Genomic DNA, 115343 nt, shown 5'->3' with positions numbered 1-115343 from the left:
GCGCAGGCGGTTCTTGCCGTAGGGGTCGCCGATCGCGTCTTCGAGCACGTCGGCGCGGTCTTCGGCGCCTTCGAGCTCGGCGACGATGTCCTTCAGCTTGCGGTTCAGCTCGCTGAGCTCGGTGTACTTGATGAGGACGCCGTCCGGTCCGCTCATGCCCGTTCCTTCCGCGATCGCATCGTCGGTCGGATTCACCATAGGGCCGGCCGGCGCCGGATGACGATGGGGATGTCTCCCCATCGTCGATGGGGCGGCCGACTCGGAAATTACTCTTCACATGCGGCGCAGATCGTGGAAATATTTTCCACGACGCTCGGAGATACGCCCGGACCTGGAGGATCGATGACGACCACCCCGCACGACCCGACGCCCCGCCTCGACCGCCGCGGATTCCTGACGCTCGCCGCCGCTGGCGTCGCCGCGTCCGCATTCACGGTCACCGTCGGCACCCTGCACGCCGCACCGGCCCGGGCCGGCGAAGCCGGCGCATCCACCGCCGCCCTCGCCCCGCGGAAGCGGGAGCTGCGCGCCATGTGGATCTCCTCGGTCGTGAATATCGACTGGCCGAGCCGCACCGGCCTCGGCGCCGACGAGCAGCGCGACGAGTTCCTGCACTGGCTCGACGTCGCCGAACGGTTCCGCCTGAACGCCGTGTTCGTGCAGGTGCGCCCGACGGCCGACGCCTTCTGGCCGAGCCCGTTCGAGCCGTGGTCGCAGTACCTCACCGGGGTGCAGGGGCAGGACCCGGGCTACGATCCGCTCGCGTTCATTGTCGAAGAAGCGCACCGGCGGAACCTCGAACTGCACGCCTGGTTCAACCCGTACCGCGTCTCCATGCAGACCGACCCCGCACAGCTCGTGCCCGAGCATCCGGCACGGGTGCACCCCGAGTGGGTCTGGGCCTACGGCGGCAAGCTCTACTTCGACCCCGGCCTGCCCGAGGTGCAGGAGCACATCCAGCAGGCGATCCTGCACTCGGTCGAGCACTACGACCTCGACGGCGTGCACTTCGACGACTACTTCTACCCGTACCCCGTCTCAGGGCAGACGATCCCGGACGAGGCGACGTACGCCGCGCACGGCGCCGGCTTCGACGACATCGCCGACTGGCGGCGCCACAACGTCGACACCTTCGTGCACTCGATCTCGGAACGCATCAAAACGCTGAAGCCGTGGGTGAAGTTCGGCATCAGCCCCTTCGGGATCTGGCGCAATCGCTCGAGCGACCCCGCCGGCTCGGAGACCGGCGGCTCGCAGTCGTACGACCTCCAGTTCGCCGACACCCGCAGATGGGTGCTCGAAGGCTGGCTCGACTACATCAACCCGCAGATCTACTGGCAGTTCGGCCTCGCCGTCGCCGACTACGCCGCGCTCGTGCCGTGGTGGGCCGACGTCGCCGCGGCCTCCGGAACGCACCTCTACATCGGCGAGGCGCTCTACAAGGTCACCTCGGGCGTCTTCACCGACCCGGCCGAACTCTCGAACCATCTCGCCTTCGACCGCGAGCTCGACGCGGCCGGCCGACCCGTGCACGGCAACGTGTACTTCTCGGCCGTGCACGTGCCGGCCGATCCGCAGGGCTCGATGTCGCGCGTGCTCGCCGAGCACTACTCGCGGCCGGCGATCGTGCCCGCGATGGAGTGGCTGCCGGCGACCGCCGTCCGCCCGCCGGTGCTCGCGCGCGCCACGCGCCGGGGCGCCGGCGTCGAACTGCAGTGGTCGGATGCCGTGCCGCCCTCGCGGCGCGCGACGTCGTTCGCCGTCTACCGCGCCGACGGGGCGGGGATCGCCGTCGACGTCGAGGACGCCGCGAACCTCCTCGGCACCGTCCGCGCCGCCTCGGGCGTGGTGCAGCGCTTCGTCGACGAGACCGCCGCGCCCGGCCGGGCCTACCGGTACGCGGTCACCGCGCTCGACCGGGTGTGGAACGAGTCCGCCCCGAGCGCGGTGAAGCGCGTCGCCCGCTAGAACGGCGCGGCCGGGACGGCGCCGCTCACCCCTCGGCGAGCGGCGCGAGGCGCACGCGCAGCAGCCGGTCGTCATCGCCGCCGGGCGTGCCGCGGCCGTCCGTGTTGTTCGTGAGCATCCACAGGGAGCCGTCGGGCGCGAGGTGCGCCTCGCGCAACCGGCCGAACTCCCCGGCGAACCAGTCGACGGACTCGGCGGCGTCGCGCACCCCCTCCCGCGGCGGGTACACGGCGATCAGGCGCTCGCCGCGGAGGGCGGCGAGGAAGAGGGTGTCGCCGGCGGCGGCGAGCCCGCTCGGCGAGGCCTCGGACGTCGGCCACTGCGCCACGGGGTCGATCGTGCCGGCGAGCCCGGCCGCGCCCTCGGCATCCGGCCAGCCGTAGTCGCCGCCGCCCTCGATGAGGTTCAGCTCGTCCCAGGTGTTCTGCCCGAACTCGGCGGCCCAGAGCCGGCCGGCCGTGTCCCACGCGAGGCCCTGGGGATTGCGGTGGCCCATGCTGTGCACGATCGTGCCCGTCGCCGAATCGTCCGGCACGCCGCCGTCCGGCATCATCCTGAGGATCTTGCCGGCGAGGGATGCGGGGTCGCGGGCGGGTCCGCGCAGCGTCGCGTCGCCGGTGGTCGCGTAGAGCATGCCGTCGGGGCCGAAGGCGAGCCGGCCGCCGTTGTGCGTGGCGGCGGCCGGGATGCCGTCGAGGATCGTCTCGGGTTCGCCGAGCGTGTAGCCGCCGGGCCCGCCGGCGAGGTCCATGCGCTGGATGCGGTTGCCGCCCTCCCCGGTGGAGTACGCGTACAGCATCCGCCCCCGCCCGTCGCCGGCCTCGCGGACGGCCAGGCCGAGCAACCCGCCCTCGCCGCCGTGCACGACGCCCGGCACGACGGCGACCTCGCGCACGGCGCCGCCCTCGCCGATCTCGACGATGCGTGCGGTGTCGCGTTCGCTGACGAGCACGCCGCCGTCCTGCGTCGTCGCGATCGACCAGGGCGCCTGCAGCCCGCTCGCGAGGGCCTCGACGTCGCCGGCGGGCTGCACCTCGGGCGGCGTCGTCGGGGGTGCGGATGCCGCGGGCGGCGATGTTCGGGCGGTGCTCGGACCGGTGCTCGGCGGCGGCGCGGTGCACGCGGCGAGCAGCACGGCGGCCAGGCCGATCGCGATCCCGCCCGCCCGCCGGTTCATGAGGTGCCGGGCTTGGCGAGGAAGATCTGCCGCGACGGCGGCGGGGACGGCACGGCGCGGTCGTCGGTGACGACGGGGGCGCCGGCGATGAAGCGCGTGAGCTCCTCGCCGGCGACGAGTTTCGCGGGTGCCGGGTCGCTCGCCAGCAGTCGCGGCATCGTGTCGAAGGGCAGCGGCGCGTTCGAGGCGAACATGACGAGGTTGCCGAAGCGGCGCCCCTTCAGCATGCCGGGGTCGGCGGCGATCGCGAGCTCGTCGAAGACGTGCGCGAGGGTCGCAGCCTGCGAGCGGGCGAAGGCGAGCCCGGCGCCGTCGGCGACGTTCACGGCGACGACGCCGCCGGGGGCCAGGCGCGGCGCGAGCAGCCCGTAGAACTCGGCGCTCGTGACGTGCGCGGGCGTGCGCGAGCCCGAGAAGATGTCGACGACGGCCAGGTCGACGGCGCCGTCGAGGCCGTGCGGGAGTTTCGCGAGGACCTCCCGGGCGTCGCCGTGCCGCACGCGGATGCTCGCCCCGCGCGGCAACGGGAGGTGCTCGCGCACCAGTTCGACGAGCTCGCTCTCGATCTCGACGACCTGCTGTCGGGATCCGGGACGGGTCGCCTCGACGTAGCGGGGCAGGGTGAACGCACCGCCGCCGAGGTGCAGGGCCGTGATCGGCGCGCCCTCGGCCCGCACGAGGTCGGCGGCGTGGCCGATGCGGCGCACGTACTCGAAGCCGAGCCAGTCGGGCCGCTCCAGCTCGACGTGCGACTGCGGCGTGCCGTCGACGTAGAGCGTCCACGATCCCGGCACCTGCCGCGACTCCTCGAGCCGGGCGAGGTGCCCGCTGACGGCGAGGCGGCGTTCTGCGCGGTCCATATTCATACGCTATCGGGCGCCGGCTCAGGCGTCCCGGCCGAGTTCGGCGCCCTCGCGCACCTCGACGGGGTGCGGCCCGCGCCGGGCGAACTCGGTGGCCCAGCCGGCGAGCCTCGCGCTGCCGCCGGCGACGAGCACGGCGTTGCCCTCGACGCGTCCGTCGAGGAAGCCGGGGGCGGCGGCGGCGAGGACGGCGGGGAAGAGGCGGCGCAGTGCGGCGGCTTCGGCCTGCAGCGCGTGGCCGCCGGGTTCGTCGGCGACGTTGACGGCGACGACGCCGTCGCCGGCGAGCAGGGGCACGAGCCGGGCGAAGAGCGTGCCGTCGAGGACGGATGCCGCCGGCTCCAGACCCCGGTAGGCGTCGACGATCACGAGGTCGACGGATCCGGCCAGCTCGCCTCCGAGGCCGTCGAGCGAGCCGAGGGCATCGTCGACGACGATGCGGATCGCGGCCGCCTCCGCGGGCGAGAGGGGCATCCGCTCCGCGACGGCGTCCACGACCCTTCGCTCGGCTTCGACGACGGTCTGCGTCGAGCCCGGGCGCGCCCATGCGGTGTACCGGGGCAGGCTCATCCCGCCGCCGCCGAGGTGCAGGACGTTCAGCGGTGCGCCGGGCGGCCCCATGAGGTCGACGACGTGCCCGAGCCGACGGGTGTACTCGAAGAAGAGGCGCTCGGGGCGGCCCGGCACGACATGCGATTGCACGGCGCCGTCGATCACGAGCTCGAGCGCCCCCTCGTCGATCGGGTCGGCGGTCACCGTGACGTCGCCGGGGCCGCCCGGTCGCGTGTGTCGCCCGGCCATCCGCACAGCATAAGGGAGGCTCGCGGCTCGCAGTCGGCCCCCGTTCGGGCAGCCAAGCCGTCTTATACCTGAGAATCCCGACGAGGTCAAGAATTCGACTGGACAAGCCGCAAGACTGCGCTTATGCTTGTTCTTTGCGCTCCCAGACTCTCTTCGCCTTCATATTGCGGTCGGCTTATTGCGTGTCGGAACTCAACGACACCACGCATCCTCACATGTGTCTGAGGGGTACTCCATCCGAAAAGTGAACCGGCCCGACGGGGCCTCACGGAGGTAATTTCCTTGGCTGCTGCGCGCAACGCAACCACGCCCACCCCCAAGAACGGACGCAACGCCAAGCGTCTGTCATTCGCCAAAGTCACCGACACGCTGACGGTCCCGGATCTGCTCGCACTGCAGACCGAGAGCTTCGACTGGCTCGTCGGCAACGGCGCCTGGAAGGCGCGTGTCGCCGAGGCCGAGAAGGCTGGCCGCGATGACCTCGCCCAGTCCACCGGACTCGAGGAGATCTTCGAAGAGATCTCCCCGATCGAAGACCTCGGCGAGACCATGCAGCTCTCGTTCACGAACCCCGAGCTCGAGCCGCCGAAGTACACGATCGACGAGTGCAAGGAGAAGGGCAAGACCTACTCCGCTCCGCTGTACGTCAACGCGGAGTTCATGAACCACCTCACCGGTGAGATCAAGACCCAGACGGTCTTCATGGGCGACTTCCCGCTCATGACCTCGCGGGGCACCTTCGTCATCAACGGCACCGAGCGCGTCGTCGTCTCCCAGCTCGTCCGTTCCCCGGGCGTCTACTTCGAGCGCACGCCCGACAAGACGAGCGACAAGGACATCTACTCGGCCCGCGTCATCCCGAGCCGCGGCGCGTGGCTCGAATTCGAGATCGACAAGCGCGACCAGGTGGGCGTGCGCATCGACCGCAAGCGCAAGCAGTCCGTCACCGTCTTCCTGAAGGCCCTCGGCCTCACCTCCGAGGAGATCCTCGAGGAGTTCGCCGGCTACGAGTCGATCGCCCTCACCCTGGAGAAGGACAACATCCTCACCAAGGAAGAGGCGCTGAAGGACATCTACCGCAAGCTCCGCCCGGGCGAGCAGGTCGCCGCCGAGGCCGCGCGTGCGCTCCTCGACAACTTCTACTTCAACCCGAAGCGCTACGACCTCGCCAAGGTCGGCCGCTACAAGATCAACAACAAGCTCGGCCTCGAGGCCCCGCTCAGCGACTCCGTCCTCACCGTGCAGGACATCGTCGCCACGATCAAGTACCTCGTCGCCCTGCACGAGGGCAAGGCGACCCTGCCGGGCCGCCGCGGCGGCAAGGACGTCGAGATCCGCCTCGACGTCGACGACATCGACAACTTCGGCAACCGTCGCATCCGCGCCGTCGGCGAGCTCATCCAGAACCAGGTCCGCACCGGCCTGTCGCGCATGGAGCGCGTCGTCCGCGAGCGGATGACCACGCAGGACATCGAGGCGATCACCCCGCAGACCCTGATCAACGTGCGACCCGTCGTCGCCGCGATCAAGGAGTTCTTCGGCACCTCGCAGCTGTCGCAGTTCATGGACCAGAACAACCCGCTTGCCGGCCTCACGCACAAGCGCCGCCTCTCGGCGCTCGGCCCCGGCGGCCTCTCGCGCGACCGCGCGGGCGTCGAGGTCCGCGACGTGCACCCCTCGCACTACGGCCGCATGTGCCCCATCGAGACGCCGGAAGGCCCGAACATCGGCCTCATCGGCTCGCTCGCGTCGTTCGCGCGCATCAACGCGTTCGGCTTCATCGAGACGCCGTACCGCAAGGTCGACAACGGCAAGGTCACCGACGAGATCCACTACCTCACCGCCATGGAGGAGGAGGGCTACATCGTCGCCCAGGCCAACGCGCCGCTGAACAAGGACGGCTCCTTCCAGGAGGCCCGCGTCCTCGCCCGTCAGCGCGGCGGCGAGGTCGACCTCGTTCCCGCCGAGGAGATCGGCTACATGGACGTGTCGCCGCGCCAGATGGTCTCGGTCGGCACCTCGCTCATCCCGTTCCTCGAGCACGACGACGCCAACCGCGCCCTCATGGGCGCGAACATGCAGCGCCAGGCCGTGCCGCTGCTGCGCAGCGACTCGCCGCTCGTGGGCACCGGTATGGAGGGCTACGCCGCGATCGACGCCGGCGACGTCGTCACCGCCGACAAGGCGGGCGTCGTCACCGAGGTCTCGGCCGACGTCGTCACCGTCCAGCTCGACGAGGGCGGCACGCAGAACTACTACCTGCGCAAGTTCGACCGCTCCAACCAGGGCACCTCGTACAACAACCGCGTCATCGTCTCCGCCGGCGAGCGCGTCGAGGTCGGCGAGGTCATCGCCGACGGCCCCGCGACCGACAACGGCGAGCTCGCGCTCGGCAAGAACCTCCTCGTGGCGTTCATGCCGTGGGAGGGCTACAACTACGAGGACGCGATCATCCTCAGCCAGAACCTGGTGAAGGACGACGTGCTCTCCTCGATCCACATCGAGGAGTACGAGGTCGACGCCCGCGACACGAAGCTCGGCAAGGAGGAGATCACCCGCGATCTCCCCAACGTCAGCCCCGACCTGCTGGCCGACCTCGACGAGCGCGGCATCATCCGCATCGGCGCCGAGGTCAGCCCCGGCGACATCCTCGTCGGCAAGGTCACGCCGAAGGGCGAGACCGAGCTGAGCGCCGAGGAGCGCCTGCTCCGCGCGATCTTCAACGAGAAGAGCCGCGAGGTCCGCGACACCTCCCTCAAGGTGCCCCACGGCGAGCAGGGCACGATCATCGGCGTCAAGGTCTTCGACGCGCAGGACGGCGACGACGAGCTCGGCTCGGGCGTCAACCAGCGCGTGGTCGTCTACATCGCCCAGAAGCGCAAGATCACCGAGGGCGACAAGCTCGCCGGCCGTCACGGCAACAAGGGCGTCATCTCGCGCATCCTCCCGATCGAGGACATGCCGTTCCTGGCCGACGGAACCCCCGTCGACATCATCCTGAACCCGCTCGGCGTGCCCGGCCGCATGAACTTCGGCCAGGTACTGGAGATCCACCTCGGCTGGGCGGCGAAGCAGGGCTGGAACGTCGAAGGCGCAGCCGAGTGGGCCAAGGGCCTGCCCGAGGTCGCCCGCACGGCCGAGCCCGGCACGAAGGTCGCCACCCCCGTCTTCGACGGCGCGAGCGAGGAGGAGATCGCGGGCCTGCTCGACTCGACCCTCCCCAACCGCGACGGCGAGCGCCTCATCGGCAGCTCGGGCAAGACGCAGCTCTTCGACGGCCGCTCCGGCGAGCCGTTCCCGTACCCGGTCTCGGTCGGCTACATGTACATCCTGAAGCTGCACCACCTGGTCGACGACAAGATCCACGCCCGCTCGACCGGCCCGTACTCGATGATCACCCAGCAGCCGCTCGGTGGAAAGGCGCAGTTCGGCGGTCAGCGCTTCGGCGAGATGGAGGTGTGGGCGCTCGAGGCGTACGGCGCCGCATACGCCCTCCAGGAGCTCCTCACGATCAAGTCCGACGACATCCTCGGCCGCGTCAAGGTCTACGAGGCGATCGTCAAGGGCGAGAACATCCAGGAGCCCGGCATCCCCGAGTCCTTCAAGGTGCTCATGAAGGAGATGCAGTCGCTCTGCCTGAACGTCGAGGTGCTCTCGGCCGACGGTACCGCCGTCAGCCTCCGCGACACCGACGACGAGGCCTTCCGCGCCGCAGAGGAGCTCGGCATCAACATCTCCGCCCGCTTCGAGTCGTCGAACATCGACGAGATCTGATCCGGCCGACAAGACGACGAAGAACTTTTTCAGGGAGAAGAAATTGCTCGACGCAACCACGTTTGACGAGCTTCGTATCGGCCTGGCGACCGCGGACGACATCCGCAAGTGGTCGTACGGCGAGGTCAAGAAGCCCGAAACCATCAACTACCGCACGCTGAAGCCCGAGAAGGACGGCCTCTTCGGCGAGCAGATCTTCGGACCCAGCCGTGACTGGGAGTGCGCCTGCGGCAAGTACAAGCGCGTCCGCTTCAAGGGCATCGTCTGCGAGCGATGCGGGGTCGAGGTCACCAAGTCCTCGGTCCGCCGCGAGCGGATGGGCCACATCGAGCTGGCCGCCCCCGTCACGCACATCTGGTACTTCAAGGGCGTGCCCTCGCGCCTGGGCTACCTGCTCGACATGGCGCCGAAGGACCTCGAGAAGGTCATCTACTTCGCCGCGTACATGGTCATCGACGTCGACGAGGAGGGCCGTCACGAAGACATGCCCGGCCTCGAGAACGACATCCGCCTCGAGATCAAGACGATCTCGGACCAGCGCGACGCCCGCATCGCGGACCTCATGAAGCGCAAGGAGGACGACCTCGCCCAGCTCGAGGCCGACGGTGCGAAGGCCGACCAGAAGAAGAAGGCCGAAACCGCCGCCGACAAGGAGATGACGCAGGTCCGCAAGTCCGCGGACGAGCAGATCACCCACCTCGAGCGCGTGTGGGAGGACTTCCGCACGCTGAAGGTCGGCGACCTGAAGCCCGAGGACTCGGTCTTCCAGGAGCTGCAGGACCGCTTCGGCATGTACTTCGAGGCCTACATGGGCGCCGAGGCCATCCAGAAGCGCCTGCTCGCCTTCGACCTCGCGGCCGAGGCGGACGACCTCCGCAACCAGATCGCCGAGGGCAAGGGTCAGAAGAAGATCCGCGCCATCAAGCGTCTGCGCGTGGTCAACTCCTTCCTATCGACCGGCAACTCGCCGGCCGCGATGGTCCTCGACGTCGTTCCGGTCATCCCGCCGGAGCTTCGCCCGATGGTCCAGCTCGACGGCGGCCGCTTCGCGACCAGCGACCTGAACGACCTCTACCGTCGCGTCATCAACCGCAACAACCGTCTGCGCCGTCTGCTCGACCTCGGGGCCCCCGAGATCATCGTGAACAACGAGAAGCGGATGCTGCAGGAGGCGGTCGACGCCCTCTTCGACAACGGCCGTCGCGGCCGCCCCGTCACGGGCACCGGCAACCGCGCCCTGAAGTCCCTGAGCGACATGCTCAAGGGCAAGCAGGGCCGCTTCCGCCAGAACCTGCTCGGCAAGCGCGTCGACTACTCGGGCCGTTCGGTCATCGTCGTCGGCCCGCAGCTGAAGCTGCACCAGTGCGGTCTGCCGAAGCAGATGGCGCTCGAGCTCTTCAAGCCGTTCGTCATCAAGCGCCTCATCGACCTGAGCCACGCGCAGAACATCAAGGCCGCCAAGCGCATGGTCGAGCGTTCGCGCCCGCAGGTGTGGGACGTGCTCGAGGAGATCATCCGCGAGCGCCCCGTGCTGCTGAACCGTGCGCCCACCCTGCACCGTCTCGGCATCCAGGCGTTCGAGCCGCAGCTCGTCGAGGGCAAGGCCATCCAGCTGCACCCGCTCGTCTGCGCCGCGTTCAACGCGGACTTCGACGGCGACCAGATGGCCGTGCACCTGCCCCTGTCGGTCGAGGCCCAGGCCGAGGCGCGCATCCTGATGCTCGCCTCGAACAACATCCTGAAGCCCTCCGACGGCCGCCCCGTGACCGTGCCCGCGCAGGACATGATCATCGGTCTGCACCACCTCACCACCGAGGTTCCGGACGGTGCCGGCGCCGGCCGCGCGTTCTCCTCGATCGCCGAGGCCATCCTCGCGTTCGACCAGAACCGCCCCGGCGACTTCGAGCTCGATCTCGGCGCGCGCGTCAAGATCCGCCTCGAGGGCCTGCACTTCGCCGAGGGCGAGGAGCCCGAGGGCTTCGAGCCCGGCAAGCCGTTCCTGCTGGAGACGACCCTGGGTCGCGCCCTCTTCAACGAGGCGCTCCCGGTCGACTACGCGTACGTGAACGAGCAGGCCGGTAAGGGCAAGATCTCGGAGATCGTCAACGACCTCGCCGAGCGCTACCCGCGCACCGAGGTCGCCGCGACCCTCGACCGCATCAAGGACGCCGGCTTCCGCTGGGCGAGCCGCTCGGGCGTGACCGTCGCGCTCTCCGACATCGTGACGCCGCCGAACAAGCGCGAGATCGTCGCGAAGTACGAGAAGCAGGCCGCCAAGGTGCAGTCGGAGTTCGAGAAGGGTCTCACGACCGACCTCGAGCGTCGTCAGGAGCTCATCCAGATCTGGACCGTCGCCACCGAAGAGGTCGCGAAGGACATGCGCGATGCGTTCCCGGCAGACAACACCATCAACCGCATGGTCACCTCCGGTGCCCGCGGTAACTGGCTGCAGGTGCGCAACATCGCCGGTATGCGCGGTCTCGTGAACAACCCGAAGGGCGAGATCATCCCGCGCCCGATCATCTCCTCGTACCGCGAGGGGCTGTCGGTGGCGGAGTACTTCATCGCCACGCACGGTGCCCGCAAGGGTCTGGCCGACACGGCCCTCCGTACGGCCGACTCGGGCTACCTCACGCGTCGACTCGTCGACGTCTCGCAGGATGTCATCATCCGCGAGGAGGACTGCGGCACGGGCAAGGGCCTCGAGCTGCCGATCGCCGCGACCGGTGCCGACGGCGCCGCACAGCGCGACGCGGACGGCGGCCTGGTCCGTCACCCGAACGTCGAGAACGCGATCTACGCCCGCAGCCTCGCCGCCGACGCGGTCGACGCCAAGGGCACGGTCGTGGCCGAGGCGGGTGCGGATGTCGGCGACGTGCTCATCAACGAGCTGCTCGAGGCCGGCATCGAGTCGATCCGGGTCCGCTCGGTGCTGACCTGCGAGTCCGCGGTCGGCGTGTGCGCGAAGTGCTACGGCCGTTCGCTGGCGACGGGCAAGCTCGTCGACATCGGCGAGGCGGTCGGCATCATCGCCGCCCAGTCCATCGGCGAGCCCGGCACGCAGCTGACGATGCGTACCTTCCACACGGGCGGTTCGGCCTCCGCGGCCGACATCACCCAGGGTCTGCCGCGTGTGCAGGAGCTCTTCGAGGCCCGCACCCCGAAGGGCGCCTCGCCCATCGCCGAGGCCGCCGGACGGATCGTCATCGACGAGACGGAGCGCCAGCGCAAGGTCATCCTCACCCCCGACGACGGCAGCGAACCGATCACGTACAACGTGCTCAAGCGTTCGACGCTCCTCGTCGAGGACGGCCAGCACGTCGACGTCGGTCAGCAGATCATCGTCGGCACGGTCGACCCCAAGGAGGTCCTCCGCGTCAAGGGCGTGCGCGAGGTGCAGAAGCACCTCGTCGACGGTGTGCAGGACGTGTACCGTTCGCAGGGCGTGCCGATCCACGACAAGCACATCGAGGTCATCGTCCGCCAGATGCTCCGCAAGGTCACCGTGGTCGACCACGGCCAGACCGAGCTGCTCCCGGGCGAGCTCGTCGACCGTTCGCGCTACCAGGAGCTGAACCGTCTGGCGCTCTCCGAGGGCAAGAAGACGGCGACGGCGCGGCCCGAGGTCATGGGTATCACCAAGGCCTCGCTCGCGACCGAGTCGTGGCTGTCGGCCGCGTCCTTCCAGGAGACGACCCGCGTGCTCACGCAGGCCGCCATGGAGGGCAAGTCCGACCCGCTCGTCGGCCTCAAGGAGAACGTCATCATCGGCAAGCTCATCCCCGCCGGCACGGGCCTTGCCAAGTACCGCAACGTGTCGGTCGAGGCGACCGAGGAGGCCAAGGCGGAGCGGTACCCCAACCGCATCTTCGCCGACGACTCCTCGTTCACCGAGGGCGACCTGAGCTTCGTCGACTTCGACTCGTTCTCGAGCGACGACTTCACGCCCGGCAACTACAGCTGATCTCGTGTCACGCGCGGCCCCGCACCTCTCGCAGGTGCGGGGCCGTTCGCGTTCCCGGGTGGATGCCCGGCGCTATGCGGCCGGGGCGTTCTTCCGTCTCGGGGGAGGGAGCAGCCCCGCAAGCATGGCGGAGAGCGCTGCGGCGAAGCCGAGGAGCTGCACCGCGGTGAGGTCTTCGCCGGCGTGATCCCCGCCGACGACGCGAGGTTCCGATCGATCCGGGTCACCGCGGGCCCCACCCGCATCGAGTACCTCGCGTGGAGCGCCTTCAACCCGTCGCCGGCGGCCGAAGCCTTCCTGGGCGGCCTGAACCCGCGCGAATGACCGAATCGCGCCCGCCTGAGCGGCGCGCCCGGTCGGAGCGGGTAGGATCGCCGGACCATCCCGTACCACGAGGGGGTCGTGAATGTCCGCGCAGATTCCGCTCGCCAGGCGACCGGTGTTCTGGCTGGGTGCGCTGCTCGGCGTCGTACTGCTCATCGGCGCCTTCGCCATGGGCATCACCTTCGGCAGCCCGAGCGGCGAGGCGGCCGCGCCCCCGGCGAGCGAGACGGAGCGTCCCTCGCCGAGCGAGGAGGCGGATGCGAAGCCGACGCCGACCGCGGATCCGGCCGTCGACTTCGGGCCGCTGCCGAAGGAGTGCACGGGTCTGTACACGCACGACTTCACCCCCGAGGTCGTCCCGCTCGTGCTGAACCCGGCGTGGACGACCGACCCGGCCGGCGGCTTCGACGGGCTCGGCACGAACGACCCGGGGGTCGCCGCGCTGCTCGAGCCGGCGGCACGCCTGCAGTGCGCGTGGGCCGACCCCGAGGCGGTCGAACCGGCATTCGTCGTGACGACGGGCGCGGTCGTGACGGCCGAGCAGCGCGATGCGGCCTTCGAGGCGCTCGGCGCGGCCGGGTTCTCGTGCTACGAGGAGGCGGGCGGCACGCGCTGCATCATCGAGGGCGAGGGCGGCGACGGGCCGTGGGGGGAGTCGCACTTCTTCCGCGACGACGCGTGGCTCGCGACGAAGTGGAATGTGATCGCGCCCGACGGCTATACGCCGGACATGGTCGCCGCCGTCTGGGGCTGACGCCGGTCGAGGAGCGCGAAGCGCGTATCGAGACCTCGCACCGGGTCTCGATACGCTTCGCTCCTCGACCGACGACTCGATCCGCACTGCCGGTCGAGGACCGCGAAGCGCGTATCGAGACCTTGCGATGGGTCTCGATACGCTTCGCTCCTCGACCGACGACTCGATCCGCACTGCCGGTCGAGTAGCGCGAAGCGCGTATCGAGACCCCGCAACGGGCCTCGATACGCTTCGCTCCTCGACCGACGACTCGATCCGCACTGCCGGTCGAGTAGCGCGAAGCGCGTATCGAGACCCCGCACCGGGCCTCGATACGCTTCGCTACTCGACCGGCGTCTGGGGTCGCTGCGTCCGCCGGTCGAGGAGCGCGAAGCGCGTATCGAGACCTTGCGATGGGTCTCGATACGCTTCGCTACTCGACCGACGACTCGATCCGCACTGCCGGTCGAGTAGCGCGAAGCGCGTATCGAGACCTTGCGATGGGCCTCGATACGCTTCGCTCCTCGACCGGCGTCTGGGGTCGCTGCGTCCGCCGGTCGAGGAGCGCGAAGCGCGTATCGAGACCTTGCGATGGGTCTCGATACGCTTCGCTCCTCGACCGACGACTGAATATGTCCGTGTGCGGATGCTCGGGCGCGACCGGTTCCCGGTTGCTAGAGTGTCGGGCGATGCAAGGGCCTGGCTGTGGCCCGGAAGGGGAGCGCCCAGATGAGCGACACCACCCGCGGGACCGGGCCGGAGGGGCCGGAGGAGTCCGGCCGGGAGCCGGAGCCGGAGACCGAATCGTCGCCGTTCGCGATGCCTGCCGCCCCGGCCGCGCAGACGCCCGCGCCCGATGCCGCTGAGGACGACGCCGATGAGGATGACGCCGCCGCCGGCGGCGCCGCAGCCGAAGACGAGGTCGCCGCTGCAGAGGAGCGGCCCGCATCGGAGTCGATGATCCAGTCGCCGCCGCCGGCCGGGGGAATCGCAGCCGGGACCCTCGCCGCCGAGCCCGCCGAGCCCGCCGAGCCGTCGGAGCCGCCGGTCCGCGACGTATCGGCCGAACGCGCCGAGCTCGACGCCGCGGTCGCGAGGGTCGCCGCGGGGCCGGAGGCGAGCCTCGATGCCGAGGCCGACGAGACCGCCGATGCGGGTGTCGATGCCGCCGCTTCGGAGCCGGCCGCTTCGGAGCCGGCCGGGGAGGCCGATCCCTCCGCGACCGCATCGCCGTCCGACGAGCCGGCCGCCGCAGCGGCCGCCACCACCACCACCGCTGCCGCCCCCGCGCCCGTCGAAGACGCGCCGGCTCCCGCAGACGCCGACCTCGACGATCCGGAACCGACGCAGGCCGAGGGACTGCCCGGTCCGGTGGCCGCCGGCGCCGTCCGTCGCGCGACCTACATCCCGGCCGCCTCGAGCGACGAGCAGGGCGTTCCCGCCGAGGGCCGCACCGCGCTCTACGTGCAGGCGCCCGACGCCCCTCGCCCGAAGGGCAATCGCGTCTTCGGCATCCTCGTCGCCGTGATCGCGACGGTCGCGTTCGCGCTGCTGTACGCCCTGGCCGGCTTCCTGCTCTTCCTCGGCACGAACGCGGACGGTGCGAGCGAGCTCACGCTGCAGTTCCTGAGCCGACCCGTGTACTGGATCCCGATCGTCGCATTCCTGCTGTTCTTCGTGCTGCTCATCGCGATCGTGAATCGCGGGCCGTGGTGGGTGTACGCCGTGTTCGGGCTCGTCGTCGGCGTCCTCGTCTACGTCTCGTACGTGGGTGCGGCGCTGCTGACGGTCGAAGCATGGACCCTGACCTTCGAAGAGGCCGCGTCGTTCATCGCGAGCCGCTGGCTCGATCCCTTCGCGATCCTGGCGGGTCTGCTCGCGCGCGAGCTGCCGCTCTGGTTCGGGGGGTGGATCGCTGCGCACGGCCGCACGGTCGAGGTCCGCAATCGCGAGGCCTTCGAGCGGTACGAACGCGAACTCGCGGCGGGGCCCCAGCCGCGCGGGTGATCCGGTGAACGCGTATTCCCGCTACGCCGTGATCGTCGCGGTCTTCGCGACGGGCCTGTACCTCGCGCTCGTGATCGCCGTGTTCGGGATCGTGACGCTCCTGACCGATCTGGAGCCGGTCGGGGATCCGGATGCGGGGGTGCTGGCCGGCCCGGTGATGATCGGGGCGGCGACGGTCGCCGTCGCGGCGGTGCTGCTGTCGGTCGGCCTCGGCCGACCGCCGGAGCGGCAGCGGGTCTCGCTGCTCTGGTCGTTCGTCGCGGCCGTGGCCGCATACCTGGCGTACGTCGTCGCCGGGTTCATCGTGCTGGGTTCGGGGCCGGCGGCCGAGGACGGGGTGCTGCCCGTGCTCGTCGGCGTCGCGGCCGGCCCGCATGTGTTCGCGGCCGCGGTCGCGGCGTTCGCCGTGGGTCTCGCGTATACGGCCGTGCTAGGTGCGCGCACGGGCGGGGCGGAGCGGCCGCGGTGGCCGTGGGAGGATCGCGACGAGCCCTGAGGCGCCGGAGGCCGGCGGTCTGCGCGCGTCCCCCGCTCGCGGGTACTCTGCCTTGTGGAGATGGTGAGTCCTCCCCATCGACAATGCGAACCCGATCGGTTTGGCTCGAGGAGTCGGACCGAGCCCTGAAGGAGCCGATGTGAGCGTCACCCTCGAGGTCGACGACGAGGCCGTGCCCGGTCTCGGCGCCGACGGTCGGCCCGACCCCGATTATGCTGCGCGCCTCGGCCTCGTCGCCGCGGCGACGGGGCGGCGTGCGGGGGCGTTCGCGATCGATGCCGCGATCTGGGCGGTGCTGTCGATCCCGTCGATCATCGGGTACGCGAATCTGCTGCCGCCGGTGTTCGCCCTGGTGCTCGCCGGCGACCCGCTGCCGATCGGCGGCCTCTTCGTGCCGCTCGTGCTGGTGATCGTCGGGCAGTCGCTGACCACGGTCTTCGGCGTCGTACAGCTCATCCTGCACGGCCGCAAGGGCGTGACGGTCGGCAAGGCGTCCCTCGGCATCCGTTCGGTGAACGTCGCAGGATTCGGCCCGGCCGGGTTCTGGCGGATCGTGCTGCGCGCGCTCGTGCTGTGGGGCGGGCAGACGGTGCTTCCGATCGCCGGGCCCGCGGTGCTCTTCGCGTCCGGCTTGTGGGACCCGGAGCAGCGCGGCCGCAGCTGGCTCGACCGGATCGCGAAATGCTGGGCGGTGGATGCCCGGGGCGGTCTCGACCCGTTCGACACGAAGGCCATGCGGCACGCCCGGCGCGGAGCGGATGCGGTGCCGGCGGCGGTCGTGCAGACCCTTCCCTCCCTCGCGACGGGTGCCGGCCGCGCCCCCTTCATCCCGGGCGCGCGTTCGGCTTCGGGGGTGATCGCGCCGTTCGGCGGCGGGCAGGAGTGGACGCCGCCGCCGTTGCCGGGCTTCCCCGCCGCGGCGCAGGCGTTCCCGGGCGAAACGGCGATCCCGGTGAACACCTCTTCGTTCCCGGGCGGCACCCTGCCCTTCCCTGCCGAGACGGGGTACGCCCCGGCCCCGGTCACCGCGGCCGTCCCGGTGCAGCCGCCGGCGCCCGCCTGGCCGGCGGCACCCCCGGCGCCCGTTCCGGCTCCGGCATCCGCCCCGGTCGTGCCCGCCGTTCCCGCGCAGCCGGCATCCGCCCGCAGCTTCGTCCTCGCGTTCGACGACGGTTCGCGCATCGACGCCGACCCCGGCGGGCTCCTCGGGCGTTCGCCGTCCCCGCGGGGCGGCTCGGCCGCCGCGCAGCTCATCCCGCTCCGCGACGAAACCATGCAGATCTCGAAGACGCACCTCGAATTCGGGGTCGACGAGGAAGGATTCTGGGTGCTCGACCACGCCTCGACGAACGGCTCGACCGTCACGATCCCCGGCGGCCGCCCCGTGACCCTCGTCGCCGGCGAACGCCGCGGCGTCGAACCCGGGTCGACCGTCGAACTCGGCGGACGCAGCTTCACCCTGCAGGAGGTCGCCCGATGAGGGTCAAGCTCACGCTCCGCCGCCAGTCCGGCGTGCCCGTCGATGTCGTCATCACCGCCGACGCCACGGCCACCGTCGCCGACGTCGCGCACGCGATCGCCGCGAACGACCCGACCGTGGCGGCGATGCCGCCGGCCGGCACGCGTCTCACGCTCGCCGTCGGCGCCCCCACCGTCGATCGCCTCGAGCGGCTGGAGCCCGAGGAGCTCTTCGGCGAGTCCGCGATCGGCTCCGGTTTCAACGCCGCCGTCGTCGCCTACACGGGCCGCACGGGCCGCGGCCCCGAGCATGCCGACGCGGCCGCCGTCCTCCGCATCCACAACGGCCCGGAGGGCGGCCGGCAGATCGAACTGCGCCGCGGCAACTCCGTCATCGGCCGCGGCGCCGGCGCCGACGTGCTGCTGGCCGATCCGCTCGTGTCCAAGCGGCACGCCCGCGTCGAGGTCGGCGCCTCGATCGAGCTCGTCGACCTGAACTCCGCGAACGGCGTCATCGTCGACGGCGGGCTCGTGCAGCGCGTCCGCGTCATCCCCGGCCAGGTCTACACCCTCGGCGACACCGAGATCTCGATCGTGCCCGTGCAGACCCACGAGGCCGAGGACGACCCGGTGCTGGAGCGCGGCGGGGCGCTCATGTTCAACCGCTCGCCGCGCGTCGAGGTGCGCTACCCGGGCACGAAGCATCCGCACCCGGCCGTGCCGAAGGAGACCACGCCGCGGATGTTCCCGTGGCCGATGGTCGTCGCGCCGGTGCTGCTCGGCGTCACGATGTTCATCGTCACCGAGCGGCCGATGTCGCTCATGATCGCCTTCATGTCGCCGCTCATGATGCTCGGCAACTACTACAGCAGCCACACGCAGCAGGGCAAGAAGCTGAAGCAGGAGGTCGAGACCTTCGAGGAGCAGGTCGAGGAGCTCGAGATCGCCCTCGAACAGCAGAAGGGCGTCGAACGCGAACGCCGGCACGCCGAGGCGCCCGCCGTCGCCCACGTCTACGAGCAGGCCATGCGCCTCGGGCCGCTGCTGTGGACCAGGCGCCCCGAGCACTGGAACTTCCTCGCCCTCCGACTCGGCGTCGGCCGGGCCAAGAGCCGCAACACCATCGAGGAGCTGAGCGCGAAGGACGGCATCGTCAGATACCAGCGCCAGGTGCAGCGCCTCCGCGACCGCTACGAGTACGCGGAGGACGTGCCGATCGTCGAACTGCTGCCGAGCTCGGGCGCCCTCGGCATCGCCGGGCCGATGCCGGTGGCCGCCGACGTCATGCGCGGCATCGGCGTCCAGCTGTTCGGGCTGCACGCGCCGAACGAGATCATCACCGCGGCGATCGTGGATCCCGCATGGTCGCGCGAGCTGGAATGGCTGAAGTGGCTGCCGCACACCTCCAGCTCCCGCAACCCGTTCGCGGACTTCGCGCTCGCCGACAGCCAGTCCGCCGGCACCGCCCTCCTGAACGCCCTCGAAGAGGCCATCCTCGAACGCCTCTCGGGCTCGCCGTCGCGTCGCGGGCCGCTGAAGGACGCCGACACCTCGATGGCGCTCGGCGCGCAGGTGGGCGATGCGACCGACCGGGTCGGCGTGTCCGCCGAGGGCGACTCGGCGCTCGTGCTCATCGTCTCCGCCGACGCCCCCGTCGACCGGCCGCGGCTCATCCAGCTCATCGAGCGCGGTGCCGACGTCGGCATCTACACGATCTTCCTCGGCCCCTCCGTCGAGTCGCTGCCGGCGGCCTGCCGCACCTTCGTCGACGCGAGCGCCGGCCTCGAGCAGGCCAGGGTCGGATACGTGCGGGCCGGCGAGACCTTCGAGCAGGTGCGCGTCGAGGGCGTCTCGCAGCAGTACGCGGAGGTGTTCGCCAAGCGCCTTGCGCCGGTGGTGGATGCGAGCACCGTCGACGAGGACTCCAGCGACCTGCCCCGCACCGTCTCCATGCTCGGCCTCATCGGGCACGAGCTCGCCGAGCAGCCCGGCAGCGTCGTCGAGCGCTGGCGGCAGAACAACTCCGTCATCGACCGCTCGGGGCATCCGCTGCCGCGCATGAAACGCGCCGGCACCCTGAAGGCCTACATCGGGCAGGCGAGCCCCGACGCGATGACCCTCGATCTCCGCACGCAGGGCCCGCACGCCCTCGTCGGCGGCACGACGGGCGCCGGCAAGTCGGAGTTCCTGCAGGCGTGGGTGCTCGGCATGGCCGCCGAGTACAGCCCCGACCGGGTGACGTTCCTCTTCGTCGACTACAAGGGCGGATCGGCGTTCGCCGACTGCGTCGAGCTGCCGCACTGCGTCGGCCTCGTCACCGACCTGAGCCCGCACCTCGTCCGCCGCGCCCTGACGAGCCTCCGCGCCGAGCTGCACTACCGCGAGCACCTCTTCAACCGGAAGAAGGCCAAGGACCTCCTCGAGCTCGAGAAGCGTCGCGACCCCGAGACGCCGCCGGCGCTCGTCCTCGTCATCGACGAGTTCGCCGCGCTCGCCGGCGAGGTGCCCGAGTTCGTCGACGGCGTCGTCGACATCGCCCAGCGCGGGCGCTCCCTCGGCATCCACCTGATCATGGCGACGCAGCGGCCCGCAGGCGTCATCAAAGACAATCTGCGCGCGAACACGAACCTGCGCGTCGCCCTCCGCATGGCCGACGAGTCCGACTCGAAGGACGTCGTCGGAGACCCGGTCGCCGGCACCTTCGACCCGTCGATCCCGGGCCGCGGCATCGCCAAGACCGGCCCGGGCCGCCTCGTGCCCTTCCAGTCCGCGTATGCGGGCGGGTGGTCGACGAACGAGGCCGCGAAGGCGGAGGTGCGCGTCGCCGAACTGCGCTTCGGCTCCCTCGTGCTGTGGGAGCGCGACGCCGAACCCGAGTCCGACTCCCATGACGGCGACCCGGGCCCGAACGACCAGAAGCGCATGGTGCGCTCCTTCATCCGCGCCGCCGTCGACGCCCGCATCCCGGCGCCCCGCCGGCCGTGGCTCGACGACCTCGCGGCGACCGTCGCGCTCGAAGCGCTGCCGTCGGAGGGCGACTCGCGCATCCTGCTCGGCCTCGCCGACATCCCGGAGCGGCAGCTGCAGGAGGCGATGACCTTCGAGCCCGACCGTGACGGGGCGATGCTCGTCTACGGCACGAGCGGCTCGGGCAAGTCGACGGTGCTGCGCACGATCGCCGCCTCGGTGGGCATGCGCCCGGATCTCGGCACGGCCGAGGTGTACGGCCTCGACTTCGGTTCGGGGGCGCTGCGCTCGCTCGAAGCGCTGCCGCATGTCGGTTCGATCATCCCGGGCGACGACGCCGAGCGCATCCAGCGGCTGCTGCGCACCCTGGGGGAGGTGCTCGACCGCCGCGGCCGCAGCTTCAGCGAGGTGAACGCGTCGAGCCTGACCGAGTACCGCCGCATCACGGGCGTCGCCGAGCCGCGCATCGTGCTGCTGCTCGACGGCTTCGGCCAGTTCAAGTCGGACTGGGATTCGACGACGGTGCGGATGCCGTTCTACCAGCTGTTCATGCGCCTCCTCGGCGAGGGCCGCCCGCTCGGCGTGCACGTCGTGGCGACGGCGGATCGCGCCGGCGCCGTGCCGACGGCGGTCAGCGCGAACATCACCAAGCGCGTCGTGCTGCGGATGAGCGAGGAGTCGGCGTACCAGGTGCTCGGCGTCGCCAAGGACGTGCTGGGCGACGATTCGGCGCCGGGGCGTGCGATCGTCGAGGGCTTCGAGACGCAGATCGCGGTCATGGGCGGCACGACGAACGTCGCCGAGCAGACGAAGGAGCTGGAGCGCCTGGCCGAACGCCTGCGTGCGGCCGGTGCGCATGCGGCGCCCGAGATCGGCGCGCTTCCGGTGAGCTTCCCGGAGGCGCTGCTTCCGGCATCCATCGGCGGCGAAGCGGTGCTCGGCCTCAGCGACACGACGCTCGCGCCGTTCGCGATCGAGACCGTCGGCACCTTCGTCGTCACCGGCCCGCCGCAGAGCGGCAAGACGAACGCCCTGCGCTCGATCGTGAACTCGATGCTGCGCCTGGACCCGGAGGTGAAGCTCTTCCACTTCGGCGGGCGTCGTTCGCAGCTGACGGGGTTCGCCCCGTGGGTGCGTTCGGCCACGACGGTGGATGCCGCCAAGGCGCTCGCCAAGGAGCTCGTCGAGATCATCCCCGACGAGTCCATCCAGGGTCGCCTCATGATCGTCGTCGAGGGGGTGACGCAGTTCGCCGACTCCGAGGCCGAGCGGGCGATGAAGGAGATGTTCCAGGCGATCAACCGCTCGGATCACTTCCTGATCGGCGATGCGGACGTCTCGGCGCTGTCGAGCGGCTTCGGCTTCATCGGCGATTTCAAGTCGGCCAGGCAGGGCGTCGCGCTGAAGCCGGACGCCTACGACGGCGATTCGGTCTTCAAGACCGCCTTCCCGAAGGTCAAGCGGGCCGAGTTCCCCGAGGGGCGCGGCATCTTCGTGCAGAACGGCCGCATCACGACGGTGCAGCTGCCGCTCGTCGAGGGCGAGACGGCCGTCGTGCCGGGCGGGGAGAACTCCCCATTCCCCGGCGGCGGGGCCCTCGCTACCGTCGGAGGGTTGTCCGCATCGACTGAAGGAGGGGCGCGATGAGCGACGGGGTGGAGATCCCGCTGGCATCCATGGAGGAGCTGAACACGGCGATCAAGCAGATCGTCGTCGAGTTCGAGGATGCGGGCAAGCGCACGGATGCGCTGGTGGATGCGATCGGGCGGCCGTTCGGGCGGGGCGAGCTGCGGGATGCCGCCGACGAGTTCGAGGGTGCGTGGGACGACAAGCGCGACACCCTGAAGGGCCACCTCGTGGAGCTGCAGGAGCAGGTCGAGGGCGTCAAGGACGCGTGGAAGGACTTCGACGTCCAGCTCGCTGCCGAGATCGAGCAGAAGGAGGGCTGATGAGCACCTCCTACTATTACCGCTTCATGCCCGACTCGCCGAAGGGCCGCGAGGTCCAGAAGGTCACGGGGTCGCCGTCGGCGATCATCTCGCGCGGCACGGCGATCGAGAGCCTCGGCGAGCAGATGCAGAGGGCGGCGGTGACGCTGCAGCTCATCGCCGACGGCCAGGTCGGCAAGGGCAAGTCGCTCGACGAGATCAAGGATCAGGCCGACGAGGTCTACGCGGATCTGAAGAAGGCGGGGGAGCGCTACGCGCCGAGCGGTACGGCGATCCTCGCGTACGGCACGGCCCTGGACGGGGTCAAGGAGCTGCTGAACGCCGCGGTGGACGACTGCGAGTCGCTGTGGGAGACGGTGCAGACGCGTGCGGGTGCGGTCGACGACGCCGACGACACCCCGGCGGGCGAGGACGGGTCGACGAGCGCCCGCGAGGATGCGGTGTCGGGCGCCGAGGGCCGGCTGGAGACGGCCAAAGGGGAGTGGGACGAGGCCGCCGGCCGGTTCGACGGCCACTACGACACGTGGGAGGCCGCATACGAGTCGGCGGTCACGAGCCTGCAGGATGCCAATGAGGACGGGGTGAGCGACGGGTTCTGGGACGACGCCCTGCCGTTCTTCGAGGCGCTCGCGAAGTTCGCCGACTGGGCGGGGCTCGTGCTGCTCGTCGCGGCCCTCGTCATCGGCGGCCCGCTGGTGGCGGTGCTCGGCACGATCGTCGCCGTGATCGGCCTGATCGCCACGGTCGTGCTCTTCGCGAAGGGCCGGAAGGAGGGCAAGGACCTCGCCTGGGCGATCGTCGGGGTCATCCCGTTCAGCAAGTTCGGCAAGTTCGCCGAGCTCGGCCAGGGGGCCCGATTCCCGAAGCTCGCGGGCTTCTTCAAGGCCGCCGCCGGCGCGGAGGACTTCAGTGCGCTGCGCACGCATATGGGCGAGATCGACGGGCTGGCGCGGACGGCGTGGAACGCGGCGACGGATCTCAGGCTCTACGACCAGGCGACGTCCGGTTCGCGGCTGTTCCAGCGGATCGCCTCCGGCACCCCGTACGTGGCCGAGAACCTGCGCGCCGGCTTCACCTCGGACGCGTTCCTCGGCCGCCTCTTCGACGGGGATTCGTGGTCGGCGCTCTCGCGCACCGAGATCGCCTCGGGGGCCGTGCAGCGAATCCAGGACTTCTATTCGACGGGCGACATGCTCATCGGCGAGCTCACCGATGACGTCGACGAGAAGATCGATTCGTGGCGATGAGCCTGCGCGACGAGCTCATGGGCATCGCCCCGGCCCTGCCGGCGGCGGCGCCGCCGTTCGTGCTGCTCCTGCCGAGCGGCTGGGTGTCGGTGCCGGCGACGAAGGAGGCCTTCGCCGAGCTCATGGCCCGGGCCGGCCGCGTCTTCCGGGCGCAGCACCGGCCCGACCTCGACGCGCAGCTGCGCGGGCTGGTCGAACGGAGCGCCGAGGAGCTGCTGCGGCGGGATGCCGTGCGCCTCATCTACCAGCAGGATGTGCCGGCGGATCTCATGATCCCGATGTCGATCACGGTCTTCCGCGTCACCGAGCCGAGCGGGGCGCCCCTCGACGGGCGGGTCCGCGCGCTCGTCCAGGGCCGGGGCGCGAAGCCGCTCGACGGCGCCGGCGTGATCATGCGCTGGACCTCGGAGCACACGCACGAGGCCGAGGGCGGGCGGGTGTCGACCCGCTCCTTCGACTACCTCGTGCCGATCCCCGAGACGGGTCGCCGGCAGGCGCTCATGTTCAACGCGGTCGTGCCGATCGAGGCGGGCGAGGATCCGGCATCCACCGCGACGCTCGAGCTCTTCGCGGATGCCCTGATGACGACCTTCAGATGGAGCGGTGCATGAGATTCGCCGTCGATTACCCGCCGGAGCTGTGGGCCGCCATGCCCGACCCGGCGGCCGGCTCCGACGAGCTGTGGATCGCCGAGCAGCGCGCCGCCTTCGCGGGCGGGCCGTTCGCGGACCGCGGGGAGCTCTTCGAACGCGCCGCGCGCGAGGCGCTGGCTCGGCGTCGCGCCGGCGTCGACACCTCGCTGCTGTTCCGGCCGACGGAGCTGCCGATGACGGGCGTCGTGCACGCCGTCCTCCTCAGCGACCCCGAGGCATCCGCCCGCACCGTCGACGACTGGCTGCCGGACCCGGCGACCCTGCTCGTCGACCCGGCCGTCTCCGAGTTCGAGACGGATGCGTTCGAGCACGGCTTCCGCATCGCGTACGTGCTGAAGGAGCGTTTCGCCGACGGATCCCCGAAGACGGGCTTCGTGTACGGCCTCATCGGCGCCGGCATCGTCGGCACCGTGTTCTCGGAGCCCGCGATCCAGGAGGTGACGGGCACCATGCAGCTGTACACGGACCCGGTGGTCGGGTCGCTGCGGACGGCGGCGTGAGCGGCGCCGCGGCCGAGTGGGCCGAGCGGGCCGGCCCGCTGGATGTGCGCGACCGGCCGCAGCTGCTGGATCGCCGCGTGGTGCAGGCGGTGCCGGCGTACGAGGCGGCGGTGGATCGCATCCTCGCCGGCCTCGGGGTCCGGGTGCGTGCCGCGCGGGCCGAGCGACTCGCCGCCCTCGCGGCGGAGGATCCGGCGGCGGCCCTCGTCGTGGACCGCCCGCTGTGGAGGATGGTCGCGGCGATCGTCGGCACGCTCGCGGCGGCGGGGGCCTTCGCCCTCTACTTCAGTCGCGCGGATTTCACGGCCGGGGCGATCCTGCCGCTCGCGGTCGGCTTCCTCGCCGTGGCGCTCCTGGCGACCGGCGGCGGTGTGCTGCCGTTGCGGCGGTCGAACCCGCCGGCCTCCGGGTCGCTGTTCCTGGCCTGGGCGGCGGCGCTGCTCGGCGGGGCGACGGCGGCCGGGGCGACCGCGAGCGGCGGCGGGGCGGCCGGCGCCGGGCTCGTCGCGCTCTGGGCGCTCGCGGGTGCGCTGTGCCTGCTCGCGCTCGGCGCCCAGCTCGCGCATTCGACCGAACCGTCGGCGGCCCGGCGCGCCCGCGCCGATCGCGTCGCCGCCTATCGCGCGGATCTGCGGGCGGAGGCCGACGCCGCGATCGCCGACGCCGCCGCCGCGGTCGCATCCGCCCACGACGCCCTCGGCGAGCAGGAGCGGCAGTGGCTCGCCGGCGAGCAGGCCGAGGCGCACGCGGTGCTCGAGCGGCGCGGACTGCTGCCGGCAGGAGCCGCCGTGCCGACGCCGGGCCTCGTGCTCGCCGACCGCACGGCCGCGGCGCTCGCCGCGTCGATCGGCGTGCGCGACGCCGCCCGCCTCCTCGCCGACCCGACCGCGTGAGCGGCATGGGTACCGCTGCCCATTTGATGGGGCCCCCGCACGTGGGTAACGTGTCGGAAGGTCGGCCCCCAGCGGGCCGGTGATCCGGTTCAAGAAAGGGTGAGACGATGGCAGATTTCGGTGCATCGTATGGCGAAATGGAAGCCATGGCGGGCAAGCTGAGCGATGCTCGTGACGACATTCAGGGTCAGCTCGAGCAGCTGAAGAGCGCGGTCGACACGCTCCTCGGCAACGACTTCAAGACGCAGCACGCTTCGGGCAAGTTCGGTCAGGGCTACGAAGAGCTCACGAACGGCCTGAAGGGCGCGGTCGACGGCATCGGCGACATGGGCGAGTCCCTGCGCGGCATGATGCGCGCGATCCAGGACCTCGACCAGCAGCTCGCGGGCGGCTGATCGCGTTCGAAGTCGAACGCAGCGGGGGCGGACCGAGGGTCCGTCCCCGCTTTCGCGTTCCCGGCCGCCCCTTTCGGAACGGCCCGTCCTACGGCAGCATGGAGAGGGTGGATGGGGGGATCCATGGCGGAGGGGATCGCTGACGCGCGCGGGCGCCCGCGCGGCCGGGACCGGGCTCGCGGCAGGCGCCCGATACGGCGGGCGGGCCGGCCGGCGGAACGCCGGGCGCGGCTCGAGCGCGATCTCGCGACCGCGGAACGCGAGGCCTTTCTCGCCGACCCGGAGCTGGCTGCGGCCTTCGAACGCGAGACCGCTGCGTTCACCGCGGCGGCCGAGCGGATCGCCGACGCCCACGACGGCGCCCGCATCGTCGCGCAGATCACCGAGCAGGAGGAGGCCCACGGCCCGCGCCTCGGCCGCATGGGGGCGGGCCTCGTCTCCCTCGCGCTCCTCGTGCCTTCGGCCGTCGCGCTCGGGGTCGTCGTGGTCGTCGCGATCGAGCGGACGGCCTCGGAGTGGCCGCTCTGGGCGGCCGCGGCGCTCACGGGCATCGCAGGCGGCACCGCGCTCGTCGCCGCCGTCGCGGTGGGCCGTGGGCGGCGGGCCCTCGGCGCGCCGCGCTGGGCGGCCTGGGCCGCCGCGGTGCTGCTGGCCGCGGTCGCGGCGGCGTCCGTGCAGATCGCGATCGAGGGCGGATGGCTCCGCGCGGCCCCGTGCCTGGCGGCGGCCGCACTGGCGTGCCTCGCGGTCGTCGTCTTCGCGGTGATGGATCGGGTGACGGCGAGCCGCTGCCGACGTCTGCTCGAGGAGGAGACCGCCGAGCTGCGGCAGGCGAGGGATGCGCTCGATCGGGCGCTGGCCGAGGCGCGCCATGCGGCGACGCAGGGGCTCGCGGTCGACGGGGACGGCACCGCGCTCCGCGCCGTCGTCGAAGAGCGGCGTCGTCGCCTCGACGCGCTTCTGGCCGCCGGCCGGCTGACGTCCGCCGAGCGGGCGAAGCTCGAATCGGTCGCGCCGGGCGCCATCTGCCTCGGAGAACTGCTCGGCGAGGTGCTGGGCGACGGGCGGGCCGGCGGGTCCGGTCGATAGGCTGGCCGTGATGGAAGGGTCGGTCGAAGCCCGCGTCAGCCACGAGGTCGACAGCTGGATGTCGTGGCTGCCCCGATGGCGCCCGGGTACCCATCGCGGGCGGGTGCGCCTGTGCCGGCGCTGCTTCGGCTCGCCCGTGCTCGCCGCCGCCGGTCTGGACGAGGACGTGCCGCATCCGGTGCAGCATGCGTTCTCGATGCGCATGAAGGCCATCGTCGACCACGCCGTCGATGAATACACGGAGCGGAACCTCCCGATGCTCGCCCGTGAGATCCGCCTCTCCGAGGAGCGCAAGTCGCGCCGCCCGTACCGTGCGGGGGAGGGGCTGGACCCCGAGTACCGCGGTCTCGAGCTCGACCCGGAGGAGACGCCGGGCCAGCCGTTCCTCTTCACCCTCGGCGGGCTCGAGGCCGAGACGGCCGCCGAGGCGGCCGAGCCCGCGCCGCGCCCGTTCAGCGCCGACGAGAAGGCGGCGCTGCGCGACGAGGTGCGCCTCGCCGACGAGTTCGCCAAGCAGGTGGGGCGGCGCATCTGCGCCGAGCTCGTCCGGCACCGCGAGCGCATCGACCGGGCCGTCGACGAGCTCGTCGAGCCGCAGATCGCGGAGCTCCTGGCCGACCTGGATCGCGAACTGGATGCCCCGGGCGGCCCGAACTGGTGAGCCGGGCATCCACTCGCGCAGTCATTTGACCGGGGCGAGCCGCCCGATTATCATAGATCGGGTGTGCGCTTCGTGGCGCGCTCGAACCGTGCCCGCACGGGAGAGCCAACCTCGGACCGCATCAGGGAACCGCGATCGGTGTCCCCCACGGCATACCCACCATGACACGGCCCCGCAGCTCTGCGCGGCCGGTGGGTCATGATGTGACATTCATCACCGCTGTCACCGTGCAGCACGAACAAGGAGAAGCAGTGCCAACTATTCAGCAGTTGGTCCGCAAGGGTCGCACGCCCAAGGTCACCAAGACCAAGGCGCCCGCCCTGAAGGCCAACCCCCAGCAGCGCGGCGTGTGCACGCGTGTGTACACCACCACCCCGAAGAAGCCGAACTCGGCGCTTCGCAAGGTCGCCCGCGTGAAGCTGTCCAACGGCACCGAGGTCACCGCCTACATCCCCGGCGAGGGCCACAACCTGCAGGAGCACTCGATGGTGCTCGTCCGCGGCGGTCGTGTGAAGGACCTCCCCGGCGTGCGCTACAAGATCATCCGCGGCGCGCTCGACACGCAGGCCGTCAAGAACCGCAAGCAGGCCCGCAGCCGCTACGGCGCGAAGATGGAGAAGAAGTAATGCCTCGCAAGGGACCCGCTCCGAAGCGCCCCGTCGTCGCCGACCCGGTCTACAGCTCGCCGGTCGTGAGCCAGCTCGTCAACAAGATCCTCATCGACGGCAAGAAGGACCTCGCCCAGCGCATCGTCTACGACGCGCTGGAGAACGTCGCCTCCAAGTCCGGCCAGGATGCGGTCGTCGTGCTGAAGAAGGCCCTCGACAACGTGCGCCCCACCCTCGAGGTGCGTTCGCGCCGCGTCGGCGGCTCGACCTACCAGGTCCCCGTCGAGGTCAAGCCCCACCGTGCGAACACGCTCGCCCTCCGCTGGCTCACGAGCTACGCGAAGGCCCGTCGCGAGAAGACGATGACCGAGCGTCTCACCAACGAGATCCTCGACGCCTCGAACAGCCTCGGCGCCGCCGTGAAGCGTCGCGAGGACACCCACAAGATGGCCGAGTCCAACCGCGCCTTCGCGCACTACCGCTGGTAGTCGCCCGGCGGCCGGGCGCTCTACGCCCGGCCGCCGCACCAGATTCGCTTCCTGAACCTTCCGGAGGAACCCCGTGGCACAAGACGTGCTCACAGACCTGAGCAAGGTCCGCAACATCGGCATCATGGCCCACATCGATGCCGGCAAGACCACCACCACCGAGCGCATCCTGTTCTACACGGGCGTGAACCACAAGATCGGCGAGACCCACGACGGCGCCTCGACGACCGACTGGATGGAGCAGGAGAAGGAGCGCGGCATCACGATCACGTCGGCCGCGGTCACCTGTTTCTGGGCTCCGACCTACGGCGCGAACAACGCCGCCAACCGGAACCAGATCAACATCATCGACACCCCCGGCCACGTCGACTTCACCGTCGAGGTGGAGCGGTCGCTGCGCGTCCTCGACGGCGCCGTCGCCGTCTTCGACGGCAAGGAGGGCGTCGAGCCCCAGTCCGAGACCGTGTGGCGTCAGGCCGACAAGTACGACGTGCCGCGCATCTGCTTCGTCAACAAGATGGACAAGCTCGGTGCCGACTTCTACTTCACGGTCGACACGATCATCTCGCGCCTCGGCGCGAAGCCGCTCGTGCTGCAGCTGCCGATCGGCTCCGAGTCCGACTTCGTCGGCGTCGTGGATCTCATCGAGATGCGGGCCCTGGTGTGGCCCGGCGACGCCAAGGGCGACGTGACGATGGGCGCCAAGTACGAGGTGCAGGAGATCCCGGCCGACCTCAAGGAGAAGGCGGAGCAGTACCGCCAGCAGCTCCTGGAGACCGTCGCCGAGACGAGCGACGAGCTGCTCGAGAAGTTCTTCGGCGGCGAGGAGCTCACGGTCGCCGAGATCAAGGGCGCGATCCGCAAGCTCACCGTCAACAACGAGATCTACCCGGTGCTCTGCGGCTCCGCGTTCAAGAACCGCGGCGTGCAGCCGATGCTCGACGCGGTCGTGGACTACCTGCCGTCGCCGCTGGACGTGCCGGCCATCGAGGGTCGCAACCCCCGCAACGAGGACGAGGTCCTCATCCGCCACGCCGACGCGAACGACCCGTTCTCGGCGCTCGCCTTCAAGGTCGCGGTGCACCCGTTCTTCGGTCGCCTCACCTACGTGCGCGTCTACTCGGGCCACCTCGACTCCGGCGCCCAGGTCATCAACTCGACCAAGGGCAAGAAGGAGCGCATCGGCAAGATCTTCCAGATGCACGCCAACAAGGAGATCCCGATCGACTCGGTCACGGCGGGCAACATCTACGCCGTCATCGGTCTGAAGGACACCACGACCGGCGACACCCTGTGCGACCCGGACAACCAGATCGTCCTCGAGTCGATGACCTTCCCGGAGCCCGTCATCGAGGTCGCGATCGAGCCGAAGACCAAGGCCGACCAGGAGAAGCTCGGCACGGCGATCCAGAAGCTCGCCGAAGAGGACCCGACGTTCCGCACGGAGCTGAATCCCGAGACCGGCCAGACGGTCATCAAGGGCATGGGCGAGCTGCACCTCGACATCCTCGTCGACCGCATGAAGCGCGAGTTCAAGGTCGAGGCGAACGTGGGCAAGCCCCAGGTCGCCTACCGCGAGACGATCAAGCGCGCGGTCGAGAAGCACGACTACACGCACAAGAAGCAGACGGGCGGTTCCGGTCAGTTCGCGAAGATCCAGTTCGCGATCGAGCCGCTCGAGGTCACGGCCGAGACGACGTACGAGTTCGAGAACAAGGTCACCGGTGGCCGCGTTCCGCGCGAGTACATCCCCTCGGTCGACGCCGGGTTCCAGGATGCGATGCAGTACGGCATCCTGGCCGGCTATCCGATGGTCGGCGTCAAGGCAATCCTGCTCGACGGCGCCGCCCACGACGTCGACTCCTCGGAGATGGCGTTCAAGATCGCCGGATCGATGGGCTTCAAGGAAGCCGCTCGCAAGGCGAACCCGGTTCTGCTCGAGCCGCTCATGGCCGTCGAGGTGCGCACCCCTGAGGAATACATGGGTGACGTCATCGGCGACCTGAACTCGCGTCGCGGACAGATCCAGTCGATGGAGGACGCGGCCGGCGTCAAGGTGATCCGTGCCAACGTCCCCCTCTCGGAGATGTTCGGATACATCGGCGACCTGCGGTCGAAGACCTCGGGCCGTGCCGTGTACTCGATGGAGTTCGAGAGCTACGCGGAGGTCCCGAAGGCGGTTGCCGACGAGATCGTCCAGAAGAACAAGGGCGAATAGCCCGCACAGCACGATCCAGCCGGGTCGCGTAACATATCAACACAACCCCGCATGTCCACGAGCGCAATCCAGCGCTCGACGGGCCTGCATGAGAGTCCTGAGGAGGACCCACAGTGGCTAAGGCCAAGTTCGAGCGGACCAAGCCGCACGTCAACATCGGTACGATCGGTCACGTCGACCACGGCAAGACCACGCTCACCGCTGCGATCTCGAAGGTGCTCGCCGACAAGTTCCCGTCGGACGTCAACGTCTCGCGCGACTTCGCGTCGATCGACTCGGCACCCGAAGAGCGCCAGCGCGGCATCACGATCAACATCTCGCACGTCGAGTACGAGACGCCGAAGCGCCACTACGCGCACGTCGACGCCCCGGGTCACGCCGACTACATCAAGAACATGATCACCGGCGCTGCTCAGATGGACGGTGCGATCCTCGTGGTCGCCGCCACCGACGGCCCGATGGCCCAGACGCGTGAGCACGTCCTGCTCGCCAAGCAGGTCGGCGTGCCGTACCTGCTGGTCGCGCTGAACAAGTCCGACATGGTCGACGACGAGGAGATCCTGGAGCTCGTCGAGCTCGAGGTCCGCGAGCTCCTCTCCTCGCAGGGCTTCCCCGGCGACGACGCTCCCGTCATCCGCGTCTCGGGCCTGAAGGCCCTCGAGGGCGACGAGAAGTGGGTCCAGTCGGTCCTCGACCTCATGGACGCCGTCGACGAGTCGATCCCCGACCCGGTGCGCGACAAGGACAAGCCGTTCCTCATGCCCATCGAGGACGTCTTCACCATCACCGGTCGTGGCACGGTCGTCACGGGTCGCGCCGAGCGCGGCACGCTGAAGATCAACTCCGAGGTCGAGATCGTCGGCATCCGCCCGACGCAGAAGACCACGGTCACGGGCATCGAGATGTTCCACAAGCAGCTCGACGAGGCCTGGGCCGGCGAGAACTGCGGTCTCCTGCTCCGCGGCACCAAGCGCGAGGACGTCGAGCGCGGCCAGGTCGTCGTGCAGCCGGGTTCGGTCACCCCCCACACCAACTTCGAGGGCACTGCCTACATCCTCTCGAAGGACGAGGGCGGCCGTCACAACCCGTTCTACGCGAACTACCGTCCGCAGTTCTACTTCCGCACCACGGACGTCACCGGCGTCATCACGCTGCCCGAGGGCACCGAGATGGTCATGCCCGGCGACACCACCGACATGACGGTCGAGCTCATCCAGCCGATCGCCATGGAGGAGGGCCTCGGCTTCGCCATCCGCGAGGGTGGCCGCACGGTCGGTGCCGGTACGGTCACCAAGATCATCAAGTAAGTTCCGCTTACCGATCTCGAGCGGGGTCGCAGCTTCGGCTGCGGCCCCGCTCGTTCCGTTTCCGGGGGGCGGTCTCGGTCTCGGCGAGGTCGGCGCGCAGTGTCGACCGGTGTATGAGGACTCTGCTATGTTGGCGGGGTCGATCGGATCGGAGGTTCGATCGAGCCGTCGATGCCAGGGGGGTGGCTCAGGTGGGGGCTCGTACTGCGAGCAGGCATGCGCTGGCGGTGCTTGCGGTCGCGCTGTCCACGGTGCTGGTTGGCGGAGTGCTCACGGTCACGGCCTCGGACGGCTCGGCGGCGATCGCGGATGCCCCGGAGCCGCCGAGCGATCCGCCGGTCATCGATCCTCCGCAGTTGCCGAACGCGGGAATCGCCCTGGTGCAGGTCTCGACCGGCTCCGATCGTGCAGCCACCGGCAATGGCGTCTCCGGACTCGAAGGCGTCGTGCTCGGCCTCGCCGACTCCGAAACGGGCGCACTCCGGACGGACCCGTGGGCGTCCTGCACCTCTGATTCCTCGGGCGTGTGCACCTTCTCCATCCCCATCGGCACGGACTCCGGCGAAGTCGCCGAGTATTCCAGTCTCTGGGTTCGGCAGACGGCCGCCCCCGATGGATACCTGATGAACCAGCAACTGGCGACCGGGGCGGGCGCGACCATCGTGGACTATCAGTTCCCGACTCCGCGACTGGTCGGGGGGCAGACGTATACGAGCGGTACGGCCTATACGGGCACGACCGCCGGGGGCGCCCAGCCTACGGCTGCCTTCATGACGCAGACGAGCAATACGAACACCCTCGCGCGATCGTCTTCGGGCATCTGGCAGTCCAGCCGCGCGAATCCGCCGCGGCAGGAGTCGTGCGGCATCGACGTCGCGATCGTCCTCGACCTGTCCAGCTCGGTCAACAGCGCGATCACGGACCTCCGCAACGCCGCACGCAGTGCCGTGCAGGCACTGGTCGGTACGCCGTCCCGGGTCGCGCTCTACACCTTCGGCACGAACGCCCCGCGCGTCGCCGGCGAGAACCTGGCTCTGACCTCGGTGTCGACGCAGGCGAGCGCCGATACCGTCCTCAACCGGATCGCCAGCTACGACGCGCGGACGAGCGAAGCCACCAACTGGGATCGGGGGCTCGCACAGGTCGGCAGCGGGTTCGACCGGGTGATCGTCGTGACCGATGGCAACCCGACGCGCTCCGAGACCGGGGCGGTCGGCCCCGGGTCTACGGCGCGGTTCAAGGAGATCGAGAACGGCATCTTCTCGGCGAACAAGGTCAAGGCTGCGCTGAACGCCGACGGGACCTCGGGCCAGCGAATCGTCGGGATCGGCGTCGGGGCGGCGCTCGTCAACAATCCGGTCAACCTCGCCGCGATCTCCGGGCCGATCGCATATGACCCCAGCCAGCCGGCGGTCGAGTTCGATTACGTCGCGACCCGTAATTATGCCGAGGCCGCCGAGGTCATGGCGGCCCTGGCGCGGGCCGAGTGCCCCGGCACGGTGAGCATCATCAAACGGGTGATTCCCGCGGACGGCGACTTCGAAGATGCGGTGCCGAGCGCCGGGTGGACGTTCGACGCATCAGTCGCTTCGGGCAGCCTCGACAAGCCGAGCGGCACGACCGAAGAGGGCACCGGTGCGGTGAACTTCGCCATCGACTACCCGCTCGGCGAGGTCGATCCCATCGACTTCACCGCGACGGAACGCGTGCAGTCCGGGTTCGAGCACGTGCCGTACCTGGGTCAGAACGCGGTCTGCACCGACCTGGACGGCAACCCGGTCGCCGTTCAGAACACCGGCGACACCGGATTCACCGTGAGCGTCGACCAGCTCGACGAGATCACCTGCACCGTCTTCAATCGCGCGCCCTCGGATGAAGCGATCCTCATCGTGGACAAGTCCTGGTCGATCAACGGCGGAGATCTCGTCGCCGACCCGAACCAGCCGAGCGGGATCTCGGCGGATCTGTCCGTCGCCGGTACGCGGACGCCGTGGGGCGGACGCACCGAGAACCTCGCGGCGGGGCAGAGTGTCACGGTCGCGGAGGACATCGTCAACGAACTGCCGGGCTGCGAACTCACCCGGTCGACCATCGCCCCGTCGGGCGGTGAGCCGGTCGAATTCGACGGCAGCACCGTCCTCGAGATGGAGGCCGGTGCTAATCAGTACCAGGTCGTGAACTTCGTGGACTGCGCCGGCACCATGACGCTGCGCAAAACGGTCGCCAACGGCCCGGGCGAAGCGGAAGATTTCGTTCTGACTGCGACGATCGGCGCATCCAGCCCCTCGAACCCGCATCCGCCGGGGGCCATCACCGGCTTCAGCGGGGCGGAAGAGGTCACCGGCGAGGTCACGCCCACGGTCAACTACCTGCTCTCCGAAACCGGAGGGGATCCGATCTACGTCCCGAACGGGCACGCGAGCACGGATCTCGCCCCGGGCGCCGTCGGAGCCTGGGACTGTGCGTTCCTCGATGCGGCCGGCACCCGTATCGCACCCACGACGGACGGCGCCGACGGCGAGGTGTCGGTCGGCATCGGCGAGCATCTCGACTGCGAGCTCGTGAACGCCACCGCGACCATCACCATGCGGAAGCATGTGGAGAACACGAGCGGCGGGAGCGCGGTCCCGGCAGACTTCACCCTCCGTGCCGTCCCGATCGGGCCTCTCCCGCTTCCCGAGGGCCTCGGACCCGTCGAAGTCATCGGCAGCGAGTCCGGCGAGTCCGGATACCTCCGGCCGGGTGTCACCTATGAATTGCAGGAGGACGGGCCGCCCGGGTACTCCGTGGAGTCGATCCGATGCTTCACCGGCGGCGATGAACCGGTCGAACTCAGCCGGTTCATCCCCAACCAGTTCGCGGTGCTCGATTGCGATTTCGTGAATGTGGATGCGGCGGCGACGATCGTGATCACGAAGGAGTCGGTCGGATTCAACACCTCGGATACCCGCCCGTACGGCTTCACCGGGAGCTGGCTGCCGCCGGATGCCGACGAGTTCACGATCGAAGCCCCCGGTGACGGAACGCTGACGCACGAGACGTTCGAGAACGTCGCTCCGGGCGAATACACGGTGACCGAGCTGGCGGATTCGGGTTCCGTCCTCACCGCGCTCTCCTGCAATGTGCAGGGCGACGACGTGATCTACTCCACAGAGGACCGTTCGGCGACATTCGATCTCGTCTCCGGCGACGTCGTCCAGTGCTTCTTCACGAACGCGGCACCGGGCACCATCCACGTCGTGAAATTCTCCGACCCGTTCAACTACCTTCCGCCGAGCGGCCAACCGCTCGAGTTCCCGTTCGAGATCACCGGTCCGCAGGAGGTCGAGCCTTTCGTCCTCAGCCCCGCCCCGTCGGAGCTCACGGGAGCCTCCCGAAGCCCGCTCGTCGGCGGATCGTACGAGATCACCGAGGGGGCGGTCGCCGGCTGGTATGTCGATGACATCACCTGCGGCGACAATGTGGTGTGGTCGGCCGACGAGGCGACTGGAACGGCGAACGTCGAGCTGCCGGAGGGGGGCGCGGCGACGTGTTTCTATACGAACGCCGCCGTTTCTCCGGTCGCGACCCTCACGAAGACGACGAGCGGTGCGGTCGGCGCCGCAGCCGACCGCACCTTCACCTTCGAGCTCACCCCGCTCGAGGGAGCGGGGACTCCGGTCAGCGTCTTGGTTTCGACGGTCGGAGGGACCGGAACGGTCGACCTCCCCATCGAGCTCGAGCGACGCTACCGATTGAGCGAGACGGACCTCCCGGGATGGACCGAGGAGGGAATCTCCTGCGAGATCACGGCCGTCACGGGCGGGGACCCGAGCGATGTGTCCGCCGAGGACTTCTCGGTCGGGCCGGGGGAGACGCTCGCCTGCACGGCGCTCGACACGGCCGATCCGGGAACGGGGACGATCGAGAAGCAAGCTCTCGGCGCCGATGACGAATTCTTCTTCATCGTCGATACGGTCCCGCCCAGTGAGGAGCGCATCGTCCGGGTGGCGACGGACGACGGAGTCGGACAGGGCGAGCTTCCCACGCTCGTGCCCGGGCAGACGTACTCGATCGTGGAGGATCCGAATTCCGCTTGGGTCCCGCAGAGGTTCACCTGTCAACGGCTTCCGGTCATCGGTGCACCGGTCACCGTCTCTCCGACGGCGATCACGATCGAGCCCGGCGACCGTGTCGAATGCGTGATGACGAACCGGACCCGCCCGTTCGTCGAGAAGCGCGCCGTCTCGGTCACCCCCGTGGACGCCGGGCGATGGAACGTCGAGTACGAGCTCACGGTGAGCAACCCGAGCACCCTCCACCAGATCTACAGCCTCGACGACGCCCTCGACCTGCCCGACGGGTCGACGGTCGTGGCCACGGCATCGAACGACGCCGGGTTCGACACATCCGCCTGGAACGGGACGAGCGAGACGACGCTCGTCACCGATGTGACGATTCCTCCCGCCACAGGCGAGGGGCCGACGATCCACACCTATACGATCTCCGCCGACGTCGTACTCGGGGACGGCTTCGACCCGGCCGACGCGGCATGCGAGCCGGACGCCCGGGGCGGGCTGCTCAATACCGCTGTCATGACCCACGCGGATCTGCCGTTCGAGGCCGACGCTTGCGAGGATCTCCCCGTGGCGCGACTCAGCCTCGCCAAGACGGTGGAGAACGGCGACACCGGGCGTACGGGAGAACCCGAGGACTGGACCCTCACCGCCGACCCGGGCCAGGGCATCCCGGGCCAGGACGCGGTTTCGGGCAACGGCCTGGACGGGGTGCAGGACGTCCTCGTGATCGCCGGCGACTACGAGCTGAGCGAGGAGAGCGATCTCCAGGGGTACACGGCAGGCACGTGGGGCTGCGGCGATGCGACGGTGACCGAGGCGACCGTGACGATCGAGCCCGGCACGAACGTGGCCTGCGGCATCACGAACACGGCCGAACCGTTCCCGACGGCGATGAAGTCGGTGGTGAAGGATGCCGTGCCGGACGATGCCGCCCATTGGACGGTGACGTACGAGATCGAGGTGACGAACGGCAGCGGCATCGAGCAGACGTACGACCTGTCGGACGTCCCCGAGCTTCCCGACGGAGTCGAGCTCGTGAGCGGGACCGCGACGAGCGACCCCGCATATGAACTCGACTGGAACGGCGATGACCGGACGACGCTCGTCACCGATCGGCCGATCGGTGCCGAAGAGACGCACACGTACACGATCGTCCTCGAGGTCGAGATCGACGACGGGTCCGCCGGCTTCGACCCCGCCGACGGGATCTGCGAAGAGGGCGAGGCCGGCGGCTTCCTGAACACGGCGAGCCTCGGCCAGGACGGCGTAGGGGTCATCGAGGACGAAGCCTGCACCGACATCGAGGTCGCCCGCCTGAGCCTCGACAAGACCGTCGACGACGGCGGCACGGATCGCGACGCGATGCCCGCGGACTGGACCCTGACCGCCGATCCGGGCAGCGGCATCCCGGGCCAGGGGCCCGTCTCGGGCAACGGTGAGGACGGCGTGCAGGGCGTCCTCGTGATCGCCGGCGCCTACGCCCTCTCCGAGGACGGTCCGGGCGGATACACGGCGGGCGACTGGGAGTGCGAGCCCGCCGGCGGATACGCCGACGGCACCGTCACCCTCGATGCCGGCGAACGCGTCGGCTGCGGAATCCTCAACACGGCATACGCGCTGACCGTCTCGAAGACGCACGACGACGTCGAAGGCGGATCGGTCGAACCGGGCGATGTGGTCACCTACCGGGTCGCCATCCGGAACCCCGGCACGATCGCCGTTCCGTCCGGATCCTTCACGGACGAGCTGCCCGCCGGCGCGACCCTGGTGCCCGGCTCCATCAGCGCCCCTGCCGGCTGGGACACGAGCGGCTCGACGTCGACGCGGATCGTCGGCGTCCACGCCGGCGAACTGCCGCCCGGGTACGACGAGGAGATCAGCTACGAGGTGCTCGTCGGCGACATCGCCCAGCCCGATCCCGGCGAGCCGATCCCTCCGCTGACCAACTCGGTCTGCGTGACGAGCGGGGAGCAGGAGACGCCCGACGACTGCGAGGGCGATCCGATCCCGGTCCGCTCGGTCACCCTGTCGGCGCAGCCGCGGTGCACGGACGATGCCGCATGGCTCGACTACACGACCGCCCTGCACGGCGTGCCGAGCTCCCCGACGCCCGTGGTCGCGCTGATCTGGTGGTCCGAGCAGGCGTACGAGGGGCGGGACCCGGGCATCGACCCGGCCGACCGCGACGCGATCCTCGCCGACGGGGCGTCGTTCGTCCAGTACGTCGCGCTCCCGGACGGATACGTCGACGGCGAACCGATCGACGGGCAGACCCTCTGGCCGGGCATGGAGCTCGACGCCGACGGGCGCCCGACGGCCTGGCCCGGGTGGCGCCTCCTCCCCGACGGGAGCTGGGTGAAGGACGCATCGGCACCCTTCGCGGAGATCGCGGATTCAGCGGTGCTCGAGGTGCGGGTGAACCCGTCGGTCGCGGCCGAAACCGTCTACCCGCCCGACAACCCCGTCTGCCAGGCACGCCCGCCGCAGCCCACGCCGACGCCCACTCCCGGTCCGACGCCCGGCCCCACGCCGGGGCCCACGCCCGGGCCGATCCCGCCGACCGGGTTCCCGGCCGACATCCTTCTCGGGATCGTCGCGCTGACCCTCCTGGCCGGCGCCGCCATGGCCTCTCGCGCCCGGCGCCGCCGCGCCTGACGGGGCCCGGAGACCGGGCGCGAGAGGCGGGTGCGGATGCCGGACGGGCGCCCCGCGGCATCCACTGCGGGCCAGTCTGCGAAGGCCCTGTGATCGCGACACGCCCGGCTTGCAAGCACCCCCGGAATGTGGCAAACTCGATGAGTTCAACATTTCGAACGCGTGCCTTCGTGCGCGCTCGTTCGAATCACTTCCAGGCAGTGCATAGCCACTCGGATCCGAGCGTGAAACGCTCCGGGGATGCGGGGTCAGGCTAGGCCGCGGGAAGCAGAACGACAACCGACACCGAAACGGATATGGGTGATCCATGTCCGCCGCGAGGGCGACACGCCCGAGCGCGGGGGTCGGGGAGCTCGGGGTCGAGCGTGTCGACACCATGGGCGGATGCCCGCGGTGGTGCGGACAGGTTCGATCGACGAGCTTTGACAGAAGAACAGTGGTGCATCAAGTACTACGCGGCGTCCAATGCCCTCGGAAGGGGTAAGACGCCTTGACCGAAAGAGAGAGTCCGAGATGGCGGGACAGAAGATCCGCATTCGACTGAAGTCGTACGACCATGAGGTCATCGACAGCTCGGCCCGGAAGATCGTCGACACGGTGACCCGCGCGGGCGCCCAGGTCGTCGGCCCGGTGCCGCTTCCGACCGAGAAGAACGTGGTGTGCGTCATCCGCTCGCCCCACAAGTACAAGGACAGCCGCGAGCACTTCGAGAAGCGCACCCACAAGCGCCTCATCGACATCGTCGACCCGACGCCGAAGGCCGTCGACTCGCTCATGCGCCTCGACCTCCCCGCCGACGTCAACATCGAGATCAAGCTCTGAGGTATCTGATGTCCACCGCTACCAAGAACGTGAAGGGTCTGCTCGGCACCAAGCTCGGCATGACCCAGGTGTGGGACGAGAACAACAAGCTCATCCCGGTCACCGTCATCGAGATCGCCCCCAACGTGGTCACCCAGGTCCGCACCCCCGAGGCCGACGGCTACTCCGCCGTGCAGATCGCCGCCGGTGCCATCGACCCGCGCAAGGTCACCAAGCCGCTCACCGGCCACTTCGAGAAGGCCGGCGTCACGCCGCGCCGCCACCTCGCCGAGGTCCGCACCGCCGACGCCGGCGAGTACGCGGCCGGCCAGGAGCTCACAGTCGAAGGCGCCTTCGAGGCCGGCCAGCTCGTCGACGTCGTCGGCACGAGCAAGGGCAAGGGCTTCGCCGGTGTCATGAAGCGCCACAACTTCAAGGGCGTCTCCGCCTCGCACGGTTCGCACCGCAACCACCGCAAGCCCGGCTCGATCGGCGCCTCGTCGACCCCGAGCCGCGTGTTCAAGGGCATGCGCATGGCCGGCCGTATGGGCGGCGAGCGCGTGACCGTGCTGAACCTCCGCGTGCACGCCGTCGACGCCGAGAAGGGTCTGCTGCTCGTCAAGGGCGCCGTCCCCGGTGCGCGCGGCCGTCTCGTTTTCGTCCGCAACGCTGTGAAGGGGGCGTAGTCCATGGCTACCGCGACCAACACCATCGACGTCCTCGACGCCGCCGGCAAGAAGACCGGTTCCGTCGAGCTGCCCGCCGAGCTCTTCGACGTGCAGACCAACGTCCCGCTCATCCACCAGGTCGTCGTCGCCCAGCTCGCCGCAGCGCGCCAGGGCACGCACAAGACCAAGAACCGCGGCGAGGTCTCCGGCGCCGGCCGCAAGCCCTTCAAGCAGAAGGGCACGGGCCGTGCCCGTCAGGGCTCGATCCGCGCGCCGCAGATGACCGGCGGCGGCATCGTCCACGGACCGACGCCGCGCGACTACTCGCAGCGCACCCCCAAGAAGATGATCGCCCAGGCCCTCCTCGGCTCGCTCTCCGACCGCGCACGCGGCGGCCGCATCCACGCGGTCAGCGCGTTCTTCGCCGGCGAGGCTCCGAAGACGAAGGACGCCGTCGCGCTGCTCGAGGGCATCGCCCCGGCCAAGCACTTCCTCGTGGTCCTCGGCCGCGACGAGGAGCTCGCCGAGCGCGCGGTCCGCAACATCCCGACCGTGCACGTGCTGTCGGTCGACCAGCTGAACGCCTACGACGTGCTCGTCGCCGACGACATCGTCTTCAGCCAGGCGGCCCTCGAAGGCTTCATCGCCGCGAAGACCGCCAAGAAGGAAGAGGTCTCCGCATGAGCGCCGCGCACAACAAGGACCCCCGCGACATCATCATCGCGCCGGTGGTCTCGGAGAAGAGCTACAACCTGATCGACGAGGGCAAGTACACCTTCCTGGTCGACCCGCGTGCGAACAAGACCGAGATCAAGCTCGCCATCGAGAAGATCTTCAAGGTCCAGGTCGCTTCGATCAACACGCTGAACCGTCAGGGCAAGACGCGCCGCACCCGCTTCGGCATCGGCAAGCGCAAGGACACCAAGCGCGCCATCGTCACCCTCAAGTCCGGCTCGATCGACATCTTCACGGCTGTCGGCTGAGAGCAAGAGGAATAAGAAATGGCTATTCGCAAGTACAAGCCCACGACCCCCGGTCGTCGCGGTTCCTCGGTCGCCGACTTCGCCGAGATCACGCGGTCGACCCCCGAGAAGTCCCTGCTGCGCCCCCTCTCCAAGAGCGGCGGCCGCAACAACCAGGGCCGCATCACCACCCGCCACGTCGGCGGCGGCCACAAGCGCCAGTACCGCGTCATCGACTTCCGTCGCAATGACAAGGACGGCGTGCCCGCCAAGGTCGCGCACATCGAGTACGACCCGAACCGCACGGCGCGCATCGCGCTCCTGCACTTCGCGGACGGCACGAAGCGCTACATCATCGCCCCCGAGAAGCTCAAGCAGGGCGACCGCATCGAGTCCGGCGCCGGCGCCGACATCAAGCCCGGCAACAACCTGCCGCTGCGCAACATCCCGACCGGTACGGTCATCCACGCCATCGAGCTCCGCCCCGGCGGCGGCGCGAAGATGGCCCGCTCGGCCGGCGCCTCGGTGCGCCTCGTGGCGAAGGACGGCCCCTACGCCCAGCTGCGCCTGCCCTCCGGCGAGATCCGCAACGTCGACGCGCGCTGCCGCGCGACGATCGGCGAGGTCGGCAACGCCGAGCAGTCGAACATCAACTGGGGCAAGGCGGGCCGCAAGCGCTGGAAGGGCGTGCGCCCGACCGTCCGCGGTGTCGCGATGAACCCGATCGACCACCCGCACGGTGGTGGTGAGGGCAAGACCTCCGGTGGCCGTCACCCGGTGAGCCCCTGGGGCCAGCCCGAGGGCCGCACCCGTCGCCCCAACAAGGAAAGCGACAAGCTCATCGTCCGTCGTCGCACCGCCGGCAAGAAGCGCAAGTAGGAGTAAGAGAAGATGCCTCGCAGTCTCAAGAAGGGCCCCTTCGTCGACGAGCACCTGCTTCGCAAGGTCTCCGGCCAGAACGAAGCGGGCACGAAGAACGTCATCAAGACGTGGTCGCGCCGCTCGATGATCGTCCCGGCCATGCTCGGCCACACGATCGCCGTGCACGACGGCCGCAAGCACATCCCGGTGTTCGTCACCGAATCCATGGTGGGCCACAAGCTCGGAGAGTTCGCGCCCACCCGCACCTTCCGTGGACACGTGAAGGACGACAAGAAGGGCCGCCGCCGCTGACCGCGGTGGTGTGAAGGAGGAGAGAAATGGTGGAGTCGATCGCCCGCGTGCGACACATCCGCGTCACCCCCATGAAGGCTCGCCGCGTCGTCGACCTGATCCGCGGCAAGCAGGCACAGGAGGCCCTGGCCATCCTGAAGTTCGCGCCGCAGGGTGCGAGCGAGCCGGTCTACAAGCTCGTCGCCTCGGCCATCGCGAACGCTCGCGTCAAGGCCGATGCCTCGAACACCTACCTGGACGAGCAGGACCTGTACATCACGCGCGCATTCGTCGATGAGGGCACCACCCTCAAGCGTTTCCGTCCGCGTGCGCAGGGCCGTGCCTTCCGCATCAACAAGCGAACGAGCCACATCACCGTTGTGCTCGCGACGCCCGAGGAGGGTACGAAGTAATGGGTCAGAAGGTCAACCCGTACGGCTTCCGTCTCGGCATCACCACCGACCACGTGTCGCGGTGGTTCTCAGACTCGACGAAGCCCGGACAGCGCTACGCCGACTACCTCGCCGAGGATGTCAAGATCCGTCGTCTGCTGCAGACGTCGCTCGACCGCGCCGGCGTCAGCCGCATCGAGATCGAGCGCACCCGCGACCGCGTCCGCGTGGACATCCACACGGCCCGCCCGGGCATCGTGATCGGCCGCCGCGGCGCCGAGGCCGAGCGCATCCGCGCCGACCTCGAGAAGCTCACCGGCAAGCAGATCCAGCTGAACATCCTCGAGGTCAAGAACCCCGAGGCCGACGCCCAGCTCGTCGCGCAGGGCATCGCCGAGCAGCTCTCCGCCCGCGTGGCCTTCCGCCGCGCGATGCGCAAGGGCCTGCAGGGCGCGCAGCGCGCCGGCGCCAAGGGCGTCCGCATCCAGGTCTCCGGCCGCCTCGGCGGCGCCGAGATGAGCCGCTCCGAGTTCTACCGCGAAGGCCGCGTGCCCCTGCACACCCTCCGCGCGAACATCGACTACGGCTTCTACGAGGCCAAGACCACCTTCGGCCGCATCGGCGTGAAGGTCTGGATCTACAAGGGCGACATCACCAACAAGGAGCTCGCGCGCGAGCAGGCGGCCCAGAAGCCGTCCCGCGGCGACCGCGACCGTCCCCGCCGCGACCGCGCCCCCAAGGCGAGCGAGCCGGCGGCAGCAGGAGTTGAGGCATAACCATGTTGATTCCCCGTCGAGTCAAGTACCGCAAGCAGCACCACCCCGGCCGTTCCGGCCAGGCCACGGGCGGCACGAAGGTCACCTTCGGTGAGTACGGCATCCAGGCCCTGACCCCCGCCTATGTGACGAACCGTCAGATCGAGTCCGCTCGTATCGCGATGACCCGTCACATCAAGCGCGGCGGCAAGGTGTGGATCAACATCTACCCCGACCGCCCGCTGACCAAGAAGCCCGCCGAAACCCGCATGGGTTCCGGTAAGGGTTCGCCCGAGTGGTGGGTCGCCAACGTCAAGCCGGGTCGCGTCCTCTTCGAGGTCTCGGGTGTTTCCGAGGAACTCGCTCGTGAGGCGATGACCCGAGCCATCCACAAGCTGCCCCTCAAGGCACGCATCATCAAGCGCGAGGAGGGCGACGCATAATGGCCGTCGGATCCAAGGAGCTCGGTTCCGCAGAGCTCGACACTTTCGAGGACGAGCGACTCGTCGACGAGCTGAAGAAGGCCAAGGAAGAGCTGTTCAACCTGCGCTTCCAGGCCGCCACCGGTCAGCTCGAGAGCCACGGGCGCCTCCGCGCCGTCAAGAAGGACATCGCTCGTATCTACACGGTGATCCGTGAGCGCGAGCTCGGCATCCGTGCCACGCCCGCTCCGGTCGAGGTGCCCGTCAAGGCGGAGAAGAAGACCAAGAAGAAGGCCAAGGACGAGGCGGAAGCCCCGGCCGAGGCCGATGAGACGAAGGAGGCCTGATCATGGCTGAGACCAAGAAGGCTCCGGCCGAGGTCGCCGACGAGACGGCCTCGCCCCGCCCCTACCGCAAGACGCGCCGCGGCTACGTCACGAGCGACAAGATGGACAAGACCATCGTCGTCGAGGTCGAAGACCGCGTGAAGCACCCGCTGTACGGCAAGGTCATGCGCCGCTCCTCCAAGGTGAAGGCGCACGACGAGCAGAACACCGCTGGCATCGGCGACCTGGTCGTCATCAGCGAGACCCGTCCGCTGAGCGCCACGAAGCGCTGGCGTCTCGTCGAAATCGTCGAGAAGGCGAAGTAAGCCCGCCCGGCTTGCTTTCGAGAAGGAGTAACCAGTGATTCAGCAGGAATCCAGGCTCAAGGTCGCCGACAACACGGGGGCCAAGGAGCTGCTCACCATCCGTGTGCTCGGCGGCTCCAACCGCCGCTACGCGGGCCTCGGCGACACCATCGTCGCGACGGTCAAGGACGCGATCCCGGGCGGCAACGTGAAGAAGGGCGATGTGGTCAAGGCCGTCATCGTCCGCACCGTGAAGCAGACGCGCCGCGCCGACGGCTCGTACATCAAGTTCGACGAGAACGCCGCGGTGATCCTCAAGAACGACGGTGACCCCCGTGGCACCCGCATCTTCGGGCCGGTCGGCCGGGAGCTGCGCGACAAGAAGTTCATGAAGATCGTCTCGCTGGCGCCGGAGGTCATCTAAATCATGGCGAACATCAAGAAGGGCGACCTCGTGCAGGTCATCTCCGGCCGCAGCCAGGCCCGCGGCGGAGACCGCGGCAAGCAGGGCAAGGTCATCGAGGTGCTCCCCGGTGAGAACCGCGTCGTCGTCGAGGGCGTGAACTTCATCACGAAGCACGTCCGCGTCGGCCAGACCGACCGCGGCTCGAAGACCGGCGGCATCGAGACGCACGAGGCCCCGATCCACGTCTCGAACGTCGCGATCGTCGACCCCGAGACGAAGAAGCCGACCCGCGTCGGCTTCCGCACCGAAACCGTGACGAAGGACGGCGTCTCCAAGACGGTCCGCATCCGTTACGCCAAGAAGTCAGGTAAGGACCTGTAATGACCGATACGGCTACGCAGGCTGGCAAAATCCAGCCGCGTCTGAAGACCAAGTACCGGAGCGAGATCACGAAGAGCCTCACCGAGGCGCACGGCTACACCAACGTGCACCAGGTGCCCGGCCTCGTGAAGATCGTCGTGAACATGGGCGTCGGCGAAGCCGCGCGCGACGGCAAGGTCATCGACGGCGCCATCGCGGACCTCACGAAGATCACCGGCCAGAAGCCGCAGGTCACCAAGGCCCGCAAGTCGATCGCCCAGTTCAAGCTCCGTGAGGGCCAGCCCATCGGCGCCCACACGACGCTCCGCGGCGACCGCATGTGGGAGTTCCTCGACCGGCTGCTCTCGCTCGCGCTTCCCCGCATCCGCGACTTCCGCGGCCTCTCGGACGCCCAGTTCGACGGCCACGGCAACTACACCTTCGGTCTCACGGAGCAGTCCGTGTTCCACGAGATCGACCAGGACCGGATCGACCGCGTCCGCGGCATGGACATCACCGTGGTGACCACCGCCCAGACCGACGACGAGGGTCGTGCGCTGCTCAAGGCGCTCGGCTTCCCGTTCACGTCGAACCAGCCCGCCAACTGAACCCGGCCGGAGCAACCGCTCCGGCCACCACCACAGGTCGGCGTCCGTGCACCGGGCGTCGAAACCTGGTGAATGAAGAGGAAACACACGTCATGACGATGACCGATCCGGTCGCAGACATGCTGACCCGGCTGCGGAACGCCAACTCCGCGCACCACGACACGGTGTCGATGCCGAACTCGAAGCTCAAGTCGCACATCGCGGAGATCCTGAAGAACGAGGGATACATCCAGGGCTTCGAGGTCACCGACGCGCGCGTCGGCACCACGCTCACGCTCACGCTCAAGTTCGGCCCGAACCGCGAGCGCTCGATCGCGGGCATCAAGCGGGTCTCCAAGCCCGGTCTCCGCGTCTACGCGAAGTCGACGGAGCTGCCCAAGGTGCTCGGCGGCCTCGGCGTCGCGATCCTGTCCACTTCCAGCGGTCTGCTGACCGACCGCCAGGCCGAGAAGAAGGGCGTGGGTGGGGAAGTCCTCGCCTACGTGTGGTAGTTCCATGTCACGAATCGGACGACTCCCCATCGACATCCCCGCCGGCGTCGAGGTCAAGCTCGACGGCCGCGCGGTCAACGTCAAGGGCCCGAAGGGCGAGCTCTCGCTCACCGTCGCCGCCCCCATCGAGGTCAAGGTCGAGGAGAACCAGGTTCTCGTCACCCGCCCGGACGACGAGCGCGAGTCGCGCTCGCTGCACGGTCTGACCCGCACCCTCATCTCCAACCAGATCGTCGGCGTGACCCAGGGCTACTCCAAGTCCCTCGAGATCGTCGGTACCGGGTACCGCGTCTCCCAGAAGGGCGGCAACATCGAGTTCGCCCTCGGGTTCTCGCACCCCGTGACGGTCGAAGCGCCCGCCGGCATCACGCTCGCGGTCGAGGGCAACAACAAGGTCACCGTCTCCGGCATCGACAAGCAGGCCGTCGGCGAAGCCGCTGCGAACATCCGCAAGATCAAGAAGCCGGAGCCCTACAAGGGCAAGGGCATCCGCTACGCCGGTGAGGTCGTACGCCGCAAGGCCGGAAAGGCTGGTAAGTAATCATGGCCGTGAAGAGCAAGTCGGCAGCGCGTTCGCGTCGCCACGCCCGCCTTCGCAAGAAGATCGTCGGCACGGAGTCCACTCCGCGTCTCGTCGTGACCCGTTCGGCCCGGCACGTCTTCGTGCAGGTCGTCGACGACTCGAAGGGCCGCACGGTCGCTTCCGCGTCGACGATGGAGGCCGACCTCCGCGCCCTCGAGGGAGACAAGACCGCCAAGGCCAAGAAGGTCGGCGAGCTCGTTGCCGAGCGCGCGAAGAGCGCCGGCGTCGAGAAGGTCGTCTTCGACCGCGGCGGCAACAAGTACGCCGGCCGGGTCGCCGCGATCGCCGATGGCGCGCGGGAAGCGGGGCTGAACCTGTGACCGACAACAAGAAGGAGAACGAGGTGGCTGCAGAGGCACCCGTGGAGACCGCCGCCAAGACGGAGGCTCCCCAGAACGAGCAGCCGCAGCGCGGAGAGCGCCGCGGCGGCGGCCAGGGTCGTGGCCAGGGCCGCGACCGCCGCGATCGCGACGCCGACAAGAGCCAGTTCCTCGAGCGCGTCGTCACCATCAACCGCGTGTCGAAGGTCGTCAAGGGCGGCCGTCGCTTCAGCTTCACGGCGCTCGTCGTCGTGGGCGACGGCAACGGCGTCGTGGGCGTCGGCTACGGCAAGGCCCGCGAGGTCCCGACCGCGATCTCGAAGGGCGTCGAGGAGGCGAAGAAGAACTTCTTCCGCGTGCCTCGCGTCGGCTCGAGCATCCCGCACCCGGTGCAGGGCGAGGCCGCTGCCGGCGTCGTGCTGCTGCGTCCGGCCGCTCCCGGTACCGGTGTCATCGCCGGCGGCCCGGTGCGCGCCGTCCTCGAGTGCGCGGGCGTCCACGACGTGCTGAGCAAGTCGCTCGGTTCGTCGAACACCATCAACATCGTGCACGCGACCGTCGAGGCGCTCAAGCAGCTCGAAGAGCCGCGCGCCGTTGCAGCCCGTCGTGGTCTCGACTACGACGAGGTCGCTCCGGCCCGCATCCTGCGTGCCGAGGCGAAGGCGGCCGAGGCCGCCGCAGCAGCGAAGGCAGGTGCCTGATGGCCAAGCAGCTCAAGGTGACCCAGATCAAGTCCAAGGTGAGCGAGAAGCAGTATCAGCGCGACACGCTGCGCAGCCTCGGGCTCAAGCGCATCGGCGACTCGGTGGTCCGCGAGGACACGCCGCAGAACCGCGGATACGTCAACACCGTCGCCCACCTCGTGAAGGTTGAGGAGATTGACTAATGGCTGACGAGAAGAAGGAAGCGGCCGTGGAGGAGACCAAGAAGGCTCCCGCCAAGAAGGCCGCCGCCAAGCCCGCCGCCGAGAAGTCGGAGAAGGCTCCCGCCAAGAAGGCCCCCGCGAAGTCCGCGGCCAAGGCCGACGAGGCGAAGCCCGCGGAGAAGACGGCCGCGAAGAAGGCCCCGGCCAAGAAGGACGCCGTGCCCGCGCGCGAGCAGGTCCTGAAGGTCCACCACCTTCGCCCGGCGCCCGGCGCCAAGAAGGACAAGACCCGCGTCGGTCGCGGTGAGGGTTCGAAGGGCAAGACCGCCGGTCGCGGCACCAAGGGCACGAAGGCCCGCAACACGGTGCGCCCCGGCTTCGAGGGCGGCCAGCTTCCGTACCACATGCGTGCGCCGAAGCTGCGCGGGTTCAAGAACCCGTTCCGCGTCGAGTACCAGGTCGTGAACCTGGACAAGCTCGCCGAGCTCTACCCGAAGGGCGGCGACGTCACCGTCGCCGACCTCATCGAGAAGGGCGTCGTCCGCAAGAACGAGCGCGTCAAGGTGCTCGGCAACGGCGATGTCCAGGTCAAGCTGAACGTCGAGGTCGACAAGGTCTCCGGCTCCGCGGAGCAGAAGATCGTGGCCGCCGGCGGTTCCGTCAAGTAGGCTGACAGCGACGACACGGTTTTCGAGCCTGTCGGGTCCTCGCGTATGATTCACGAGGGTCTCGACAGGCTCGAGCCGCTTAAGGGCTGACTCCACAGGAGCGATGGACGCTCCACCCGGAGCAACAGGAGGACGAGTGTTCAACGCCATCGGGCGGATCTTCCGCACACCGGACCTGCGGCGCAAGATCGGGTTCACGCTCGGCATCGTCGCGCTGTTCCGGCTCGGCTCGTTCATCCCGGCGCCGTTCGTGGACTTCGGCAACGTGCAGGCGTGTCTCGCGGCGACGCAGGGGGCCGCCTCGGGCCTCTACGAGCTCGTGAACGTCTTCTCGGGCGGTGCGCTCCTGCAGCTGTCGATCTTCGCCCTCGGCATCATGCCGTACATCACGGCGTCGATCATCGTCCAGCTCCTCCGGGTCGTCATCCCCAGGTTCGAGACCCTCTACAAAGAGGGCCAGTCGGGCCAGGCCAAGCTCACCCAGTACACCCGCTACCTCACGATCGCCCTCGGCGTCCTGCAGTCCACGACGCTCATCACCGTCGCGCGCTCGGGCGCGCTGTTCGGCAACAGCGCCGGTGCGTGCGGCGACCTCATCACCGCACAGGGCAGCACCTGGTACGGCATGATGCTCATGGTCATCACGATGACCGCCGGTACGGGCGTCATCATGTGGATGGGCGAGCTCATCACCGAGCGCGGCATCGGCAACGGCATGTCGCTGCTCATCTTCACCTCGATCGCCGCGACCTTCCCGGCGTCGCTGTGGGCGATCTTCCAGACCCGCGGGCTCGACACCTTCCTCATCGTCCTCGCGATCGGCCTGATCGTCATGCTCGCGGTCGTCTTCGTCGAGCAGTCGCAGCGGCGCGTGCCGGTGCAGTACGCCAAGCGCATGGTCGGCCGCCGCACGTACGGCGGCAACAACACCTACATCCCGATCAAGGTGAACATGGCCGGCGTCGTGCCGATCATCTTCGCCTCCTCGCTGCTGTACCTGCCGGCGCTCATCGCCCAGTTCAACCAGCCGGCCGCGGGCGAGGAGCCCGCCGGCTGGGTGGTGTGGATCCAGAGCTACCTGGTGCAGGGCGATCACCCGCTGTACATGCTCCTGTACTTCCTCCTCATCGTCGGCTTCACGTACTTCTACGTCGCGATCACCTTCAACCCCGAAGAGGTCGCCGACAACATGAAGAAGTACGGCGGATTCATCCCCGGCATCCGTGCCGGCCGCCCGACCGCCGAGTACCTCGACTACGTGCTGACGCGCGTGACCCTGCCCGGCTCGATCTATCTCGGTCTCGTGGCGCTCATCCCGCTGATCGCCTTCGCGCTCGTGGGCGCGAACCAGAACTTCCCGTTCGGCGGCGCTTCCCTGCTCATCATCGTCGGCGTCGGCCTCGAGACGGTGAAGCAGATCGACGCCCAACTCCAGCAGCGACACTACGAAGGACTCCTCAGATGACCGCTCAGCCCGAATCCGCCCGCTTCCTCATCGTCGGACCGCAGGGCTCGGGCAAGGGAACCCAGGGTGTCGTCGTCGCACAGGCGTTCGGGGTCCCGGCCGTTTCGACCGGCGACGTGTTCCGGGCGAACATCGCCGGCGACACCGAACTGGGCAAGCAGGTCAAGTCGATCGTCGAGGCAGGCGACCTCGTGCCGGACGAGCTCACGAGCGCGCTCGTGCGCGACCGCCTCGAGCAGGCGGACGCCGCGCCCGGCTTCCTCCTCGACGGCTACCCCCGCAACCTGGGGCAGGTCGCAGACCTCGACGCGTTCCTCGTCTCGCGCTCCGAGGCCCTGGACGCCGTCATCGAACTGAGCGTGCCCCGCGAAGAGAGCATCGCCCGCCTCCGCAAGCGCGCGGTCGACCAGGGCCGCTCCGACGACACCGAAGAGGTCATCGAGAACCGCCTGGCGATCTACGAGAAGGAGACCGCGCCGATCCTCGGCGTGTACCGCGAGCGCGGACTGGTCCTCGAGATCGACGGTCTCGGCACGCTCGACGAGGTCACCGCACGGATCTTCGCGGCGCTGGCCGAGCGCGGCCTCGTTCCGGCTGCTGCGCCGGCCGAGTAGGCCGCTCACCCGCGGGCGCTCGCCGCGAGACCGGATGCCCTGCCGCCCCCACGCGGTCGGCGCTATCGTAGGGCGTACGGGCCGGATGCGCGGGGGCGCCGGACGGCCGGAGCGAGGGGAGACGGCATGCGGATCACGGGCACGGGCATCGGCCGGGGGATCGCCGTCGGCCCCGTCGCACGGATGAACGAAGCGCTGCCGGAACCGCCGGACGACCCGTCGAAGCTCGGCGAGGACGCGGAGCGGAAACGCGCGACGGCGGCGCTCGACGCGGTGTCGGCCGAGCTGAAGGCCCGAGGGGACGCGGCCGGCGGCAGCGCGAAGGACGTGCTCGAGGCGCAGTCGATGATGGCCGCCGACCCGAGCCTCGTCGAAGAGCTCGACACACGGCTCGCGGCCGGGAAGACCGCCGAACGGGGTGTGTGGGAGGCCTTCGCCTCGTTCCGGGATGTGCTGGCCGGTATGGGCGGGTATCTGGGGGAGCGCGCCGCAGACCTCGACGACATCGCCCAGCGGGTCGTCGCACGGCTCCGCGGGGTGCCGGCCCCCGGCATCCCGGACCCGGGCCACCCCTTCGTCCTCGTGGCGCACGATCTCGCCCCGGCCGACACGGCGCTCCTCGACCTTGATCGGGTCGTCGCACTGGTGACGGCCGAAGGCGGCCCGACCTCGCACACGGCGATCCTCGCGCGCGAGAAGTCGCTCGTCGCCGTCGTCGGCGCCACCGGTGCCGACGGTCTGGAGGACGGCGTGCAGGTCATCGTGGATGCCGCGGCCGGCGCAGTGACCGTCGACCCCGACGGCGACGCGCTCGCGGAGGCCGCCCGGCGCGGCGAAGAGCTTCGCGCCGAGGCCGGTGCCCCGCTGCGGCCGGGAGCCCTCGCCGACGGCACCGCGGTGCCGCTCCTGGCGAACCTCGGCTCCCCGGACGGTGCCGCGGAGGCCGTTCGGCAGGGGGCCGAAGGCGTGGGATTGTTCCGCACCGAATTCCTCTTCCTCGATGCCGCAGAGGCTCCGAGCGTCGAGGCGCAGCAGGCCGAGTACCGGCGCCTGTTCCAGGCGTTCCCGGGCGAGCGCGTCGTCGTGCGCGTGCTCGACGCGGGTGCCGACAAACCGCTCGCGTTCCTGAACCACGACGAGGAGCCCAACCCGGCGCTCGGGCGCCGGGGGATCCGCGCGCTGTTCGCCGCGCCCGAAGTGCTCGCCGATCAACTCGGGGCGATCGCCGGTGCGGCGAAGGAGACGGATGCCTGCGTCGAGGTGATGGCGCCCATGGTCGCCACGGCCGACGAGGCACGCCGCTTCGTCGAGGCCGCCCGGAAGGCCGGGCTCTCCTCGGCGGGCGTCATGGTCGAAGTGCCGGCCGCGGCGCTGCTCGCCGGCCATGTGCTCGACGCGGCCGACTTCGCGTCGATCGGCACGAACGACCTCACCCAGTACACGATGGCCGCCGACCGGCTGCTCGGCGGCGTCGCGGAGCTGCAGGATCCGTGGGATCCGGCCGTGCTCGAGCTCGTCCGTTCGGTCGGCGATGCCGGGCGTACCCGCGGCAAGCACGTCGGCATCTGCGGCGAGGCGGCCGCCGATCCGCTGCTCGCGGTCGTACTCGTCGGGCTCGGCGCGACGAGCCTGTCGATGTCTCCGGCCGCGCTGGCCGATGTGCGCGCATCGCTTGCGCGATTCCGGGCGGAGGATGCCCGCACGCTGGCGGAGGCCGCCCTCGCCGCCGAAGACGGCGCGACCGCGCGGGCCGCGGCGTCGAAGGCCGCGGAGGGGGTGCGCGGGGCATCCACCGGCGCCTGAGACACGCCGTGCGGATCCGCCGCGGCCGGACGTGACACGCAGCGGATTGGCGTTTCGGGGGATGATCCCCTAATATTGACCCTTGGTGTTCTGTGCACTCATTCGGCGTGCCGTCGCTCGCGGCGGGTTCACGGCGGAACGGGTCACGGAATACCTTCGCACGACCGGTATCCCAACTCAAGCGATAGTGAGGCTATGGCCAAGAAAGACGGCGTCATCGAGATCGAAGGCTCGGTCATCGAGGCTCTCCCGAACGCGATGTTCCGGGTCGAGCTCACCAACGGGCACAAGGTTCTCGCCCACATCTCGGGCAAGATGCGCCAGCACTACATCCGCATCCTCCCCGAGGACCGCGTGATCGTGGAGCTGAGCCCGTACGACCTGACCCGCGGACGCATCGTCTACCGCTACAAGTAGGCGGTACCGGAAAGTAACGGCCACCGGCCGCACGCAGCAGGCGTGCGCGATCCGGGGTACGAAGACAGCGATAGGAAACAGAACAATGAAGGTCAAGCCCTCCGTCAAGAAGATCTGCGACAAGTGCAAGGTCATCCGTCGCCACGGCAACGTCATGGTGATCTGCGAGAACCCGCGCCACAAGCAGCGTCAGGGCTGAACGGGCCCCGCGGCATCCGCCCGCGGTCCGCGCACAACTGAATACGAAAATCGGCAACGCCAGAAGTATCGGATCTCGATACGCCGCTTCGCGGCTACTCGATCAGCGAGTCGACAGTCGCTTCGCGGCTCCTCGATCAGCGAGTCGACAGTCGCTTCGCGGCTCCTCGATCGGCGATACGGACACCTCGGGAGGAGGCCCGGGCACCGGCGTTGTTCCACACCTCCACTCACTCACAGGAGAAGCCAACATGGCACGTCTGGCAGGAGTCGACATCCCGCGCGAGAAGCGCGTGGAGATCGCACTGACCTACATCTACGGCGTCGGACGCACCCGCGCGCTGCAGACCCTCGCGGAGACCGGCATCGACGGGAACATCCGCGTCAAGGACCTCACCGACGACCAGCTCGTCGCCCTCCGCGACTACATCGAGGGAACCTTCAAGGTCGAGGGCGACCTCCGCCGCGAGGTCGCCGCCGACATCCGCCGCAAGGTCGAGATCGGCTCCTACGAGGGCATCCGCCACCGCCGCGGCCTGCCCGTCCGTGGTCAGCGCACCAAGACCAACGCTCGCACCCGCAAGGGCCCGAAGCGCACCGTCGCCGGCAAGAAGAAGCCCGGCCGCAAGTAACCGCTCGTTCGCCAGATTCAGGAGATTTCACACATGGCAGCACCCAAGGCGGCTACTCGCAAGCCGCGCCGCAAGGACAAGAAGAACATCGCCGTGGGCCAGGCCCACATCAAGTCGACGTTCAACAACACGATCGTCTCGATCACCGACACCACCGGTGCCGTGATCAGCTGGGCCTCCTCGGGCGGCGTCGGCTTCAAGGGTTCGCGCAAGTCGACCCCGTTCGCCGCGCAGCTCGCCGCCGAATCCGCCGCGCGTCAGGCGCAGGAGCACGGCATGAAGAAGGTCGACGTCTTCGTCAAGGGCCCGGGCTCGGGACGTGAGACCGCCATCCGCTCCCTCCAGGCCGCCGGCCTCGAGGTCGGATCGATCAGCGATGTGACGCCGCAGGCCCACAACGGCTGCCGTCCGCCGAAGCGCCGCCGCGTCTGAGTCGACGCCCGTGGGCGGGCGTGCGGCGCGGTGGATGCCGCCTGCCGCACCCCGCCCCGGGCGTTCGACCTCACACAACTCAAGATCCTCGAACTCGCACAGTGTCATATAGCGGGCACTCAGCCGAAAGGAATCCATAGTGCTGATCGCACAGCGTCCCACGCTCACCGAAGAGAACATCTCGGAGTTCCGGTCGCGTTTCGTGATCGAGCCCCTCGAACCGGGCTTCGGTTACACCCTGGGCAACTCGCTCCGGCGAACCCTGCTCTCGTCCATCCCGGGCGCGGCAGTCACGAGCATCCGCATCGACGGCGTGCTCCACGAATTCTCCACCGTGCCGGGCGTGAAGGAGGATGTCACCGAGATCATCCTCAACATCAAGAACCTCGTCGTCTCCAGCGAGCACGACGAGCCCATCACCGCCTACCTGCGCAAGCAGGGCTCCGGTGAGGTCACGGCCGCCGACATCTCGGCCCCGGCCGGCGTCGAGGTGCACAACCCCGAGCTCGTCATCGCCACCCTCAATGAGTCGGCGAAGTTCGAGCTCGAGCTCACCATCGAGCGCGGCCGCGGCTACGTGTCGGCCTCCCAGAACCGCAACGAGTACTCCGAGGCCGGTCAGATCCCGATCGACTCGATCTACTCGCCGGTGCTGAAGGTCACCTACCGCGTCGAGGCGACGCGTGCCGGTGAGCGCACCGACTTCGACCGCCTCGTGGTCGACGTCGAGACGAAGCCCGCGATCAGCCCCCGCGATGCGCTCGCGTCGGCCGGCCGCACGCTCGTCGAGCTCTTCGGCCTCGCCCGCGAGCTGAACACCGCCGCCGAGGGCATCGAGATCGGCCCCGCGCCGGTCGACGCCGTCACGCCGGGCGAGCTCTCGATTCCGATCGAGGACCTCGACCTCTCCGTGCGCTCCTACAACTGCCTGAAGCGCGAGGGCATCAACTCGGTCTCCGAGCTCGTGGCCCTCTCCGAGTCGCAGCTCATGAACATCCGCAACTTCGGTCAGAAGTCCGTCGACGAGGTCAAGGACAAGCTGACCGAAATGGGTCTGGCGCTCAAGGATTCGGTTCCCGGTTTCGACGGGGCCCACTTCTACACGGGCTTCGACGAAGAGAACTGACTCGCGGCGCGCCGCATCAACCCCCACATCTGGAGATAACGAACCATGCCCAAGCCGACCAAGGGCCCCCGCCTCGGAGGCGGCCCCGCCCACGAGCGTCTGCTGCTCGCGAACCTCGCTGCCGCGCTCTTCACGCACAAGAGCATCACGACGACCGAGACGAAGGCCAAGCGCCTCCGCCCCGTCGCCGAGCGCCTCGTCACCTTCGCCAAGCGCGGTGACCTGCACTCGCGTCGTCGCGTGCTCGCCGTGATCCACGACAAGAGCGTCGTGCACGAGCTCTTCGCCGTCATCGCCCCGCAGGTCGCCGACCGCGAGGGCGGCTACACGCGCATCACGAAGCTCGGCTACCGCAAGGGCGACAACGCCCCCATGGCGGTCATCGAGCTCGTGCTCGAGCCCGTCGCCCCGAAGCAGCGCGCCGCCAAGCCGGCCGCCGCCAAGGCCGAGGCGCCCGCCGAGGAGGCTCCGGTCGAAGAGGCTCCCGTCGAGGAGACCCCTGCCGAGGAGACCGTCGAGGCCGCTGCCGAGGAGACCGCCGAGTCGACCGAGGCTCCGGCCGAGGCCGCCGACGAGGCTGCCGCCGAGAAGTAAGCTCGCAGTTCGGAACGGCCCCGGTGCATCGCACCGGGGCCGTTCTGCGTCCCCGACGACTGCCGGCGTCTCGGTCCGCGCCGCGAAGTGACGTGGATCGCTGTTCAGCGCGCGCTGGAGGCGCAGTTCGCGTCACTTGGCCGGCGGCCGGCGAACGGACCGGCGAGGCTCAGCGGGAGACGAGGTCGACGAGGGGGCGACGCTCGACGGCGTCGAGGTCGAGCACGGCGGCGCCGACGGCGTCGGCGTAGATCCGTCCGCCGCTCGGACCGGGGTGGATCATGTCCTCGGCCAGGAAGTCGGGATGCGGCGCGATCGAGCCCTGCCAGTCGGCCAGGCCGACGCGGAACTCGCGTCGCGCGCAGTCGGAGAGGGCCTGGTTGACGCCCGGAACCCACTCGCGGTCGGCGGAGACGTTGACCAGGACGAGCTCCCGATCGGGGCCGATGATGCCGAGCACCTCGTCGAGGGTTCCGGGGTCGATCTCGCCGTTGGTGCCGAGCCCGAGCACGAGGTAATCGTGCAGACGGTGCTGCGCGTCGAGCTCGCGGAGGAGATCGGGTGCCGCCCACATCTGACGCGAGACGGCCGCCTCGATGTCGATTCCGGGAAAAGCCTCCTGCAGCTCCGGGGCGGCGGCGAGCATGACGGAGTCGCCGACGGCGGTGATGCGAGCGCCCTCGGGCATCCGCGGGGCCATCGGCACGGGCCCCAGACGGACGTCGGCCGGGCGACCGTTCCAGCCGAGGCCGGCCCGGGCATCCGGTGCGTCGCCGGAGGCCGAGCCCTCGTGGGGGACGTCGGCGCCCGACTCCGGCGAGGCTTCGGCGGCCGGCGCTTCGGCGGGCGGCGTCGCCTCGAGCGATGCGATGCCGCGTTCGATGTTCACGCTCGCGCTGGACTGCGCCGGTTCGGTCGCCAGGGCGAGGGTCGTGCCGAGCACGAGCGCGGCCGCCCCGAGCGGGACGAGGGCCCCGGCCAGACGCTTCGGCAGCGAGGCCCGGCCGATGCGTTCCCGGAAGGCGCCGAGGGCACCGCGGAAGCCGAGGCGCCGCACGGGCTCCTCGAGGAAGCGGTACGACGACTCGGCAAAGAGCACCGTGACGGCGAGGGCGATCCACCCGGCGAAGGCGCCGGGCGGCAGCAGCGCGACCGTGAGCACGTACACCGGCCAGTGCCACAGGTAGATGCCGTAGGAGCGGCGCCCGATCCAAGCCAGGGGGCGTGCGTCGAGCAGACCGCCGAGCCGCGAGCGGGCGGCGAGGTCGATGAGCCAGGCGACGGCGACGGTCACGGCGAGGATGCCGCCGCGATAGGCGGCCGGGTGCCGGTCGTCGAGCGTGAGCATCGCGACGAGCACCCCGCCGCCGAGCAGGACGGCGAGGGCGGCGGTGCCGGCGCGGCGCACGGCCGGATGCCACGGCTTGCGGAGCGGTACGGGTGCCCGCCCGTTCGCCCAGAGCGCGAGGGCGGCGCCGGCGAGGAGCCCGAAGGCGTGCGTGTCGCTGCCGAAGTAGACGCGGGTGGGGTCGCCGAGCGTGAACCACACGGCCATGAGGAGGGCCGAGCCCGCCGCGAGCAGCGCGGCGACGCCGGCGCGGAGTTGCGCGGACGGCAGGAGCAGGAGCCCCAGCAGCAGGATCGGCCAGACGAGGTAGAACTGCTCCTCGACGGCCAGGGACCACAGGTTGCGGAAGAGCTCCGGGGCGGTCTGGTCGAAGTAGCTGCCGCCTGCGAGGATCGAGGCCCAGTTCGAGGTGAAGGTCGCCGCACCGGCGAGCTGGCGACCGAGAGCGAGCTGCACGTCGCCGCCGACGAGCCAGGCCGCCGTGCCGATGACGGCGAGCAGGGCGACGAGGGCCGGCACGAGCCGGCGGATCCGGCGCATCCAGAAGGAGCGGAGGGCGATGCGGCCGTCGCGTTCGCGTTCGCGCAGCAGCAGGCCGGTGATGAGGAAGCCGCTGACGACGAAGAAGACGTCGACGCCGAGGAAGCCGCCGGGCAGCCATCCGGGGAAGAGGTGGTAGACGAGCACGGCCGTCACCGCGATCGCCCGCATGCCGTCGAGCCCCGGGTATCGCCGGGCGCCGGCAGGGCGGGCCGGGGGAGCTGCGGATTCGGGCATGGCTACGGGGATTCGGGAGGGTTCGGGCGGTTCGGGATGAAACGGCCAGTGTACCGAGCGGGGGGCGCCGCCACCCGAACAGGGGCTGGGAGATTCGCGCCTCTAGGCTGGGGGAGTGCAGACATCCACGGGCGGGCCTGGCGGAGCCGGCGACGCGGCATCCATCGTGCGGATCCGTCTCGACCTCGCCTACGACGGCACCGCGTTCTCGGGCTGGAGCCGTCAGCCCGGGCTGCGCACGGTCCAGGGGGTGCTCGAGGCGGCCCTCGGCACCCTGTTCCGGCGGGCGGGCGAGGCCCCGCGGCTCGTGGTGGCGGGGCGGACGGATGCCGGGGTGCACGCGCTCGGGCAGGTCGCCCATCTCGATGTGGCGCGTGAGGCCCTCGAGGCGGTGACGCGTCCGCGGCGGGGGGATGCGCGAAGCGGCCGTGGGACCGACCCGGCGGGTGTGCTCGCGCGGCGCCTCACCGGCATCCTCGGCACCGCCGACGACGATGTGGTGATCTCGGGGGCGCGGATCGCGCCGGCGGGCTTCGACGCCCGCTTCTCGGCCGTGTGGCGTCGATACGAGTACCGGATCGCGGATGCGGCTGCCAGGCGGGACCCGCTCGAGCGGGGGCGGACGGTGTGGCTGCCCGTGGGTCTCGACGAGGCCGCGATGGATGCTGCGGCGCGTTCGCTCACGGGCCTGCACGACTTCGCGGCGTACTGCAAACCGCGGGCCGAGGCGACGACGATCCGCACCCTGCAGTCGTACCGCTGGCACCGGCGGGAGGACGGCGTGCTCGTCGCCTCGCTGCAGGCCGATGCGTTCTGCCATTCGATGGTGCGCGCGCTCGTCGGTGCCTGCGTCGCGGTGGGCGAGGGTCGCCTGGATGCGGCGGATCCGGCGGCCCTGCTGGCCGCCCGTGAGCGGACGAGCGCGTTCAAGGTCATGCCGGCGAAGGGGCTCGTGCTGACGGAGGTCGGGTATCCGGCCGACGACGAGCTCGCCGCGCGGGCGGAGCGGACGCGGGCGCGGCGCGAGCTCTCGACGCGAGTGGACGACCGGGAGCCGATCGGCTAAGCTATTGCTTTGGTGCCGCCCAGGCGGCGCCCGATGTTGAGCCCTCCACCGGGGGGTTCGCGCCGCATCGCGGCCGAACACTCCACCGGAGCGGGATTCACGAACCCCTCACTCGATCAGAAAGCAGCACTCCTGTGACGCGCACTTACACTCCCAAGGCGAACGAGATCCAGCGCGACTGGGTCGTCATCGACGCCACCGATGTCGTGCTCGGCCGCCTCGCGAGCCACTCCGCAGCGCTCCTGCGCGGCAAGCACAAGCCGATCTTCGCGAACCACGTCGACACCGGCGACTTCGTCATCATCGTCAACGCCGACAAGGTCGCCCTCACCGGCCAGAAGCTCGAGCAGAAGAAGGCGTACCGCCACTCCGGCTACCCGGGCGGCCTGAAGGCCGTCGGTTACGCCGAACTCCTCGAGAAGAACCCCGTCCGCGCCGTCGAGAAGGCGATCCGCGGCATGCTTCCGAAGAACTCCCTCGGTCGCGCCCAGCTCAAGAAGCTGAAGGTGTACGCCGGCCCGGAGCACCCGCACCAGGCCCAGCAGCCGAAGCCGTACACCCTCACCCAGGTCGCCCAGTAAGCCCGGCGCCGACGCGAAAAGGATTCAGAACCACCATGGCGAAGATCGCAGACCAGATCGACCAGGCTCCGGAGAGCTACACCACCGAGTCCGCTGCCCCTGAGACCCCGGCGGCGGCCCGTCCCGTCCTCAACGTCTCGGGCGCGGCCGTGGGCCGTCGCAAGGAGGCCATCGCGCGCGTGCGCGTCGTGCCCGGCGCCGGCACCATCACCGTCAACGGCCGCGAGTTCGCGGACTACTTCCCGAACAAGCTGCACCAGCAGCTCATCACCGACCCGTTCACGGTGCTCGAGCTGAACGGCTCCTACGACGTGATCGCCCGCATCACGGGCGGCGGCCCCTCGGGTCAGGCCGGTGCGCTGCGCCTGGCGATCGCGCGTGCGCTGAACGAGATCGACCGCGAGAACAACCGTCCGACGCTGAAGAAGGCCGGCTTCCTCACGCGCGACGCGCGCGTCATCGAGCGCAAGAAGGCCGGTCTCAAGAAGGCCCGCAAGGCTCCGCAGTTCTCGAAGCGCTGATCGGGTCCGGCATCCGATATGCCTCGGCTTTTCGGAACCGACGGGGTCCGGGGGCTGGCCAACCGCGAACTCACGGCTGACCTCGCCCTCGGCCTCGCGCAGGCGGCGGCGGCGGTCCTCACGCAGGGCCGCCACGCCGACTACGTGCGCGCCGCCGGCCGTCGGCCCGTCGCCGTGCTCGCCCGAGACCCCCGGGTCTCGGGCGAGTTCCTCGGCGCCGCGGTCGCCGCCGGGCTCGCCAGCTCCGGCATCGATGTGCTCGATGCCGGCGTCATCCCGACGCCGGCCGCGGCGTTCCTGATCGCCGACTTCCCGGCCGATTTCGGGGTCATGATCTCGGCCTCGCACAACCCGGCGCCCGACAACGGCATCAAGTTCTTCTCCTACGGCGGCACGAAGCTGCCCGACGAGGTCGAGGACCGCATCGAGTCGTTCCTCGGTGAGCAGAAGCTCGCGCCCACCGGCGGCGGCGTGGGGCGGATCAACCGTTTCGCCGACGCCGAGGACCGCTACGTCGTGCACCTCCTCGGAACGCTGCCGCACCGCCTCGACGGGCTGCACGTCGTGCTCGACTGCGCCCACGGGGCGGCCTCCGGCGTCTCGCCCGAGACCTTCTCCGCCGCCGGCGCGAACGTCACGGTCATCGGCGCCGACCCCGACGGCCTGAACATCAACGACGGCTACGGATCGACGCATCTGGAGCGACTGCAGGACGCGGTCGTGCGCCTCGGCGCCGACGTCGGCATCGCCCATGACGGCGATGCGGACCGCTGCCTCGCGGTGGATGCCGCGGGGCGCGTCATCGACGGCGACCAGATCATGGCGATCCTCGCGGTATCGATGCAGGAGCGCGGCATCCTGAAGGACGACACGCTCGTCGTGACCGTCATGTCGAACCTCGGGCTGCGCCTGGCGATGGCCGAGCGCGGCATCCGCGTCATCGAGACGAAGGTCGGCGACCGTTACGTGCTCGAGGAGCTCGGCGCGGGCGGGTATTCGCTCGGCGGCGAGCAGTCCGGCCACGTCATCATGACCGAGCATGCGACCACGGGCGACGGGGTCCTCACCGGGCTGCAGCTCGTGGCCGAGATGGCCCGCACGGGCAAGTCCCTCGCCGAGCTCGCCGAGGTCATGACGGTCTACCCGCAGGTGCTCGTGAACGTGCGCGGTGTCGACCACCACGCGCTCGGCGGCGACGAGGTCATCGCCGAGGCCGTCGCCCTCATCGAGACCGAGCTCGGCGAGACCGGGCGGGTGCTGCTGCGCCCGAGCGGCACCGAGCCGATGGTGCGCGTCATGGTCGAGGCCGCGGAGCAGTCCGTCGCCGAACAGCACGCCGAGTCGCTTGCCGCGGTCGTGCGCGAGCGCCTCGCGCTGGAGGCCGACAGCGGGGCGTGAACGCCGCCGGACGTCCCGATCCCGGGCCGACGGCCGGAGTCGCGGCCTGAACCGGCCGACGAACGCCTGGGCCGACGGCGGGCGGGGCCGAGCCCGACCGCCGAGCGGTCAGAGCTTCCGCAGCAGCACCGAGTTGACGGTGTGGTCGGCGCTCTTGCGGAGCACGAGGCTCGCCCGTGATCTGGTCGGGCGGATGTTCTGCAGCAGGTTCGGCTCGTTGATCGAGTGCCAGATCTCCCGGGCCCGGGCGCGCGCCTGCTCCTCGGTGAGCGAGGCGTAGCGGTGGAAGTAGGAGCGCGGGTTCGCGAAGGCGCCGCGCTGCAGTTTCAGGAAGCGCGACTCGTACCAGCTCGCGATGTCGCGCGTGCGGGCGTCGACGTAGATGGTGAAGTCGAAGAGGTCGCTGAGGGCGAGCCGGTGCCCGGGGCCGGAGGGCTGGAGCACGTTCAGCCCCTCGACGATGAGGACGTCGGGGCGGCGGACGGTGATGTGCGCGTCGGGCACGATGTCGTAGGCGAGGTGGGAGTAGAAGGGGGATCGCACCTCGGCGGCGCCCGCCTTGACGTCGCTCACGAAGCGCAGCAGCGCCCGTCGGTCGTAGGACTCGGGGAAGCCTTTGCGCTCCATGAGGCCGCGCCGTTCGAGTTCCGCGTTCGGGTAGAGGAAGCCGTCGGTGGTGACGAGTTCGACGCGGGGGGTGTGCTCCCAGCGGGCGAGGAGTTCGCGCAGCAGGCGCGCGATGGTCGACTTGCCGACGGCGACGCTGCCGGCGACGCCGATGAGGAACGGGGTCGAGTCGACGCGTTCGCGCAGGAACTCGCTCGTCGCCCGGTGCAGGGCCTTCGTGCCGCCGACGTAGAGGTTCAGCAGGCGGCTGACGGGCAGGTACACCTCGGCGACCTCGCGCATGTCGAGGGGTTCGCCGAGGCCGCGCAGCTGCACGATCTCGGTCTCGCGCAGGGGCGAGGGCATCGACGGCGCGAGCGCAGCCCAGTCCGCCCGGTTCAGTTCGATGAACGGCGAGAGGTGGCTTGCGTGCGACGACGGCTGCTGCGGTTCGGGCACGCGGCAAGTCTAGCCACGGCGCCGGGGTGCGGATGCCGCGGGGCCGGCCGCGCCGGGGCATCCACTCCGGCACGGCTCGCTGCCAGCCTGCTCGCATGCCGTGCGGAGCGCCCGCACAGTCCGCCCCGCATACAATCGACCGCATGTGTGGAATTGTGGGATACGTCGGCCCTGCCCGGACGATCGACGTGCTGCTCGGCGGCCTCCGCCGCCTCGAGTACCGCGGCTACGACTCGGCCGGCGTCGCGATCATCGACGAGCACGGCGAGCTCGGCACCGCGAAGAAGGCCGGCAAGCTGCAGGCGCTCGTCGACGAGCTCGACGCGCGGCCGGTCAACGAGGGCTACACGGGCATCGGCCACACGCGCTGGGCCACGCACGGCGGCCCCACCGACGTCAATGCGCACCCGCACCTCGGCGACGACGGCAAGCTCGCCCTCATCCACAACGGCATCATCGAGAACTTCCAGGAGCTGCGCGCCGAGCTCGCCGCCGAAGGCGCCGAGTTCCTGAGCGAGACCGACACCGAGGTCGCCGCGGTGCTCCTCGGGCGCGAGGTGCGCCGCACGGGCGAGCTGCTCGCGGCGTTCCGGAGCACGGTTTCACGGCTCGAGGGGGCGTTCACGCTGCTCGCCGTCCACGCCGACGAGCCCGGCCTGGTCGTCGGAGCGCGCCGCAACTCGCCGCTCGTGATCGGGCTCGGCGACGGCGAGAACTTCCTCGGCAGCGACGTCGCCGCCTTCGTGGAGTACACGAAGCGCGCCGTCGCCATCGGGCAGGACGAGATCGTCGCGATCCGCGCCGACTCCGTCACGGTGACGGATTTCGCCGGCGCCCCGGTCGAGGTCGCTCCCTTCGAGGTGCAGTGGGATGCCTCGGCGGCCGAGAAGGGCGGCTGGCCGAGCTTCATGGCCAAGGAGATCGCCGAGCAGCCCGAGGCGGTCGCGAACACGATCCGCGGCCGCGCGCACGACGGTTCGGTCGTCGTGCCCGAGCTCGAGGCGATCGACGACGCGCTGCTCACCGACATCCGCCGCATCGTCATCGTCGCCTGCGGCACGGCCTCGTATGCGGGCATGGTCGGCAAGTACGCGATCGAGCGCTGGACGCGCGTGCCGGTCGAGGTCGCGCTGAGCCACGAGTTCCGCTACGGCGACCCCGTGCTCGGCCCGGATGTGCTCGTGATCTCGGTGAGCCAGTCGGGCGAGACGATGGACACGCTGATGGCCGTGAAGTACGCCCGCGAGATGGGGGCGCGCACGGTGTCGGTGTGCAACACGCAGGGTGCGACGATCCCACGCGAGTCGGATGCGGCGATCTACACGCATGCCGGCCCGGAGGTCGCGGTCGCTTCGACGAAGGCGTTCGTGGCGCAGATCACGGCGCTCTACCTCTTCGGGCTGCACCTGGCGCGCGTGCGGGGCACGCTGTCGACGGGCGGGCAGGCGGAGGCCGTCGCCGAGCTGCAGGCGATCCCGGAGAAGCTGCAGGAGGTGCTCGGCGAGGCCGAGAAGGTGCGCCAGCTCGCGCACTGGATGGCCGACACGCGTTCGGTGCTGTTCCTCGGCCGGAACGTCGGGTACCCGATCGCGCTGGAGGGCGCGCTGAAGCTGAAGGAGCTCGCGTACATCCACGCGGAGGGCTTCGCCGCGGGCGAGCTGAAGCACGGCCCGATCGCCCTCATCGAGCCGGGGCAGCCGGTGTTCGTCGTCGTGCCGAGCCCGCGTGGCGCCGAGAGCCTGCATCCGAAGGTCGTCTCGAACATCCAGGAGATCCGTGCGCGCGGTGCCCGTGTGATCGCGATCGCCGAGGCGGGGGATGCGGCGGTGCTGCCCTTCGCGGACGAGGTGCTGCGGATCCCGCTGGCCGATTCGCTGTTCGAGCCGCTGCTTGCGGTCGTGCCGCTGCAGGTGTTCGCGATGGAGCTCGCGAGCGCGAAGGAGCTCGACGTCGACCAGCCGCGCAACCTCGCGAAGTCGGTCACGGTCGAATAGGGCGGAGCGCAGGATGATCGCGGGCATCGGGGTCGACGTCGTCGACATCGCGCGGTTCGAGCGGCAGCTCGAGCGCACGCCCGCGCTCCTCGAGCGCCTGTTCGCCGAGAGCGAACGGGATCGCAAGGCCCACTCGCTCGCCGGGCGATTCGCGGCGAAAGAGGCCCTCATCAAGGCCCTCGGCGGGCCCGCGTTCGTCCGCTGGCACGACATGCGAGTCGAGCAGGACGGCGACGGCCGGCCCTCCTTCGCCTGCTCCGGGGCGATCGCGGAGCATCTCGCCGAGCGGGGCCTGCGGATCCATGTCACGATGAGCCACGACGCCGGCATCGCGACCGCGTTCGTCGTCGTCGAGGAGGCGTCATGAGCCCGGCCCGCCCCTTCCGCGAAGCCCTCATCGACCTCGATGCGATCGAGGCGAACGTCAGGCACCTCGGCGAACTCGTCGCGCCGGCGGAGACGATGGCCGTCGTCAAGGCGAACGGCTACGGCCACGGCGCGGTGGATGCCGCGCGCGCGGCCCTCGCCGGCGGCGCAGCCAGGCTCGGCGTCGCCGATCTCGCCGAAGCCGTGGCGCTCCGCGAGGCCGGCATCGACGCCCCGGTGCTCGCCTGGCTGCACGACCCCGACGCCGACTTCGGGCCGGCCGCCCGGCTCGGCATCGAGCTCGGCATCTCCTCGGCCGCCCAGCTCGAGCGGGCCGCCGAGGCGGCGCTCGCGGAAGGCCCCGGCCCCATCGGCGTGCACCTGAAGATCGACACGGGACTCAGCCGCAACGGCATCGCCGCCGGCGACTGGGCCGACGCCGTCGCCCTCGCCGCCCGGCTCGAGCGCGCCGGCGGCATCCGCGTCACGGGCATCTTCAGCCACCTCGCCAACGCCTCGCCCGAGACGGATGCCGCACAGCTGGCCGCGTTCGACCGCGCCGTCGACGAGGCTCGGGCCGCAGGGCTCGCCCCCGAGGTGCGTCACATCGCCGCGAGCGCCGGCGCGATCGGCACCCCGGCCGCCCGCTACGAGCTCGTGCGCTTCGGCATCTCGATCTACGGGCTCCCGCCCTTCGGCGACGGCACGACGAGCGCCGAGCTCGGGCTCGTGCCGGCGATGACCCTGCGCGGCCGGGTCGCGGCCGTGCGCCGCGTCGCCGCCGGAGCGGGCGCCTCCTACGACCACACCTGGCACGCCGAGCGCGACACGACGCTCGCGCTCGTGCCCCTCGGCTACGCCGACGGCATCCCGCGTCACCTCTCGAACCGCGGCGAGGTGCTCATCGGCGGCCGGCGCCGGCGGATCGCCGGCCGGGTGGCGATGGACCAGTTCCTCGTCGATATGGGCGACGACGAGGTCGCCGTCGGCGACGAGGTCGTGCTCTTCGGCGACCCGGCGACGGGCGCCCCCTCGGCGGAGGACTGGGCCGAGGCGGCCGGCACGATCGGCTACGAGATCGTCACGCGGATCGGCTCGCGCGTGCCGCGCACCGCGGTCGGGGGTGCGGCGTGATCGTCGTCCGCGCCGCCGGCACCGAGGAGACCGAGGCGCTCGGCCGGCGGCTGGCCGCCGAGCTCGCCGCCGGCGATCTCCTCGTGCTGAGCGGCCCGCTCGGCGCCGGCAAGACGACCCTGACGCGCGGGATCGGCGAGGGCCTCGGCGTGCGCGGCCCCGTGCAGAGCCCGACCTTCGTGCTCGCGCGCACGCATCCGAGCCTCGTCGGCGGCCCCGCGCTCGTCCACGTCGACGCGTACCGGCTCGCCGACGCGCGCGAGCTCGACGACCTCGACCTCGACTTCGCCCGCTCGGTCGTCGTCGTCGAATGGGGCGCCGGGATGCTCGACGGCGTCGCCGAATCGTGGCTCGACATCGACATCGAACGCCCGACGGGAGCGGATGCCTCGGGTGCGGGTGCGGGTGCGGGTGCGGGTGCGGATGTCGACGCGGCGGGCGACGCGGACGAAGCACCCGAGGAGCCGCGGACGTTCCGCATCACGGGCCACGGGCCGCGCTGGGCGGGCAGCCCCTATGCGTAGGCTTGACGGCATGCTGCTCGCGATCGACACCTCGCTCGGCACGAGCGTCGCCGTCGTCGATCCCGAGCGCGGCGTCCTCGCCGAAACCGGCACCGAAGACACCATGCGGCACGCCGAACTCGTCGGCCCCGCCATCCGCGACGCCCTGGCCGAGGCCGGCGTCTCCGCGGCCGGCATCGGCGCCGTCGCCGCAGGCATGGGCCCCGGCCCGTTCACCGGACTCCGCGTCGGGATCGCCGCCGCCGAAGCGTTCGCGCTCGGCATCGACCGGCCGCTGCTGCCCGTGGTGAGCCACGACGCCGTCGCCTTCCGCTGGTACCTGGAGGGCGGCAGCGGCCCGCTGCGCGTGCTCACCGACGCCCGTCGCCGCGAGTTCGCGTTCAGCCGCTACGACGGGGTGGATGCCGAGGGGCTGCCGATCCGCACCGCCGAACCCGCGCTCGTGGCGCGCGCCGAGCTCGCCGAGGTGCCCGGCACGAGCTTCGAAGCGCACGCCGTGCCCGCCGGGGCGCTCGGCATCCTCGCCCTGCGCGCGCTGGAGGCCGGCCGCGAGCTGCCGCCGGCGCAACCCCTCTACCTGCGCTCGCCCGACGTCACGATCTCGACCGGGAAGCGGGTGAGCCGATGAGCGTGCTCATGCGCATCGCCGCCGCGAGCGACCTCGACGCGATCATGGACCTCGAACAGGCGACCTTCGAGGCCGACGCCTGGTCGCAGGCATCCATGCTCCGCGAGATCGAGGACCCGAACACGCGCTATCTCGTCGCCGTCGACGACCAGCACGGCACGCTCTTCGCCTACGGCGGGGTGCTCGCCCCGCCCGGAGCCCCGCAGGCCGACATCCAGACCATCGCCGTCGCCCCGGCCTCGCGTTCGCGCGGCCTCGGCCGCGGCCTCATGCACCAGCTCATCGCCGAAGCACGCCGCCGCGGCGCCCAGGAGGTCTTCCTCGAGGTGCGCGCCGACAACCCCGTCGCACAGGCCCTCTACGACTCGCTCGGCTTCGAACGCATCTCGGTGCGGAAGCGCTACTACCGCGGCGGCATCGACGCGATCATCATGCGCCTGGAGATCCCCGACCCCGAGACCCGGCCCGCCGGCACCGTCGACCCGGGTGCGCCGCGGCACGTGGGCCCCGTCGGCGGCGACCGCACGGAGCGTCGGCGATGAGCGCGGGCACGCTTGCCGGCGGGGCGGGCGCCGCACCGGCATCCGCACCCCTCGTGCTCGGGATCGAGACCTCGTGCGACGAGACCGGCATCGGCATCGTGCGCGGCGAGACGCTGCTGGCCAACGTCATCGCATCCTCGATGGAGGAGCACGCCCGCTACGGCGGCGTCGTGCCCGAGGTCGCCGCCCGCGCCCACCTCGAAGCGCTCGGCCCCGCCATCCGGCAGGCGCTCGCCGAAGCCGGCGTGACGCTCGGCGAACTCGACGCGATCGCGGTCACGAGCGGCCCCGGCCTCGCCGGCGCCCTCATGGTCGGTATCGGCGCCGCCAAGGCCCTCGCCCTCGCCCTCGATGTGCCCCTCTACGCCGTGAACCACCTCGTCGGGCACGTCGGCGCCGATCTCATCGGCGGCACCCCGCTCGAAACGCCCACCGTCGCGCTGCTCGTCTCGGGCGGGCACACCTCGCTCCTCCTCGTCCGCGACCTCGTCGACGACGTGGAACTGCTCGGCGAGACCATCGACGACGCCGCCGGCGAGGCCTTCGACAAGGTCGCCCGCGTGCTCGGGCTGCCCTACCCCGGCGGCCCCGAGATCGACCGCGTCGCCGTCGGCGGCGACCCCGCGGCGATCCGCTTCCCGCGCGGGCTCAGCCTGCCGAAGGACCTGGAGCGCCACCGCTACGACTTCAGCTTCTCGGGGCTGAAGACCGCCGTCGCCCGCTGGGTCGAGGCCCGGCAGGACGCCGGCGAGCCGGTGCCGCTCGCCGACGTCGCCGCGAGCTTCCGCGAGGCCGTCGTCGACGTGCTCCTCACCAAGGCGCTCGCCGCCTGCCGCGACCTCGGCGTGCCGCGGCTGCTGCTCGGCGGCGGCGTCGTCGCCAACCGCCGGCTGCGCGAGGTCGCCGAGGCGCGCGCCGCCGAAGCCGGCGTCGCCCTGCGCATCCCGCCGCTCTCGCTCTGCACCGACAACGGCGCCATGATCGCCGCCCTCGGGGCGCGCCTCATCACCGCCGGCCGGCCGCCGTCGACGCTCGGCTTCGGGGCCGACTCGACGCTTCCCGTGACCGAGGTGCAGGTCGACCCGGTGTCGCCGGGGGCATAGCCACGGCCCGGCACGGGCGGTAGTCTGGGCGAAGAGGCAGCGGGGTGTGCATGCTGCCCGCGATCGCCCGGCATCACGGGGTGAAGCGAGGGATGCCGAGCTCGCCCGCCACGGCCCGCAGGAGAGAAACGGAAGGTTCATCATGAGCGACCCCAAGAACCCGGAAGGCCTGCCCGACGACGCCGAGCAGGCGGCTGCCGGGGCGGTGCCTCCGGCCGCTTCCGACCCCGACGTGCCCTCGGTGCCCGAGCCTCCGGCCGCGCCCGAGCCGCCCCAGGCTCCGCCTGCGCCGCCCGCACCGCCTGCGCCCGAGCCGCCGCAGTACGCCGCGCCCGCCGCGCCCGAGCCTCCGGCCGCCCCGACGCCGCCGCCGTCGTACGGTGCGCCGGCCGCGCCCTCCCAGTCCTCCAGCCAGCAGGGGTACGGCCAGACGCCGCCCGGGTACGGCGCCGCCGACTACTCCGGGTACTCGCAGGCCCCCGCGCAGAAGTCGCCGGTGCTCAGCATCATCTCGCTGATCGCCGGTATCGTCGGCATCGTCGGCGGCGGGATCGTGCTCATCCCGATCGTCGGCGCGATCTTGCAGCTCTTCATCCCGGCCGCGGCCGTGGTCCTCGGCTTCCTCGGCAAGAAGAAGGAGCCGCAGGCCAAGGGGATGTGGCTCACGGGCATCATCCTCGGCTTCATCGGCATCCTCATCGCTCTGGCCGCGCTGGTCTTCTGGATCGTCGTCATCGGTGTGGCGGCGAACGATCCGAACATGTACCAGTTCGACTACGACTACTGAGTTCCATGACGCAAGACGCCGACCCGGGCGTCCCGCCCGAGGGCGGGGCGCCCGGTCGTGCGCCCGGTGAACGCGGCCGGCGTGCGGCCGGCCCGCCCGACGACGCACCGGGCACGTCGCCAGACCGGTTCCGGGCGGTCCCGGCATCCGCTGCGGAACCCGCCGGCCCGCCGGCCGCACCGACGAGCGATCCACTCGCCCCGTATCGGCCGGCCGGGCCGACCTTCCAGGCCGAACCCGCCGTCCGCGAACTCGAACTGCCCATGGACACCGGGCGGCTCCGACAGCTGCCGACCGGGCAGCTGCTCACCGTCCGCCGTCCCGCCGCCGAGCCGGCCGTGCCGGGCGTGCTCGATGAAGAGGAGCAGCGCCGCGTCTACTCCGGCATCGGCGTCGTGCTCGGCGTCGTCGGAGCGGTCGCGTCGCTCTTCGTCGGCTGGGCGTTGCCCGTCTCGATCATCGCGATCGTCTTCGGCGTGCTCGCGCTGCGCCGCGAGGAGGGCGGGCGGGTGCCCGCCTACGTCGGCATCGCCACCGGCGTCACCGGGGTGCTCTTCTCGCTCATCTGGATCGGCTATTACGCGATCATCCTCGGCGCGCTGCCGACCTGAGCGCGCGGGCGGCATCCGCACCCTGTGGCGCGCGCCCCGGCATCCGCACCCGATCAGTCGATGCGCTCGACGAGGAGGGCGACGTGGCGGCCCGCCTCGCGGGTGAGGACGAGCGTCGCCGAGGCGTCGCCCTCGAGCTTCAGGCGCTTGCGGAGCCCGGCCGGGTCGACGTCGCTGCCGCGCTTCTTGATCTCGAGGGTTCCGATGCCGCGCTCGGCGAGGGCCATGCGGAGCTTGCGCTCCTCGGCGCTCAAGCGCTCGATGACGCGGAAGCCGCGTGCGAACGGCGTCTCGAAGGGGCGGTCGGCGGTGAGGTAGGCGATGCCCTCGCTCAGCATGCGGGCGTCGTGGGCGCGCGCGAGCTCGCCGATGAGGCGGGCGCGGATGACGGCGCCGTCGGGTTCGTAGAGGTAGTCGCCGAGCGGGCCGACCTCGGCGTCCTCGCTATCGGCCGGTGCAGCGAGCTCGTGGCCGGAGCCGCCCTGCACGACGAGCGCCGAACGGCCGATGCCGGGGCGGGCGAGGGGCCCGAACCAGACGCCGAGCTCGACGACCTCGCCGTCCACCGAGATCCACTGCGCCTCGGTGCCGGCGGGGATGAGCTCGCGGTCGGTGCCCGGGCCGAGCTTGACGCCCACCGGCATCCGCTCGCCGAGGCCGAAGGCGAAGTCGAGGGAGGGGCTGTAGTCGGCCGGATCCGCGAGCCGGCGGGTCGTGCCGCCCTCGACGCGGCGCCGGGCCGGGTCGAGCCAGACGCCGCCGATGCCGCCGAGCGGCACGTCCTCGGCGCGTTCGTTCAGCACGCGCACGTGCGGGAACGGGGACAGGTTGTAGCTCGCGACGGCCGCCGTCACCTCGTCGGCGTCGGCCGCGGTGACCTCGAGGTCGATCGCGGCGAAGGCGAGCGCATCGCCGCCGATGCCGCAGCCGAGGTCGGCGATGTGGCGGATGCCGGCGCGCGCGAAGCGGCCGGCGTGCAGCGCGGCGACCGGCAGCCGGGTGGCCTGTTCGAGGCCGGCCTCGGTGAAGAGCATGCGCGAGGCGAACTCGCCGAACTTCGCCCGCGCGCGGGCGCGGAGGCGGGCCTGGCTGAGCACGGCCGCGACGAGGCCGGGGGAGTGGCCCTGCTTGCGGAGAGCGGCGACGGTGCGGACGACATCGTCCTTCTCGTTCCACGGCGGCAGTGAGTCGAGCAGCCGCAGCCCCTCGGGCGAGAGCAGCTCGACGAGTTCGGCGCGATCCACCCGCTCACGCTAGCAGCAGGGGAGAGTTGGCACTCACGTTGCACGAGTGCCAAAGCGCCTCTAGACTCATCTTTAGCACTCTCGGTCTGAGGGTGCTAACCGGTCTTCATCAAGAAAGAGGTCAACCGTGTCGGTTTCCATCAAGCCGCTCGAGGATCGCATCGTCATCAAGCAGATCGAGGCTGAGCAGACGACCGCATCGGGGCTCGTCATCCCCGACACCGCCAAGGAGAAGCCCCAGGAGGGCGAGGTCGTCGCGGTCGGCCCGGGCCGCATCGACGACAACGGCAACCGCGTTCCGCTCGACGTCGCGGTCGGCGACAAGGTGATCTACTCCAAGTACGGCGGAACCGAGGTCAAGTACGCGGGCGAGGAGCTCCTCGTGCTGTCGGCCCGCGACGTGCTCGCGGTCGTCGTCCGCTGACGATCCCTTCCGAGACCGGCTCGTGCGCTTCGGCGCACGGGCCGGTTTTCGCATGCCCGGGGTGGATGCCGCCGCGCGCACGACGGCGGGAATCGGCCGCAGGATGGCAGCCGGGCGCGGCGTGCGGCATGCCCGCACCGGCATAGGCTCAGCAGGTGTCATCCACGAACATCCCGGATTCCGGAGCCGGCGCACCGGCATCCACCGCCGCACTCGACCGCGGCGGCCTGCTCTACGCGGTCGGCGCATACGTGCTCTGGGGCTTCCTGCCCGTCTACTTCATCTCGCTCGCGCCCTCCGGCCCCTTCGAGGTCGTCGCCGCGCGCATCGTCTTCTCGCTCGTCTTCTGCGCGATCCTCATCACCGCCACCCGCAGCTGGCGGCGCCTGGCCGCCCTCTTCTCCGACCGGCGCATCCTCTTCACGATGGGCCTTGCCGGCCTGCTCATCTACATCAACTGGCAGACCTACGTGATCGCGACGCTCAGCGGCCACGTCGTCGAGGCGGCCCTGGGCTACTTCATCAACCCGATCGTGACCGTCTTCCTCGGCGTGCTCGTGCTCCGCGAGCGCCTGAACGTCACGCAGTGGGTCGCCGTGGGCATCTCGCTCGCCGCCGTCGTCGTGCTCGCCGTCGGCTACGGCCAGCCGCCGTGGATCGCCCTCGTGCTCGCGTTCTCGTTCGGCACCTACGGCCTCATCAAGAAGCGCGTGGGGCCGCGAGTGGATGCCGTCTCGGGCCTCACCCTGGAGACCGCCTGGCTCACCCCGCTCGCACTCGTGCAACTCGCCGTCGTCGGTGCGACGACGGGGCTCACCTTCGGCACCGTGAGCGGGTGGCACACCGCGCTGCTCATCGGCTCCGGCATCATCACGGCGGTGCCGTTGCTGCTCTTCGCCGCTGCGAGCCGCCGGCTGCCGCTCATCGCGCTCGGGTTCATCCAGTACTTCGCCCCCGTCATCCAGTTCATCGTCGGCGTGTTCATCCTGCACGAGCCGATGCCGCCGGAGCGGTGGATCGGCTTCGCCCTCGTGTGGCTCGCCCTCATCGTGCTGAGCGCCGATCTCGTGCGCGGGGCCCGCGCCAGGCGGAGATCGGGGCGCTGATCGCCCGTTCGGGGGCCGGGATCCCGCGCCGGACGGGGTGCCAGGTGACGGAGCGGTAACGATTCCGGCCGCGTTACACGCTTGTGACCGGGGTGACTTGTCACCGCCATGCCCGCGGAATACTGTCGAGACCACTGATGCCCGTTCGGGCATCCGGTACCGCACATCCTTCAGTCCCAAGGAGCAACATGAGCGTATTCGCGAAGGCCTCGGCCTCCCGCAAGCGCCGCGGAATCTGGGCGGGCGTGGCCATCACGGCCACGAGCGCCCTGCTGCTTTCCGCGTGCGCATCGGGAGAACAGCCCGCCGAGTCCGAGAGCCAGGGTCCCCGCGAGGACCAGACGCTGAAGATCGGCACCGTGCTGCCGCAGACCGGCGCACTGTCCTTCCTCGGCCCGCCGGAAGAGGCCGGCGTCGGCCTCGCCGTGCAGGACATCAACGAGGCCGACCTCGGCGTCACCGTCGAGGTCGAATGGGGCGACTCGGGCGACCCCGACAACAAGGCCTACGAGACGACCGTGCCGCGACTGCTCAGCGCCGACGTCAACGCGCTCGTCGGTGCCGCCGCATCCGGCGTCACGAAGCTCTTCCTCGACCAGGCGGTCGGCGCCGGCGTGCTCACCTTCTCGCCGGCCAACACCTCGCCCGACTTCACCGACTGGGACGACGACAACCTCTACTGGCGTACGGCTCCGTCCGACCTGCTCCAGGGCGAGGTGCTCGGCAACCAGATCGCCGAAGACGGCGTGTCGAACCTCGGCATCATCTACCTGAACGACGCCTACGGCACCGGTCTCGCGAAGTCGCTCACCGAGAACTTCGAGGGCACCGGCGGCACCGTCGTCGCCTCCGAGTCGTACAACGCCGGCGACACCTCCTTCGACGCCCAGGCGTCGACGGTGCTCGCGGCCAAGCCCGACGCGGTCGCCGTCATCGGCTTCGAGGAGACCTCGACGATCGTCCCGACCTTCGTGTCCGCCGGCTTCGACGGCTCGAAGTTCTACTTCGTCGACGGCAACCTCAAGCAGTGGGGCGGCGACATGCCCGTCTCGATCGCCGGCTCGAAGGGCACCACGCCCGGTCCGAAGCTCTCCGACGACTTCCAGCAGCGCCTGAAGGACTACTGGAAGGCCGAGAACGGCTCCGAGCTCGAGGACTTCACCTACGCGGCCGAGGCGTACGACGCCGTCGTCCTCCTCGCCCTCGCCGCCCTCGCGGCGAACTCGACCGAGGGCGCCGACCTCGCCGCGCAGCTGCAGGAGGTCTCCGGCGGCTCGGGCGACGGTGAGAAGGTCGACAACTTCGCCGACGCCGCCAAGCTCATCCTCGACGGCAAGAAGGTCGACTACGACGGCTACTCGGGCCCGATCACGTTCGACGAGAACGGCGACCCGACCGAGGCGGCCATCGGCGTCTACGAGTTCGGCGACGACAACCTGCACACGCGCATCAACGACTGACGCGCACCACAGCAGTGGAACGGGCTCCGGCTTCGGCCGGGGCCCGTTTCGCGCGCCCGGGGGTGTGTCGCGAAAGCAGGCCGAATCGACCGTGCGTGCGCGAAGGCAGGCCGAATCGGCACCGGCCGGGGTGCGGCGGCCTGCTTTCGGTGCGGGCGCAGTGCGGTGAGTGGATGCCGCGGGGCAGCGAAACGGGGGTGGATGCCCTGCGGCATCCACCCCCGTCGTCGTCGTGTTCAGTCCTGGCCGAGCGTTCCGAGGTAGAGGCCGATGACCTTCGGGTCGTTCAGGAGCTCGCGACCGGTGCCCTGGTAGGCGTCGTGGCCCTGGTCGAGCACGTAGCCGCGGTCGCAGATCTGCAGGCAGCGGCGCGCGTTCTGCTCGACCATGATCGTCGTCACCCCGGCCTTGTTGATGTCGGAGACGCGGATGAAGGCGTCGTCCTGCCGCACGGGCGAGAGGCCGGCGCTCGGTTCGTCGAGCAGCAGCACCGCCGGATCCATCATGAGCGCACGGCTCATCGCGACCATCTGACGCTCGCCGCCCGAGAGGGAGCCGGCGCGCTGCTTCAGGCGCTTGCCGAGCTCGGCGAAGATGCCCGTGACGAACTCGAGGCGCTCGGCGTACGCCCTGGGCTTCTGGTAGAGGCCCATCTGCAGGTTCTCCTCGATGGTGAGCGAGGGGAACACGTTGTTCGTCTGCGGCACGAAGCCGATGCCGCGGGCGACGAGGCGGTCGGACTTCAGGCCGACGACCGATTCGCCGTTGACCCGGATGTCGCCGCCGCGCACCTTCACCATGCCGAAGATCGCCTTCAGCAGGGTCGACTTGCCGGCGCCGTTCGGGCCGATGATGCCGATCAGCTCGCCCTTGGCGGCGGTCAGGTTCGTGCCGGTGAGGATGTTCACGCCCGGCAGGTAGCCGGCGGTGAGGTCCTCGACCTGCACGACCGGTTCGGCGGTCGCCGTGCCGGCGGCGGGCCCGGTCTGCGGCTCGGGGGTGGATGCCGTCTCGCTCACTTGTTCTCCTCCTCGGCCTCTTCGATGGAGGCCTCCACGGCCTCCTCGATTTCTTCGAGCAGTTCCTCGCCGGCCTCGCCGAGCTCGCCGGAGATGCGGCCGGTCACGACGCCGAGGTCGACGTCCTGATGGCTGCCGAGGTACGCGTCGATGACGGCCTGGTCCTGCATGACCGTCTCGGGCGGGCCCTCGGCGACGATGCGGCCCTCGGCCATGACGACGACCCAGTCGGCGATGTGGCGGACCATGTGCATGTCGTGCTCGACGAAGAGCACCGTCATGCCCTCGTCCTTGAGCTCGAGGATGTGGTCGAGCAGGGACTGCGTGAGCGCCGGGTTCACACCCGCCATGGGCTCGTCGAGCATGACGAGCTCGGGGCGGCCCATGAGGGCTCGGGCCATCTCGAGGAGCTTCCGCTGCCCGCCCGAGAGGCTCGCGGCGTAGTCGGCGGCCTTCGCGTCGAGCTTGAAGCGGGCGAGCAGCTCGTGCGCGCGGGCCTCGATCTCGCGGTCCTGCGTGCGCCACAACGCGGGGATGACGCTCGCCCACAGGTGCTCGCCGCGCTGCTTCGTCGCGCCGAGTTTCATGTTCTCGAGCACGGTGAGGAGCGAGAGCGCCTTGGTGAGCTGGAAGGTGCGCACCATGCCCATGCGGGCGACGCGGTAGGCGGGAACCCCGGCCAGCGAGGTGCCGTTGAAACTCCACGAGCCGGTGTTCGGCCGGTCGAAGCCGCACAGCAGGTTGAACAGGGTCGTCTTGCCGGCGCCGTTCGGCCCGATGAGGGCGGTGATCGCCCCGCGCGGGATCTCGAGGTGCTCGACGTCGACGGCGGTCAGGCCGCCGAAGTGCCGGGCGACGTGGTCGGCCACGATGATGGGGTCGACCTTCTTGCATCCGGGTGCGGCATCGCCGGTGTGCAGGCCCGTGCTCTTGGCACGGGGCACCGAGCTGCCGGTGGCGTTACTTGACAAAGGTCAGCTCCCTCTTGTTTCCGAGAATGCCCTGCGGCCGGAAGGCGACGAGCAGCATGAGCGCGACGCCGACGAGGATGAAGCGCAGCGTGCCCGCCTGGATCGGCGTCATCGGCAGCCAGCCGACGGCCGCCATCGCCGGCAGCACGTTGTCGAGGAACGCCATGATCACCCAGAAGATGAGCGCGCCGAGCGCCGGACCGAAGACGGTCGCGGCGCCGCCGAGCAGCAGGATCGTCCAGATGAAGAACGTCAGCGAGGTCGTGTACGTCGCCGGCACCACCGCGGACGGCAGGGCGAAGACGACGCCGCCGAGGGCGCCCATGATGCCGCCGATGATGAGGGCCTGCATCTTGAACGAGAAGACGTTCTTGCCGAGGGCGCGCACGGCGTCCTCATCCTCGCGGATGCCCTTCAGCACCCGGCCCCAGGGGCTGCGCATGAGCAGCCAGACGGCGAGCACCGCGATCGCGAGCAGGATGACGCCGAAGACGCGCACCCACAGCTCGTTCTGGTTGTACGTCCACGGCCCGAACCCGTAGGTGCCCTCGGGGAACGGGTTCGCGTCGCGGAAGCCCTGGTGGTACCCGGAGAGGCCGTCGGCGGAGTTCGTGTACTCGTCGAAGACCTGCGTCGTGAAGAGCAGGCGCACGATCTCGGCGGCCGCGATCGTCACGATCGCGAGATAGTCGGCCCGCAGCCTGAGCGTCGGGATGCCGAGGATGAGCGCGAACACGACGGCGCCGAGGATGGAGACGAACATCGCCGCCCACCAGGGCAGCCCGAAGGTCAGGATCGAGATCGCGTAGCCGTAGGCGCCGATGGCCATGAAGCCGGCCATGCCGAAGTTCAGCAGGCCCGCATAGCCGAAGTGCACGGCCAGGCCGGTCGCGGCGAGCGCGTAGGCGATCGTGGTCGGGCTGAACAGCCAGCCCGCGGTGCTGTTGAAGATTTGGCCCCAGTCCATGACGCCCTCCTAACCCAGTCGCTCTCGGCGGCCGAGGATGCCCTGCGGCCGGAACATGAGGATGACGATGAGCACGACGAGCGCGCCCACGTATTTGATGTCCGGCGGCAGCCAGAGCGTCGAGATCTCCACGAGCAGGCCGACGATGATCGCGCCGACGAGGGCGCCGAACGCGGTGCCGAGGCCGCCGAGGATGACCGCGGCGAAGATCAGCAGCAGGATGTGCATGCCCATGTCCCACTTCACGCCGGGGCGGAAGTAGGCCCAGAGGATGCCGGCGAGACCGGCGAGCACGGCGGCGAGGATCCACACGATGCGGATCACGCGATCCACGTCGATGCCGCTGGCGGCGGCCAGGGCCGGGTTGTCGCTGATCGCGCGGGTCGCCTTGCCGATGCGGGTGCGGGTCAGCCAGATCGCGACGGCGATGAGGACGACGATCGAGGTGCCCATCGAGACCATGTCGATGACGGAGAGCTTGATGGGCCCGAAGAGCTCGATCTTCGCCGCTCCGGCGCCCGGCAGCTGGTAGGTCTTGCCGCCGATGAAGAACTGGAACACGTATCGCAGCGCGAGCGAGAGACCGATGCTGACGATCATCAGCGGGATGAGCCCCAGGCCCTTGCGCCGCAGGGGGCGCCAGAGCCCGGCATCCATCGCCCAGCCGAAGACGCCCGAGAGGATCAGCGCCACGAGGATCGCGAGCCACAGCGGCAGGTTCAGGATGACCCCGAACACGAGCGCCATGATCGCCCCGAAGGTGACCATCTCGGCATGGGCGAAGTTCGTCAGGCCCGTGGTGCCGAAGATGAGGGAGACGCCGATCGCGGCCAGCGCGAGCAGCAGACCGAAGTTCAGCCCGTTGAAGATGCGTTCGACGAACTGGTCGGCGAAACTCGTCGTCTCGCGCACGCCCTCGCCGAGGAACAGGTTCACGACCTTCGTCTGCGTGAGGCCGAACTCCACCTCCTGCGAGGCCGAGTCGCCCTCGACGATGATGCCCTTCGGCAGCGTCGATTCGTCGACCGTGAGCGTGTACTTCGCCTTCTCGGGCACGCCGATCTTCCAGCGGCCCTCGACGTCGGTGTCGACGGTCTCCTTGAAACCGCCGCCGTCGATCGTGATGGCGACGCCCTCCAGCGGTTTGTCGTCGAGTTTGACGATTCCGCTGAAGTGATAGTCGTACTCCTCGGATCCCGAGGCCGTACTCCCATCGTCCGCCACCGCAGGGGACGCTGCGATGCCGGACAGAGTGAGTGCGGCCAAGAGTGCTCCGAGGAGGATGAGCCACCTGGCGGGGGATCGCCTGGTGACGGCTTGCGTGGGTTCCACTGCACCTCCAAGGGGAAGCCGAACGGCCCGCGGGACATTCGGGTTCCGTAACTTCCCTATCGACTTCGGCGTCGACAGTACGTGCCGATTATGTCCCATGTGTTTCGCGCGTGCACATCGACGGCCGATACCGTTACGCATCCGTCGCCGGAGCCCGATCCCGAGCGAAGCCCGTGAGGAGGGGCCGCGCGGGAATGCCCCGGCCGCACGGTCGTTTAACATTGATGAACGCGGCCTGCGCCGGGCCGCGCGACGCGTGTCGACGAGAGGATCACATGGACCAGGCAGACCCCTTCGGGCTCATCGGACTCACCTACGACGACGTGCTCCTGCTGCCCGGTCATACCGACGTCATCCCGAGCGAAGCCGACACGACCTCGCGCCTCACGCGCAACATCTCCGTCGCCACCCCGCTGCTGTCGGCGGCGATGGACACCGTCACCGAGACCCGCATGGCCGTGGCGATGGCGCGCCAGGGCGGCATCGGCATCCTGCACCGCAACCTCTCGATCGCCGACCAGGCCGACATGGTGGATCGCGTCAAGCGCAGCGAGTCGGGCATGATCACGAACCCCGTCACGATCGGCCCCGACGCGAGCGTCGCCGACGTCGACCGCCTGTGCGGCACCTACCGGGTCAGCGGCCTGCCGGTGGTGGACGAGGAGGGCATCCTCGTCGGCATCATCACCAACCGCGACATGCGCTTCGTCTCCGACTTCGAGAAGGCCTCCACGAAGGTCTCCGCGGTCATGACGAAGACCCCGCTCATCACGGGCCGCGTCGGCATGAATCCCGACGAGGCGCTCGCGATCTTCGCCGAGCGCAAGATCGAGAAGCTGCCGCTCGTCGACGACGCCGGGCGCCTGACCGGCCTCATCACCGTCAAGGACTTCGACAAGTCGGAGCAGTACCCGAACGCCACGAAGGATGCCGAGGGGCGCCTGCGGGTCGGCGCGGCGATGGGCTTCTTCGGCGACGCCTGGGAGCGGGCCGAGGCGCTCCGCGACGCCGGCGTCGACGTGCTCGTCGTCGACACCGCCAACGGAGAGTCGGCCGGCGTGCTCGACATCATCCGCCGGCTGAAGGCCGACGCCTCGTTCGCCGGCATCGACATCATCGGCGGTAACGTCGCCACCTACGAGGGCGCCAAGGCGCTCGTGGATGCGGGTGCGGATGCCGTGAAGGTCGGGGTTGGCCCCGGGTCCATCTGCACCACCCGCGTCGTCGCGGGTGTCGGCGTGCCGCAGATCACCGCCGTGTACGAGGCGTCGAAGGCGACGAAGCCGGCCGGGGTGCCGCTCATCGCCGACGGCGGCCTGCAGTACTCGGGCGACATCGCCAAGGCCCTCGTCGCCGGCGCCGACACGGTCATGCTGGGCTCCCTGCTCGCCGGCACCGCCGAGAGCCCCGGCGAGCTCGTCTTCCAGAACGGCAAGCAGTTCAAGACGTACCGCGGCATGGGCTCGCTCGGCGCCCTGCAGACGCGCGGCAAGAAGACCTCGTACTCCCGCGACCGCTACTTCCAGGCGGACGTGCCGAGCGACGACAAGCTCATCCCCGAGGGCATCGAGGGGCAGGTGGCCTACCGCGGTCCGCTCTCGGCCGTCGCCTATCAGCTCATCGGCGGGCTGCGGCAGTCGATGTTCTACGTCGGCGCCCGCACCGTGCCGGAGCTGAAGCAGAACGGCCGCTTCGTGCGGATCACGCCCGCCGGCCTGAAGGAGTCGCACCCCCACGACGTGCAGTTCGTCGTGGAGGCGCCGAACTACACCAGATGATCCCTACCCCTGCGCATCCGCGAGGCGCGTGATCGCCTCGCCGAGCACCTCGGGGGAGCAGGCGAAGTTCAGGCGTACGAAGCCCTTCCCGGCGGTGCCGAACGAGGGGCCGTTGCCGAGGGCGACGCGGGCGTGCTCGAGGGCGTATGCGGCGGGGTCGTCGCCCCAGCCGAGCGCGGAGAGGTCGAGCCAGGCCAGGTAGCCCGCCTCGGGCATCCGGTACCTGACGCCAGGCAGCTCTTCGGCGAGGAGGTCGGCGAGCAGGCGCCGGTTGTCGTCGAGGCTGCCGAGCACGCCGTCGAGCCACGGGCCGCCCTCCCGGAAGGCGGCGGTGCCGGCGATCACGCCGAACTGGCTCGCGCGCCAGAACACCTCGTACGGCATCGCGGCGACGAGGGCGTCGACGCGTTCGGACGCCGAGACCATGAGGGCGCATTTCAGGCCGGCGACGTTGAAGGCCTTGCTCGCGGAGGTGACGGCGATGCCGTGCTCGCGGGCGGCGTCGGAGACGGCGAGGAACGGCGTGTACGGCGTCGCCGGCTGGGAGAGCGGGCCGTGGACCTCGTCGGAGACGATGAGCGCGCCGTGGCGGGCGGCGATGTCGGCGAGGGCGGCGAGCTCCTCGCGCGGCCAGACGCGGCCGATCGGGTTGTGCGGGTTGCACAGCAGCATCGCGCGGGCGCCGGCGGCGAAGGCGGCGTCGATGCCGTCGAGGTCGAGCGACCAGCCCTCGTGGATGCCGCCGGCCAGCGGCACCTCGATGACCTCGCAGCCGGCCTCGGGCGGCAGGTCGAAGAACGGCGGGTAGATGGGCGGGGCGACGACGACGCGGTCGCCGGGCTCGGTCGCCTGCCGCAGGATCTCGACGATCGCCATGCTGACGTCGGCGGTCATGGTGACGCGGGCCGGATCCACCTGCCAGCCGAGCCGGCGGTCTGCGAACCCGGCGAATGCCGCGGCGATGCCGGCGGGGCCGGGCACGTATCCCGTGTCGGATCGGTCGACGGCGGCGTGCAGGGCACGGGCGACGGGTTCGGCGAGCGGGTAGTCCATTTCGGCGACCGGCAGCGGCAGCACGTCGGCGGGCACGTCGTGCCACTTCTCGCTCGTGCGGGAGCGGAGGCGGTCGAGGGGTTCGGCTTCAACACGGTTCACGGGGCTCACCCCTCCAGCATGCGCCTTCGCGGGGGTGATCGGAACCTACGTCACCAGACGACGCCGCCGCCGACCGAGATGCCGCCCCAGGTGAGGGCGATGAAGATCGCCGCGAACACGACGGACGCGATCGGGCGGGAGCACGTCGAGAACGCCCGCCCGATCGCCGCGTCGGAGCCGTCAGCGCTTGCCGACGAGCGCGCGGCTCACGATGTCGCGCATGATCTCGTTCGAACCGCCGTAGATGCGGTGCACGCGGGCGTCGGCGAAGGCGCGCGCGATCGGGTACTCGAGGATGTAGCCGTAGCCGCCGAAGAGCTGCAGGCAGGCATCCAGCACCTCCCACTCGCGTTCGGTCGTCCAGAACTTGACCTTCGCGGCCTCCTCGGCCGAGAGCTCGCCGTTCGCGTACGCGCGCATGGCCCGGTCGATGTACGCCCACAGCGCGTCGACCGTCGCGGCGACGTCGGCGAGCTGGAAACGCGTGTTCTGGAAGTCGGCGATGCGCGAGCCGAACGCTTCGCGTTCGCGCACGTACGCGAGCGTCCAGTCGAGGGCCGCCTGCGCAGCGGCCACCCCGGCGACGCCGATCGAGAGGCGCTCGAGGGGGAGGTTGCGCATGAGCTGCACGAAACCGTGGCCCTCCTCGCCGCCCAGCAGGTTCTCGTCGGGAACGAAGACGTCGGTGAACGAGAGCTCGGCGGTGTCGTGGCCGTGGAAGCCGATCTTCTCGAGCTTCTTGCCGTGCTCGAAGCCCGGTGCGCCGTCTTCGACGAGGACGATGCTGAACGCATCGGGCCGGTTGCCCTCGCCGGTCTTCACGAACGTCACGACGACATCGGCGGTCGCACCCGACGAGATGAACGTCTTCGCACCGTTCACGAGGTATCCGCCGTCGACCTTCTTCGCCGTCGTGCGGATGCCGCGCAGATCGGAGCCCGCACCGGGCTCGGTCATCGCGAGCGCGCCGACGACCTCGGCCGTCGCCATCCGGGGCAGCCACTTCGCCTGCTGCTCGGGCGTGCCCATGTGCACGAGATAGGGCACGGCGAGGTCATCCTGGATGCCGAACGCACCCGCGAGCGACCCGGCGCCCGCCGCGATGATCTCCTCGTTCACGACGGCGCGGAACCGGTAGTCCTGCAGCATGCCGCCGCCGCCGAACTCCTCGGGCACCGAGAGGCCGAGGATGCCGGCTTCGGCGGCCGCCTTCATGGTGTCGCGGTCGACCTCGCCGTTCGCATCCCAGCGTTCGCGGTCGGCGTTCGTGACATGCCGTTTCACGAAGTCCCGCACCAGATCGCGGAACGCCTCGTGGTCTTCGTCGTAGATGTCGCGCTCCATCGCGTGACCCCTTCTCGTCGTCGAGTCCACCCCGAGCCGAGCGCGTCGGGGCCTGTGCAGCGATCCTAGAGGGGGCGACCGACGCGGGGCCATGCGTGTATCCTGAACGGCTGCCTCGGCGCCGCCTCGCATCGGCCATCCGGCGTGCGACGCGAATCGGAAACGGATCGTCCCATGGGCTTCATCGACGTCAACGGCATCTCGTTCTCGCTGCCGGACGGCCGGCCGCTGCTCTCCGAACTCTCGTTCCGCGTCGGCGAGGGCACCGTCACCGCCCTGATCGGCGCGAACGGCGCCGGGAAGACGACGCTCACCCGCATCGTCCGCGGCGAGCTGCGCCCCGACGAGGGCAGCGTGCAGCTCGACGGCGGGCTCGGCGTCATGGACCAGTTCGTCGGCACCGGTCGCACGGTCGACGGCGTCGACGAGTCGGTCGCCGGGCTGCTCGTCTCGGTCGCGCCGCCGCGCATCCGCACCGCCGCGATCGAGCTCGAGGCGGCCGAGGACGCGCTCATCGAACGCGACGAGACCGACACGCAGATGCGGTACGCGTCCGCGCTCGCCGAATACGCCGAGGCGGGCGGCTACGAGCAGGAGGTCGTCTGGGACCACTGCACGTCGGCCGCGCTCGGCATCCCGTTCGAACGGTCGAAGCGCCGCGCGCTCGCGACCCTCTCCGGCGGCGAGCAGAAGCGGCTCGCCCTCGAGGCGCTGTTGCGCGGACCCGAGCAGGTGCTGCTGCTCGACGAGCCCGACAACTCCCTCGACGTGCCCGGCAAGCGCTGGCTCGAGGCCGAGTTGCGGGCGACGCCGAAAACGGTGCTGCTCGTCTCGCACGACCGCGAACTGCTCGCGAACGCGGCCGACCGCATCGTCACCCTCGAAGCCGGTGCCGCCGGCAGCACGGCGTGGGTGCACGGCGCCGGGTTCGAGGGCTACCACGAGGCGCGCGAGGCCCGCTTCGCACGCCTGGACGAACTGCGGCGCCGGTGGGACGAGCAGCACGCGGCCCTCAAGCGGCTCGTGGCGACCCTCAAGGTGAAGGCGGCCTCGAACGACGACATGGCCTCGCGCTATCGCGCGGCGCAGACGCGCCTGCGCAAGTTCGAGGAGGCGGGGCCGCCCGAGGAACGCCCGCCGTCGCAGGCCGTCTCGATGCGCCTGCGCGGCGCGCGCACCGGCAAGCGCGCGCTCGTGTGCGAGGGGCTCGAGCTCACGGGCCTCATGCGGCCCTTCGACCTCGAGGTCTGGTACGGCGACCGCGTCGCCGTGCTCGGCTCGAACGGCTCGGGCAAGTCGCACTTCCTGCGGCTGCTGGCCGGTGGCGGCACGGAACCGGATCGCACGCTCGGGCACGTCACGAGCGTCGGCGAGGCGCTGCCGCGCGTGCCGCACGGGGGCCGCGCGATGCTCGGCGCCCGCGTCGTGCCGGGCTGGTTCGCGCAGAACCACGAGCATCCCGAGTTCCGGCGGCGAACGCTGCTCGACATCCTGCACCGCGGCGACGCCGAACGCGACGGCATGGCGCGCGAGGCGGCGAGCGCGGCGCTCGACCGCTACGGGCTCGCCGCGGCCGCCGAGCAGCGCTTCGAATCGCTCTCGGGCGGTCAGCAGGCGCGGCTGCAGATCCTGCTGCTGGAGCTCTCGGGGGCGACGATGCTGCTGCTCGACGAGCCGACGGACAACCTCGACCTCGTCTCGGCCGAGGCGCTCGAGGATGCGCTGTCGCGTTTCGACGGCACGGTGCTCGCGGTCACCCACGACCGCTGGTTCGCGCGCGGCTTCGATCGGTTCCTCGTCTTCCGCGAGGACGGCGAGGTCGTCGAGGCGGATGCCCCGGTGTGGGATGAAGGGCGGGTGGCGCGGGCGCGCTGAGCGGTGCTCCGCACCGTCCGGCACCGCCGGATCGGTGTCGGTGGGCGTTCGCTAGGGTTGAGTGGTGAGCCAGGAGATCGAGATCGGCCGCTCCAAGAGCGGTCGGCGCGTGTATGCATTCGACGACGTCGCGATCGTGCCGAGCCGGCGCACGCGCGACCCCGAAGACGTATCGGTGTCGTGGTCGATCGACGCCTACCAGTTCGACATCCCGTTCCTGGCCGCGCCGATGGACTCCGTCGTGTCGCCGCAGACGGCGATCATGATGGGCGAGCTCGGCGGCCTCGGCGTGCTCGACCTCGAAGGCCTCTGGACGCGCTACGAAGACCCGGAGCGGGTGCTCGCCGAGATCCGCTCCCTGCCCGACGAGCAGACGACGGTGCGGATGCAGCAGCTCTACTCCGAACCCGTCAAGCCCGAGCTCGTCACCGAGCGCCTCGCCGAGATCCGCGCCGCCGGGGTCACCGTCGCCGGCGCCCTCTCGCCGCAGCGCACGCAGGAGCTCTACGAGACCGTCGTCGCCGCCGGCGTCGACCTCTTCGTCATCCGCGGCACCACCGTCTCGGCCGAGCACGTCTCCAAGAACCAGGAACCGCTGAACCTCAAGAAGTTCATCTACGAACTCGACGTGCCCGTCATCGTCGGCGGCGCCGCCACCTACACGGCCGCCCTGCACCTCATGCGCACCGGCGCCGCCGGGGTGCTCGTCGGCTTCGGCGGCGGCGCGGCATCCACCACCCGCACCGCCCTCGGCATCCACGCGCCCATGGCCACCGCCGTCGCCGACGTCGCCGGCGCCCGTCGCGACTACCTCGACGAATCGGGCGGACGCTACGTGCACGTCATCGCCGACGGCGGCCTCGGCACCTCCGGCGACATCGTCAAGGCCGTCGCATGCGGGGCGGATGCCGTCATGCTCGGCTCCGTGCTCGCACGCGCCACCGACGCACCCGGCGGCGGTTACCACTGGGGCGCCGAAGCGCACCACCCGAAACTGCCGCGCGGCCGCCGCGTGCAGGTCGGGCAGACCGCCTCGCTCGAAGAAGTGCTCTACGGGCCGGCGCCCACCACCGACGGCACCGCGAACCTCGTCGGCGCACTGAAGCGCTCCATGGCGACCACCGGGTACTCGGACCTCAAGGAGTTCCAGCGCGTCGAAGTCGTCGTCGCACCCTACGGTTCGTAACCGCCCGCTCCTCCTCGCCCGCCCCGGGCCGCCGCGCCGCGGCGGATCGCCCGACGAACGCGCGCGCCGGGGCTGGCCCGCGCCCCGCCGCACGGGTACCGTGAAGAGTGCGGCGGCGGAGCGGGCCGCCAGGGGGAGGCGACATGGCCAAGGACGAATCCGCGCGGGCGAAGCCGGCGGGCAAGACGAGCGGCGCGAAGACCGGAGCGGCGAAGACCGGAGCGGCGAAGCCGGCGGCACGCACGGCCGCTGCGAAGGGCGCGCGATCCACCGCCGCACGCTCCACGAAACTCGGGCCCGCCGAACGGGCAGCCGCCATCCAGCGGCTGAAAGAGAAGGAACTCGACGTCCTCGTCATCGGCGGCGGCGTCGTCGGCACCGGCAGCGCGCTCGACGCCGTCACGCGGGGCCTGTCCACCGGCCTCCTCGAAGCCCGCGACTGGGCATCCGGCACCTCCAGCCGCTCCTCGAAACTCATCCACGGCGGCATCCGCTACCTCGAACAACTCGACTTCCACCTCGTGCGCGAAGCACTCATCGAACGCGGGCTGCTGCTGCAACGCATCGCCCCGCACCTCGTGAAACCCGTCAGATTCCTCTACCCCCTCAAGAAGCACGTCATCGAACGCTTCTACATCGGCAGCGGCATGCTGCTCTACGACGCCTTCAGCTACACCGGCGGCCGCCCGCCCGGCGTGCCCCACCACCGCCACCTCTCTCGGCGGCAGGTGCTGCGCTCGGCACCCTCGATCGCACCGAACGCCCTCGTCGGCGGGCTCACCTACTACGACGCGCAGGTCGACGACGCCCGCTACGTCGCCTCCCTCGCCCGCACCGCCTCCTCGTACGGGGCGCACGTCGCCAGCCGCGTCAACGTCGAAGGGTTCCTGAAGGTCGGCGAACGCGTCGTCGGCGTCAAAGCCCACGACCTCGAAACCGGCGAACGCTTCGAGGTGCGCGCCAAGCAGGTCGTGAACGCCACCGGCGTGTGGACCGACGACACGCAGCGGATGGTGGGGGAGCGCGGCACGTTCCACGTGCGGGCGTCCAAGGGCATCCACCTGCTCGTGCCCCGCGACCGCTTCCAGTCGAACATGGGCCTGCTGCTGCGGACCGAGAAGAGCGTGCTGTTCGTCATCCCATGGGGCCGGCACTGGATCGTCGGCACCACCGACACCGACTGGCACCTCGACAAGGCGCACCCCGCCGCCACCGCCGCCGACATCGACTACGTGCTCGAACACGTCAACTCCGTGCTCAGCGTGCCCCTCACCCGCGAAGACGTCGAGGGCGTCTACGCCGGCCTCCGGCCGCTGCTCGCCGGCGAGAGCGACAACACCTCGCAACTCTCGCGCGAGCACATCGTCGCCCACACGGTGCCCGGGCTCGTCGTCGTCGCAGGCGGCAAATTCACCACCTACCGGATCATGGCCAAGGACGCCGTGGATGCCGCCGCCGACGCCCTCGACGGGCGCATCCCGGCATCCACCACCGCCGATATCGCCCTGCTCGGCGCCGAGGGCTACCAGGCGGCCTGGAACAAGCGCGGCAAGATCGCCCGCGCCTTCGGCGTGCACAAAGTGCGCATCGAACACCTGCTGAACCGGTACGGCACCATGACCGACGAACTGCTCGACCTCATCCGCTCCGACCCCGCGCTCGGCGAAGCGCTGCCGGGCGCCGACGACTACCTCGCCGCCGAAGTCGTCTACGCCGCCACCCACGAGGGCGCGCTGCACCTCGACGACGTGCTCGCACGCCGCACCCGCATCTCGATCGAGGCGTGGGACCGCGGCGTCTCGGCCGCGCCCGTCGCCGCGAAGCTCATGGGCGACGTGCTCGGGTGGGACGCGGCGCGCGTGAAGCTCGAAGTCGAACGCTACCTGGAACGCGTCGCCGCCGAACGCGAATCGCAGCTGCAGCCCGACGACGAATCCGCCGACCGCGTGCGACTGGAGGCGCCCGACATCGTGCAGGTGGACTGAGGGGGCGGGGCACCGGCGGGGGTCTCGATACGGCGCTGCGCGCCTACTCGACCGGCGGTGGCGGGGGTCTCGATACGGCGCTGGCGCGCCTACTCGACCGGCGGTCGAGTAGCGACGAAGGAGCGTATCGAGACCTTCGCACCGGGTCTCGATACGGCGCTGCGCGCCTACTCGAGCGGCGGGGGCGGCGCTGCGCGCCTACTCGACCGGCGTGGGCGGGGGTCTCGATACGGCGCTGCGCGCCTACTCGACCGGCGGGGTCAGGTGGCGAGGAGGAGCCAGACGAGGATGCCGTTGTAGGCGGCGTGGGCGAGGATCGCCGCGCCGAGGCGGCCGGTGAGGACGGTCGCGGTTCCGGCGGCGAGGCCGAGGAACAGCGTCGACGCGAAGGTCACCGCCATCGAGGCCGGGCTTCGGGCGGCGCTGTCGGCCAGGTGCAGCAGGGCGAAGACGAGCGCCGGCACGGCGACCGCGGCGATGGATGCCCGGAGCAGCGGCGCCGGGTGCGCGCCGCCGGGCGCGGCGGCGTCGGCGGGCGCACCGCCGCCGGGCGCGGCGCCGGCCGAGGGGCGCGGCCCGGCATCCACTCGGGGGAAGGTGCGCAGCGTCGCGCGGAGGAGGAGGCCGCGGAAGAAGAGCTCCTCGATGAGGGGGCCGGCGAGCACGGTCGCGAAGAGGAGGCCGAAGAGCACGGCGAAGGCGCCGGGCTGGATGAAGGCGCCGGATCCCGAGGTGCGGCCGTAGGCGGCGAGTTCGATGAGGCTCGTCACGGCGCGGGCGACGAGGCCGAGGCCGAGGCCCCAGAGCACGTCGATCCAGGCGAAGCGGAGACCGAGGTCGCGCACGGGGGAGCGGGTTCCGCGCACCACGGCGACCGTGCAGGCGGCCAGCAGCGGCACCCAGACGGCGAGGTAGGCGCCGGCGAGGGCGAGTTCGCCGGGCATGACGACGGTGCGGGTGAGCCAGGACCATCCACCCCCGAGCACGAGGGCCGCCGCGATACCCGACGCCGCCTCGATGAGCCCCCAACTTCGCGGATACGCGCGGCGGGGTGCGCGCGGGCCGTTCGGCGCGATACCTTGGGGATCGACCACGCTCGACAGCGTAGCCCTCGGGGGGAGGCAGGGGTGGAATTCAGCGCGTACCTGCGGATTCTGCGGAAGAACTGGATCGTGATCCTGGTGCTCGCCGTGCTCGGCGCTGCCGCGGGCCTGACCGTTTCGCTGCTGCAGACCCCCGACTACCGGTCGTCGGCGAAGGTGTTCGTGTCGACCTCTGGCGGCGATACGGTCGCCGATCTGCAGCAGGGCAACACGTTCACGCAGCAGCGGGTGAAGACGTATGCGGATCTCGCGACGACGCCGATCGTGCTGCTGCCGGTCGTCGCCGAGCTGGGCCTCGACATGTCGGCCGAGGAGCTCGCACGCGAGGTGCAGGCGACGGCGCCGCTGGACACGACGCTCATCGAGATCACCGCGACCGATGCCGATCCGGCCGCCGCCGCGGAGATCGCGACGGCCGTCTCCGAGAGCCTCACGAGCGTCGTCGCGTCGATCGAGTCGACCGGGAACGACGAGGTCTCGCCGGTGCGGTTGACGCTCGTGCAGCATGCGGCCGTGCCGCAGCGGCCGGTGAGCCCGAATCTGCCGTTGAACGTCGCCCTCGGCGCCCTGCTGGGGCTCATCGTCGGGGTCGTCGTCGCGCTCGTGCGCGACGCCCTCGACACCCGGGTCCGCGGCGAGCACGACATCGCGCAGATCGCCGACGCACCGGTGATCGGGGGCATCGCCGACGACCCGAGGGCCTCCGAACGCCCGCTGATCGTGCACGACGACCCGCATTCGCAGCGTGCCGAGTCGTTCCGCACGCTGCGGACGAACGTGAGCTTCCTGGAGCCGGGGCGGAGCACGCGCGCCTTCGTCGTGACCTCCTCGATCGAGGCGGAGGGCAAGACGACGACGGCCGCGAACCTCGCGATCGCGTTGGCGGATGCCGGTGCGGATGTGCTCCTCGTCGACGGCGATCTGCGCAAGCCCAAGGTCGCCGGCTACCTCGGCATCGAAGGGGCGGCCGGCCTCACGGACGTGCTCATCGGCCGCGCCGACGTCGACGACGTCGTGCAGCCGTGGGGGCGGGCGGGGTTGTCGGTGCTGCCGGCCGGGCGGGTGCCGCCGAACCCGAGCGAACTGCTCGGCTCGGCGGCGATGGCCGAGCTCGTCGAACGGCTCGGCGAGTCGCACGACGTCGTGCTGTACGACGCGCCGCCGCTGCTGCCGGTGACCGACGGGGCGGTGCTCGCCAGGCTCGTGGGCGGTGCGATCGTCGTGGCCGGCACGGGCCGGGTGCGGAAGGCGCAGTTGAAGGCTGCGCTCGGCGCCCTCGAATCGGTGGGGGCGCCGGTGTCGGGCATCGTGCTGACGATGCTGCCGACGCGCGGGCCCGACGCGTACGGGTATCGCCGGTACGCATACGGCGCCGGGTATGCGTACGGCGTCTCGCCGGAGCTGCGATGAGCGAGGGGGCTGCGCCGGTGCTCGTGGTGTGCACGGGCAACACCTGCCGTTCGCCGATGATGGAGCGTCTGCTCGCACACCGCCTCGCGGAGCAGGGGGTGGATGCCCGGGTGACCAGCGCCGGCACGCACGCCCTGCGCGGGGCGCCGATGACGGAGGATGCGGGGCTGGCCCTCGACGGCCTCGGCGTCGACTGGCAGCCGCACCACGCCGAACAGCTGACGGATGCCGCGATCGAGGGTGCCGGGCTGGTGCTCACGGCGACCCGCGATCACCGGGCGCTCGTCGTGTCGCAGGTGCCGTCGGCGGTCGGCCGCGTGTTCACGATGCGCGAGTTCGCGCGGGTCGCCGGCGCCGTCGAGGCGGGGGCCGGCGGGACCGGCGGGCCGGGTGCGGATGCCGCCCCGAACGCCACCGGGTTCGCGCCGTTCATTGCGGCCGTGGCGCGGGCGCGCGGGCTGCATCCACCGGCGGATCCGGCCGACGACGACCTCGCCGACCCCATCGGCCGCCCGCTCGACGCGTACGAGGCCGCCGCTCGCCTCATCGACGACGCCGCGCGCACGATCGCGGGGCGGCTGGCGGCCGGGCGACCGGCGAGCGCGAGGCATCCCGTCGAACGGGCGGATGCCGGATGATGCCCGCCCGCGTCGCACGCAGCGCCGACCGCGAAGACACGAGCACGTGGTCCGGCCGGTACGCGGTGCGCGTGTCGATCACCGACCTGCTCGTGCTCGTGTGGGTCGTGTTCGGCACGCAGCTGGCCTGGGTGGGCCTCGACGAGTCCGCGCGCGGGTTCAGCGGCAGCCGCGACGACATCGACATCAGCTACTCGGTCGTGTCGCTCGTGATCGTCGCGGCGTGGATGCTGGCGCTGCAGCTGTTCGACACGCGCACCTTCCGGGTGCTCGGCGTCGGTTCGCAGGAGTACCGGGCGGTCGCCGGCGCGACGGTGCGCCTGTTCGGCCTCGTCGCGATCGTCGCGTTCCTCGCGAAGATCGACCTGGCGCGCGGGTACATCCTCATCGCGTTCCCCCTCGGGCTCGCGGTGCTCGTGTTCTCGCGGTGGATGTGGCGCCAGTGGCTCGGCGTGCAGCGCCGCGAGGGCGGCTACACCTCCAGGGTCGTGCTCGTCGGTTCCGCGGAATCGGCGGCGACCATCGGGGGCGAGCTCGCCCGGCATCCCGAAGCCGGATACCGGGTCGTCGCAGCCTGCGTGCCCGATGCGCCGGCCGCGGGCGCCCTGCTGGCCGGCACCGACATCCCGGTCGCCGGGCCCCTCGCCGACGCCCTCGACACCATGCGGAACCTCGACGCCGACACCGTCGTCGTCACGAGCTCCGGCGAACTCAGTCCCGAGCAGGTGCGCCGCCTCAGCTGGAACCTCACCCCCGGCCACGAGCACCTCGTCGTCGCGCCGAGCCTCATGGACATCGGCGGCCCCCGCATCCACACCCGCCCCGTCGCCGGTCTGCCGCTGATCCACGTCGAGATCCCCCGCTTCGAAGGCGGCTCGCGCGCCGCGAAACGCGTCTTCGACCTCATCGTCGCGTTCGCGCTCGCCGTCGTGCTCTCGCCCGTGCTCGCCGGCATCGCCCTCGCCGTGCGGCTCGGCTCGCCCGGGCCGGCCCTGTTCGTGCAGACCCGCGTCGGGCTCGGGGGCGTGCCGTTCCGCATGCTGAAGTTCCGCACGATGGGTGTGGATGCCGAGGCGCGCCTGCCCGAGGCCCGCGGCCTGCCCGCCGACGCCGGCAACGACGTCCTCTTCAAGCGCGCCGCCGACCCCCGCGTCACCCGCCTCGGCCGCGTGCTGCGGCGCTACAGCCTCGACGAACTCCCGCAACTGTTCAACGTGCTCGCCGGGCAGATGTCGCTCGTCGGCCCCCGGCCGCCGCTGCTGGCCGAAATCGACCTGTACGAGGCCGATGTGCACCGGCGTTTTCTCGTGAAACCCGGCATCACCGGGCTCTGGCAGGTCTCGGGGCGATCGACGCTGCCGTGGGACGAAACCGTGCGCCTCGACCTCTCCTACGTCGAGAACTGGTCGCTGACCGGGGATCTCGTGATCCTCTGGCGGACGCTGCGAGCGGTGGTGAGCGGTCGTGGGGCGTACTGAGGGGGAGCCGCTGGGCGGCACGTCGAAGGAGATGACATGAAGCTGTTCGAGATCCGGCCCGCGTTCGTTCGGGCCTACTTCGTGGGCGCAATGCTCTGCACGGTCGGCGGGATCGCGGCTGCCGCCGTGTTCGCCGAACCTGCCTGGGTCGTGCTCGCAGTCCTCATCGTCGGGATCGCGACCCTCGTCATGATCGGCCGGTCGCTCTCGAATCAGATCATGGGGCGGCTTCGACCGGCACTGCTGCGCGACCTCTCATCGTTGCTCAGCCTGCATCGCATGGTCGAACCGCGTGGCGCCGTGCCGCCCGCCGGCGGCTGGGCGGCCGAGCCGGACACGCTCCTCGAACTCGTCTCGAGCACTCAGCGTTCCGGCGAGGCACCGACGATCGTCGAATGCGGGAGCGGGACATCGACGATCTGGGTGGCGCTCGCGCTGAGCGCACGGGGGAACGGTCGGGTCATCGCGCTCGAGCACGATGCTTCGTTCCGCGCGGAGACCCTTGCGTCGCTCGAGCGTCTCGGTGTCGCCTCGTGGGCGGATGTGAGGCACGCTCCGCTTGAGAAACGGCGGATCGGCACCGCCGAGGCCGCCGAATGGTATGACGCATCCACGATCACCGATCTCGACGGCATCGACGTACTGTTCGTCGACGGGCCGCCCAGCGGTGCGACGGGCCGCCGCGGATTCGCATTCGACGAACTCGCGCATCGTGTTCGCCCGGGAGGAGTGGTCATTCTCGATGACACGGCCCGCCCCTTCGAGTCGGCCGACTTGGCGCGCTGGCTCTCGGGGCCGTTCAGGATCGAGCGACGACTGGGCCGATCGACGATGCTGCGCCGCGATCCCGTCAGCGTGCACGGTCCCGGGGTCGCGACCGCGTGACATCGTCGCTCCGCTCTGCGGTCGCGGTCAGGGCTGCTGCGGCGAGCAGGATCGGCCAGTACGCGACGCGTTCGAGCAGGCCGTTGTTCATCGTCCAGGACACGACGGTGACCACCACGGTGGTGAGGCCGAGGAAGCCCGCCGGTGCACGGAGGCTGCATGCGAACATCATGGTCGGCACGCCGAGGAAGACGAGGTAGGCCAGGGCGAGCACGACGCCCCCCGAGGCGAGCAGGATGAGCAGAGCGGACTCTCCGAACCAGACTCCGGGTCCAGAACCGATCAAGGGCGACCCGCTGAAGAATCGCCATCCTTCCTCGAGCGCGGCGAGCCGTGTGGTGTCGCTGCGGATGCTCCCCTCGGACCCGAACCGCGTGTGCTCCAGAAGGAACGGGACGGAAACGACGATGCCTCCCGAGACGACGATGATGAACGGGATGATCAGCACTCCATGCCGTCGGCGCCACAGCAACCAGCAGCCGACGAGCACGAGGGCAACGGCCGTCAGGATCAACCCGGCGCGCGAGCGAGTGCTCGCTTCTCCGACGAGCAGCACGGCGAGGCCGGCGAGTGCCGCTGCTCGACGCATGCCGGTCGAGACGGCCGCGAGCAGTACGCCTGCGGGGATGGCGATGGCGAGGCTGTGGGCGAGCGCGTTCGGATGGCTGGCGAGGCCCGCCTGGCGTTCCGCTCCGGGGGTGAGGCCGAGGGTCTGGTCGAGTTCGAGCGGAGCGTGCCAGACTCCGAGCGCCTGCAGGACGGCGACCGCGGCGCTGGTCACGACGCCGAGATACCACCAGGCCAGGACGTGCCTGGCGCTGCGGAGGCCGCCGGTTGCGGTGGCGAAGACGGCGCAGCAGGCCACCCCCGCCGTGGAGAGGATCGCACGCGCCGTGAACAGACCAGGTGCAACGCCTCGCCCGGGCGTCACCGTCTCCGTCAACGAACCGCCTGCGAGGACGTGGACGATCAGGAGGATGACGCAGACGGCGCTCGGCACCAGCATCCACCACCGCAGCCCCCGAAGCGCTGGCCCGCCGAGCGCGGACCTGATGACGAGCATGACGATAGCGGCACCGAGGAGCAGGTCGCCGACCGGCAAGCCGGACACGCGCACGGCGTTCCACGGCGCGCTGAGCGCTGCACAGCAGACGAGCACGAGGAGGGCCCGAGAGGCGAGGGTGCGGTCGTTCATCCGGTGCGTTCCGCGTGTGTTCGGCGCAGGGATCGCATGGCGCGGTCGGCGACGGCATCCCAATCGCGGTCGGCGAGCAGATTCGAGAGCGCCGCACGAAGGCGTTCGCGGAGGGCGGGGTCGCCCAGCACACGATCGATGGCCACCTCGAGGTGCTCCGGAGAGGCGGGCGGCACGATGACGCCTCCGGCGCCGTGTCCGACGAGCTCGGGGAGCGCGCCGACGTCCGAGACGATGCAGACCAACCCGTTGGCCTGGGCCTCTTGGACGACGAGCCCGTATGGCTCGTAGCGGGCGGGCAGGCAGAACACCCCGGCCGATTCGTAGATCTCGGCGAGGGCGCTGCGGTCGTCGACCCGGCCGATCCAGGTCACCCCCGGCAGAATCGGGTCGGCCGTTTCGGGCCCGACCACCAGGAGTTCGGTGTCCGGGTGTCGGCGTCTGACCCCGGCGAACGCCTCGAGGAGTTCCGGTCCGCCCTTCCGTTCGAAGTCGCGTCCGACGAACAGCACGGTGCGATCCCTGCGCGCGGGATCGCACCGCGACCGACCACCCGATGATGTCGGATTCGTGCCGCCGCCGATTGCGAAGACCCGTTCGGGCGGCACCCCGTACCGTTCCACGACGTTCGCCGCGACATGCGCCCCGGCAGTCCAGACGACGTCCGCGTGCTCGAACATGCGGCGCTCGCGCCCTATGCGCCGCTTGTCCGCGCGTTCTCCGAGGCTCCATGGGGGCCACTCGCGGGCGGCAAGATCGGTCGTGCCGTCGATGAATGCGACATACCGCACCGTGCTGGGCCGGTACGTGTTCCGCACGTGCACGACGAGGTCGACCTGCGGTGAGCGGCTGAGCCGTCGGTCGCGCTGTCGCGAGCGAAGCCGGGTGCCGAGGGCGCCCTTCGTGTAGCGGCGTCGCCACACGTCGCGCGAGGGGTGGAAGGCGGCCGCGATGGCGAAGGCCCACCCCGGGCCCTTCGAAGGCGTGGAGTCCACCACGACGGTCACCTCCAGGTCGTCGCGGCGTTCGAATGCGTCGAGCAAGCCTCGGGCCACCCCGGAGTTCGTGCGGAGGTCACGAGGGTCGCCGTCGGCGACGATCGCGATCCGCAAGAGATCGCCGGCCGCCGGGGCCCGGCGAGGGCGGCCGGCCCGCCGGTTCTTCAGCAGGACGCCGAGGAGTGCGGTGAGCCCGACCGTCTCCGCTGCGATCTCGGCGACCATGGCCCCGAGAGGGCCGAGGAAGGGGGAGAGGAGGAAGAGCAGCGGGACCCCGACGATGCACGACCCGATGGCGGCGACGGTGAGGCCATGTGCCGATCCGATCGCGACCAGGGCGAGCCCGACCCCGCGCGAGGTGCAGATGAGGGCGAGGACGACCCCGGACGCGATCCCGAGCGCCGGTTCCGGGGTCAGCATGCCGGCGAACAGTACGTCGATCGCGATCGGCGAGAGTGCGGCGAAGCACGTGCCAGCGAGAACACCGAGCACGAGGTTCGCTGCGATGACCTCTCGAATGCGCACATCGCGGGTGGCCGGCGTCGCACGTCCGAGCCAGCTCTGCAATCGGCTGGGGATACCGGTGAGGAACGCGGCGGTCATGCGCATCACGCGCTCGTAGGCGGCGAAGACGGGAACGGCGTGCGGTGCGGAGATCGCGGTGATCGTGACCGTGAGCGAGGTGGTGCCGGTGCTGACGAGGCGCCCGAGCAGGATCGTCGCTTGAGCTCGTATGTTCGACGGGACCGCGCGCAGGCTCTCGCTGCTCGGCCACCATCGGTAGCCGAGCAGGATCGGTGCGGCGATCGAATTCGCGATCGCCGCGAGCAGCAAGGCGATCGGATACACGATCAGCGGGCCGCCGAGCGCGATCACCAGAGCTGCGAGCAGAACTCCGACGACCCGTGGGACCGTGTCGACGGCAAGAACGGCGAGGGGCCGATTGAGACCGACGAAGAACCAGCTCGTGCCGAGTGCCGTCATCGCCCCGGCGACGGCGAGGACCACCGCCTCGACGCGGTAGGCCTCCGTGAGCAGTGCGGCTGATACGCCGGCGACCGGTGCGAGGACCGCCACCGAGAGGAGCTTCGTCGCGCGCGAGTCCGAATACAGTCGGGCCCTGGCCGTCGCATCCCCTCCAGCTACCGCTTGCGGTCCGATGACGCTCCAGCCGAGTTCGGCGACGGAACCCGCCGTCATGCCGAGCGAGAGACCGATGGCGATGCTCGCCCAGCCGTCGATGCCGAATGCCGCCGAGATCACCGGGAGCGCGAGCAGGGGAGCGATGGCGGAAAGCGCCGGGATGAGGAGGAAGTATCCCGTGCTCTTCACCCGTCGAACCCAGACCCGGGCGGCAGTTCGGTTCATCGGAGTCCCTCGGGCGATATGGAGGCGAACACCGTGAGCATCGCATCCGTGACGTCTTCGAGCGACGGCGTCGACGGTGAGGGCGTCCGCGGGCCGACCGGCGTCCCCGGTGCCAACGCGAGCGACGCCTCGGCGAACGCCGTCGGATCATCCGGCAGGAAGGCGACATCGGTGGAGCCGAGCAACTCGATCTCGGGTGCGTGCCGGTCGTGGCGGATGGTGTGTACGGGCAGCCCGAGTGCCATCGCATCGACCGCGGCGAGGCCGACGCGTCCCGGCATCCACACGGCCCGGCTGAGAGCGGCCAGCTCGGCGAGGCGCATCCCGCGCGCTTCGCCGACCCGGCTGATGTATCCGTCGCGGATGCCGGGCTCCAGCAGATCCGCCTGCGCACCGAATCCCGCGACGATGAGGTGGAATCCGGACACCTCGCGATGGGCCGCCTCGGCCGCCGCCGCGATGAAGCCGATGCGTTTCGACGCGTCGAGCCCGCCGACGAAGAGCATGATCGGGTCGCCCGGGAACTCGGTGGCGAGTTCGTGCAGACGTGCGGCGGTGATCGCGCGCTGGGCGCGTGTCAAGGCCGCGGTGTCGGTGCTGTTTCCGACGGTCGTCACGCGCCCGGGATCGGCGCCGTCGGCGATCAGGCGTCCTCGCCCGCCCTCGGTGTAGGTCATCACGTGGGCTGCCCGACTCACGAGCCGCTTCCGAAGCCGATCGGCGAGCGCCGACGGGGAGTTCACGTAGTTCCGCCCGTGGCCCCAGAGCACGACGGGGCGCCGGGATACGTTGGCCCACGCGATGAGGTTCGACGCCGACAGCTCCGTGACGAGCAGACCGGTCGGTGCGCCGCCGTCGAAGCGACGCCATTCCACTCGCGTGCCGGGCAGCGGGATCCGCGAGACGTGCAGCTCGCGGAGCCAGGGGCCGTGGCCTGCATCGGCCCGCAGCCCCTGATCGCCGTCCGGCGCGCCCGCGTGCACCTCGAGGCGGCCGCCGACCTCGGACAGGCGGTGTGCGAGGAGATCGAAGAGCGGGACCCGGTAGGCGGGAACGTATGGTTGCGTGATCACGATCGTCCGGCCGCCGAGTCGACGGAGCGAGGCGTGGGCCGAGCCGCTTGCGGGAGGATTCATGCGGGAGCCCCGGAGAGCGTCGCGAGGTAGCTCGCAAGGGTTCGCCTCGCGGCGAGGTCCCATGCGAAATGCTCGCGGGCGTATGCGCGTCCGCGTTCGGCGACCGCGAGCCGAGCCGATTCGTCATTCAGGAGCGGCAGGATGGCTTCCGCGATCGCGGACGACATCGGGTCGATCGTTGCGACGGCTCCGGCCGAAGCCGCAGATGCGGCGAGGCCGACTTCCGACGTGACTGCGACGGCGCACCCTGCGGCCATCGCCTCTGCGGCGGCCACGCCGAAGCTCTCGTCCTCGCTCGGCAGGACGAACACGCTGGAGCGGCCGAGGAGCCGGGCCCGGCCCGCCGCATCCACTGGGCCGATGAACTCGACACGATCCTGGATTCCCAGCCGTGCCGCGAGCCCGGCGAGGTCGACCCGTTGATCACCGCTCACCGTGCCCGCGATGACGAGCCGGGTGGGCGGTGACAATTCGGCGAGCGCACCGAGCAGGAGGTCGACTCGTTTCTTCGCCGCGATCCGCCCGACGAAGCACATGAGCGGTTCCCGCCGCGGGGCGATCGGCAGTTCGAACAGCGACGGGTCGACACCGAGCGGGACGAGGTGCACCGTGCTGTCGGGCAGGGCCTGCAGGATGTCGTCTCGCTCGCGCTCCGACGAGGCGATGACATGTCGGGCCGCACTCAGCGCGGTGCGGTCGACCGTGGCCCGGTACGCGTGCTTGCGCCAAGCATGGCGAGCGAGCTGGTACGCGCCGAGCGAGCCATGCGGTTGCAGGATGACCGGCCGGTTCCGTCGATGCGCGTGCGCGAGGCCCAGGGATCCGTGCACCGTATGCGTTCCGTGCACGTGTACGAGATCGGCTGCTTCGACCTCGGAGCGCAGGATCCGGCTCGAGTTGCGCAGCCGCTCGAGCGGGCTCCGGCCCGAGGACGATGCGAAGACCGCTCCCGGCCAGGCGAGAATGTCTGCGTCGGCGTGCCGGTCGAGGCCGGTGTCGGTCGTCGCGAGGCGCGCATCGATGCCGAGGCGTCGCAGAGCGGGCAGCAGTCCCCGGATCGTCTCCGATGGACCGCCGTCGAGGCGGGCGACGCCGCGGATCACGTGCAGCACCCTCATCCTCCGATGCTCCGTCGCAGCTCGCGGACTTTGAGCCCGATCTGCCAGTAGTAGGTGCTGAGTGCGATCGCGTAGTCGAGGCCCGCACGGCCGTCGAGGAAGCCGAGGCGCACGACGTAGTCGTAGACGAAGAACGCGGCGGGCTTGAAAGGTATTCGATCGAAGATTCGACCTTGCCGAGACCGTGACGAGGCGACCGCCGCCCTCGTACCGGGTCGGATGCGCAGATGGGCTTCCCAGTCCGAGTAGCGGTTGTGTCGCTCGAACCATTTGCCCACCGGGTCGCGGTCATGGTGCGTGAGCCGCCCTGAGACCGACCCGATGGATCCGTCGACGCGTGGTTGATAGTGGCCCTCGACCTCGCCTGCGCCCGTGGCTTCGAGGTCGTCGACGGGGTCGAATCGCGCCCGTCCCCGGCGCAGCAGGCAGCGTTTCACCACTCGATGCCCGTACCGGAGCTCGCGCCCGGCGAACACGTAGCTGAGCCGCACATCGTACGCGTCGTGGACCGGGCCCGACGAGAACTCCCGGCGCAGGGCATCGACCAGTTCGGGGGTGGGCGATTCGTCGGCGTCGAGCATGAGCACCCACTCGTTCCGCGTTTCGACGTTCTCGAGCTGCCACTGCTTCTTCTTCGGGTATCGGCCGTCCCAGTCGAAGTCGACGACGCGAGCACCATGCCGACGGGCGATGTCGGCGGTGCCGTCCTCGCTCAGCGAGTCGACGACGATGACCTCGTCGAAATCGGTCAGCGCGTCCACGCAGTCGCCGATCGAGGCAGCCTCGCTCTTCGTCTGCACGAGCACGGTGATCGGCAGCTTCCCGCTCATCCGCTCGTCCCGGGGAATCGCTCCCGGTCGTCGAGTCCGCCGCCGACGATGCTGCCGGCATCCACCGAGCCGCGTACGACGGTCAGCGGTCGCACCACGGCCGAACGTCCCACCCGCGCCCCGCCGAGCACGACGCAGCGCGCCGTGATCCAGGCGCCGTCCTCGATCACGATCGGCCGGGTCTCGAGCCGCATGTCGCGCCGGGCGGCGTGGCTTCCGGTGGTCAGGAGCGTGTCCTGGGAGATGACGACGTCGTGGCCGATGGTGATGCGATCCTGGTCGTGGAACCAGACCCCCTCGCCGATCCAGCAGTCGTCGCCGATCTCGAGCTTCCACGGAAACCGCACCCGTGTGCGCGGGCGGAACACGACCCTGCGGCCGATCCGCGCCCCGAACGCGCGCAGCACCGCAGCGCGGAGGCGTGAGCTGACCTGCAGCGGGTTCGTGACGAACAGCACCTCGCACAGGCCCCATGCGAGCACGACGGGCAGCGGTCGGTCCCACGACTCGCGGCGGCCCGGCGCTCGAGCGAGCGGCACCACGGGCACCTTCCTGGTGGAAGCCGGCACGCGAGCCCTCCCCTCGACGCGCCCGGCGGCGCGTCCCCCGTCTCCCAGAGTGGCCCATCGGCGACGGTTGCGCCAGGCGGCGCGCGCCCCGGTCGCCGAATCTCGGGCCGCCCCGCGATCGGGATGGAGGCCTGGGGTCAGCGAACGCCATCGAGGACGAAGGTCCAGTTCTTGCAATCGAGTTTCGCCGCCCGATAGTCGGCCCGGGCGAGGTCGCGCAGCAGCTCCCTCGTGCGGCGGAGGCTCTGCGGAACATCCAGCTCGACGCAGATCACGTTCGGGCGGATGCCTGCGGCGAGCAGCGAGTTCAAGACCTCCTCCTCGGCTCCCTCGATGTCGAGCTTCAGAAGGTCGATGTGGTCGTGCTCGAAGCGCTGCATGAGCGTGGTCAACGACTGGCAGTCGGCGTCGAAGTATCGGTCGGATCGGTGGTGATCGGCGAAGAGCGAATGCGACACGTATTCCGTGTTCTGCGGCGCGTAGAACCGTTGCCGCGTGTCGTGACTCCACACCCCGACGTCCGCGAAATGGAAGAGCTCGTGGTCCAGACCCGCCGCGTACCGGATGGCGCGAGGCGTCGGGTCCATCGACCAGACATTGCAGCCGAACCGCTGGGCGAGACCCAGATCGAAGCTCGCGTCCTCTCCGAGGCCGGCCAGGTAGCAGATCGAGCTGTCGTCGATGAGCTGCTCGGGTATCCACCACCCGCCGTAGTCCGTTCCGATTCGGATGAGATCGTCTCGACGGACTCGTGCGGCCGAAGCCCACAAGGACCATTGCGTTGCGCGGCGAGCAGCCCCGCTGGTGATGCGCGACATCATGTCGTCCCCCCATCGAGCCGTCCGGGTGAACCGGAGTCGTCGGTATACACCTTGCGGACAATGACGGGCGCAGTCAAGGACATCGAGCGGTGCACGTCGATTCGCGACCTGCGGTCGATCCGGGCACGGACTACGCTGCCCGTATGGGGGATGGGGATCTTGCTGAACGTTCGTACGGGTGGGTGGCCGATGCGCCTGCGCACTCGTCGAGTTACGTCGCGCCGGCGGTGCTCGCCATGTTGGGGATGCTCGGAGGCGACCGGGTACTCGATATCGGTTCGGGCAAGGGGGTGCTGTGCGAACAGATGGCCGATGCCGGGTGGGCGGCAGTCGGCATCGACGCGGACGCCGGCGGCATCGACATCGCCCGCTCCGCCGTGCCCGGCGCCGCCTTCTACCGCTTCGCCGTCGAAGACGATCCGGCGGATCTCCTCGGGGTCGAGGATCCGTTCGACGTCGTCGTCTCGACGGAGGTCGTCGAGCATCTCTACACCCCGCAACTCCTGCCGCAGTATGCGCGTGCGGTTCTGAAGCCGGGCGGCCGCATCATCCTGACGACGCCGTACCACGGTTGGGCGAAGAACGTCGCGATCGCCGCGAGCGGGGCGTGGGATCGCCACCACGCCGTCCACTGGGACGGCGGACACATCAAGTTCTGGAGCCGGCGAACGCTCGCGGAGCTGCTCGAACGCAACGGCTTCGAGGTCGAATCGTTCGAGGGGGTCGGTCGGCTGCCCTTCCTCTGGAAGAGCATGCTCATGGTCGGGCGGCTCCGCGACGTCGCAGCAGAGCCGGGGACGCCCTCGTGAACCTGACGGTCATCGGCCTGAATTACGCACCCGAGCCCACCGGCATCGCGCCGTATACGACGGCGCTGGCGGAGGCGCTTGCCGCCGACGGGCATGCGGTTCGGGTGATCACGGGGCATCCGCATTATCCGGAGTGGCGGGTCCGCCCGGGGTACGGGCAGCGGGGGCGGGTCGACCGGTTCGGCGGGGTCGAGGTGCAGCGCATCCGCCATGCCCTGCCGCCGACTCGGCACGCCATCGCGCGCGCATGGTCCGAGATCACCTTCGGGGTCGGTGCGGCGACGAGCGGGTGGAGGCGGCCGGATGCGCTCGTGCTCGTGTCGCCGGCGCTGCTGGCGAGCGCGATCGTGCAGGCGCGGGCGCGTGCGGCGGGCATTCCGGTGATCGCGTGGGTGCAGGACCTGTATGCGAGCGGCGTCGCCGAGACGGGTGCGGGCGGCGGGGCGGCGGTGCGGGGCGTCGGGATGCTCGAGGCCCGCTTCCTGCGGCGGGCCGATGCGGTGGCGGTCATCCACGACCGGTTCGCGGATGCCGTGGTCGCGATGCATCGGGTGCCGCGCGAGCGCGTCGCGGTCATCCGCAACTGGGCGCATCTCGCGGAACGGCCGGGGGTGGATGCGGCGGCCGCACGCGCCCGCCTCGGGTGGCCGGCGGGGGAGCGGGTCGTGCTGCACGCCGGCAACATGGGCGCCAAGCAGGGGCTCGAGAACGTCGTCGAGGCGGCCCGGCTGGCGGATGCGGCAGATGCGCCGGTGCGGTTCGTGCTGCTCGGCGACGGGAATCGGCGTGCCGAGCTGGAGCGGGCGGCCCACGGCATCCACCGCCTGGAGTTCCGCGACCCGCTGCCGGACGTCGAGTTCCGTGCTGCGCTCGCCGCCGCCGATGTGCTGCTCGTCAACGAGCTGCCGTCGCTGACGGAATCGGCGGTGCCGTCGAAGCTGACCTCGTATTTCGCGTCGGGCCGGCCGGTGATCGCCGCCGTGTCGCCGGCGGGCACGACGGCCGCCGAGCTGCAGGCGGCCGGCGCGGGGGTGCGGGTGGATGCCGGCAGCCCCGCCGAGCTGCTCGGCGCCGTGCTCGCCCTCGACCCCGAGACCGCCGCCCGGCACGGCGAGGCGGGCCGCGCGTATGCGGCACGCGCCCTCGGGCGGGATGCGGCGCTCGCCGGATTCCGGGAGCTCCTCCAAGCGACCGCACGGCCGCGCCGCCGGGCGATGCCGGTGCCGACCGGCTAGTCTGGCGGCACAGCGCGAAATCCGGGGGGATGGCGCGAAATCCGGGGGGGACGGCGTGGCGAAACGGGCACTCATCACGGGCATCACCGGCCAGGACGGTTCGTACCTCGCCGAGCTGCTGCTCGCGAAGGGGTACGAGGTGCACGGTCTCATCCGCCGCGCCTCCACGTTCAACACGGCCCGCATCGACCATCTCTACGTCGACCCGCACGAGGCCGAGGCGCGCCTGTTCCTGCACTACGGGGACCTGGCCGACGGGGCCCGCCTCGTCACCCTGCTCGCCGAGATCCACCCCGACGAGGTCTACAACCTGGCCGCGCAATCGCATGTGCGGGTCTCCTTCGACGAACCCGAGCACACCGCCGACACCACCGGCACGGGCTCGGTGCGGTTGCTGGAGGCGGTGCGGCTCTCCGGCATCCGCACCCGCTTCTATCAGGCGTCGAGCTCGGAACTGTACGGCATCGTGCCGCCGCCGCAGAACGAGGAGACGCCGTTCCACCCGCGCTCCCCGTACGGGGCGGCGAAGCTGTACGCGTTCTGGATCACCCGCAACTACCGGGAGGCGTACGGGCTGTTCGCCGTCAACGGCATCCTCTTCAACCACGAGTCCCCGCGCCGCGGCGAGACGTTCGTGACGCGCAAGATCACCCGGGCGGCGGCCGCGATCCGCGCCGGCCGGCAGCAGCACCTCTACCTCGGCAACCTCGATGCGGTGCGCGACTGGGGGTATGCGGCCGAGTACGTCGAGGGCATGTGGCGGATGCTGCAGGCCGACGAACCCGACGACTACGTCCTCGCCACGGGGCACGCGCACACCGTCCGCGACTTCCTCGCGACCGCGTTCGAGCATGCCGGCCTCGACTGGCGGGAGCATGTGCGCTTCGACGAGCGCTACCTGCGGCCCGCCGAAGTGCCGGCCCTCGTCGGCGATGCGACGCGGGCGAAGCAGAAGCTCGGGTGGGCGCCGACGGTGCGGGCGCCCGAGCTCGCCCGGCTCATGGTCGACGCCGACACCGAAGCGCTCGCGCACGCCGGCGATGCGTGGATCGACCGGCCGCGCCTGCCCGCGTGGACGGTGCAGCCGTGAGCGACGGAGCCTTCGCCGAACGGACCCTGGACCGCGACGCGGCCTTCTACGTCGCCGGGCACCGGGGCCTGGCCGGCAGCGCCGTGTGGCGCCGGCTCGAACGGGCCGGGTTCACGGGCCTCGTCGGCCGCACGCATCAGGAGCTCGAGCTGCGGGACCGGGATGCCGTGTTCGCGTTCTTCCGCCGTGAGCGCCCCCGCTACGTCGTGCTCGCCGCCGCCCGCGTCGGCGGGATCCTCGCCAACGACACCTACCCGGTCGACTTCCTGAGCGACAATCTGCGCATCCAGGTGAACGTAATGGATGCCGCCCGCGAGGCCGACGTGGAACGCCTGCTGTTCCTCGGCTCGAGCTGCATCTACCCGAAGCTCGCCCCGCAACCCATCACCGAGGACGCCCTGCTCACCGGGCACCTGGAGCCCACGAACGACGCCTACGCGATCGCGAAGATCGCCGGCATCATGCAGGTGCAGGCGGTGCGCCGGCAGGACGGGTTGCGGTGGATCTCGGCCATGCCGACGAACCTGTACGGCCCCGGCGACGATTTCTCGGCGCTCGGCTCGCATGTGCTGCCGGCGCTCATCCGCCGCTACGAGGAGGCGCGGATGACGAACGCCGTCGCCGTCACCAACTGGGGCTCGGGCACGCCGCGGCGCGAGTTCCTGCACGTCGACGACCTCGCCGACGCCTGCCTGTTCCTGCTCGAGCACTATGACGGCGCCGAGCAGGTCAACGTCGGCAGCGGCTCGGAGGTGACGATCGCGCGCCTCGCCGAGATCGTCGCCCGCGCCGTCGGCTACACCGGCGCGACCGAGTGGGACACCACGAAGCCCGACGGCACCCCGCAGAAGCTCCTCGACGTCTCCAAGCTCGCACGCGCCGGCTGGACTTCGCGCATCGGGCTCGAAGACGGCATCGCCGGCACCGTCGCCTGGTACCGGGAGCACGTCGCCCGCGGCGAATCCGTCGCCCGGCACGGGAGCGCCGCGGGGCGGTGAGCGACGCCCCCGCCCCCCGCCCGCGCGCGCATCGGCGTGCGTGGATCTGGTGGAGCGCAGCGGCCCTCGTCCTCCTCCTCGTCCTGGCCGGGGTGTGGATCGCGGTGCGTGCGTTGCTCGCGAAGGGCGAGCTGGAGGCGGCGGTGCCGGTCGCCGAACGCGTGCAGGCGTCCCTCCTCGCCGGTGATGCGGCGGCGGCCTCGGCGGATGCGGCGGATCTCGCCGACCGCACCGCCTCGGCCGCATCGCTCACCGGCGACCCGATCTGGCGGGCCGCCGAAGTGCTGCCGTGGCTCGGACCGAACCTCCGGACGATGCGGGTGCTCGCGGCATCCGTCGACGACGCCGCACGCGACGCCATCCAGCCCCTCGCCGCCGAGGTCGACGCGCTCGGCCCGGCCGTGTTCGCCCCCGAGGGCGGAGCGCTCGACCTGGCGCCCCTCGAAGCGGCGCGCGAACCCGTCGCGGCGGCCGCGGCATCCGTCGCCCACGCCCGCGAAGCGGTCGACGCCGTCGCCGGCCACGACGTCATCGGCCCCCTCGCCGAGGCGCGCGAACGCGTCGCCGGCCTGCTCGGGCAGGCCGACGACGGCCTCGACGCCCTCGACCGGGCGCTCCGGCTCGTGCCCCCGATGCTCGGCGAGGCCGGGCCGCGCAACATCCTCGTGCTCGTGCAGAACCCCGCCGAACTGCGCTCGACGGGCGGCATCCCCGGCTCCCTCCTCGTGATCCGCACCGAGGGCGGCGCCTTCGAACTGGCCGGGCAGGCCTCGGCGAGCGAGGTGGGGCGTTTCGACCCGCCCGTCGGCGAGCTCGACACCGAATCGCGTGCGCTGTGGGGCGAGAACCCGACGCGCTACCTGCACGACGTCGCCTTCCTGCCGGACTTCGCGAAGGGCGCCGCGATCGCCCGCGAGATGTGGGCCGGGCACACGGGCGTCGCCGTCGACAGCGTCGTCGCCGTCGACCCCGTCGTGCTCGCCCTCGTGCTCGAGGCGACCGGGCCCGTCGCGATGCCCGGCGGCGAGGAGCTCACGGCCGACAACGCCGTCCGCGTGCTGCTGCAGGACGTCTACGCCCGCTACCCCGACCCGGCGGCGCAGGATGCGTACTTCGCCGCCGCCGCCCAGGCCGTCGTCGCCCGCCTCGCCGCCGGCGGCGTCGACCCGCAGAAGCTGCTCACGGCGCTCGTGCGGGCCGGCGAGGAGCGCCGCATCTTCGTCTGGAACACCGACCCTGCCGAACAGGACGTCATCGCCGGCACCGGCATCGCCGGCGGGCTGCCCGGCGGGCCGACGGGCGGGGGAACGGGCGGCGACGCATCCACCGCCGCCTTCGGCGTGTACCTCAACGACCTCACCGGCTCGAAGATGGACACCTACCTCCACGTCGAGATCGCCTCGGGCACGCGCGTCTGCCGCGGCGACGGCCTCGCCCGCAGCGAAGTGCAGGTCACCCTCGAGAACACCGCACCCGCCGACGCCGCCACGAGTCTGCCCGAATACGTCACCGGCGGGGGAGCGTTCGGCGTGCCGGCCGGCGAGATATCCACCTCGGTGCACGTCTACGGCGAACCCGGCGCCTACAACCTCGGGGTGCTCGCGGCATCCACCGGGGAGCCCGTCGGCTACCACCCGACCTCGGACGCCGGGTACACGCTCAGCAAGATCGTCGTGCAACTCGCCCCCGGCGAGCGTGCGAGCTACCGATTCGGGTTCCTCGCCGGCGCACCCGGCGTGGTCGAGACCGCGGTGCAGGCCACCCCCACCGGCGGGACGATCGGGCGCGGCACCCTGGCGCTCGCGTGCGACTCACCGTATGGTGAGGAGTGATACAGCTTTTCGGCGTGCCGTGCGGCGCATCGAACACCGGCATGGAGATTCGAGCAGCGAGTCCGGGGGGATCTCGATATGAAGCTCAAGTTCGCAGCGGCGATCGTCGCAGCCGTCGCGCTCGTGTTCGGCGGATCCGCCGCCGCACAGGCCGCGGGCTACGTCGCACAGGGCCCCTCGGTCACGATCGTCGAGGGCGACAGCATCGCCATGACCTTCACGGGGTTCGAGGCGAACACGCCGTCGACGGCCTCCGCACCCGACGAGGTCGCCTTCGCGAGCCTCCGCGCGGCGACGGCCAGCACGCCGACGGACGGATCGGGCTCGGTCACCTACACGGTCACCTCCGACATCCCCGGCACCTACACGATCACCGTGACCGCCGGGCAGCTCGTCGCGACCGGCACGCTCACCGTCATCCCCGTGGATGAATGCGCCGATGCGGCCGACCCCTGCCGGGCTGCGGCAGACGCCGGCTCCGGCGGCCTGCCGGGCACCGGGTACGAACTGCCGCTGCTGTTCCTCTGGATCGGCCTCGGCGCGCTCGCGCTCGGGGGCGCTTTCGTCTTCGTGCTCCGCACCGTGCGCCGGGCCCGCATCGACGGCTGAGCGGGGCGGCTCGTCCATTCCCGAACCTTCCACCCCCTCCGGCCCTCTTCTCCTGCGCAATGCAGGATCGCACCCGTGTCGCACCCGGTTCTGCCGCATGGCGCCCGCGACACGCCGGGCGGCTTCCTGCATTGCGCAGAAACGGCTGAGGGCGGAAGGGTGCGCGCGAGGGTGGATGCCCAGGGCATCCACACCCCGAAGACAGTCGGGATCAGACGAGCGCGGCGAGCAGGTCGTCGGCGAGGTCGTCGATGTGCTCGATGCCGACCGAGAGCCGCACGAGGCCGGCCGGGATCGTCGCCGGTTCGGCCGCCCAGCGCCGCCGCCGCTCGAGCGTCGACTCGACGCCGCCGAGGCTCGTCGCGTGCACCCACAGCCGGGTCGCGGCGACGAACGCGTCGGCCGCCTCGGCACCGCCGCGCACCACGATCGACACGATCGCCCCGAACCCCGGGTAGCGCACCTCGAGCGCCGGGTGCCCGCCGAGGCGTGCGACGAGCTCGCGGGCGTTCGCCTCGGCACGGTCGAGTCGCACGTGCAGGGTGCGCAGGCCCCGCAGCGCGAGGAAGGCGTCGAGCGGCGACGGGATCCCGCCGCGCAGCGTCCGCCGGGCGGCGAGGGCGGCCGCATCCTCCTCGCGTGCGGCGACGACGGCGCCCATCACGAGATCCGAATGCCCTGCGAGGTACTTCGTGACCGAGTGGACGACGAGGTCGGCGCCCGCCTCGATCGGGCGTTGCCTGAGGGGCGTCGCGAAGGTGTTGTCGACGACCACGACGGCGCCGGCCGCATGCGCGTCCGCGGTGATGCGGGGCAGGTCCGCGACCTCGAGGGCCGGGTTCGTGGGCGACTCGATCCACAGCATGGCGGCGCCTGAGACAGCCTCGCGCACGGCATCCGCATCGGCGATATCGACGAACACGACCTCGGCGAGGCCGCGCGCGGCGACGTCCTCCAACTGCCCGATGGTGCCCGTGTACGAGTGGCGCGGGGCGACGATGCGGCCGCCGGCCGGCACGAGGTCGAGCACGGCCGAGATCGCCGCCATGCCCGAGGCGAACGAGACCGCCCGCCCGCCCTCGAGCTCGCCGAGCGCATCCTCGAACGCCGTCCACGATGGGTTGCCGAAGCGCCCGTACTCGAGCTGCCCGCCGCCGACGTAGTTCGACACGAGGTGCACGGGCGTGTTCATCGGCTGGTCGGGCGTGTGCGGGGGGCGCCCGGCGACGACGGCGACGGTTTCGGGGTGTGGCACGGGGATCCTTCGGGTAGATGAGTGGATGCCGGGGCGCGATGCCGCGGCGCCTCGCTCAGGCTACCCCCGCACCTCCTGCGGCGCCGATTCGCGGTTTCGCCCCGTGACCTGCGCGCGCATCGCGAGCGCGGCGATCCCCGCGCCGACCGCTGCACCCGCCGTGTTCGCGAGCACATCCCAGCCGGTGCTGACGCGACCGGGCACCACGAGCTGCACGAGCTCGATCACCACGCTCGTGCCGGCCGCGGCGATCACCGCCGTCCCGGGCCCGACGGGCGTCGCGAGCGGCAGCAGCAACCCGAACGGCACGAACATGACGATGTTCGCCGCGAACTCGATCACCGCGAACGCCGCGGCGGCGTCGAAGCCGAGCGCGGCGATCCCGTCGGCGAGCAGCCCCACGAACCCGGTCACGTGCCGCGCCTGATCGGCCGGCGAACACACCACCCACATGAGCGCCAGCAGGTACGGCGGCAACAGCACGCGCGCAACCCCGCGTCCGAACCTCGTCGCCCCCTCGGTCACCGTTCCAGGCTACGCGCATCCCGCGCCCGCCTCCGTGCCGCGCAGGCCCGCCCCTCGCGCGGCGACCCGCGGTGCGAGACGATGGGAGCATGGCCCGGCCGATCGAGGGGTACGCCGTCATCGGGGACTGCCGCACGGCGGCCCTCGTGGGCGACGACGGCTCGATCGACTGGCTGTGCCTGCCGCGGTTCGATTCCGCGTCGGTGTTCGCTGCGCTCCTCGGCGACGAGGATGCGGGCCGGTGGCGGCTCGCCCCGGCATCCGCCCCCGAGGGCGCGACGTGCACGAGCCGGCGGTATCGCCCCGACACCTTCACCCTCGAGACGCGCTGGGCGACGCCGGGCGGAGAGGTCGTCGTCGTCGACGTGATGCCGCGCACCCCGGGCGAGGAGCGCGGCGACCTCGTGCGGCGCGTCATCGGCGTGCGGGGCAGGGTGCGGATGCGGCAGGAGTACCGGCTGCGTTTCGACTACGGCGGCAGCCTGCCGTGGGTGCGACAGATCGGCACGGCCGAGGCGCCGGCGGTGCTCGCGGTGGCGGGGCCGGATGCCGTCGTCATCCGCGGACCGGCGGTCACGGCGAGCGGTTTCGCCCATCATGGCGAGTTCGAGGTCGCCGCCGGCGAGACCGTCGACCTCGCGCTCACCTGGTTCCCCGGGCATCGCGAGGCGCCGGACCCGCTCGACGTCGGCGCCGCGCTGGACTCCTGCGACGCCTCGTGGCGGGAGTGGGCGGCCGACTGCGCCGAGGCCGGCATCCACGACGCCCACGACGCGGCGGTCCGCCGATCCATCCTCGTGCTGCGGGCCCTCACCGATGAGGAGACGGGCGGCATCGTCGCGGCCGCCACCACGAGCCTGCCCGAGGAGTTCGGCGGGCCCCGCAACTGGGACTACCGCTACGTGTGGTTACGGGATGCCGCGCTCACCCTCGAGACCCTCATGCGCCACGGCTACGCCGGCGAGGCCGCGAAGTGGCGCGCGTGGCTGCTGCGGGCGATCGCCGGCTCGCCCGAGGACGTGCAGATCATGTACGGCGTCGCCGGCGAACGCCGACTGCCCGAGTGGATGCTTCCCCTCGCCGGATACGAGGACTCGCGGCCCGTGCGCATCGGCAATGCGGCATCGGGCCAGTTCCAGGCCGACGTCTTCGGCGAGGTCATGCTCGCCCTCGATGCGGCACGCCACATCGGTCTCGCCGACACGGAGTTCTCGTGGAGCCTGCAACGCGCCCTGCTCGACCACATCGGCGGGCACCTCGACGACCCCGACTCCGGCATCTGGGAGGTGCGCGGCCCCGCCCGGCGCTTCACGCACTCGCGGGCGATGCTGTGGGCCGCGTTCGACCGCGGCGTGTGCGCCGTCGAGAACGACGGCCTCGACGGCCCGGTGGATGCCTGGCGCGCCGCCCGCGCCCGCCTCGCCGACACGATCGAGCGCGACGGCTTCGACGCCGGGCTCGGCTCGTACGTGCAGGTGCCCGGCAGCCCCGAAGTGGATGCCGCCCTGCTGCAATTGCCGCAGATCGGCTACCTCGCCCCCGACGACCCGCGGATGCTCGGAACCGTCGCCCGCATCGAGGCGACGCTGCTCGAGGGCAGCCTGCTCCGGCGGTACCGGACGGGGGAGGGCGTGGTGGCCGACGCGGCGCCCGGTATCCGGCCCGGCGCGCCCGCCGACGCAACGGCCGGGTCGGCCGTTGCGCCCGGCACCCGGCCCGGCGCATCCGCCGACGTATCCGGCGGCGTCGACGGACTGCCCGGGCCCGAGAACCCGTTCCTCGCCTGCTCGTTCTGGCTCGTCGAGCAGTATGCGGGCAGCGGCCGCCTCGCCGATGCGCACGCGCTCATGACGCGCCTGCTCGCGCTGCGCAACGACGTCGGTCTGCTCTCGGAGCAGTACGACCTCGCCCGCGGCCGTCAGGCCGGCAACACGCCGCAGGCGCTCACGCATCTCGCCCTCGTCCGCGCCGCCGACGCGATCGCCGCGGCGACCCGCGCCGCCCGCTGACCGCCCGCCGCCGCGGCCCCGCGCCACGGCATCCACCGCCGCTGCGCCACGGCATCCACCAACCCGCGCTGCGGCACCCACCGCCTGAACGCACCCTCGAACCCTTCGCGGGGTCATATCCCGCCACCGGAATCGTGAATCGAGCGCTTTCGTGGCGGGATTTGACCCCCGGAAGCGAAAGAGTGCGGTGATGCGGGCGCATCCCGGAAGCGAGCGAGTGCGGGGGTGCGGGCGCATCCCGGAAGCGAAAGAGTGCGGGGATGCGGGCGGGGCGCATCCCGGAAGCGAGCGCGCGGGGCGGCGGGGCCCGATGGGCGGACGGGGACCCAGCGATACCTCCTCGCGGGCATGAGAAGAGGGGCCGCGCGATGCGCGACCCCTCTTCTCAGACCGGTCGGGGTGACAGGATTTGAACCTGCGACCTCCTCGTCCCGAACGAGGCGCGCTACCAAGCTGCGCCACACCCCGGTCGGCTCGATGAGCCTCAACAAGGATAGCCGATAATCCGGGCGCTCCCGACCACGGCCGGTGGGCGGCCGCTCAGCGCCCGGTGTCGGCCGAGACGAGGGTGAGCAGCGTCGCCTCGGGCGGGCAGGCGAAGCGGAAGGGCGCCGTGATCGAGGTGCCGAGGCCCGCCGAGACGTTCAGGAACGCCGTGTGCAGGCCGTGGTGCCAGAGGCTCAGCCCCTTCACCTGGGTGCGAGGGATGTCGCAGTTCGTGACGAGCGCGCCGAAACCCGGCACGCACACCTGCCCTCCGTGCGTGTGCCCGGCGAAGATGAGCTGCGCGCCGTGGTTCACGAAGGAGTTCAGCACGCGCCGGTACGGGGCGTGCGTGACGCCGATCGTGAGCGTCGGCCGCGGGGTGACGGGTTCGTCGTCATCCAGCCAGGATTCTTCGCCGAGCGGATCGGCTTCGCGTTCCTCGTCGATGGCGGCGGTGATCAGGTCGAGGCGGTCGAACCCCTTGTGCGGGTCGTCGACGCCGAAGAACTCGAGATGCGTGCCGTTGACGTCGATCGCCGATGCCCGGTTGTCGAGGTCGATCCAGCCGAGCTCCTGCTCGAAGTAGTCGACCATCGCCTCGGTGTCGAGCCGCTTCGCCCGGGAGTGAGCGCGTGAGGGCCCGAGGAAGTAGCCGAAGGGGTTCTTCACCACGGGGCCGAAGTAATCGTTCGAGCCGTTGACGAAGACGCCCGGGATGCCGGCGAAGGCGTCGAAGGCGCGGCGCACGCCCTCGAGCCCGCGCTCATGACCGAGGTTGTCGCCGGTGTCGACGATGAGATCGGGTTCGAGGGCGGCGAGGGCGCTCACCCACTGCTGCTTGTCACGCTGCCACGGCGCCATGTGCAGGTCGGAGACGTGCAGCACCCGGATCGGCTTCGCGCCGGCCGGCAGCACGGGCACCTCGACCTGGCGCAGCGTGTAGCGACGGCGTTCGACGAGCGCCCCCCAGGCGAACGCCGCGGCGCCCGCCGCACCGATCGCCGTGGCGATGCGGGCGGCGGGCGACCGCGGATGTTCGCGACTCAATCGCCGGTGTCCGTCGTGCCGTCGGGGGCCTCGCCGGGCTGCTCGCCGCCGGTCCCGCCGCCGCCGCTGTCGTCGTCACCGTCACCCGGCTGACCTGGCTGCTGCTGCGCGGCCTCCGTCTTGATGGTGACGCGGTCGCCGCGCTTGACGGCGCTGCCGGCATCCGGCGACTGCGAGACGACGGTGCCGTTCGAGGGCCCGTCGATCTTGACCCGGAGGTTGGCGGCTTCGAGAGCCGATTTCGCCTCGGAGCCCGTCATGCCGACGACGTTCGGGACGCTCGCGCCCTGGCCGTTGCTCGTGAAGACGCGGATCGTCGTTCCGCGGCCGGCCTCGCCCGAGGGGTCGGTGCCGGTGGCCTGGCCGCGCGGCAGATCGGAGTCCTGCTGCCCGCCGTCCTCGAAGACGAAGCCCGCCGACTCGATGGCCTTCTTCGCCTCTTCGAGCGAGAGGCCCTTCACGTCGGGCACGGCGACCATGACCTGCTTGAACGCCCAGTTGCCCGGGTCGCTGAAGGCGTTGCCGCCGTACTTCTCATCGGCGAGGGTCATGATCGACTTCCACATCCGGTGACGGGCGGTTTGCACGGGCCCGCTGTCGAAGCTGCTGAGCTCACGCTGATTCACGTCGCCGGTGACGGCGCCGACCCAGACCGCGGTGGCGACCGCTGTGCTCGCGCCGACCATCCACGTGTCCTTCGCATGGTCGGTGGTACCGGTCTTGCCGATGTGTGCGATGCCCGTTCCGGTGTTCGACTCCGATGCGGTGGCGCTGAAGGTCGTTTGCATCGCATACTGCATCGCGTGCGCGACATCGGGGGTCACCGACTGGTTGCACTCCGACTTCGGCGGCGCGATCTCCTCGCCCTTGCTGTCGACGATCTTCTCGATCGCGATCGGTGAGCAGGTCACGCCGTCGTTCGCGATGCCGGCGAAGGCGGCGGCCATCGACAGCGGCGAGACCTCCTGCGTGCCGATGATGTCGGAGGGG

Annotated in this window: 107 protein-coding genes and 1 tRNA gene (2 of these 108 running past the window's edge); 82 read left to right on the top strand and 26 right to left on the bottom strand. The window is 70.7% G+C overall.

The window, feature by feature from the left end:
* Positions 1–156 carry the 5' portion of a hypothetical protein gene (locus tag G127AT_RS04685; RefSeq protein WP_210900508.1) on the bottom strand. The gene continues 138 nt to the left of window position 1, outside the view, so 156 of the gene's 294 nt are visible here — the first part of the coding sequence; its start codon is at positions 154–156; the stop codon falls past the left edge of the window.
* A gap of 186 nt (positions 157–342) precedes the next feature.
* On the opposite strand from G127AT_RS04685, the gene G127AT_RS04680 reads away from it, so the two are divergent.
* The gene (locus G127AT_RS04680; protein WP_210900505.1) at positions 343–1968 is read left to right on the top strand and encodes a glycoside hydrolase family 10-like protein; all 1626 of its coding nucleotides are present in this window, start codon (positions 343–345) and stop codon (positions 1966–1968) included.
* Positions 1969–1993: 25 nt separating this feature from the next.
* Here G127AT_RS04680 and G127AT_RS04675 read toward each other — a convergent pair whose 3' ends face one another.
* The 3 genes from G127AT_RS04675 to G127AT_RS04665 are packed head-to-tail and all read right to left on the bottom strand — an operon-like array spanning position 1994 to position 4809.
* The gene (locus tag G127AT_RS04675) at positions 1994–3145 is read right to left on the bottom strand and encodes a PQQ-dependent sugar dehydrogenase (protein ID WP_210900502.1); all 1152 of its coding nucleotides are present in this window, start codon (positions 3143–3145) and stop codon (positions 1994–1996) included.
* Positions 3142–4005, bottom strand: a complete 864-nt coding sequence (locus tag G127AT_RS04670; protein ID WP_210900499.1) for a spermidine synthase — start codon at positions 4003–4005, stop codon at positions 3142–3144. Before G127AT_RS04670 ends, G127AT_RS04675 begins: the two co-directional genes overlap by 4 nt.
* Positions 4006–4029: 24 nt before the next feature.
* The gene (locus G127AT_RS04665; RefSeq protein ID WP_210900496.1) at positions 4030–4809 is read right to left on the bottom strand and encodes a spermidine synthase; all 780 of its coding nucleotides are present in this window, start codon (positions 4807–4809) and stop codon (positions 4030–4032) included.
* A 282-nt stretch (positions 4810–5091) separates the two neighbouring features.
* Here G127AT_RS04665 and rpoB point away from each other — a divergent pair, with 282 nt between their 5' ends.
* The 50 genes from rpoB to rplQ all read left to right on the top strand — a co-directional run bounded on the left by rpoB (position 5092) and on the right by rplQ (position 56618).
* Entirely contained in the window at positions 5092–8583 is a 3492-nt protein-coding gene (gene rpoB / locus G127AT_RS04660; protein WP_210900493.1) for a DNA-directed RNA polymerase subunit beta, read from the top strand.
* Positions 8584–8626: 43 nt separating this feature from the next.
* Positions 8627–12547 carry a DNA-directed RNA polymerase subunit beta' gene (rpoC, locus tag G127AT_RS04655; RefSeq protein ID WP_210900490.1) on the top strand — a complete coding sequence of 1307 codons (3921 nt, stop codon included), beginning with the start codon at positions 8627–8629 and terminating at the stop codon, positions 12545–12547.
* Between the two features lie 183 nt (positions 12548–12730).
* Positions 12731–12871 (top strand): hypothetical protein, encoded by a 141-nt coding sequence (locus tag G127AT_RS04650; protein WP_244857741.1) that lies wholly within the window; start codon positions 12731–12733, stop codon positions 12869–12871.
* An 82-nt stretch (positions 12872–12953) separates the two neighbouring features.
* Positions 12954–13625 (top strand): hypothetical protein, encoded by a 672-nt coding sequence (locus G127AT_RS04645; RefSeq protein WP_210900487.1) that lies wholly within the window; start codon positions 12954–12956, stop codon positions 13623–13625.
* A gap of 708 nt (positions 13626–14333) precedes the next feature.
* Positions 14334–15611 (top strand): Asp23/Gls24 family envelope stress response protein, encoded by a 1278-nt coding sequence (locus G127AT_RS04640; protein WP_210900484.1) that lies wholly within the window; start codon positions 14334–14336, stop codon positions 15609–15611.
* A 4-nt stretch (positions 15612–15615) separates the two neighbouring features.
* Positions 15616–16107: a DUF6121 family protein gene (locus G127AT_RS04635; protein ID WP_210900481.1), complete on the top strand. Its 492-nt coding sequence runs from the start codon at positions 15616–15618 to the stop codon at positions 16105–16107.
* A gap of 139 nt (positions 16108–16246) precedes the next feature.
* A complete protein-coding gene (locus G127AT_RS04630) occupies positions 16247–17587 on the top strand; it encodes an RDD family protein (protein ID WP_210900478.1) in 1341 nt (446 codons plus the stop codon).
* Positions 17584–22179, top strand: coding sequence for a type VII secretion EssC family protein (locus tag G127AT_RS04625; RefSeq protein WP_210900475.1), 4596 nt, complete (start codon positions 17584–17586; stop codon positions 22177–22179). Before G127AT_RS04630 ends, G127AT_RS04625 begins: the two co-directional genes overlap by 4 nt.
* Positions 22176–22481 (top strand): hypothetical protein, encoded by a 306-nt coding sequence (locus G127AT_RS04620; protein WP_210900472.1) that lies wholly within the window; start codon positions 22176–22178, stop codon positions 22479–22481. Before G127AT_RS04625 ends, G127AT_RS04620 begins: the two co-directional genes overlap by 4 nt.
* Complete coding sequence (locus G127AT_RS04615) at positions 22481–23728, top strand: hypothetical protein (RefSeq protein WP_210900469.1); 1248 nt, start codon at positions 22481–22483, stop codon at positions 23726–23728. The genes G127AT_RS04620 and G127AT_RS04615 overlap by 1 nt, the downstream gene beginning before the upstream one ends.
* A complete protein-coding gene (locus G127AT_RS04610; protein WP_210900466.1) occupies positions 23725–24339 on the top strand; it encodes a hypothetical protein in 615 nt (204 codons plus the stop codon). Before G127AT_RS04615 ends, G127AT_RS04610 begins: the two co-directional genes overlap by 4 nt.
* Positions 24336–24881 (top strand): hypothetical protein, encoded by a 546-nt coding sequence (locus G127AT_RS04605; RefSeq protein ID WP_210900463.1) that lies wholly within the window; start codon positions 24336–24338, stop codon positions 24879–24881. The genes G127AT_RS04610 and G127AT_RS04605 overlap by 4 nt, the downstream gene beginning before the upstream one ends.
* Positions 24878–25774 carry a hypothetical protein gene (locus G127AT_RS04600; protein ID WP_210900460.1) on the top strand — a complete coding sequence of 299 codons (897 nt, stop codon included), beginning with the start codon at positions 24878–24880 and terminating at the stop codon, positions 25772–25774. The genes G127AT_RS04605 and G127AT_RS04600 overlap by 4 nt, the downstream gene beginning before the upstream one ends.
* Positions 25775–25881: 107 nt before the next feature.
* Positions 25882–26169, top strand: coding sequence for a WXG100 family type VII secretion target (locus G127AT_RS04595; RefSeq protein WP_210900458.1), 288 nt, complete (start codon positions 25882–25884; stop codon positions 26167–26169).
* Positions 26170–26292: 123 nt separating this feature from the next.
* Complete coding sequence (locus tag G127AT_RS04590; RefSeq protein ID WP_210900454.1) at positions 26293–27258, top strand: hypothetical protein; 966 nt, start codon at positions 26293–26295, stop codon at positions 27256–27258.
* A 10-nt stretch (positions 27259–27268) separates the two neighbouring features.
* Positions 27269–27919, top strand: coding sequence for a spermidine/putrescine ABC transporter substrate-binding protein (locus G127AT_RS04585; protein ID WP_210900451.1), 651 nt, complete (start codon positions 27269–27271; stop codon positions 27917–27919).
* A 251-nt stretch (positions 27920–28170) separates the two neighbouring features.
* Positions 28171–28545: a 30S ribosomal protein S12 gene (gene rpsL, locus G127AT_RS04580; RefSeq protein ID WP_056734914.1), complete on the top strand. Its 375-nt coding sequence runs from the start codon at positions 28171–28173 to the stop codon at positions 28543–28545.
* Positions 28545–29015 carry a 30S ribosomal protein S7 gene (gene rpsG / locus G127AT_RS04575; RefSeq protein WP_210900448.1) on the top strand — a complete coding sequence of 157 codons (471 nt, stop codon included), beginning with the start codon at positions 28545–28547 and terminating at the stop codon, positions 29013–29015. Before rpsL ends, rpsG begins: the two co-directional genes overlap by 1 nt.
* Before the next feature lie 73 nt (positions 29016–29088).
* Positions 29089–31233, top strand: coding sequence for an elongation factor G (gene fusA / locus G127AT_RS04570; protein WP_210900445.1), 2145 nt, complete (start codon positions 29089–29091; stop codon positions 31231–31233).
* Between the two features lie 113 nt (positions 31234–31346).
* The gene (gene tuf, locus G127AT_RS04565) at positions 31347–32540 is read left to right on the top strand and encodes an elongation factor Tu (protein ID WP_210900442.1); all 1194 of its coding nucleotides are present in this window, start codon (positions 31347–31349) and stop codon (positions 32538–32540) included.
* Positions 32541–32653: 113 nt separating this feature from the next.
* Positions 32654–39253 carry a prealbumin-like fold domain-containing protein gene (locus G127AT_RS04560; RefSeq protein WP_210900439.1) on the top strand — a complete coding sequence of 2200 codons (6600 nt, stop codon included), beginning with the start codon at positions 32654–32656 and terminating at the stop codon, positions 39251–39253.
* Between the two features lie 513 nt (positions 39254–39766).
* A complete protein-coding gene (rpsJ, locus tag G127AT_RS04555; RefSeq protein WP_210900436.1) occupies positions 39767–40075 on the top strand; it encodes a 30S ribosomal protein S10 in 309 nt (102 codons plus the stop codon).
* Between the two features lie 8 nt (positions 40076–40083).
* Positions 40084–40740, top strand: a complete 657-nt coding sequence (gene rplC, locus G127AT_RS04550) for a 50S ribosomal protein L3 (RefSeq protein ID WP_210900433.1) — start codon at positions 40084–40086, stop codon at positions 40738–40740.
* 3 nt (positions 40741–40743) lie between these two features.
* Positions 40744–41406 (top strand): 50S ribosomal protein L4, encoded by a 663-nt coding sequence (rplD, locus tag G127AT_RS04545; protein WP_210900430.1) that lies wholly within the window; start codon positions 40744–40746, stop codon positions 41404–41406.
* Positions 41403–41705, top strand: coding sequence for a 50S ribosomal protein L23 (gene rplW, locus G127AT_RS04540; protein ID WP_210900427.1), 303 nt, complete (start codon positions 41403–41405; stop codon positions 41703–41705). Before rplD ends, rplW begins: the two co-directional genes overlap by 4 nt.
* An 18-nt stretch (positions 41706–41723) precedes the next feature.
* Entirely contained in the window at positions 41724–42563 is an 840-nt protein-coding gene (gene rplB, locus G127AT_RS04535; RefSeq protein ID WP_210900424.1) for a 50S ribosomal protein L2, read from the top strand.
* Between the two features lie 12 nt (positions 42564–42575).
* On the top strand, positions 42576–42857 hold the full coding sequence (gene rpsS, locus G127AT_RS04530) for a 30S ribosomal protein S19 (RefSeq protein WP_210900421.1): 282 nt from the start codon (positions 42576–42578) through the stop codon (positions 42855–42857).
* Positions 42858–42883: 26 nt separating this feature from the next.
* Positions 42884–43249 carry a 50S ribosomal protein L22 gene (gene rplV / locus G127AT_RS04525; RefSeq protein WP_210900418.1) on the top strand — a complete coding sequence of 122 codons (366 nt, stop codon included), beginning with the start codon at positions 42884–42886 and terminating at the stop codon, positions 43247–43249.
* Positions 43249–44004, top strand: coding sequence for a 30S ribosomal protein S3 (gene rpsC, locus G127AT_RS04520; RefSeq protein WP_210900415.1), 756 nt, complete (start codon positions 43249–43251; stop codon positions 44002–44004). Before rplV ends, rpsC begins: the two co-directional genes overlap by 1 nt.
* Positions 44005–44006: 2 nt before the next feature.
* Positions 44007–44426, top strand: a complete 420-nt coding sequence (rplP, locus tag G127AT_RS04515; RefSeq protein ID WP_210900412.1) for a 50S ribosomal protein L16 — start codon at positions 44007–44009, stop codon at positions 44424–44426.
* Entirely contained in the window at positions 44426–44752 is a 327-nt protein-coding gene (rpmC, locus tag G127AT_RS04510; protein WP_210900410.1) for a 50S ribosomal protein L29, read from the top strand. Before rplP ends, rpmC begins: the two co-directional genes overlap by 1 nt.
* A gap of 2 nt (positions 44753–44754) precedes the next feature.
* Positions 44755–45057: a 30S ribosomal protein S17 gene (gene rpsQ, locus G127AT_RS04505; protein ID WP_210900407.1), complete on the top strand. Its 303-nt coding sequence runs from the start codon at positions 44755–44757 to the stop codon at positions 45055–45057.
* Positions 45058–45091: 34 nt separating this feature from the next.
* The gene (gene rplN / locus G127AT_RS04500; RefSeq protein ID WP_210900404.1) at positions 45092–45460 is read left to right on the top strand and encodes a 50S ribosomal protein L14; all 369 of its coding nucleotides are present in this window, start codon (positions 45092–45094) and stop codon (positions 45458–45460) included.
* 3 nt (positions 45461–45463) lie between these two features.
* Complete coding sequence (rplX, locus tag G127AT_RS04495; protein WP_210900401.1) at positions 45464–45823, top strand: 50S ribosomal protein L24; 360 nt, start codon at positions 45464–45466, stop codon at positions 45821–45823.
* Positions 45823–46410, top strand: coding sequence for a 50S ribosomal protein L5 (gene rplE, locus G127AT_RS04490; protein WP_210900398.1), 588 nt, complete (start codon positions 45823–45825; stop codon positions 46408–46410). The genes rplX and rplE overlap by 1 nt, the downstream gene beginning before the upstream one ends.
* A 92-nt stretch (positions 46411–46502) precedes the next feature.
* Positions 46503–46901, top strand: a complete 399-nt coding sequence (rpsH, locus tag G127AT_RS04485) for a 30S ribosomal protein S8 (protein ID WP_210900395.1) — start codon at positions 46503–46505, stop codon at positions 46899–46901.
* Positions 46902–46905: 4 nt separating this feature from the next.
* Positions 46906–47442, top strand: coding sequence for a 50S ribosomal protein L6 (gene rplF, locus G127AT_RS04480; RefSeq protein ID WP_210900392.1), 537 nt, complete (start codon positions 46906–46908; stop codon positions 47440–47442).
* A 2-nt stretch (positions 47443–47444) separates the two neighbouring features.
* Positions 47445–47804, top strand: coding sequence for a 50S ribosomal protein L18 (gene rplR / locus G127AT_RS04475; protein WP_210900389.1), 360 nt, complete (start codon positions 47445–47447; stop codon positions 47802–47804).
* Positions 47801–48505 (top strand): 30S ribosomal protein S5, encoded by a 705-nt coding sequence (rpsE, locus tag G127AT_RS04470; RefSeq protein ID WP_210900386.1) that lies wholly within the window; start codon positions 47801–47803, stop codon positions 48503–48505. The genes rplR and rpsE overlap by 4 nt, the downstream gene beginning before the upstream one ends.
* Positions 48505–48690 carry a 50S ribosomal protein L30 gene (gene rpmD, locus G127AT_RS04465; RefSeq protein WP_210900383.1) on the top strand — a complete coding sequence of 62 codons (186 nt, stop codon included), beginning with the start codon at positions 48505–48507 and terminating at the stop codon, positions 48688–48690. The genes rpsE and rpmD overlap by 1 nt, the downstream gene beginning before the upstream one ends.
* Positions 48690–49337: a 50S ribosomal protein L15 gene (gene rplO, locus G127AT_RS04460; protein ID WP_210900380.1), complete on the top strand. Its 648-nt coding sequence runs from the start codon at positions 48690–48692 to the stop codon at positions 49335–49337. Before rpmD ends, rplO begins: the two co-directional genes overlap by 1 nt.
* Before the next feature lie 136 nt (positions 49338–49473).
* Positions 49474–50802, top strand: a complete 1329-nt coding sequence (secY, locus tag G127AT_RS04455) for a preprotein translocase subunit SecY (protein WP_210900377.1) — start codon at positions 49474–49476, stop codon at positions 50800–50802.
* Positions 50799–51416 (top strand): adenylate kinase, encoded by a 618-nt coding sequence (locus G127AT_RS04450; protein WP_210900375.1) that lies wholly within the window; start codon positions 50799–50801, stop codon positions 51414–51416. Before secY ends, G127AT_RS04450 begins: the two co-directional genes overlap by 4 nt.
* A gap of 126 nt (positions 51417–51542) precedes the next feature.
* Positions 51543–53219 (top strand): phosphoenolpyruvate--protein phosphotransferase, encoded by a 1677-nt coding sequence (gene ptsP, locus G127AT_RS04445; protein ID WP_210900372.1) that lies wholly within the window; start codon positions 51543–51545, stop codon positions 53217–53219.
* A 195-nt stretch (positions 53220–53414) separates the two neighbouring features.
* Entirely contained in the window at positions 53415–53636 is a 222-nt protein-coding gene (infA, locus tag G127AT_RS04440; protein WP_011186713.1) for a translation initiation factor IF-1, read from the top strand.
* An 85-nt stretch (positions 53637–53721) separates the two neighbouring features.
* Complete coding sequence (gene rpmJ / locus G127AT_RS04435) at positions 53722–53835, top strand: 50S ribosomal protein L36 (protein WP_017793389.1); 114 nt, start codon at positions 53722–53724, stop codon at positions 53833–53835.
* Positions 53836–54085: 250 nt separating this feature from the next.
* Positions 54086–54466 (top strand): 30S ribosomal protein S13, encoded by a 381-nt coding sequence (gene rpsM, locus G127AT_RS04430; protein WP_210900369.1) that lies wholly within the window; start codon positions 54086–54088, stop codon positions 54464–54466.
* A 33-nt stretch (positions 54467–54499) separates the two neighbouring features.
* The gene (gene rpsK, locus G127AT_RS04425) at positions 54500–54898 is read left to right on the top strand and encodes a 30S ribosomal protein S11 (RefSeq protein ID WP_210900366.1); all 399 of its coding nucleotides are present in this window, start codon (positions 54500–54502) and stop codon (positions 54896–54898) included.
* A gap of 139 nt (positions 54899–55037) precedes the next feature.
* Positions 55038–56024, top strand: a complete 987-nt coding sequence (locus G127AT_RS04420) for a DNA-directed RNA polymerase subunit alpha (protein WP_210900363.1) — start codon at positions 55038–55040, stop codon at positions 56022–56024.
* Positions 56025–56069: 45 nt separating this feature from the next.
* Positions 56070–56618 carry a 50S ribosomal protein L17 gene (gene rplQ / locus G127AT_RS04415; RefSeq protein WP_210900360.1) on the top strand — a complete coding sequence of 183 codons (549 nt, stop codon included), beginning with the start codon at positions 56070–56072 and terminating at the stop codon, positions 56616–56618.
* 169 nt (positions 56619–56787) lie between these two features.
* Here the strand turns inward: rplQ and G127AT_RS04410 are convergent, their stop codons facing one another.
* Positions 56788–58743, bottom strand: a complete 1956-nt coding sequence (locus G127AT_RS04410; RefSeq protein WP_210900357.1) for an acyltransferase family protein — start codon at positions 58741–58743, stop codon at positions 56788–56790.
* Positions 58744–58909: 166 nt separating this feature from the next.
* On the opposite strand from G127AT_RS04410, the gene G127AT_RS04405 reads away from it, so the two are divergent.
* The 4 genes from G127AT_RS04405 to glmM all read left to right on the top strand — a co-directional run bounded on the left by G127AT_RS04405 (position 58910) and on the right by glmM (position 62309).
* On the top strand, positions 58910–59809 hold the full coding sequence (locus tag G127AT_RS04405; RefSeq protein WP_210901832.1) for a tRNA pseudouridine synthase A: 900 nt from the start codon (positions 58910–58912) through the stop codon (positions 59807–59809).
* A 134-nt stretch (positions 59810–59943) separates the two neighbouring features.
* Positions 59944–60390, top strand: coding sequence for a 50S ribosomal protein L13 (gene rplM / locus G127AT_RS04400; protein WP_210900354.1), 447 nt, complete (start codon positions 59944–59946; stop codon positions 60388–60390).
* Positions 60391–60425: 35 nt separating this feature from the next.
* Complete coding sequence (gene rpsI / locus G127AT_RS04395; RefSeq protein WP_210900351.1) at positions 60426–60911, top strand: 30S ribosomal protein S9; 486 nt, start codon at positions 60426–60428, stop codon at positions 60909–60911.
* A gap of 18 nt (positions 60912–60929) precedes the next feature.
* The gene (glmM, locus tag G127AT_RS04390; protein ID WP_210900348.1) at positions 60930–62309 is read left to right on the top strand and encodes a phosphoglucosamine mutase; all 1380 of its coding nucleotides are present in this window, start codon (positions 60930–60932) and stop codon (positions 62307–62309) included.
* 108 nt (positions 62310–62417) lie between these two features.
* Here glmM and coaA read toward each other — a convergent pair whose 3' ends face one another.
* Positions 62418–63374 (bottom strand): type I pantothenate kinase, encoded by a 957-nt coding sequence (gene coaA / locus G127AT_RS04385; protein WP_210900345.1) that lies wholly within the window; start codon positions 63372–63374, stop codon positions 62418–62420.
* Positions 63375–63517: 143 nt separating this feature from the next.
* Between coaA and glmS the strand changes: the two genes are divergently transcribed.
* From glmS to G127AT_RS04340, 9 genes are all read left to right on the top strand, one after another.
* Complete coding sequence (gene glmS, locus G127AT_RS04380) at positions 63518–65368, top strand: glutamine--fructose-6-phosphate transaminase (isomerizing) (protein ID WP_210900342.1); 1851 nt, start codon at positions 63518–63520, stop codon at positions 65366–65368.
* A gap of 13 nt (positions 65369–65381) precedes the next feature.
* Positions 65382–65735 (top strand): holo-ACP synthase, encoded by a 354-nt coding sequence (locus G127AT_RS04375; protein WP_210900340.1) that lies wholly within the window; start codon positions 65382–65384, stop codon positions 65733–65735.
* Positions 65732–66868, top strand: a complete 1137-nt coding sequence (gene alr, locus G127AT_RS04370; protein WP_210900335.1) for an alanine racemase — start codon at positions 65732–65734, stop codon at positions 66866–66868. The genes G127AT_RS04375 and alr overlap by 4 nt, the downstream gene beginning before the upstream one ends.
* Positions 66865–67392, top strand: coding sequence for a tRNA (adenosine(37)-N6)-threonylcarbamoyltransferase complex ATPase subunit type 1 TsaE (gene tsaE / locus G127AT_RS04365; RefSeq protein ID WP_210900330.1), 528 nt, complete (start codon positions 66865–66867; stop codon positions 67390–67392). Before alr ends, tsaE begins: the two co-directional genes overlap by 4 nt.
* A 10-nt stretch (positions 67393–67402) precedes the next feature.
* On the top strand, positions 67403–68020 hold the full coding sequence (tsaB, locus tag G127AT_RS04360) for a tRNA (adenosine(37)-N6)-threonylcarbamoyltransferase complex dimerization subunit type 1 TsaB (protein WP_210900314.1): 618 nt from the start codon (positions 67403–67405) through the stop codon (positions 68018–68020).
* On the top strand, positions 68017–68562 hold the full coding sequence (gene rimI, locus G127AT_RS04355) for a ribosomal protein S18-alanine N-acetyltransferase (RefSeq protein ID WP_210900311.1): 546 nt from the start codon (positions 68017–68019) through the stop codon (positions 68560–68562). The genes tsaB and rimI overlap by 4 nt, the downstream gene beginning before the upstream one ends.
* Positions 68559–69665: a tRNA (adenosine(37)-N6)-threonylcarbamoyltransferase complex transferase subunit TsaD gene (gene tsaD / locus G127AT_RS04350; RefSeq protein ID WP_210900308.1), complete on the top strand. Its 1107-nt coding sequence runs from the start codon at positions 68559–68561 to the stop codon at positions 69663–69665. The genes rimI and tsaD overlap by 4 nt, the downstream gene beginning before the upstream one ends.
* Before the next feature lie 142 nt (positions 69666–69807).
* The gene (locus G127AT_RS04345) at positions 69808–70452 is read left to right on the top strand and encodes a hypothetical protein (RefSeq protein ID WP_210900305.1); all 645 of its coding nucleotides are present in this window, start codon (positions 69808–69810) and stop codon (positions 70450–70452) included.
* A 5-nt stretch (positions 70453–70457) separates the two neighbouring features.
* Positions 70458–71063: a DUF4190 domain-containing protein gene (locus G127AT_RS04340; protein WP_210900302.1), complete on the top strand. Its 606-nt coding sequence runs from the start codon at positions 70458–70460 to the stop codon at positions 71061–71063.
* Positions 71064–71116: 53 nt separating this feature from the next.
* Here G127AT_RS04340 and G127AT_RS04335 read toward each other — a convergent pair whose 3' ends face one another.
* Entirely contained in the window at positions 71117–72307 is a 1191-nt protein-coding gene (locus G127AT_RS04335) for a class I SAM-dependent methyltransferase (RefSeq protein ID WP_210900299.1), read from the bottom strand.
* A 127-nt stretch (positions 72308–72434) separates the two neighbouring features.
* On the opposite strand from G127AT_RS04335, the gene groES reads away from it, so the two are divergent.
* The 3 genes from groES (at position 72435) to G127AT_RS04320 (ending at position 75297) form a co-directional block, all read left to right on the top strand.
* Complete coding sequence (gene groES, locus G127AT_RS04330; protein ID WP_210900296.1) at positions 72435–72731, top strand: co-chaperone GroES; 297 nt, start codon at positions 72435–72437, stop codon at positions 72729–72731.
* 170 nt (positions 72732–72901) lie between these two features.
* A complete protein-coding gene (gene rarD / locus G127AT_RS04325) occupies positions 72902–73837 on the top strand; it encodes an EamA family transporter RarD (RefSeq protein ID WP_210901830.1) in 936 nt (311 codons plus the stop codon).
* Between the two features lie 188 nt (positions 73838–74025).
* Positions 74026–75297 carry an ABC transporter substrate-binding protein gene (locus G127AT_RS04320; protein ID WP_210900293.1) on the top strand — a complete coding sequence of 424 codons (1272 nt, stop codon included), beginning with the start codon at positions 74026–74028 and terminating at the stop codon, positions 75295–75297.
* A 236-nt stretch (positions 75298–75533) separates the two neighbouring features.
* Here G127AT_RS04320 and G127AT_RS04315 read toward each other — a convergent pair whose 3' ends face one another.
* Genes G127AT_RS04315 through G127AT_RS04300 form a run of 4 tightly spaced genes read right to left on the bottom strand, consistent with a single transcriptional unit; the run spans position 75534 to position 79538 of the window.
* Positions 75534–76316, bottom strand: coding sequence for an ABC transporter ATP-binding protein (locus tag G127AT_RS04315; protein WP_425305882.1), 783 nt, complete (start codon positions 76314–76316; stop codon positions 75534–75536).
* On the bottom strand, positions 76313–77287 hold the full coding sequence (locus G127AT_RS04310) for an ABC transporter ATP-binding protein (protein WP_210900290.1): 975 nt from the start codon (positions 77285–77287) through the stop codon (positions 76313–76315). Before G127AT_RS04310 ends, G127AT_RS04315 begins: the two co-directional genes overlap by 4 nt.
* Complete coding sequence (locus tag G127AT_RS04305; RefSeq protein ID WP_210900287.1) at positions 77277–78254, bottom strand: branched-chain amino acid ABC transporter permease; 978 nt, start codon at positions 78252–78254, stop codon at positions 77277–77279. Before G127AT_RS04305 ends, G127AT_RS04310 begins: the two co-directional genes overlap by 11 nt.
* 9 nt (positions 78255–78263) lie before the next feature.
* On the bottom strand, positions 78264–79538 hold the full coding sequence (locus G127AT_RS04300; RefSeq protein WP_425305896.1) for a branched-chain amino acid ABC transporter permease: 1275 nt from the start codon (positions 79536–79538) through the stop codon (positions 78264–78266).
* Positions 79539–79861: 323 nt separating this feature from the next.
* On the opposite strand from G127AT_RS04300, the gene guaB reads away from it, so the two are divergent.
* Positions 79862–81364, top strand: a complete 1503-nt coding sequence (gene guaB / locus G127AT_RS04295) for an IMP dehydrogenase (protein ID WP_210900281.1) — start codon at positions 79862–79864, stop codon at positions 81362–81364.
* A gap of 3 nt (positions 81365–81367) precedes the next feature.
* On the opposite strand, the gene G127AT_RS04290 is transcribed toward guaB, so the two are convergent.
* Complete coding sequence (locus G127AT_RS04290; protein ID WP_210900278.1) at positions 81368–82519, bottom strand: MalY/PatB family protein; 1152 nt, start codon at positions 82517–82519, stop codon at positions 81368–81370.
* Between the two features lie 180 nt (positions 82520–82699).
* Positions 82700–83863 carry an acyl-CoA dehydrogenase family protein gene (locus G127AT_RS04285; protein WP_210900275.1) on the bottom strand — a complete coding sequence of 388 codons (1164 nt, stop codon included), beginning with the start codon at positions 83861–83863 and terminating at the stop codon, positions 82700–82702.
* A 174-nt stretch (positions 83864–84037) separates the two neighbouring features.
* Between G127AT_RS04285 and G127AT_RS04280 the strand changes: the two genes are divergently transcribed.
* From G127AT_RS04280 to G127AT_RS04270, 3 genes are all read left to right on the top strand, one after another.
* Complete coding sequence (locus G127AT_RS04280) at positions 84038–85738, top strand: ABC-F family ATP-binding cassette domain-containing protein (protein ID WP_210900272.1); 1701 nt, start codon at positions 84038–84040, stop codon at positions 85736–85738.
* 61 nt (positions 85739–85799) lie between these two features.
* Complete coding sequence (locus tag G127AT_RS04275) at positions 85800–86924, top strand: GuaB3 family IMP dehydrogenase-related protein (protein WP_210900269.1); 1125 nt, start codon at positions 85800–85802, stop codon at positions 86922–86924.
* 143 nt (positions 86925–87067) lie between these two features.
* Complete coding sequence (locus G127AT_RS04270; RefSeq protein WP_210900266.1) at positions 87068–88909, top strand: glycerol-3-phosphate dehydrogenase/oxidase; 1842 nt, start codon at positions 87068–87070, stop codon at positions 88907–88909.
* A gap of 260 nt (positions 88910–89169) precedes the next feature.
* Here the strand turns inward: G127AT_RS04270 and G127AT_RS04265 are convergent, their stop codons facing one another.
* On the bottom strand, positions 89170–90003 hold the full coding sequence (locus G127AT_RS04265; protein ID WP_210900263.1) for a CPBP family intramembrane glutamic endopeptidase: 834 nt from the start codon (positions 90001–90003) through the stop codon (positions 89170–89172).
* A 33-nt stretch (positions 90004–90036) separates the two neighbouring features.
* Here G127AT_RS04265 and G127AT_RS04260 point away from each other — a divergent pair, with 33 nt between their 5' ends.
* Genes G127AT_RS04260 through G127AT_RS04245 form a run of 4 tightly spaced genes read left to right on the top strand, consistent with a single transcriptional unit; the run spans position 90037 to position 94423 of the window.
* The gene (locus tag G127AT_RS04260; protein ID WP_210900262.1) at positions 90037–91422 is read left to right on the top strand and encodes a tyrosine-protein kinase domain-containing protein; all 1386 of its coding nucleotides are present in this window, start codon (positions 90037–90039) and stop codon (positions 91420–91422) included.
* A complete protein-coding gene (locus tag G127AT_RS04255; protein ID WP_210900260.1) occupies positions 91419–92060 on the top strand; it encodes an arsenate reductase/protein-tyrosine-phosphatase family protein in 642 nt (213 codons plus the stop codon). The genes G127AT_RS04260 and G127AT_RS04255 overlap by 4 nt, the downstream gene beginning before the upstream one ends.
* Entirely contained in the window at positions 92057–93538 is a 1482-nt protein-coding gene (locus G127AT_RS04250; protein WP_210900258.1) for a sugar transferase, read from the top strand. Before G127AT_RS04255 ends, G127AT_RS04250 begins: the two co-directional genes overlap by 4 nt.
* 36 nt (positions 93539–93574) lie before the next feature.
* Complete coding sequence (locus G127AT_RS04245) at positions 93575–94423, top strand: O-methyltransferase (protein ID WP_210900256.1); 849 nt, start codon at positions 93575–93577, stop codon at positions 94421–94423.
* Here G127AT_RS04245 and G127AT_RS04240 read toward each other — a convergent pair.
* The 7 genes from G127AT_RS04240 to G127AT_RS04210 form a co-directional block, all read right to left on the bottom strand.
* Positions 94389–95618 carry an O-antigen ligase family protein gene (locus tag G127AT_RS04240; protein WP_210900254.1) on the bottom strand — a complete coding sequence of 410 codons (1230 nt, stop codon included), beginning with the start codon at positions 95616–95618 and terminating at the stop codon, positions 94389–94391. The genes G127AT_RS04245 and G127AT_RS04240 overlap by 35 nt on opposite strands.
* Complete coding sequence (locus G127AT_RS04235) at positions 95615–97948, bottom strand: glycosyltransferase (protein ID WP_210900252.1); 2334 nt, start codon at positions 97946–97948, stop codon at positions 95615–95617. The genes G127AT_RS04240 and G127AT_RS04235 overlap by 4 nt, the downstream gene beginning before the upstream one ends.
* Positions 97949–97980: 32 nt before the next feature.
* A complete protein-coding gene (locus G127AT_RS04230) occupies positions 97981–99120 on the bottom strand; it encodes a glycosyltransferase (protein WP_210900249.1) in 1140 nt (379 codons plus the stop codon).
* Positions 99117–100238 (bottom strand): glycosyltransferase, encoded by a 1122-nt coding sequence (locus G127AT_RS04225; protein WP_210900246.1) that lies wholly within the window; start codon positions 100236–100238, stop codon positions 99117–99119. Before G127AT_RS04225 ends, G127AT_RS04230 begins: the two co-directional genes overlap by 4 nt.
* Complete coding sequence (locus G127AT_RS04220; RefSeq protein WP_210900243.1) at positions 100235–101068, bottom strand: glycosyltransferase family 2 protein; 834 nt, start codon at positions 101066–101068, stop codon at positions 100235–100237. Before G127AT_RS04220 ends, G127AT_RS04225 begins: the two co-directional genes overlap by 4 nt.
* A complete protein-coding gene (locus G127AT_RS04215) occupies positions 101065–101607 on the bottom strand; it encodes an LbetaH domain-containing protein (RefSeq protein WP_244857738.1) in 543 nt (180 codons plus the stop codon). Before G127AT_RS04215 ends, G127AT_RS04220 begins: the two co-directional genes overlap by 4 nt.
* A gap of 167 nt (positions 101608–101774) precedes the next feature.
* A complete protein-coding gene (locus G127AT_RS04210) occupies positions 101775–102407 on the bottom strand; it encodes an FkbM family methyltransferase (protein ID WP_210900237.1) in 633 nt (210 codons plus the stop codon).
* A gap of 194 nt (positions 102408–102601) precedes the next feature.
* On the opposite strand from G127AT_RS04210, the gene G127AT_RS04205 reads away from it, so the two are divergent.
* The 6 genes from G127AT_RS04205 to G127AT_RS04180 all read left to right on the top strand — a co-directional run bounded on the left by G127AT_RS04205 (position 102602) and on the right by G127AT_RS04180 (position 109031).
* A complete protein-coding gene (locus G127AT_RS04205; protein ID WP_210900234.1) occupies positions 102602–103267 on the top strand; it encodes a class I SAM-dependent methyltransferase in 666 nt (221 codons plus the stop codon).
* A complete protein-coding gene (locus G127AT_RS04200) occupies positions 103264–104502 on the top strand; it encodes a glycosyltransferase (RefSeq protein ID WP_210900231.1) in 1239 nt (412 codons plus the stop codon). The genes G127AT_RS04205 and G127AT_RS04200 overlap by 4 nt, the downstream gene beginning before the upstream one ends.
* A gap of 55 nt (positions 104503–104557) precedes the next feature.
* A complete protein-coding gene (gene gmd / locus G127AT_RS04195; protein WP_210900228.1) occupies positions 104558–105592 on the top strand; it encodes a GDP-mannose 4,6-dehydratase in 1035 nt (344 codons plus the stop codon).
* Positions 105589–106590 carry a GDP-L-fucose synthase family protein gene (locus G127AT_RS04190; protein ID WP_244857737.1) on the top strand — a complete coding sequence of 334 codons (1002 nt, stop codon included), beginning with the start codon at positions 105589–105591 and terminating at the stop codon, positions 106588–106590. Before gmd ends, G127AT_RS04190 begins: the two co-directional genes overlap by 4 nt.
* On the top strand, positions 106587–108422 hold the full coding sequence (locus G127AT_RS04185) for a DUF4012 domain-containing protein (protein ID WP_210900225.1): 1836 nt from the start codon (positions 106587–106589) through the stop codon (positions 108420–108422). The genes G127AT_RS04190 and G127AT_RS04185 overlap by 4 nt, the downstream gene beginning before the upstream one ends.
* 78 nt (positions 108423–108500) lie before the next feature.
* The gene (locus G127AT_RS04180) at positions 108501–109031 is read left to right on the top strand and encodes a hypothetical protein (protein WP_210900223.1); all 531 of its coding nucleotides are present in this window, start codon (positions 108501–108503) and stop codon (positions 109029–109031) included.
* A gap of 211 nt (positions 109032–109242) precedes the next feature.
* Here G127AT_RS04180 and G127AT_RS04175 read toward each other — a convergent pair whose 3' ends face one another.
* Positions 109243–110286: a trans-sulfuration enzyme family protein gene (locus G127AT_RS04175; protein WP_244857736.1), complete on the bottom strand. Its 1044-nt coding sequence runs from the start codon at positions 110284–110286 to the stop codon at positions 109243–109245.
* 60 nt (positions 110287–110346) lie between these two features.
* Positions 110347–110811 carry a VanZ family protein gene (locus tag G127AT_RS04170; RefSeq protein ID WP_210900220.1) on the bottom strand — a complete coding sequence of 155 codons (465 nt, stop codon included), beginning with the start codon at positions 110809–110811 and terminating at the stop codon, positions 110347–110349.
* Positions 110812–110900: 89 nt separating this feature from the next.
* Here G127AT_RS04170 and G127AT_RS04165 point away from each other — a divergent pair, with 89 nt between their 5' ends.
* Complete coding sequence (locus tag G127AT_RS04165; protein ID WP_210900217.1) at positions 110901–112820, top strand: glycoside hydrolase family 15 protein; 1920 nt, start codon at positions 110901–110903, stop codon at positions 112818–112820.
* A 394-nt stretch (positions 112821–113214) separates the two neighbouring features.
* Here G127AT_RS04165 and G127AT_RS04160 read toward each other — a convergent pair.
* The 3 genes from G127AT_RS04160 to G127AT_RS04150 form a co-directional block, all read right to left on the bottom strand.
* Positions 113215–113288, bottom strand: a tRNA-Pro gene (locus tag G127AT_RS04160).
* A gap of 72 nt (positions 113289–113360) precedes the next feature.
* Positions 113361–114353, bottom strand: coding sequence for a metallophosphoesterase (locus G127AT_RS04155; protein ID WP_244857735.1), 993 nt, complete (start codon positions 114351–114353; stop codon positions 113361–113363).
* Positions 114350–115343, bottom strand: partial view of a transglycosylase domain-containing protein gene (locus G127AT_RS04150; RefSeq protein WP_244857734.1) — the 3' portion only. Its footprint extends 1670 nt past the window's final position; only the last 994 of its 2664 coding nucleotides appear in the window; its start codon lies off the right edge, out of view; its stop codon occupies positions 114350–114352. The genes G127AT_RS04155 and G127AT_RS04150 overlap by 4 nt, the downstream gene beginning before the upstream one ends.

It is taken from the genome of Agromyces archimandritae, from assembly GCF_018024495.1.
GTDB classification, from domain to species: Bacteria; Actinomycetota; Actinomycetes; order Actinomycetales; family Microbacteriaceae; genus Agromyces; species Agromyces archimandritae.
The sequence above is the reverse complement of the archived record's forward strand: the minus strand, read 5'-3'. Positions and strand labels throughout refer to the sequence as shown.

Excerpts from the sequence above, each read along its gene's own strand:
- G127AT_RS04680 (WP_210900505.1), top strand. The coding sequence starts at position 343 with ATGACGACCACCCCGCACGACCCGACGCCCCGCCTCGACCGCCGCGGA.
- G127AT_RS04675 (WP_210900502.1), bottom strand. The coding sequence starts at position 3,145 with ATGAACCGGCGGGCGGGCGGGATCGCGATCGGCCTGGCCGCCGTGCTG.
- G127AT_RS04670 (WP_210900499.1), bottom strand. The coding sequence starts at position 4,005 with ATGGACCGCGCAGAACGCCGCCTCGCCGTCAGCGGGCACCTCGCCCGG.
- G127AT_RS04665 (WP_210900496.1), bottom strand. The coding sequence starts at position 4,809 with ATGGCCGGGCGACACACGCGACCGGGCGGCCCCGGCGACGTCACGGTG.
- G127AT_RS04645 (WP_210900487.1), top strand. The coding sequence starts at position 12,954 with ATGTCCGCGCAGATTCCGCTCGCCAGGCGACCGGTGTTCTGGCTGGGT.
- G127AT_RS04640 (WP_210900484.1), top strand. The coding sequence starts at position 14,334 with ATGAGCGACACCACCCGCGGGACCGGGCCGGAGGGGCCGGAGGAGTCC.
- G127AT_RS04625 (WP_210900475.1), top strand. The coding sequence starts at position 17,584 with ATGAGGGTCAAGCTCACGCTCCGCCGCCAGTCCGGCGTGCCCGTCGAT.
- G127AT_RS04620 (WP_210900472.1), top strand. The coding sequence starts at position 22,176 with ATGAGCGACGGGGTGGAGATCCCGCTGGCATCCATGGAGGAGCTGAAC.
- G127AT_RS04615 (WP_210900469.1), top strand. The coding sequence starts at position 22,481 with ATGAGCACCTCCTACTATTACCGCTTCATGCCCGACTCGCCGAAGGGC.
- G127AT_RS04610 (WP_210900466.1), top strand. The coding sequence starts at position 23,725 with ATGAGCCTGCGCGACGAGCTCATGGGCATCGCCCCGGCCCTGCCGGCG.
- G127AT_RS04605 (WP_210900463.1), top strand. The coding sequence starts at position 24,336 with ATGAGATTCGCCGTCGATTACCCGCCGGAGCTGTGGGCCGCCATGCCC.
- G127AT_RS04595 (WP_210900458.1), top strand. The coding sequence starts at position 25,882 with ATGGCAGATTTCGGTGCATCGTATGGCGAAATGGAAGCCATGGCGGGC.
- G127AT_RS04590 (WP_210900454.1), top strand. The coding sequence starts at position 26,293 with ATGGCGGAGGGGATCGCTGACGCGCGCGGGCGCCCGCGCGGCCGGGAC.
- G127AT_RS04585 (WP_210900451.1), top strand. The coding sequence starts at position 27,269 with ATGGAAGGGTCGGTCGAAGCCCGCGTCAGCCACGAGGTCGACAGCTGG.
- rpsG (WP_210900448.1), top strand. The coding sequence starts at position 28,545 with ATGCCTCGCAAGGGACCCGCTCCGAAGCGCCCCGTCGTCGCCGACCCG.
- G127AT_RS04560 (WP_210900439.1), top strand. The coding sequence starts at position 32,654 with ATGAGGACTCTGCTATGTTGGCGGGGTCGATCGGATCGGAGGTTCGAT.
- rpsJ (WP_210900436.1), top strand. The coding sequence starts at position 39,767 with ATGGCGGGACAGAAGATCCGCATTCGACTGAAGTCGTACGACCATGAG.
- rplC (WP_210900433.1), top strand. The coding sequence starts at position 40,084 with ATGTCCACCGCTACCAAGAACGTGAAGGGTCTGCTCGGCACCAAGCTC.
- rplD (WP_210900430.1), top strand. The coding sequence starts at position 40,744 with ATGGCTACCGCGACCAACACCATCGACGTCCTCGACGCCGCCGGCAAG.
- rplW (WP_210900427.1), top strand. The coding sequence starts at position 41,403 with ATGAGCGCCGCGCACAACAAGGACCCCCGCGACATCATCATCGCGCCG.
- rplB (WP_210900424.1), top strand. The coding sequence starts at position 41,724 with ATGGCTATTCGCAAGTACAAGCCCACGACCCCCGGTCGTCGCGGTTCC.
- rpsS (WP_210900421.1), top strand. The coding sequence starts at position 42,576 with ATGCCTCGCAGTCTCAAGAAGGGCCCCTTCGTCGACGAGCACCTGCTT.
- rplV (WP_210900418.1), top strand. The coding sequence starts at position 42,884 with ATGGTGGAGTCGATCGCCCGCGTGCGACACATCCGCGTCACCCCCATG.
- rpsC (WP_210900415.1), top strand. The coding sequence starts at position 43,249 with ATGGGTCAGAAGGTCAACCCGTACGGCTTCCGTCTCGGCATCACCACC.
- rplP (WP_210900412.1), top strand. The coding sequence starts at position 44,007 with ATGTTGATTCCCCGTCGAGTCAAGTACCGCAAGCAGCACCACCCCGGC.
- rpmC (WP_210900410.1), top strand. The coding sequence starts at position 44,426 with ATGGCCGTCGGATCCAAGGAGCTCGGTTCCGCAGAGCTCGACACTTTC.
- rpsQ (WP_210900407.1), top strand. The coding sequence starts at position 44,755 with ATGGCTGAGACCAAGAAGGCTCCGGCCGAGGTCGCCGACGAGACGGCC.
- rplX (WP_210900401.1), top strand. The coding sequence starts at position 45,464 with ATGGCGAACATCAAGAAGGGCGACCTCGTGCAGGTCATCTCCGGCCGC.
- rplE (WP_210900398.1), top strand. The coding sequence starts at position 45,823 with ATGACCGATACGGCTACGCAGGCTGGCAAAATCCAGCCGCGTCTGAAG.
- rpsH (WP_210900395.1), top strand. The coding sequence starts at position 46,503 with ATGACGATGACCGATCCGGTCGCAGACATGCTGACCCGGCTGCGGAAC.
- rplF (WP_210900392.1), top strand. The coding sequence starts at position 46,906 with ATGTCACGAATCGGACGACTCCCCATCGACATCCCCGCCGGCGTCGAG.
- rplR (WP_210900389.1), top strand. The coding sequence starts at position 47,445 with ATGGCCGTGAAGAGCAAGTCGGCAGCGCGTTCGCGTCGCCACGCCCGC.
- rpmD (WP_210900383.1), top strand. The coding sequence starts at position 48,505 with ATGGCCAAGCAGCTCAAGGTGACCCAGATCAAGTCCAAGGTGAGCGAG.
- rplO (WP_210900380.1), top strand. The coding sequence starts at position 48,690 with ATGGCTGACGAGAAGAAGGAAGCGGCCGTGGAGGAGACCAAGAAGGCT.
- G127AT_RS04450 (WP_210900375.1), top strand. The coding sequence starts at position 50,799 with ATGACCGCTCAGCCCGAATCCGCCCGCTTCCTCATCGTCGGACCGCAG.
- ptsP (WP_210900372.1), top strand. The coding sequence starts at position 51,543 with ATGCGGATCACGGGCACGGGCATCGGCCGGGGGATCGCCGTCGGCCCC.
- infA (WP_011186713.1), top strand. The coding sequence starts at position 53,415 with ATGGCCAAGAAAGACGGCGTCATCGAGATCGAAGGCTCGGTCATCGAG.
- rpmJ (WP_017793389.1), top strand. The coding sequence starts at position 53,722 with ATGAAGGTCAAGCCCTCCGTCAAGAAGATCTGCGACAAGTGCAAGGTC.
- rpsM (WP_210900369.1), top strand. The coding sequence starts at position 54,086 with ATGGCACGTCTGGCAGGAGTCGACATCCCGCGCGAGAAGCGCGTGGAG.
- rpsK (WP_210900366.1), top strand. The coding sequence starts at position 54,500 with ATGGCAGCACCCAAGGCGGCTACTCGCAAGCCGCGCCGCAAGGACAAG.
- rplQ (WP_210900360.1), top strand. The coding sequence starts at position 56,070 with ATGCCCAAGCCGACCAAGGGCCCCCGCCTCGGAGGCGGCCCCGCCCAC.
- G127AT_RS04410 (WP_210900357.1), bottom strand. The coding sequence starts at position 58,743 with ATGCCCGAATCCGCAGCTCCCCCGGCCCGCCCTGCCGGCGCCCGGCGA.
- rpsI (WP_210900351.1), top strand. The coding sequence starts at position 60,426 with ATGGCGAAGATCGCAGACCAGATCGACCAGGCTCCGGAGAGCTACACC.
- glmM (WP_210900348.1), top strand. The coding sequence starts at position 60,930 with ATGCCTCGGCTTTTCGGAACCGACGGGGTCCGGGGGCTGGCCAACCGC.
- glmS (WP_210900342.1), top strand. The coding sequence starts at position 63,518 with ATGTGTGGAATTGTGGGATACGTCGGCCCTGCCCGGACGATCGACGTG.
- G127AT_RS04375 (WP_210900340.1), top strand. The coding sequence starts at position 65,382 with ATGATCGCGGGCATCGGGGTCGACGTCGTCGACATCGCGCGGTTCGAG.
- alr (WP_210900335.1), top strand. The coding sequence starts at position 65,732 with ATGAGCCCGGCCCGCCCCTTCCGCGAAGCCCTCATCGACCTCGATGCG.
- tsaB (WP_210900314.1), top strand. The coding sequence starts at position 67,403 with ATGCTGCTCGCGATCGACACCTCGCTCGGCACGAGCGTCGCCGTCGTC.
- rimI (WP_210900311.1), top strand. The coding sequence starts at position 68,017 with ATGAGCGTGCTCATGCGCATCGCCGCCGCGAGCGACCTCGACGCGATC.
- tsaD (WP_210900308.1), top strand. The coding sequence starts at position 68,559 with ATGAGCGCGGGCACGCTTGCCGGCGGGGCGGGCGCCGCACCGGCATCC.
- G127AT_RS04345 (WP_210900305.1), top strand. The coding sequence starts at position 69,808 with ATGAGCGACCCCAAGAACCCGGAAGGCCTGCCCGACGACGCCGAGCAG.
- G127AT_RS04340 (WP_210900302.1), top strand. The coding sequence starts at position 70,458 with ATGACGCAAGACGCCGACCCGGGCGTCCCGCCCGAGGGCGGGGCGCCC.
- G127AT_RS04320 (WP_210900293.1), top strand. The coding sequence starts at position 74,026 with ATGAGCGTATTCGCGAAGGCCTCGGCCTCCCGCAAGCGCCGCGGAATC.
- G127AT_RS04305 (WP_210900287.1), bottom strand. The coding sequence starts at position 78,254 with ATGGACTGGGGCCAAATCTTCAACAGCACCGCGGGCTGGCTGTTCAGC.
- guaB (WP_210900281.1), top strand. The coding sequence starts at position 79,862 with ATGGACCAGGCAGACCCCTTCGGGCTCATCGGACTCACCTACGACGAC.
- G127AT_RS04285 (WP_210900275.1), bottom strand. The coding sequence starts at position 83,863 with ATGGAGCGCGACATCTACGACGAAGACCACGAGGCGTTCCGCGATCTG.
- G127AT_RS04280 (WP_210900272.1), top strand. The coding sequence starts at position 84,038 with ATGGGCTTCATCGACGTCAACGGCATCTCGTTCTCGCTGCCGGACGGC.
- G127AT_RS04270 (WP_210900266.1), top strand. The coding sequence starts at position 87,068 with ATGGCCAAGGACGAATCCGCGCGGGCGAAGCCGGCGGGCAAGACGAGC.
- G127AT_RS04255 (WP_210900260.1), top strand. The coding sequence starts at position 91,419 with ATGAGCGAGGGGGCTGCGCCGGTGCTCGTGGTGTGCACGGGCAACACC.
- G127AT_RS04250 (WP_210900258.1), top strand. The coding sequence starts at position 92,057 with ATGATGCCCGCCCGCGTCGCACGCAGCGCCGACCGCGAAGACACGAGC.
- G127AT_RS04245 (WP_210900256.1), top strand. The coding sequence starts at position 93,575 with ATGAAGCTGTTCGAGATCCGGCCCGCGTTCGTTCGGGCCTACTTCGTG.
- G127AT_RS04240 (WP_210900254.1), bottom strand. The coding sequence starts at position 95,618 with ATGAACGACCGCACCCTCGCCTCTCGGGCCCTCCTCGTGCTCGTCTGC.
- G127AT_RS04230 (WP_210900249.1), bottom strand. The coding sequence starts at position 99,120 with ATGAATCCTCCCGCAAGCGGCTCGGCCCACGCCTCGCTCCGTCGACTC.
- G127AT_RS04225 (WP_210900246.1), bottom strand. The coding sequence starts at position 100,238 with ATGAGGGTGCTGCACGTGATCCGCGGCGTCGCCCGCCTCGACGGCGGT.
- G127AT_RS04220 (WP_210900243.1), bottom strand. The coding sequence starts at position 101,068 with ATGAGCGGGAAGCTGCCGATCACCGTGCTCGTGCAGACGAAGAGCGAG.
- G127AT_RS04205 (WP_210900234.1), top strand. The coding sequence starts at position 102,602 with ATGGGGGATGGGGATCTTGCTGAACGTTCGTACGGGTGGGTGGCCGAT.
- G127AT_RS04180 (WP_210900223.1), top strand. The coding sequence starts at position 108,501 with ATGAAGCTCAAGTTCGCAGCGGCGATCGTCGCAGCCGTCGCGCTCGTG.
- G127AT_RS04165 (WP_210900217.1), top strand. The coding sequence starts at position 110,901 with ATGGCCCGGCCGATCGAGGGGTACGCCGTCATCGGGGACTGCCGCACG.